We start from the raw sequence: 115077 nt of genomic DNA on the forward strand, positions 1-115077 counted from the left end.
GCACTGCACGCCGCGTGCAGCCGCTCGCTGCAGGGCCTCGACGATCGCCTCGCCCACCGCGTCATCGAACATCAGGTAGTACAACAGGTGCACGCGGTCTTCGGCCTGGTCGATGTCGGTGATCAGCGTGTGCAGCGATTCGTCGTAGTCGGTCAGCAAGTCGACCGCGTTGCCGTGCACCGGCATGAAGTCGCCCTGGCGCTGCACCAGCGGCACGATCTCGGCGCTGGCGGTGTCCGGCTGCGGTGTCCAGCGCAGGCGATGCTGCAGCGCCTGTTCCTCGCGGATGACCTGCGAGGCCTCGGCCTGGCGGCGGATGCGCTCGCGCGACAGCCATGGGTGGCCGAACAGCAGGTACAGCGGCAGGCCCAGCAGCGGCACGAAGCCGACCAGCAGCAGCCAACTGCGCGCCGCCCCCGGCGTGGTGCGGGTGGGGATCCAGCACAGCGCAACCAGCCGGATCAGCCAGTCGATCAGCAGCAGGTACGAACCCAGCAACCACTCGAACAGCATCGTGTCGCCCGTCGGGAGGTGATGGGCCATTCTGCCCAGCGGCCTTTGTAGAGTCGAGCCATGCTCGACTGCCTTTCGGCCCGACCGCAGAGCAGCCGAGCGTGGGCTCGGCTCTACAGGATGGATCAATGCCGCACCGGCACCTCGCACAGCTGCCGCACCGCGTCGGCATGGCGGCGGCCGTTGAGCGCCATGCAGGCGATCGCCTGTGCGGCCCGCTCCAGCTGCGCCTCCGGCAGCGGCGACGGTGCGCCGTTGGCCAGTGCCAGGTGGTGATCGCACAGCAGCAGCGCCATGCCCTCGATGCCTTGCAACATGCGCTGCAGGCGCAGCCAGCCCAGTTCCAGGTCCTGGCGGTGTGATGGGGTGTTCATGCAACCTCCTTCAACGGATCTGGCCACCGTGAAGGTGGCGGACGATGCGTGGTTGCAATACCGGGAAGCAATCAATCAGCAAACGAACCGGCGGGCGCAAGGCCCCCTCGCACCGTCCGCCATAGAGGCGGATAGGTCACCAACCGTCGCCGGAGGGATCTCCGGCGACGGCGGGCGAGTCTACTGATTGATTGACTTCACGGGATTGCAAGCCCGACCGCTGCAACCGCAGCGGCTTGCCATCATGGGCACGGCAGGGCCCGTCGTTCCAATTGATTTGGAGCGCGCGAAGAGCCGGAACCGGTAGACACAATCACTTATCGCATTCGGCCCATCATTCCGCGCAGGGCGTCATTGGCGACAGCGTGCGCAGGGAGTGCGGCAGTGCCGACCAGGGTCGGCACCCACCAGGGGGAAGTGCCAGACATGAAAAAACCCGCCACAAGGGCGGGTTTCTTCGCGGGGATCAGCAATCCGTGCGGATTACTTGATCTTGCCTTCCTTGTACAGGACGTGCTTGCGCACGACCGGATCGTACTTCAGGAATTCCATCTTCCCCGGGGTGTTCTTCTTGTTCTTGTCCGTGGTGTAGAAGTGGCCGGTACCGGCCGAGGAAATCATACGGACCTTATCGCGCTTGCCTGCCATGATGCTTTACTCCTCAGACCTTTTCGCCGCGCGCACGCAGCTCAGCCAGAACGGAATCAATGCCGTTCTTGTCGATGGTGCGCAGTGCATGCGCGGAAACACGAAGCTTGACCCAGCGGTTCTCGCTGGCCACCCAGAAACGGCGCTCGTGCAGATTCGGCAGGAAACGACGACGGGTCTTGTTGTTGGCGTGCGAGACGTTGTTACCCGTCTGCACTCGCTTGCCGGAAACCTGGCATACGCGGGACATTGCGCACCTCGATAGTAGTAGTTGTCAGCCCGTAGCCCGGGAGACGGCGGCCTCGATGGTTGCCCACCACACGTCAAGAGAATCAAAGGGTTACGCTGGCGTTGGGCGGCCGGGGACGTGCTCCCGGGGACGCCGCCCGGTAGAAAACCGGACACAGCGAGCCGCGCATTATGCACCGGTTCAAGCACTTGCGCAAGTTACCCACAGGCGGGGACTGACCGGCAGGACCGGGGGCACTCCGCCAACCGGCATACTGGCCCGGACCACTGCGGAGCTTGCCATGCGGCTGCTGGCCCTGACCTACGGAACCGAAGGCGACACACGTCCCCTGGCCATGCTCTGCCATGGGCTGATCGGCGCAGGCCACGCGGTGACACTGCTGGCCGATGGCGGCACCCTGGGCAGCGCGCAGGCACTGGATGTGCCCCACGCGGCCCTTGAAGGTGACATCCATGACGACGTGGTCGCACTGGTCTCGCGTGGCAACGGCGTTGCCGCCGCCAGTACCGGCCTGGCACGGATGGCGCTGCAGCATGTCAGCGGCTGGATGCGCCAGGCCGATGCCGCCGCCGAAGGCTGCGATGCGATTCTGACCGGTGGCCTGGCGGCCTTCGTCGGCATGAGCGTGGGCGAACGCCGCAGGATTCCCGTCATCGGCAGCGGCATGATTCCGCTGACCCCGACGCGCGCCTTCCGCTCCCCGTTCCTGCCGCCCGGACGCTCGCCGGGCTGGTTGAACCGGGCCAGCTACGGGTGGGTCAACGGCCTGATCTGGCGCCAGTTCCGCCGGCCGATCAACGCGGCACGCCAGCAGTTGGGGCAATCGCCGCGCCGCGCGCTGTGGTCCGGCCTGCCGATGCTCTATGGCATCTCACCGCAGCTGCTGCCGCCACCGGCGGACTGGCCGGCCGACCACATCGTCTGTGGCCAATGGCGGCTTCCTGATGCGCCCTGGGCGCCCCCGGCCGATCTGCGGGCCTTCCTTGATGCCGGCCCGCCGCCGGTCTACCTTGGCTTCGGCAGCATGACCGGCTTTGATCGCGAACGCGTGCTGCCGGCCTTGCTGCAGGCGCTGGCGCCACGCCGGGTACTGCTGTTTCCTGGCTGGGTGGGACTGCCTGCGATGCGCTTGCCCGATTCGGTCTTCGTACTGGGGCCGACCCCACACGAAGCGCTGTTCCCGCGTTGCGCACTCGCCATCCACCACGGTGGCAGCGGCACCACGCATTCGGCCTGCCGGGCCGGCATTCCCTCGCTGGTGATGCCGTTCGCTGCGGATCAGTTCTTCTGGGCCGATCGCCTGTGTCGGTTGGGCGTGGCACCGGCACCGTTGTCACCGAAGCGACTGGATGCAGCAACGCTGGCAGCAGCCATCACCTTCGCAGAAGCCGACGCAGTACGCGCGCGCGCGGCGGCCCTGGGCGTGGCGATGAGCGATGAAGACGGGGTGGCCTGTGGCGTGGCGATGATCGAGCGCTGGTTACGGCCGATGTAACAGCGGGCAAGCCTCAGCGCAGGTGCGGAATCACCTGGGCCAGCAGATGGGCATCCTTGAGCGCACCGTGCAGGCCCCGGTTGCCGGGGATGCGCAGGCGCTGCAGCACATCGTCCAACTTGTTGCCCTGGCCGGGCCAGCGCCCGCGCGCCAGCTTCAGGCTGCAGGTGATGCGGCAGTGCTGGGCCAGCGTGCCGGGAATGCCGGCCAGGCGCAGCTCGTTGTCCAGGAAACCCACGTCGAAGGTGGCGTTGTGCGCGACCATCTCGCTGCCGCGCAGGAAGTCCAGCAGTTCGGCGGCCTTGCTGGAGAACAGCGGTTTGCCCACCAGCATCGCATCGCTGATGCCATGCACGCGCTGTGCGTCCCAGTCCACCTTGCGCTGCGGCTGCAGGTAGGTGTGGAACTGGCGGCCGCTGAGCTGGCCGTCGATCAGTTCGACGGCACCGATTTCGATCACCCGGTGCCCCAGGCGGTGGGAGATGCCGGTGGTTTCGGTGTCCAGTGCGACGATGCGATTCATGCGTGGCGATGTTTCCTGTTACGTGCTGTGGTGATTTTCGCATGCCGGTAGAGCCGGGCCCACGCTCGGCTGGCGCGCGTAGCGCGGGCTTGGTGATGCCAGAAGCAGCCGAGCGTGGGCTCGGCTCTACAGGTGCGTGTGCATCACCCCAACGCTTCCACCACCCAATCGATGAACACCCGCAGCCGCTGGCTCATGTGCCGGTTCGGCGGGAACATCACATGCATCGGCATGGGTGGAAGCCGCCAGTCCTGCAGCAGCGGCAGCAATTCGCCGCGCGCCACGTGCGGCGCGGCCATGTAGCTGGGCAGCGCCACCACCCCCAGGCCGGCCAACGCGGCCGCCAGATACGTGTTGCCGTCGTCGAAGCCGACCGTGTAGCGGCCCTGCACCTCGATGCGCTCATCGCCACGTTGTGCAGTGAACACCCGCGCCCGGCCACTGCGCGGGCTGAGGAAGCCGACCATGTGGTGGTCCGGCCCTTCCAGCGCGCGCGGATCGGTCGGCAAGCCGAAACGCTGCACATAGCCGGGGCTGGCGTGGAAACCGATCGGCAGCGCCGCCAGCGGCCGCGCCACCAGCGCCGGGTCGGCCGGGGTGCCGCCGCGGATCACGCAGTCGACGTTGTCGGCGATGACGTCAACCTCGCGGTCGCTGACGCCGATGTCCAGCTGGATCTCCGGGTAGCGCGCCTGGAAATCCGGCAGTGCCGGCACCAGCCGCAACCGCGCGTAGGGTCCGGGCACATCCACCCGCAGGCGGCCGCGCGGCTGGCTGGCTGCGTCACCCAGCCCGCCCTCCACCTCTTCCAGCTCGGCCAGCAGGCGGGCGATGCGCGGGTAGTAGGCCGCACCGTCGGCGGTGACGCTGACCCGGCGCGTGGTGCGGTTGAGCAGGCGCAGCCGCAGGTGTGCCTCCAGCTGCTGCACCAGCTGGGTGACCGTGGTGCGGCTGATCTGCAGGGTCTGCGCGGCGCGGGTGAAGCTGCCGGTTTCCACCACGCGGGCAAAGGCCCGCATCGCCTCGAAACGGTCCATGGCGGGCCATGATTGTTTGGGATTGGCAATCAATCTAGGCTGATCATCGCGGTTTATCCAGACAGCACTGGCGCGGAGGATGGCGTTCTCTCCCACGGATTCCTTCCCATGTCACAGCGTGATGTCGTTTTCCCCACCGGCCGCCAGGCCCTGTACGAGCGCAACCGCTACTCGCCGGCGATCCGATCCAGCGGTTTCCTGTTCGTCTCCGGCCAGGTCGGCAGCCGCGAGGACGGCTCGCCCGAACCGGACTTCGAAACCCAGGTGCGCCGCGCCTTCGAGAATCTCAATGCGGTGTTGGCTGCCGCCGGCTGCACCTTCGATGACGTGATCGACGTGACCGTGTTCCTGGTCGATCCGGAGAAGAACTTCGAGAAGGCCTGGGCGATCGTGCCCGAGTACTGGGGCGAGGCGCCGCACCCGACCCTGACCGGTATCGGTGTGACCTGGCTGTATGGGTTCCAGTTCGAGATCAAGGTGATCGCGAAGCTGCCGTGATACGGGTAGTGCCGGCCGCTGGCCGGCAACGCGGTGGGGTCAGAGCCCTTTCCGGAGGAAAGGGATCCGACCCCGCGCCCGGTCCACCTGAACGGGAGATTCCGACGAATTCCCGAGGCGGCCATTGATATTGTATCCGGCGAAAATCGCTTGCTAGCCTCCCTTCCATGCGCCGGATCACCCGCCAACTGCGTACGTACCTGATGATGCTGCTGATGGCGGCGTTCGTGGTCGTGCCGGTGGCCGACGTGCTGGCCTGCGCGGTCGAACCGCACGACACCACTGCGGTGCACGTGGAAAGCAACGCCAACGATGCCGAGGGTGACAGTGACAGCAAGCACGCCGGTGCCTGCAGCCACAACCACTGCCACCACTCCAACCTGAGCCTGCCGGCCAGCACCCTCGCCGCCTTCGGTGCGCCGCTGCCGGCGCGCTGGATGAATGCCGGCGACGCGGCGACCTATGCGGTCGCCCAGGATGAATTGACGCGTCCCCCCCGGGCGTGAGTTGAGCGCGTCCCGCGATTGCGGGCTCCCGTTTCACTCACAACCGGAATCCCCCTATGTCGATCCTGACACCTCGGTCGCTGCGTGCGGCCGGGCGGGTCGTCGCCGTGTTGCTGGGCCTGGCCCCGGCGGCATCGGTGATGGCGCAAGCCGCCCCTTCCTACGACACCCTGCTTGAACGCCTGGACCAGCTGCCCGGTACCCGCGTCGGTGCGGCGCTGGCCGAGGCCGCCGACGCGCGCGCCGACCAGGCCCGCGCACTGCCCAACCCTTCCCTGTCCTGGTCGGCCGAGAACGCCTGGGGCACCGGTTCCTATGGCGGCATGGGCAAGGCCGACAGCGTGCTTACCCTGTCCCAGCCATTGGAGGTCTGGGGCCAGCGCGGCGCGCGCGTCCGTGCGGCCCGCGCCGAGGCACAGGCGGCCAACCTGCGTGGCACGCAGAGCCGCAGCGATGTGGCCAGCCAGCTGGCGGTGGTCTACGCACAGGCGGAAAGTGCACTGCGCCGCTACACCCTGGCCGAAGAGGCACTGAGCCTCACCCGCGATGACGCCAACGCCGTCAACGCGATGGTCAAGCAGGGCCGCGAACCGCAACTGCGCGCGGTGCAGGCGCAGAGCGAAGTGGCCAACGCCAACGCCGCACTGGATGAAGCGCAGGCCTTCCGCGATGCCGCGCTGGCCCGCCTGGCCGGTGCTGCACTGCTGGATGCGCCGGTGCAGTCGATCGGCGACAGCCTGCTCGACCGTGCGCCGCCGCTGCCACGCGGCGCCACCGATACCGCACTGGCGGTGCGCATCGCTGAAGCCGAAGCCGATGCGGCGGGCAAACTGGTCGAGGTGGAGCGCAAGCGCGCCCTGCCCGACCTCAGCGTCACCGCCGCGCAGACCCGCTTCCGAGAGGGCGGCGAGCGTGCCTACAACCTCGGGCTCAGCCTCAGCATCCCGCTGTTTGACCGCAACCGCGGTGGCATCCGCGCCGCCAATGCCGACCAGCGCGCGGCCGAAGCGCGCCTGGACCAGCAGCGCCGCGACAGCGAGGCGGCACGCCTCTCCGCCGTGGCCGGTTTGAAGGCCGCCGGCAGCCGAACCCGCGCCGCCGATGAAAGCGTGGTCGCCGCCGAAGAGGCGTATCGCCTGGCCCGCATCGGCTTCGACGCCGGACGCATCTCGCAGCTGGAACTGCGCAGCACGCGCAGCGCTCTTATCGCCGCCCGCGCCGCCGCCGTGGATGCGCGCCTGTCGCGCGTCGGCGCGGAAATCGATCTTGCCCGCCTTGAAGGGCGCGCACCCTTTGTGGAGGCCCCATGACTCTCTCCCGTACTTTTCCGCTGATCGGCGGCATGCTGCTGACTGTGCTGCTGGCCGGCTGCGCTGGCAACGCGCAGACACCTGCCAATGAAGACCCCGCTGCGACCAAGGCCGGCACCGACGACAGCCATGGCCACGCGCCCGGCAGCAAGGAAGCCAAAGCCGAATCCGCGAAGACGCCGGCAGACACCGATGAAGGCGTGGTACCGCTGACCCCTGAGCAGATCAAGGCGTCCGGTATCGAAGTGGTTGCCGTCGGTCGCGGCGGTGGCGGTTCCACCCGCCTCGCCGGTCGGGTGGAACCCTCGGTCGGTGCCCGTGCCTCGGTGGCCTCGACCGTGACCGGCCGCGTCGAGCGCGTACTGGTCGCGCCGGGCACGGCGGTGAAACAGAACCAGGCGCTGGCCATCGTGGTCAGTGGCGAGGCAGCGGTGTTCCGCGCCAATGCGCTGGCCGCATCCGCCGAAGCCGAGGCCGCACGCCTGGCCTATGGCCGCGACAAGGCCCTGGTCGACCAGGGCGTGGTCGCCCGCCAGGAGCTGGAAGCCTCGCGTGCGCGTTCGCTGGCGGCACAGGCCCAGGCCGCTGCCGCACAGGCACAGGCCGCGGCCAACGGTGCGCCCGATGCCAGTGGACGCGTGCGCATCACCAGCCCGGTGGCCGGCATCGTCGGCAACGTGCAGGTCACGCCGGGCGGTGTGGTCGCCGCCGGCAGTGCGGTGGCCGACGTCGCCGACCCGTCGATGAACGAGCTGGTGTTCACCGCACCGCCAGCGCTGGCTGCACAGGTCATGCCCGGCATGAAGCTGGAAGTAAGCGTGCCGGGTGGCAGCTTCACCGCTACCGTCACCGGTTCGGCCGCCGATGTACGGCAGCAGGGCGGCGTCGCAGTGATCCGCGCCACGCCGGTGGATGCATCGCTGCCGCCGGCCGGTTCGCCGGTATCGGCCGTGGTGGTCACCGAAGGCCAGGACGGCTCGCTCAGCGTGCCCGCCGATGCGGTGCAGAACGTCGATGGAAGCAGCGCGGTGTTCGTCGCCGTCGAAGGTGGCTTCAAGGCGCAGCCAGTGCTGGCCGGGCGCCGTGCCGGTGACCGCATCGAGATCCTCGGTGGCCTGAGTGGCAACGAGCGCATCGTCGGTGCCAACGCCTTCCTGCTCAAGGCCGAGCTGGCCAAGGGCGAAGCCGAGCACGGCCACTGAGGAGGCGATCATGTTCAAGCTGATCATTGAAACAGCGGTGCGCCACCGCTGGCTGGTGGTGTTCATGGCGGCGCTGATCGCCGCCGTGGGCCTGTTCCAGCTGGGCAAGCTGCCGATCGACGCCGTGCCGGACATCACCAACCGCCAGGTGCAAATCAACACGGTGGCCCCGGCGCTGACCCCGGAGCAGATCGAACGGCAGGTGACCTATCCGCTGGAAACCGCGCTGGCCGGCATTCCCGGCCTGACCACCACGCGTTCGCTGTCGCGCAATGGCTTCTCGCAGGTCACCGCGATCTTCACCGATGCCACCGACATCTACTTCGCCCGCCAGCAGGTGGCCGAACGCATGCGCGAGGCATCGGAAGACCTGCCCGATGGTGCGTCGCCGATGCTGTCGCCGGTCACCACCGGCCTCGGCGAGGTGCTGATGTGGACGGTGGACTTCACCGCGTTCGATCCGACCAGGCTGGCCAAGCCCGGTGAAGCCGGCTGGCAGGCCGGCGAGGTCTACCGCACGCCGGAAGGCAACCTGCTGCGCACGCCGGAAGAGCGCGCGACCTACCTGCGCACCGTGCAGGACTGGATCATCGCGCCGCAGATGCGCTCCAGCCCGGGGCTGGCCGGTGTCGATACGGTCGGCGGCTACGTCAAGGAATACGGCGTGCATCCGGACAGCGCCAAACTGGCCGCGCATGGCCTCGGCCTGGCCGACCTGGTTACCGCCCTGCAGCGCTCCAACGTGCAGGCCGGCGCCGGCTTCGTGCAGCGTGCCGGCGAAGGCCTAGTGGTGCGTGCCGATGGCCTGGCGCTGACCACCGAGGATCTTGCACAGGCGCCGGTGGCCACCCGCAATGGCGTGGTGGTGCGCGTGGCCGATGTAGCCACCGTGGAACTGAGCCGCGCGCCGCGGCTGGGTGCAGCCAGCCGCAACGGCCACGAGGCCGTGCTGGGCACCGCGCTGATGATTGCCGGTGGCAACAGCCGCACCGTGGCGCAGGCCGCAGCCGCACGTCTGGAACAGGTGAACACGTCGCTGCCGGCCGACATCGTGGCCGCACCGGTGCTGGACCGCAGTGTGCTGGTCAATTCCACCATCAAGACCGTGGCCCGGAACCTCACCGAGGGCGCGCTGCTGGTGGTGGTGGTGCTGTTCCTGCTGCTGGGCAACCTGCGCGCGGCCACCATCACCGCGCTGGTGATTCCGCTGTCGTTCCTGTTCGCGGTGATCGGCATGAACCGCTTCGGCATCAGCGGCAACCTGATGAGCCTGGGTGCACTGGACTTCGGCATCCTGGTGGACGGTGCGGTGATCGTGGTCGAGTCGACGCTGCTGATGCTGGGCCAGCGCCGCGCCGAACTGGGCCGGGCGCTGACCGCGATGGAACGGCTGCGCGTGGCCGCCGATTCCGCGCTGAAGATGGCGCGCCCGGCGGCGTTCGGCCAGCTGATCATCCTGCTGGTGTTCGCGCCGATCCTCACCCTGGAAGGTGTGGAGGGCAAGACGTTCCACCCGATGGCGGCGACCTTCATGCTGGCCCTGGTCGGTGCCTTCCTGTTCTCCTTCACCTTCGTGCCGGCGATGACGGCGCTGCTGGTGCGCGAGCCGAAGCTGAAGGACGCCGATGCACATGCGGACGACGGCGAGCACGAGACCAGGCTGATACGCGTGCTGCGCGCGCGCATCGAGCCGGTGATCCGCAAGGCCGTGGCGCATCCGCGCACGGTAGTGGCCAGTGCGGTGATGATGGTGGTGGTGGGCATCGGCTCGTTCTCGATGCTGGGCCGCGAGTTCATGCCGACGCTGGACGAAGGCAACGTGGCGATGCAGGCGTTGCGCGTGCCGTCGACGTCGCTGGAGCAGTCACTGGCCATGCAACTGGCGTTGGAAAAGGTGATTGCCAAGCAGCCGGAAGTGGAGACCGTGTTCTCGCGTACCGGTACCGCCGAGGCGGCGATCGATCCGATGCCGACCAACATCTCCGACAGCGTGATCGTGCTGAAGCCACGCAAGGACTGGCCCGATCCGAAGTTGGCCAAGGACGCGCTGGTGGCCCGTTTCGAAAAGCTGGCCGGGCAGCAGCTGGGCAACAGTTTCGAGTTCAGCCAGCCGATCGAGCTGCGCTTCAACGAGCTGATTTCCGGCGTGCGTACCGACCTGGCCGTAATGATCTTCGGCGATGACTTCAGCCAGCTGCAGAAGGTGGCCGACCAGGTGGCGCTGAAGCTGCGTGCGGTGGAGGGAGCGGCCGACGTGCGGGTGGAACAGATCTCCGGCCTGCCCACGCTGAACGTGGCGATCGATCATGTGGCGGCGGCGCAGTATGGGCTGACTGCGGCGGATGTGAGTGATGCACTGTCCACCGGCATCGGCGGTACTGCGGCGGGCAAGATCTTCGAAGGCGACCGCCGCTTCAACGTGGTGGTGCGCCTGGACGATGCCGCGCGCAACGATCCGGACCAGCTGGCATCGCTGCCGATCGCCACGCCATCGGGGCTGGTGATTCCGTTGTCGTCGGTGGCGCGCATTACCGTGAGCGAAGGGCCGAACCAGATCAGCCGCAACAACGGCAGCCGCCGCGTGGTGGTGCAGGCCAACGTGCGTGGCCGCGACCTGGGCGGCTTCGTCGGCGAAGCGCAGGCCGCGGTAGCCGACGTGGCACTGCCGCCGGGTGCCTACCTGACCTGGGGTGGCCAGTTCGAGAACCTGCAGCGCGCGGAAAAGCGGCTGGCGACGGTGGTACCGGTAGTGTTCCTGCTGATCGGCAGCCTGCTGTTCATGGCCCTGCGCAGCGGCAAGGAAGCCATTCTGGTGTTCAGCTGCGTGCCGTTGGCGCTGGTCGGCGGCATCCTCGCGCTGCTGCTGCGGGGCATGCCGTTCTCGGTATCGGCGGCGGTCGGCTTCATCGCCGTCTCCGGCGTAGCCACGTTGAACGGCCTGGTGCTGATGCAGGCGATCCGCGAACGCCTGGATGCCGGCGACCTGCCGCCGCAGGCGGCGATCAACGGTGCCTCCAGCCGCATCCGAGCCGTGCTGACCACGGCGCTGGTGGCGATCGTCGGCTTCATTCCGATGGCGATCGCCAGCGGTTCCGGTGCGGAGGTGCAGAAGCCGCTGGCGACGGTGGTGATCGGTGGCCTGATCACCGCCACCGTGCTGACCCTGCTGGTGCTGCCGACCTTCGCAGCACGCGTGGCCAAGCCGCGGGCGGTAGGCTGAGGTGAGAGGGGGTCGGAGCCCTTTCCACGGGAAAGGGATCCGACCCCGTGACCGGGTCGGATTGCCGGCCAGCGGCCGGCACTACCCGGTAACGGTCAGGCCTTCTTGCGCTCGGCGATGTAGGCCTGGATCTGCTGTTCCAGCACCGGCAGCGGCACCGAGCCCTGCTTGAGCAGGGTGTCGTGGAAGCCCTTGATGTCGAACTTGTCGCCCAGCTCCTTCTCGGCCTGCGCACGCAGGCGCACGATGGCGATCTCGCCCAGCTTGTAGCTCAGCGCCTGGCCCGGCCAGGAAATGTAGCGGTCCACTTCAGTGGTCACTTCATGCTCGCTCAGCGCGGTGTGGTCACGCAGGTAGGCCAACGCCTGCTCGCGGGTCCAGCCCTTGCTGTGCACGCCGGTGTCGATCACCAGGCGCGCGGCGCGCCACATCTCGTAGGTCAGCCGACCGAAATCCTCGTACGGGGTTTCGTAGATGCCCATCTCCACGCCCAGCTTCTCGCAATACAGCGCCCAGCCTTCGCCATAGGCGGAGATGTAGGCGTTGCGGCGGAACTCGGGCAGGTTCTTCTGCTCGGCGGCGATCGCGCCCTGCAGCGAATGGCCCGGATCGGATTCATGCAGGGTCAGTGCCGGCAGGTTGTACAGCGGGCGCGACGGCAGGTTGTAGGTGTTGAGCCAGTAGGTACCCATGCCACCGCGGCCGGCCGTCCAGAACGGTGCAATGTCCGGTGGCACCGGCACGATGGTGAAGCGCGCGCGCGGCAACGTCATGTACTTGCCCAGCTGGCCATCGGCACGCTTGGAGATCCACGCGGCGCGCGACAGCAGCTCTTCCGGCGTCTTCGCATAGAACTGCGGATCGGTACGCAGGAAGGTCAGGAACTCGGCGAAGCTGCCCTTGAACTTCACCTGCTTGATGATGTCGTTCATCTCGCCCTGGATGCGTGCGACTTCCTCCAGGCCGATGCGGTGGATCTCGTCCGGCGACAGGTCCAGCGTGGTGTACTCGTGGATCTGCTGCCTGTAGTAGGCCTTGCCATCGGGCATCGCTTCGGCGGCCAGGGTGGTGCGCGCCTGCGGCACGTACTCGTTGACGAAGAAGGTGCGCAGCTGCTGGAACGCCGGCACCACCTTGCCGCTGATCGCTTCACGCGCCTGCGCCTGCAGCCTGGCCTGTTCGGCGGCTGGGATGCTGTTGGGCAGCTTCTTGAACGGCGCGTACAGCGGCGATTCGGTCGGGTCCTTCAGCTCGGCGACGGTGGCGATGGACACTTCGCGGCCATCCAGCACCGCGCGCGGCACGCTGAAGCCGCGCTTCAGGCCGGCGCGCATGTTCTCGGTCTGCTGGCCGAAGTAACGCGGCACATCGTTCAGCCGTGCGATGTAGTTCTGGTAGTCCTGCACGGTCTTCATCTCGCGCCGGGCCATGAAGGACAGGTTGGACCAGAACGAGGAATCGGCGTTGAACGGCATTTCGTAGCCGCGCAGGCGCGTCTCTTCGGCCAGGTTGAACACCTGGTCGCGATAGATCGCGTAGTTGACCTGGTTGTCCGGCGACAGGGTCTTCGGGTCGATCTTCTTCAACGCGGCCAGGGTCTCGTCCCACACCTTCAGGCGCGCCTGCTGCGCGGCCGGGCCGATGTCGGGCATGCGGGTGGCGTTGGCCGGGGCGTCTTCGTCCTCGCTGGCTTCACCACCTCCCTGCTGGCGCCACTTCCATTCCTTCTCGTACAGCGCGCGGAAGGCGGCATCCGCGGGCGATTCGGTGGCCACGCTGGCGGGCGCGGCGGCGGCGGCGGGCGCAGCGGCCAGGGCCACGGTGGGGGCGGACAGGGCGATCAACAGGGCAACGGCAAGACGGGTTTTCACGAGCACAGGTTCCCGGGAAGGCAGACCCCGATCATGGCACCGCCCACGGCCCATGGCATGGGACGAAGGTCCTGCCTGCAGCGCAGGCAGGACCGGGAATCGGCCGCTCTGGTAGATGCCAACCTTGGTTGGCACACGGGGAAACCCAGCGCCGACCAAGGTCGGCATCTACCAGGGCACCGCCACTGAACATGCAGTAGATCCACGCCATGCGAGGATGCGCCGGGGATTCTGACGGGGGTCATAGCCCTTTCCTGCGGAAAGGAATCCGACCCCGCGCCCTCAGTGGCTGGCCCTGTCGCGCTTCCAGCCGCGGTGCTTGATGTCCAGGTGCAGGCTGTACAGCGCGGTGAACGCCGGGAACAGGTTCTGCAGTACACCCACCGAGTCCTGCTTGGCCGAGAACAGGAAGTAGCTCAGGGTCATCAGGCTGCCGAGCACGCTCATGTACCAGAACAGGCGCGGGATGACGGGTTTGCCGGCGCGCTTGGAGGCGATGAACTGGACCAGCCAGCGGCCGCCGAACATCAGTGCGCCGGTGTAGCCGATCAGCTTCCAGCCGGTCACATGCAGGCCGGTCCAGTACAGCCAGGTCAGGGGCTGATCCAGCCAGTGCAGCTCCAGATCCATCAGCGCTCCTCCACCGCGGTGCGCTTGCTTCGGGTGATCAGCCAGGCTACGCCACGCAGGTCGCGGATGCCGACCAGCGCGCGGCCGAGGTTGTTGTACTTGGACACGCCGGCGGTACGGTGGCGGTGATTGACCGGCACGCTGGTGGTCTTCCAGCCGGCACGCTGCATCAGCGCTGGCAGGTAACGGTGCATGTGGTCGAAGTACGGCAGGTCGAGGAACGCGCTGCGTTCGAACAGCTTGATGCCGCAACCGGTGTCGGGCGTGTCGTCGCGCAGCATGCGCGCACGGATGGCGTTGGCCCATTTGCTGGCCCAGCGCTTGCTGCCGCTGTCCTGGCGGTTGACGCGCCAGCCGGCGAACAGCTTCACCTGCGCCTCGGCGGCGTCGCGTGCGGCAAGCAGCTTGGGAATATCGGCCGGATCGTTCTGGCCATCGCCATCCAGGGTGGCGATCCACGGCGCGCGCGCGTGCTTGACGCCGGTGCGCACCGCCGTGCTCTGCCCGCTCTGGTTCACATGGTGCAGCACGCGCAGTTCCGGGGTGGTTGCCTTCAATCCCTGCAGCACCACCAGGGTGTCATCACGCGAGTGGTCGTCGATGTAGACGATCTCGAACGGCAGCCGGCCACGCAGCGCAGCGGTGATTTCGGCGACCAGCGGGGCAACATTGTCGCGCTCGTTGAACACCGGGACGACAACGGAAAGCTCGGGTTGGCTCATAAGGCACTCGGCCAAAGGGGGGACAAAGACCGCGCATTCTCCGAAACCGAGGTTATCCGAAGATGAACCCGGCGGCGTGAGGATCCGTCCTCAGGCGCGATCGCCAAAATACTCGCGGCACCACTGCACCACAGGCGGCAGGCCTTGTTCGATCGGGGTCACCGCATCGAAGCCGAAAGCGTCATGTGCGCGCCGGGTATCGGCCATCGTGCGCACCATGTCGCCGGGCTGCATGGGCTTGTAGACCTTCTGCGCAGGGCGGCCGGCGGCCTGCTCGATCACGCTGATGAAGCGCTCCAGCTCGACCGGCGTATGGTTGCCGAGGTTGAACACCCGGTGCGGCACCGGGCCGTCGGCCGGATGTGCGAGGGCGCCGAGGATACCGGACACAATGTCGGAGACATGTGTGAAATCGCGCTGCATGCGGCCTTCGTTGAACACGTCGATCGGCCGACCGGCCAGCACCGCGCGCGAGAACAGCAGCGGTGCCATGTCCGGCCGGCCCCACGGGCCATACACGGTGAAGAAGCGCAGCCCGGTGGCATGCAGGCCGTACAGCTGCGCGTAGGTGTAGGCCATCAGCTCGTTGGCCGCCTTGGTCGCCGCGTACAGCGAGCGCGGCTGGTCCACGCGCTGGTCTTCGGAGAACGGCGGCGTGGCCGAATCGCCGTAGACCGAACTGCTGGAGGCATACACGAGGTGCTGCACGCCACGGTGGCGGCACAACTCGAGCATGTTGACGAAGCCGACCAGGTTGCTGTCGACGTAGGCATGCGGGTTTTCCAGCGAATAGCGCACGCCGGCCTGCGCGGCCAGGTGGATCACCGCGGTCGGCCGCACCTCGTCGAACAGTGCGGCCAGGCCCTGCTGGTCGGTCAGGTCCAGGGTGCGCAGGTCCAGCGCCGGACACAGCGCGGCCACGCGGTCACGCTTGATCTGCGGGTCGTAGTAATCGTTGAAGTTGTCCAGGCCGACCACGGCCTGGCCGGCCTCCAGCAGCGCGCGGGCGGTGTAGGCACCGATGAAGCCGGCAGCGCCGGTGAGCAGGATGGTCATGGCAGGGGCCTGGGAACGAAGTTCAGGCCCCTGATGTTACCGGTCTCAGAACAAACCGAAACGCTTCTTCGCCACGTTGGTGCGGCCGGGCTCGATCACATCGTTGATCTGTTTCGCATCGAAGCGGTCGAGCAGGGCGTCGGCGCCTTTCTTCAGCTTCAGGTCCATCTCTTCGGGGTACAGCGGAACCAGGCTCATGAAGCTGATGGTATTGCCATCCTCCAGCTCCAGCGTGGCGAAGTCCTCCGGGGCGGTCACCGGCGGCAGCACGATGGCACCGTCGAAACCCACGCCCGGCGCATAGGGCTCGCTGGGATGGCCGTTGGGAATGGTGTGGCCGAAGCCCAGCCACGTGTCGTACTCGTGCGGCAACCGCGCCATGCCCTTCAGCAGGCGCACCGGCCAGTAGTTGCGCTCATCCTCGAAGGCGTCCTGGGACATCGGCCAGTCGGCCGGCAGGGTCACCATCAGTTCCATGTAGCGCGGCACGTCCGCATCCACCTCGGCGGGCACGGTCATCGGCAGGTCGCTCATGCCGGAGGTGACCAGGCGCAGGTACGGGCAGTGGTCATTGGCCGGCACCACGTGCACGTCGATGTGCACCAGGTCGGAGATGATTTCATGGAAGACACCGGACACCGGGCCCAGGTGGCGTTCGATGTGGGCGCTGATCGCCTCGATGTGCCGTTCTTCGCCGATGGCGAGCACAAAGTCCTTCTCACGGCGATGTACCAGTATCTGGGTGCCGTCCGGGCTGACGTCCTCGTAGTCGTTGCTCATGTCCTGCTCCCTGGATGAGGCCACGGCCGGAGGTCAGTGCATTCCCGGTGCGCGTGGCGGTGCGTTCCCTGTCATTCGCCGGGCGCGGCAGGAACAGGCCGCCCCCCGACGCGGCGCAGGGCTCAGCCCTGGCGCGTGCGCAGTTTTTCCAGCACGCCGTCCAGGGTGTCCAGGTCGGTGTAGTGGATGATCAGCTTGCCCTTGCCGCCACGGCCGTGGCTGATCGCCACCTTGGCGCCGAGCGCTTCGGACAGCTCGGTTTCCAGCGAGGCGATGTCGGCCTGCTGCACCTTCGGCGTGGCCACCGGACGGCTGCTCGGCACCTTGCCGGCGGCGAAAGCCTGCGCCCGCCGCTCGACCTCGCGTACCGACCAGCCTTCGTCGGCCGCTTCCTGGGCCAGCTTGCCGGCCAGTTCGGGGGCCAGGGTCAGCAGCGCACGGGCATGCCCCATTTCCAGGCGGCGGGTTTCCAGCAGCAGGCGGATCGCCACCGGCAGTTCCAGCAGGCGCAGCAGGTTGGACACCGCCGCGCGCGAGCGGCCGACGGCCTCGGCGGCCTCGGCATGGGTGAGGGTGAACTCGCTGATCAGGCGCTGCAGCGCTTCGGCTTCCTCCAGCGGGTTGAGGTCTTCACGCTGGATGTTCTCGATCAGCGCCATCGCGATGACGGTGCGGTCTTCCAGCTCGCGCACCACCACCGGCACTTCGTCCAGCCCGGCCAGCTGCGATGCGCGCCAGCGGCGTTCACCGGCGACGATTTCGTAGTTGCCCGCCGGCAGCTGGCGCACCAAGATGGGCTGGATCACGCCCTGCGACTTGATCGAGTCGGCCAGCTCGGACAGCTTGCCCTCGTCCATCTCGCGGCGCGGCTGGTACTTGCCCGGCTGCAGCTGGCCGACCGGCAACTTGCGCAGCACTTCCCCCGGCAGCGGCTCGATCACCGCCGTGGTGGCCTGCACCTGGCTGACCGCGCCCTTCGGGCCCAGCAGCGCGTCCAGGCCACGGCCGAGGCCTCGCTTCTTGGCTGCCGGCTTGCTGCTGGTCATCAGACGGTCTCCACGGCCTTGGTGGCCTTGTTGCGTTCGTTGTTGCGGCGGATGATCTCGCCAGCCAGGCCCAGGTAGGCCACGCCACCGCGCGAGGCGCGGTCGTAGCCGACGATGCTCTGGCCATGGCTGGGTGCCTCGGCCAGGCGAACGTTGCGCGGCACGATGGTGCGGAACACGCGATCGCCGAAGTGCTCGGTGAGCTCGGCCGAGACCGCGTTGGCCAGGTTGTTGCGCACGTCGAACATGGTGCGCAGCACGCCTTCGATCTCCAGCGCCGGATTGAGGTTGGCACGCAGCGCTTCGATGGTTTCCACCAGCGCGCTCAGGCCTTCCAGGGCGTAGTACTCGCACTGCATCGGCACGATCACCGAATCGGCAGCGGCCAGCGCATTGAGCGTCAGCAGCGACAGCGCCGGCGGGCAGTCGATCAGGATGTAGTCGTACTCGTCGCGGATCGGTGCCAGCGCGCGCTTCAGCCGCTGCTCGCGCTCGCTCTGCGCCATCAGCTGGATCTCGGCGGCGGTCAGGTCGATGTTGCCGGGAAGCAGGTCGTAGCCTTCGGCGGTCTGCACGCGTACATCGGCGGCGCTGGACTCGCCCAGCAGCAGATCGTAGGTGGAGGCGGCCAGCTCACGCTTGTCCACGCCACTGCCCATGGTCGCGTTGCCCTGCGAATCGAGGTCGACCAGCAGCACGCGCTTGGGTGCGTTGGCCAGGGAAGCGGCCAGGTTGACGGCGGTCGTGGTCTTGCCGACGCCACCCTTCTGGTTGGCGATGGCGATGATGCGGGCCATGCGGGTGTGCCTCGTCGACGTGTGCTGGGACCGGTCATTATGCGTACAACCGGCCCCTTGCGGAAATCGTGGATCGCCAACCCGTTGTTGCACAAGGGGCTGGCGGCGGGAATCAAGGGCCTGTAACAGTGACCAGGTGGCGTTCGCCGGCCAGGCCGGGCACGCTCAGCGGGGTCACCTCGCGCACCTGCCAGCCAGCCGGCAAGTCCGCGATCTCCTCATGCGGGTAGACGCCCTTCATGGCCAGCAGCACGCCCCCCGGCCGCAGCAGGTGGCCACCGACGCGGACGATGCCGGCCAGGGTATCCATGGCACGGGCGGTCAACTGGTCGTAACGACCGGCCTCGTCCAGCGCCTCGGCGCGCGATTCGGCCACGCGGGCATTGCCCAGGCCGAGTTGGCGCACGGCCTCGCGCATGAAGCGCGCCTTCTTGCCATTGCTCTCGACCAGGGTCACCTGCAGGCCCGGGCAGGCGATGGCCAGCGGGATGCCCGGCAGCCCGGGGCCGGTGCCGAGGTCGGCCAGGCTGCCATCGGCCACGAACGGCTGCATCGCCAGCGAGTCGAGCAGGTGGCGGGTGACCATCTCCTGCGGGTCGCGGATGGCGGTGAGGTTGTAGGTGCCGTTCCAGCGGTGCAGCAGGGCCAGGTAGCGCAGCAGCGGCGGCGCTAGCGCGGCATCCAGGCCCATGCTGGCCAGGCCCTGTTCCAGCGTGGCAGCCACGCTGGCGGGAAGTGGGTGTTCGCTCATGCCGGCATTATCGCCGGTTTTGCGCGCTGATTCCCCGCCTCAGTGCGGATACCAGGCCAACGCCGCCCGGAACTGGCCGGTGGCCTGCCATTCGTGCAGGTGCCAGCGCGCGGCCTCGCCCAGTTCCGGGTCGCACCAGCGCAGGTGCAGGGCGCCATCGGCCCCCGGCGCCAGCTGCAGGCGGTGCAGGCCGAACGAGATACCCTGGCCGTGCGCCTTCAGCATCGCTTCCTTGGCGCACCACACGCGGAAGAACCAGTGTTCGCGGTCGGCCTGGTCCAGGCTTTCCAGCCACGCCACCTCCTCCGGGTGGAAGAAGCGCTGCACGATCTCCAGCAGGCGGGCGCGCGGCCGCAGCAGTTCCAGGTCCACGCCCAGCCGCACGCCTTCGCCCAGCGCCACCAGCAGCACCTCGCCGCTGTGGCTCCAGCCGGTGCCGTAGTGGGCCAATGCGCCGCTCAGCTCCGGCCGGCCCTTGTCATCGCGGACCAGCGGCAGCGTCTCCGGATCGGCCCCGAGGGCCTGCGCCAGCACCTGCCGTGCCTGCGGTTCGCCGCGCTGGCCGGGCACGTGCGGGCGCCGCCAGACCGTCACCGGACCGAAGCGCCACGGGCCATCGAGGGTGGCTGGCAGGCTCATGCGCACGCGCCCGTCACACGATTGCACGACGGGTTCACGGCCCTGCGCGTCAACTGGTCACCGTTCCCCACCGGAGGTTCGATCATGGGCATCATCATCTGGCTGATCGTCGGCGGCATCGTAGGCTGGCTGGCCAGCATCATCATGAAGCGCGATGCCCAGCAGGGCATCATCCTCAACATCGTGGTCGGCATCGTCGGCGCGCTGATTTCCGGCTGGCTGTTCGGCGGCGGCATCAACGAAGCGATCACCATTCGAACCTTCCTGTTCTCGCTGATCGGTGCAGTGATCCTGCTGGCGATCGTCAATCTGTTCACCCGCAAGAGCATACGCTGACACGGCGGTAGCGCCGGCCGCTGGCCGGCGGGCCTTTCAGAACGGGCCCGGCGATGCCGGGCCCCGTTCGTTCAACCGATCTGCACCCACGCCGGCGCATGGTCGCTCGGACGTTCCCAGGTGCGCGGCTCGCGGTCGATGCCCGAAGCCACCGCACCGCTCTTCAGCGCATCGGAGACCAGGGTCAGGTCGATGCGCAGGCCCAGGTTGCGACGGAAGCCGGCGGCGCGGTAATCCCACCAGCTGAAGGTGCCCGCCTCGTCGTTGTGCAGGCGGAAGCCATCGTGCAGGCCCAGCTGCAGCAGCTTGTTGAGCGCGCCGCGCTCGGCGGTGGAGGTCAGGATGTGGTTGTCGTTCCACACCTGCGGGTCGTGCACGTCGCGTGCGTCCGGGGCAATGTTGAAGTCCCCCATCACGATCAGCTTCGGGTGGCGCTGCAGTTCTTCGGCGATCCAGGCATGCACCGCCTCAAGCCAGCGCAACTTGTACTCGTACTTGTCGGTACCGATGTCCTGGCCGTTGACCACGTACAGGTTGATTACCCGCAGGTCGCCGAAGGTACCGGCGATGACGCGCTTCTGCTCGTCCTCGAAGCCGGGAATGCCGATCTGCACGTCCTGTGCAGGCTCACGCGACAGCAGCGCCACGCCGTTGTAGGTCTTCTGGCCGGCGAACACGCTGCGGTAGCCGGCAGCGATCAGCGCCGAATCGGGGAACTTGTGGTCCTCCAGCTTGGTTTCCTGGATACCGACGATGTCCGGGCCGAACTCCTTGAGCCACTGTTCCAGGTGCGGCAGGCGGACATTGAGCGAATTGACGTTCCACGAGGCGATTTTCATGCGGGCATTCTACCCGGGTGGGCTTTGGTAGACGCCAACCTGGGTGGCGCATGGCCGCCCCCGTGCCAACCAAGGTTTGCACCCACCGGTAGTGCCGGCCGCTGGCCGGCAACCCCATGAACCGTCGGCAGGACCCCGCAGTTGCCGGCCAGCGGCCGGCACTACCGCAGCAGCAGCTTCAACAAACCCGCAATCTTCGAATACGGCGGCCGCAGCCGGTCGCTGGCCGCCCAGCGCGACTGCCACAGCACCGGCAGCCGCTTGCTCATCGCATCGAACCCGGCCCGGCCGTGGTACGCGCCCATGCCGCTGGCCCCCACCCCGCCAAACGGCAGGCCATCGGCGGCGAAGTGCAGCAGCGTGTCATTTACCGTCACGCCACCGGCCACCACCTGGCCGAGGATGCGCTCCACCGTGGCCGTGTCATGGCTGAAGGGATACAGCGCCAGCGGCCGTTCGCGGGACAGCACGTCCGCCAGCGCCGCCTCCAGGTCCAGGTAGGCCCGCACGGGCAGGATCGGCCCGAAGATCTCCTCGCGCATCAGGTCCAGGTCGTCCGGCGGGTCCAGCACCACGGTCGGCACCAGCAGGCGCTCGCGGTTGGCGCGCGCAGGATCCACCTGCGCCAGCGGGATCACCGGCACGCCACGTTCGCGCGCCTGCACCAGGTAGCCCTGCAGGCGCTGGTACTGGCCCTCGTTGATGATGCGCGTGTAGTCGTCGGCATTGCTGAAGTCGCCATAGCGTTCGCGCACCTGCTGCTGCAGCGCCTGTACGAACTCGCGCTGGCGGACCGTATCGATCAGCACATAATCCGGCGCGATGCAGGTCTGGCCCGCGTTGAACCACTTGCCGGTGGCCAGCCGCGCGGCGGCTTTTCCCAGCGGAAAATCGCGGCAGACGATGGCCGGCGACTTGCCGCCCAGTTCCAGCGTGACCGGCACCAGATGCTCGGCGGCGGCGGCCATCACCTTGCGGCCAACGGCCGTCGAGCCGGTGAACAGCAGATGGTCCAGCGGCAGCGAGGACACCGCCGCGGCCACATCCGCCCCGCCCTGCACCACCGCCACCCGATCGGGCGGGAACACGCTGGCCAGCAGATCGGCCAGGAACGCACTGGTGCGCGGCGTGTGTTCCGAAGGCTTCAGCAGCACATGGTTGCCCGCAGCGATGGCGGTGGCCAAAGGCACCAATGCCAGCGTGACCGGGTAGTTCCAGGGCGAGATCACCCCGACCACGCCCAGTGGCGTCGGCCGCAGCTGCGCGCGCGCTGGCCACAACTTCCATCCCGCCGATGCCCGCTGCGGCTTCGACCAGCGCCGCAGGTGGCGGCGCAGGTGGTCGATGGCCGACAGCACGCTCATGCCATCGGCCAGTTTCGATTCAACGTGGGCGCGATGGCCGAAGTCCGCGGCGATGGCCTGGGCCATTTCATCCAGCCGCACCTTCAGCGCCTCGCGCAGGCGACGCAGGTCGGCTTCGCGCTGGTCGAGCGTGGGCCGCTGCGACTGCCAGGCGCTGCGCAGGGTGTGGAGAAGGACGGGAAGGTCGGCTGGGGCGGTGGTGGTCATGGGCCGATTGTAGGGTCGAGCCGTGCCCGGCTCGCATGCCAACCTTCACGCCGTGGCACGGGGTCTCATTCGGACACCTCCCGACCGCCTTGCATGCGTTCACCCTCGCATGCAAACCCGTCCATCACTACGTCTTCTGCTGGTCGGTACGTTGTGCCGGGCATGACTGGGGTTCTGGCAACTCAAGCGGAATCTTGATCGGGTATTCGGGGCTGCCGTAGGCGTAACAGGAGGTGGTGACCTGAATGTCATCACAGGGCAGGAAGTGCACGGTGACGCCGCAGACGCTCTGATCGGTGTAATCCGGGACGGGGACGACTTTGCTGTGCGTTCTCTTTTGTGCCTCGATTTGTTGCAGCCAGACGTCGTATTTCGACTCATCTGCAAATCCAGGAAATCCTTTTGAGCCTCCTACCCCGGTTTCCCAATCGACTCGTACCATCATCCCTGGCCGCCACTGATCTGGAACCGTGTAACAGCACCCTCCACCGCCGCCTTGATACGGGCCAATGCTGTCAACGGCCGAACGGCCATCGACACTGAAACGGTTGATCGCCCAATGGGTGTGGTTGACGCCGTAGATCGCACTGGCATCCACAGCGTAAGCAAATAGGAGCAGCGGTGGGCCAGCAAGACATGCCAGCGCCACGCGCTTCAAAACAAACATCATTGAAGCCCCATAATGTATAGCCCTCATACTTTGTCCGAGGGAACGAATGCGCTACTCAGGCGCAAACTCCAGCCGCCAATCACGCAGGAACTCGACCTCCCGCGCGATCATCGCCGCTTCTGCTGCCGGGGCGTCTGAGACGGCTTCACCGGCCATAGGAGTCATCCGAAGCAGCGCGCTCCGGTCATCAATGATGAAGTGGGGTGTAAAGCAGTAGGGAGTATCTCCCATTTGACTGGGTTGCTTCATCAACGTCGCAAACACAGCATTCGTCGGCGCCTTCGGCTTGGCACCTGAGCACCATGGATGCGACGAAAATGTGTCCGGAACGCGCTCCCCATAGCGCTCGAGCTCCTCGACGCTGGACACCTTGCCCAGAGCGACGCGACGTACCCGAGACACATCGCCATCCAATCCTGTTTCGACCAGCCAGCCGGAATTGTCATGCGAGGTGCAACTACAGTCGCAGGTTACTAACGCGGCATCGGGTACGGCGTTGTTCCAGGACAACCAGACTTTCTCCGTCTCGCATGCTTCTTTGATCGCGGGTGATCTTCCCTCTATCTGGACGCGACCTTGTCGATTCTCGGCGATGAGCTTCTTCACTATCCGAGGCTCATTTGGAAGTATCGTGCGCACCTGCGCGTAGTCCAATCCATCTCGGACGCCAGGAACCACGCCGGTGATTACATGTGTTGATGCATTGGCGGCCGGCGCTGCTGCCGCGATAGCCGCTGCAAGAAGAAGGCTGTGCATGATCCATGCCGATTCATGGGCATTCCATTTTACGGAAGACGCTGGCGCAAGAGCCAGTGGCCTTACGCGACATTGATTGTCAGTTCTAGCCGGAAGCCCCGCTCCATGGCGCGGCCAAATACGTCATCTCGTCCCAGGGTTGTAGGAAGATGTGCAAATTCGTACTTCTTTCATGGTCGAGCGGCTTCATCTCCACCAATGTATGCGTCTTCCGTGCCAAGGAGCATTAGGAGATGCGCGGGCTATCCGCAGTTCTAGCTGGCTTGATGCTGATGGCCTTCTCTGCCGGAGCCTCGACCCCGCCTATTGACTACGAGAATGTTGGAATGGTCGGTGTCCAAAGAGTGAAGGGCCAGTGGGTGCGTTACATCGTGCTCAGGGAGGACTCGGCTTGCATCACGGTTCAGATCTTCAAAGCCGCGAACATGGAAGGCCTCGTTCGCCAGAAGACAATCTGTTCGCTTGGGGAGATGCACTTTCACCGTGACTTCGCGTTTGTCGACGTGTGGAGGGTCGACTTTGAGCCAGACCGACTATCACTGGAGATCGAATTCATCAAACTTCGCGGTAGCGGCCATGAAGTGAGACCTTGTTCAATTGAAATCGGAAATAGGTCTATCGGAGATCTGGAATGTTCACTCGAGTATGGAAGCGTGTACTACTGACCACGCCTTGGATTGTTCTTTACGCTGCGTCAACCCTGTCGGGCAGCCCCGCCAAAGCCTCGGAGCGGCACATCGACTACTCAAAAGTCACGAAGGCCGATGGGGCAATTATCCGAGAGCGCTACTTCAGGTATGTCGTAATCGCCGACGATCCATGCCTGACGATTCAGTCCATCAGACGCCGCCATCCAGTCGAGTATCACCGCGAGAAATCCATCTGCTCCGTCGGAGGCGCCCGCTTCGATCACGACTTCGCGTTGGTCGACTTCAAGACATTCGATTTCCACGATGACCGTCTGAATGTGGAAGTCGAATTCATTCCCTCACGAAGGGGACGCAAGGCGGTCAGGTGGTGCTCCATCGCGCTGCAGCCTGATTCGATCGGCGATCTGGCGTGCAATCGATGATGGTGGCGCTGGCAATCGCCGCTCTACTGTCCCTGTCTGCAGCGTCGACTGCACCCCCGCCGCCCCATGCCCATTCCGCACTGGATGCAGAGCGCGAGTATGTCCCGATGGTGGGCGACAGCCTGGCGTCGCTTGTGGGCGAGCTGGACGGTGAGCCCACCTCTGGCGCCACCATCGATTGGGTGCTGGTTGCTTTGGAGGAGCGACTGAACCGCACCTCATGCAGGTCAGCGGAACCTGGCAATACGCAGTCGCAGCCACGTGGCATCACCTGCAACGCACCCGATGCAGAGCGCCTCTTTCCCTACTACGCAGCCTTGCGGCAGGCGAAGACACCAGCAGAGCACGATCGTCGGGGCCGTCGCTTCCTGGACGCCTATGCGACGTTGCTCAGGGATGCACCGGATGTCGCCCTCAGGCGACCAAGCGAGGATGAGGCGGCGGATGGGCTGTTACATGTGCTCTTCCCGTTCAAGGCCTGGGACGAGAAGCTGAACATTCCACGCCATGACGTGTACTTCCCGTTTGTTCCTGTGTGCAACCTCGTTGTCGCTCGCGCTGCGCGCTGCCCGGGAGCCGACCAGCTGCGCAGAGAAATCGGGCAGGCAGGCGATGAGAGTGAACAGCGCTTGTTGTGCATCAAGGAGTTTTCGAGGCGGCAGCTGGCGGAGGAAGGTGAATGCCCGGAAGGGACCACCACGAGCCCCTGATGCCCATCGCATGCTCCCGTCAAGATGACGGCCTCCTGGAGAATGAATTTGTTGAGCTTGATCTTCACTGTGCTTGCAACGCTACCGTCAACAGAGGATGCGAAGTCTGGCAGCGGGAGATGGGTGCACGCTCGCAGCAACATCACACTGCGATACGACGGCGAGGAGAAGGGTCGCTACCGGAACCTGTCGGTGATGAAGCAGGGCGAGCTGGTGCGCCGCATGGCACAGGGAAAGCGGTCGTACTCTCTGTTCGAGTACGACCCCGATCCGGCGACGTCCCCTGATGGCCGGTATGTGCTCGTCTCTGATGTGGAATCCGGAGAGGTTGGCATGCCGGATGGGCGCGGTTCTCTGCATGAAAGGCAGTACTGCGGTTTCATCGACACACGAAGCGGCTGCCTGTTCGCGCGTCAGACCGGGCAATTCTGTGGGGGGCAGTTCAACGACGCTGGAGCCTGGGTATCTCCGGCCCTTCCCGACCTGACCCTTTCTGAGGCGCGCCCTACCGCAGAGGACTATGCATCAGGCCGCCTGAGCCCATCGGATGCACCCGATGGTTCCATCGATAATCTGCTTCGCTGCGACCCGCCAGGTCCAAGCAACAGAGACCACTACAGGAAGCTGATCGATGCGGAGATCTTTGAAGTCACTCCTTCGCAGAGAAAGGCGCTGTACGGCGGGTAGAGGCGACTGTTGATCGACTGCACCAGGCTCTAACGTGCACTGCCTACCGCGATTGGGTCAGAGCCCTTTCGCATGCGAAAGGGTTCCGACCCCGGGCGCGATTTGGGCTGTGGCTTCGGATGCATTTCAACCGCGATTTCGACATTGTGCGCTGCCTTTTCGCGTCTGCGGAGTTTTGTACCGCGCGTTGCGCGGTCGCCGAGCATGGCTCGGCGCTACAGGGTAACGAAAAGGCCGTGGTCTGCACCACGGCCCCTGAAACCCGGTGGGTGCCGACCGTTGGTCGGCACGCCGGTTATTTGGTGATATCCACGTTCTTGGTTTCGCGCAGGAACAGGCCGCCGATCACCACCGACATCAGTGCGATCGCAATCGGGTACCACAGGCCGTAGTACAGGTTGCCGGTACCGGCCACCAGCGCGAACGAGATCGCCGGCAGGAAGCCACCGAACCAGCCGTTGCCGATGTGGTACGGCAGCGACATCGAGGTGTAGCGGATGCGGGTCGGGAACAGTTCGACCAGATAGGCGGCGATCGGGCCGTAGACCATGGTCACGTACAGCACCAGCAGCCACAGCATGAAGATGGTGCCGGCGATGTTGATGCGTGCGCCATCGGCCTTGGCCGGGTAGCCGGCAGAGGTCAGGGCGGTCTTCAGTTCCGCGCCGAACGCATCGGCCTTGGCCTTGCCTTCTTCCTTGGTCAGGCCGGCGGCCTCATACGAGGTGACGCTGGCACTGCCCACGTTCACCATCGCCAGCGAACCGGCGGCGGCGGGCTGCACGTCGTACGGCACACCGGCCTTGGTCAACGCGGCGGTCGCCACGTCGCAGGAGCTGGTGAACTTGCGCAGGCCGACCGGATCGAACTGGAACGAGCAGGTGGCCGGATCGGCGACGACCAGGGCCGGCGAGCTGCTGCGGGCTTCTTCGATGGCCGGGTTGGCGAAGTGGGTCAGGCCCTTGAAGATCGGGATGTAGGTGATGGCCGCCAGCAGGCAGCCGGCCAGGATGATCTTCTTGCGGCCGATGCGGTCGGACAGCCAGCCGAAGAAGATGAAGAACGGCGTGCCCAGTGCCAGCGCTGCGGCGATCAGCAGGTAGGAGGTGGTGGCATCGACCTTCAGCATGCTGCTGAGGAAGAACAGCGCGTAGAACTGTCCGCCGTACCAGACCACGGCCTGGCCAGCCGCTGCACCGAGCAGGACCAGCAACATCAGCTTCAGGTTGCCGCCCTTCAGGCTGTCGCGGAACGGGGTCTTGGAGCCCTTGCCTTCAGCCTTCATCTGCTGGAACAGCGGCGATTCGCTCAGCTGCAGGCGGATCCATACCGAAATGCCCAGCAGCAGGATCGACACCAGGAACGGAATGCGCCAGCCCCAGGCCTCGAAGGCCTCGTTGCCCAGCGTCATGCGGCAGGCCAGGATGATCAGCAGCGACAGGAACAGGCCGAGCGTGGCGGTGCACTGGATGAAGCTGGTGTACAGGCCGCGCTTGTCGTCCGGCGCGTGCTCGGCCACGTAGGTGGCGGCACCGCCGTACTCGCCGCCCATCGCCAGGCCCTGGGCCAGGCGCAGGATGATCAGGATCACCGGTGCGGCGAAACCGATCGAGGCGTAGTTGGGCAGCACGCCGACCAGGAAGGTCGAGATGCCCATGATCAGGATGGTGACCAGGAAGGTGTACTTGCGGCCGATGCGGTCGCCGAGGCTGCCGAAGAAGGCCGCGCCGAACGGACGCACGAAGAAGCCGGCGGCGAACGCCAGCAGGGCGAAGATCATGCCCGTGGTTTCATTGACGCCACTGAAGAACTGCTTGGCGATGATGGCCGCGAGCGAGCCGTACAGGAAGAAGTCATACCACTCGAAGACCGTGCCGAGGCTCGAGGCGAAGATGACCTTCTTGTGGCCCTTGGTCAGGGTGCCCGCTTTATGTGCGGTGCTGGGTGTACTGGACATGGGACGCTTCCCCTCCGAAGCAATCGTTGTTGGTGGGTGCCGACCGTTGGTCGGCACTCAATTCGGTAGATGCCGACCTTGGCCGGCACCCCATCTCGGTAGGTGCCGGCCGCTGGCCGGCACGCTCTTAGAAGCTGTACTTCGTAGTGAACTGCAACCGGGTGATGTCACCCTTGTTGCCGTTCTCCACTTCGCGACGGCCGTACATCAGCTCGGCGCCGATATCGACCTTGGGCAGCGGTGAATAGAAGATGTTGCCGCGGACGCTCTGCACGCTCTTGGTCACCAGCGGGCCGAGGATGCTGTCGTTGTCGTAGTCGCTGCGCGCGTAGATCAGGTTGGTGCGCAGCTTCGGCGAGAACGCATGCCGCCAGCCCACGTAGCCGGCCAGCACGCCGGTCGGGTTGAGCTCATCGCGGGCCACGTCGTAGGCGCTGTCGGCGGTGATGCCCAGGCCGATGTAGCGAGCGATGCCTTCGCCGCCGGTCAGCTGGTAATGCAGCGAATCGCTGTCACCCATCACCCACTTGCCGCCCAGGGTCAGGCCGCCAGCCACCTTGTCGGCCTTCGCGCCGGTGGCCTGGTTGTCGACCTTCAGCTGACGGACGATGCCGCCGACACCGAAGGTGCCCCAGTCGCCCTTCCAGCCATAGCGCAGGGTCAGATCGGGCAGGCTGCCACGGTCGGAGTTGGCGCTGGCGTTGGTCCAGGCGCCGGTGACCGGGTTGCGGGTGCCGGTGAGGGTGGTGGTTTCCGGGTTTTCCAGTGCGACACTGAAGCCGCCCTGGGTGTAGCGCACCTGCGCTTGGCGCACGAAGATCACGCCGTCGGTGGGGCCGACGAAGTCGACCGCTTCGGGCAGTGCGGCCGCGTCCATGAAGTTGGACCAGGTCTGGCCGGCCAGCCAGTTGTTCCAGTACATGTAGGCGTGGCGCAGGGTCACGCCGTAGGTATTGGTGGCAGTCTGGTTGCCCAGCGAGTTGCCGAAGAAGTCCATCTCGAAGAACGCACCGGCCTTGTTGCCCGATTCGCTGACGTTGTCGATGCCCAGGTTGAAGCGCGAGAACTTGGCATGGGCGTTGAAATCGGTGCCCGAGCGCTTGCCGCTGCCGCCGGCGCCTTCCACCGGGGTCTGGCCCGGGAGGTACAGCGAACGGCCGGTGGCGTCGTCGGCCAGCTGGCCATCGCTGGTCTGGGTGGCCAGGAAGTCGGCCTTGATGAAGCCGCCGATCTTGACCGTGGTGCCCGGTGCCGCGCCCGGGGTGATGGTGGTGACCTGGATCGGCTGCTTGCCGGCCGGCACCTGTGCAACCGGCTTCTGCTCGGCCTGCACCGTGCGCACTTCGGTTACCGCCTGCTGGGTCTGGCTGATCTGGGTCTGTTGTTGTTGCTGCGAAGACAGCAGCAGCTGGACCTGGCGTTCCAGTTCGGCAACGCGTGCTTCCAGTGCCTTCTCTTTGGCGGTCTCTGCGAACGCCATGCCCGGTGCGACCAGGGCGACCAGCAGGCAGGCCGCCAAAGGTGTGCGCACGGCTTTCAACGTACGGTGGCTCATGTTGCCCTCTCTCCCAAGTGGCAAGGTGATGCCGCGCGTGGGGCACGGTCGAGCCGAGACTGCGGGGCGATTATGTATAGCGGCTATTCGCCATTGGTCGAACCCGGCCCTGCAGGGCGCTCACTTTCGACCATGGTCTAACCAGGGTGGTGACGCGGCCGGGGGTGGATGGGGCAAACTGAGGGGGATCGGTCGTTGCGATGCTGCGACCGCACATACAAAGTCAACGTGCAAGTGAGGGTGCCATGGCTGATATCTACCCCGTCGATCCGCAGTTCGCCGCCAAGGCACGCATCGACAAGAAGACCTATGAACAGCAGTACCAGGCGTCGGTGACCGACCCGGATGGATTCTGGGGCAAGGCCGCCGAGCGCCTGCAATGGATGCGCAAGCCGACGAAGATCAAGAACGTCAGCTACGACCTGTCCAACTTCCACATCAAGTGGTTCGAGGATGGCGAGCTCAATGCCAGCGTGAACTGCCTGGATCGCCAGCTCGAGACGCGCGGCGACAAGACCGCCCTGCTGTTCGAGCCGGACGGCCCGGATGCACCGGCCCAGCACGTGACCTATCGCGAACTGTATGAGCGCACCTGCCGCCTCGGCAATGCGCTGCGCAACCTTGGGGTCAAGAAAGGCGACCGCGTCACCATCTACCTGCCGATGATCGTCGACGCCGCAGTAGCCATGCTGGCCTGCGCGCGCATCGGTGCGATCCACTCGGTGGTGTTCGGTGGCTTCGCGCCGAACTCGATCGCCGACCGCGTCAGCGACTGCCAGAGCAAGCTGATCATCACCGCCGACGAAGGCTTGCGCGGTGGCCGCAGGATTCCGCTGAAGGCCAACGTCGATGCCGCGCTGAAGCTGCCGGGCACGAACACGGTTGAAACCGTGCTGGTGGTGCGCCACACCGGCGGCGCGGTGGACATGCAGGCCCCGCGCGACCGCTGGTTCCACGATGTGGTGGACAGCCAGCCGTCCACCTGCGAACCGGAACGCATGAACGCGGAAGACCCGCTGTTCATCCTCTACACCTCCGGCTCCACCGGCAAGCCGAAGGGCGTGCTGCACACCACCGGCGGCTATCTGCTGTACGCGGCCTACACCCATGAAGCGGTGTTCGACCTGCGCGAGGACGACATCTACTGGTGCACCGCCGACGTCGGCTGGGTCACCGGCCACAGCTACATCGTGTACGGGCCACTGGCCAACGGTGCGACCTCGCTGATGTTCGAAGGCGTGCCGAACTATCCGGACACCTCGCGCTTCTGGAACGTCATCGACAAGCACAAGGTGAGCATCTTCTACACCGCCCCGACCGCCATCCGTGCGCTGATGCGCGAAGGCGAGGAGCCGGTGAAGAAGACCTCGCGCGCGTCGCTGCGCCTGCTCGGCAGCGTCGGCGAGCCGATCAATCCGGAAGCCTGGCGCTGGTACTACGAAGTGGTCGGCGACAGCCGCTGCCCGATCGTCGATACCTGGTGGCAGACCGAAACCGGCGGCATCCTGATCTCGCCGCTGGCCGGCGCGATGGACCTCAAGCCGGGGTCGGCCACCCTGCCCTTCTTCGGCGTGCAGCCGGCGCTGGTCAATGCCGATGGCGAGATCCAGGACGGCCCGACCGAGGGCAACCTGATCATCCGTGACTCCTGGCCGGGCCAGATGCGCACGGTGTACGGCGACCACCAGCGCTTCATCGATACCTACTTCCGCACCTACCCGGGCAGCTACTTCACCGGTGACGGTTGCCGCCGCGACGAAGACGGCTATTACTGGATCACCGGCCGCGTCGACGACGTGATCAATGTGTCCGGCCATCGCATCGGCACCGCCGAAGTGGAAAGCGCGCTGGTCTCGCATCCGAAGGTGGCCGAAGCGGCGGTCGTGGGCTTCCCGCACGACGTCAAGGGCCAGGGCATCTACGCCTACGTCACCCTGGTGGCCGAAGAGGCCCCGAGCGATGAACTGCACAAGGAGCTGATCGCCTGGGTGCGCAAGGAGATCGGGCCGATCGCCACACCGGACCACCTGCAGTGGGCACCGGGCCTGCCGAAGACCCGCTCGGGCAAGATCATGCGCCGCATCCTGCGCAAGATTGCCGAAAACGCGCCGGACCAGCTCGGCGACACCTCGACCCTGGCCGATCCGTCGGTGGTGGCGTCGCTGGTGGACGAGCGCAAGGTGCGCTGATGCAGAACCCGGGGTCGGATCCCTTTCCACCAGGAAAGGGCTCTGACCCCATCTGGTTTCCCCCACGGTTCCCCCCGACCATGACCACCCTCCTGATTGCCGATGACCACCCGCTGTTCCGCGAAGCCCTGCGTGGAGCCGTGCAGCGGGTCATCCCCGGCGTGCAGCTGTTCGAGGCCGACAGCGTGGAAGCGCTGTACGCGCTGGCCGACCAGCACAACGACGCCGACCTGGTCCTGATGGATCTCAACATGCCCGGTGCGCAGGGCTTCAACGCACTGGTGCACATGCGCTCACTGCACCCCCAGCTGCCAGTGGTGGTGGTGTCCGCGCGCGAAGAAGCCACGGTGATGCGCCGCGCGCTCGACCACGGTGCGCTGGGCTTCATCCCGAAGTCTGCGGATTCGGACACCATCGGCCATGCGCTGGGCACCATCCTCGATGGCGAGACCTGGGCACCGCCGGAAGCGCACAACGTGCCGCCCACCGGCAGCGAAGAACGCGAAGTCGGCCAGCGCCTGCGCGAGCTGACCCCGCAGCAGTTCCGTGTCCTGCAGATGCTCGGCGCTGGCCGCTTGAACAAGCAGATCGCCTACGACCTCAACGTCTCCGAAGCGACGATCAAGGCCCACGTCACCGCCATCCTGCGCAAGCTCGGCGTGACCAACCGCACCCAGGCCGTGCTGATGGCCGGCAAGCTGGCCATCGACGACGACGCCATCGTGCTGCCGCCCGAGGAAGACTGACGGTAGTGCCGGCCGCTGGCCGGCATTCGCCTGGAACGTCTGAAACCGCCCTGGTAGGTGCCAAGCTTGCTTGGCACGCCTTTGCTTGGCCCGTGTTATAGCCATCGCTATACAAACCAGCCCTGCCTGCGCGTTTGTCTGTAAATGCGCCACGCGCGGATCGCAATGCTAAGCTTCGCGTCCCCTTGGGGAGTAGCCGGATTCCTTCGCAGGAATCGTCCACGTCAACATACTCGGCCAGTGCGCCGTGGCGTGGACAACCATGATGGTTGGCGAGACCAGCGGCCCGCGCGCGCAACGTCAGGTTGGGCGCGAGCGCGAGCCGTGCGTCCGTCCTTGCCCGACCTCAGCCGCTGTCCATGTCCCCCATTTCGATCCTCCTGATCGGCTTTGCCATGTCCACCGATGCCTTTGCCGCCGCAATCGGCAAGGGTGCGGCCATGCGCAAGCCGGTGTTTCGCGATGCACTGCGTGCCGGCATCATCTTCGGCGTCATCGAGGCGATCACGCCGATCATCGGCTGGCTGCTCGGCCGCGCCGCGCTGCAGTACGTCGAAGCCTTCGACCACTGGATCGCGTTCGGCCTGCTCGGTGCGCTGGGCATCCACATGATCTACAACGGCCTGCGCCCGGACAGCGCCGAGGATGACGAGGATCCCTCGCAGCACCACGGCTTCTGGAAGCTGGCGCTGACCGGCTTCGCCACCAGCATCGACGCGATGGCGGTGGGTATCGGCCTGGCCTTCATGGACGTGCATATCGGCGTGATGGCCGCGGTCATCGGCCTGTGCACACTGACCATGGTGACCGCCGGCATCATGCTCGGCCGCGTGCTGGGCAGCATGGTCGGCAAGCGTGCGGAGATCATCGGTGGCGTGATCCTGGTGATCATCGGCGCGACCATCCTGTACGAACACCTGCACGGCGTGGGGTAACGCATCGGAAGCGAGCGATTGCGTGGTTGCCGGCCAGCGGCCGGCACTACCTGGCGTCGCATCCACGCATGGCGTGGATCTATTGCGCATCCCGCAGCGCGCCCAGGAAGGCGCGCAGCGAGGCCGGCTTGATCGGCTTGGTCAGCACGCGGTAGCCACGCTCGCGTGCCATCCGCTTCAGCTCGTCACGTCCGTCGGCGGTCAGCAGCGCACCCGGCAGCGGGTAGCCGGCCGCCTCGCGCAGCGCCACCAGCGCATCCAGGCCATCCATGCGATCGTGCAGGTGGTAGTCCACCAGCATCACCTGCGGTCGCTCGGCGATCTTCTCCAGTGCCTGGTCGACGGTGGCGGCGGTGATCACCTGCACCTGCCAGCGGCCGAGCAGTGCGCGCATGCCGTCGAGGATTTCCTCGTCGTTGTCCACGCACAGCACCCGCAGGCCCGCCAGCGAATCGCTGCGCACCGGTGTGGCCACGGCCTGGGTCGCCTTGGCAGGCTCGGTGTAGCCGGGCAAGGGCGCAACCCGCGGCAGGATGATCGAGAACATCGAGCCACTGCCAACGCGGCTGCGTGCATTGAGGCGATGGTCGAGCAGGCGCGAGATGCGCTGGCAGATCGACAGGCCCAGGCCCAACCCCTGCTCGCCCCAGTCGAACGGCTGCTGGTAGCGGTGGAACTCGTCGAAGATCTGCCGCATGTGGTGTTCGGGAATGCCAGGGCCGGTATCCCACACCTGCAGTTCCACCTCGTCGCCGCGCTGGCGCACGGCCAGCACGATGCGCCCCTGGCGTGTGTAGCGCAGCGCATTGGCCAGGAAGTTCTGCAGTACGCGGCGCAGCAGGCGGCGATCGCTGCGTACCCAGGCCGCGCGCGCGAACAGGTCCAGGCGCAGGCCACGGCCTGCGGCGACCGGCGTGTACTGCGCGGCCAGCTCGCGCATCAACGCACTCACATCGAACTCGCCGATCACCGGGTGCAGGCCACCGGCATCCAGCCGCGACACGTCCAGCAGGCCATCAAGCAGTTCTTCGGCAGCGCGCAGCGACGCGTCCACGCGTTCGGCCAGATGCTTCTGTTCGTCGCTCACGTGATCGCTGTCGCGCAGCGCGGACGCAAACAGGCGCGCCGCATTCAACGGCTGCAGCACGTCATGGCTGATCGCCGCCAGGAAACGGGTCTTCGACTGCTGCGCAACCTCGGCCTCATGCGAGCGCTCGGCCACGCGCTGTTCCAGCGTCTCGTTGGCTTCAAGCAGTGCCCTTTCAGCGTGCTTGTAGTCGGTGATGTCGTTGTAGCTGGTCACGTAACCGCCGCCGGGCAGCGCCTGGCCACGCATCTCGATCACCTTGCCGTCGCTGCGGGTGCGCTCGAACACGTGCGGCGAGCCGGCGCGCATGTAACCGATGCGGCGGTTGATCTGCACTTCGATATCGCCCTCGCCCAGCTCGCCGCGCTCGGCGTTGTAGCGGATCAGGTCGGCCACCGGGCGGCCCACGTAGAGCATGCCGTCGGGGTAACCGAACATGTCCTGGTAGCGGCGGTTCCACGCGGTCAGGCGCATGTCCGGATCGACCACGCTGACCCCGGCGCTGATGTTCTCCAGCGTGGTCGACAGGATCTCGCGGTTGAAGCGCAGTTCCTGCCCGGCTTCGTCCAGCACCGCCACCACTTCCCCCAGGTCCATGCCCGAGCCACGCAGCAGGCTGGTCAGCAGCAGGCGCGCCGATGCCGCACCGATCGAGGCGGCCAGCAGGCGCTCGGTGAACTGCACCCACGGCCGGTCAGCCGGTGCCGAGGATTGCAGCTCACGGCCCAGCGACTGCGCCTGCTCGAAGAACGAACGCCGTGCATGGCGTTCGCCGACCACGCGCGAAGCCAGCGCCAGCAGGTCGCCCACATGCACATGCCCGGGCCAGCCACCGGCCACCGACGGGCGCTCGGCATACGGGTCGAGGAACGGTGCCGCACGCAGGCGCTCGTCGACGCCGGGCCGCCAGCGTGCGGAAACCAGCATCATCGTGGCCGCATTCACCAGCAGCGACCAGAACGTGCCGTGGGTCAGCGGGTCCCAGCCGGACATGCCGAACAGCTGCTGCGGACGCAGCCACTCGATGCCGAACGGGCCGTGCTGTACCCAGGCGGCGTCGACCCAGCCGGCCATGGTCATCGCCGGCAGCAGCAGGGTGTACAGCCAGGTGGCAAAGCCCAGCAGCATGCCCACTTCGACGCCGCGCCGGCTGGCACCGCGCCAGTACAGGCCGCCGATCAGGCCGGGCGCGAATTGCGCCACCGCTGCGAACGCCATCAGGCCGTACGAGGCCAGCGTGCTGTCGTTGCTGCTGGTGCGGTAGTAGCTGTAGGCCATCAGCGCCAGCAGCAGGATCGCCAGGCGGCGGATCCACAACACGCGCGAGGCGACGTCAGCGGCTTCCTGGTGGTCACCGCTCCGACGCAGCAGTACCGGCATCACCAGATCATTGCTGACCATGGTCGCCAGCGCGATGGACGAGACGATGACCATGCCGGTGGCCGCCGAGAAGCCGCCCACGTAGGCGATCAGCGCCAGCGCATTGCGGCCTTCGGCCAACGGCAGCGCCAGCACCATCGAGTCGTCGGCGACGCTGCCGCCGGTGCCGAACAGGGTCACGCCGGCGGTGGCGATCGGCAGCACCATGCCCGAGATCAGCACCAGGTAACCGCCGAACATCCAGCGCGCGCGGCGCACGTCGCGCACGTCACCGCACTCGACCACGGCCACGTGGAACTGGCGCGGCAGGCAGATGATGGCGAGGAAACTGAGCAGGGTCTGCGAGATGAAGCCGACCGGCGGCAGGCCGGTGAACAGCGTATGCACCGACTCGACCACCGCGTCGGTGCGGTTGCTCAGCCACAGGTAGGCGAACACGCCCACCGCCAGCATCGCCAGCAGCTTGATCACCGATTCAAAGGCAATCGCCAGCATCATGCCGTGGTGGTGCTCGGTGGCATCGACCTGGCGGGTACCGAACAGGGTGGCGAACAGCGCCATCAGCAATGCCACGTATAGCGCCGGGTCGGTGAAGAACCCGGTCGGGCCGGTGTTGCCGGTCAGCACCTGCAGGCTCATCGCCACCGCTTTGTACTGCAACGCCAGGTACGGAATGATGCCGATCAGCGCGATGATCGCCACCAGCGCCGCCAGCCGCCGCGAGCGACCGAAGCGCGAGGAGATGAAATCGGCGATGGAGACCACGTTCTGGCTGCGTGCGATCAGCGCCAGGCGCTCGATGATGCGCCAGCCGAACAACAGCAGCAGCAGCGGGCCGATGTAGATCGGCAGGTAGCCCACGCCATTGCGCACGGCAGTGCCGACCGCGCCGTAGAAGGTCCACGACGAGCAGTACACCGCCAGCGCCAGGCTGTAGACGACCGGCCGCAGCCACGGCCGGTCGGGGTACATCGGCCGACGGTCGCCCCACCACGCCACGCCGAACAGCAGCGCGGCATAGGCAACCGAGACCAGCAGCAGGACCCAACTGGAGACCACGCGTGTGTTTCCGTCGGAGGAACCCGCAGTGTAGGCCAGGCGCGGCCGGGTGTACGGGCTCGTTGGGGGCAACCGCCCCCACCAGTGTGGGGGCTTACGCGGTGCGGGCCACGACCGTGGGTCGTGGCCGGCTTCTTACTGGGCCGGCACGCCCATTTCCTTCAGCAGTTCCGGCGCCGGGTAGACCTTGGCCAGCAGCCAGCGCAGGTAGCGCATGTCCACGTGCACGGCACGCTTGTAGCGCGGGTCGAACCACCAGCTGGCGCTGACCGACTCCCAGTTGCTGTCAAAGTTCAGGCCGATCAGTTCGCCCTTGGCATTGAGCACCGGCGAGCCGGAGTTGCCGCCGGTGGTGTCCAGGTTGGTCAGGAAGTTGACCGTCTGGGTCTTCAGTGCCGGATCGGCGGTGCTGCCGAAGTCACCCTTGGCGATCGCTGCCAGCAGCGGCTTGGGTGCGTCGAACGGATAGGCGTTGGTGTTCTTCTCGACGATGCCGGCCACGGTGGTCACCGGCGAGTAGGTCACGCCATCGCGCGGGTGCAGTGCCTCGACCTTGCCGTAGCTGATGCGCAGGGTGCGGTTGGCATCCGGGTACACAGCGCGGCCCTGCTTGGCACGCCAGGCGAACAGCGCCTGCATGTAGGCCGGGCGCAGGCGCAGCTGCTCGCCCTCGCGGGTCTTGCTTTCGTTCTCGATGCGCAGCTGCGCGGCCACCAGCGGGCCGGCCACGGCGATCAGCGGATCGGCGGCCAGGGCCTTGCCTTCGCGCGCAGCCGCGAAGCGCGACAGGCGCTGCGCCTCGTCACCCAGCTGGGTGCCGGCGTACAGGGTGTCCAGTGCCTTGGCCAGCTGCTGCGGGGTACGGCCGAAGGCGGCGTCGAACTCGGCCACGCGCTGCGCGTCCGGCAGCTGCTGGTAACGGGTCAGCAGGGTGGTCAGCAGGGCCTTCTCGACCTCCGGTGCGTAGCGACGCTGGACCTGCTTGAGCACGCCTTCGATCATCGCCTGGTCGCGCTGCTGGTAACCGCTCTCGCGCTGCGCGTCCGGTTTGGCCGATTCGATGCGCAGGCGCTCCAGCAGCAGCGCCGAGCGCAGCAACTGGCTCTGTGCGGCCATCTGGTCCAGCAGCAGGTCACGCTCGCCCACCGCCGCGCCCTGTGACACGTTGGCCAGCAGCGCCTTGATGTCGCTCTGGTACCTGCGGTCGGTGGCGGCCAGCATCGCGGTCTCGTCGGCGGCACGCTGGGCCTTGGCGTCGCTGCGCAGCAGACCTTCCAGCTCACCGGCGGCGCGCTTGCGGTTGTTCTTCAGCGACTGCAGCTGCGAAGCGTAACGGGTACGTGCCTGCGCGTCCTTGGCAGTTGCCGCCTCGATGGTGTCGATCATCTGCTGGAACACCGAAACGCGGCGCGGCAGCACGGTGTCGATCTGGCCGGCGAATTCTGCCGCGGTACGGTGGCGGTAGGTGATGCCCGGATAACCGGCCAGCATCGCGTAGTCGCCCTCCTTCGGGCCCTCCACCGACATCTGCAGGTGTGCCGGCGCCTGGTAGGGCACGTTGTCCTTGCTGTAGGCGGCCGGCTTGCCGTCCTTGCCCACATAGGCGCGCAGCAGGGTGAAGTCGCCGGTGTGGCGCGGCCACATGAAATTATCGATCTCATCGCCATAGTTGCCGATCGCACGCGGCGGCGCGTACACCAGGCGCACGTCGCTGAGTTCCAGCTGGGCGATGCGGTAGAAGTCGGTGCCGTAGTACATGTTGGCCACCGAGCAGCGCACACTGCCATCCTTCTCGCACTCGGCCACGATCTGCTTGCTGGCGGCATCGACGGCATCGAAGTAGGCACGGCCGGTCTTGCCGCGGGCCTGCGCCAGCACCTGGTCGGTCACCTTGTCGAAGCCGACGGTGACCAGCACGCGGAAGTCCGGGTTGGCCGGGCGCTCGTCGGCACGGCCGTTGGCGATGAAGCCACCAGTGATCAGGTCGTGCTCGGGCGAGCTGTTGTACTGGATCACGCCCATCGCCACGTGGTGATTGGTCAGCAGCAGGCCGTCGCTGGACACGAACGAGCCGGTGCCGCCGCCCGCGCGCACCACCGCGCTCAGCGGCGGCGCGGTGACATTGGCCAGGTCGGCCGGATTGCCCTTGAAACCTGCGGCCTGCAGCGGCTTGGCCAGCTCCGGCAGCTGGGTCGGCATCCACATGCCTTCATCGGCGTGGGCACCGGCGGCGAGAGTCAGGCCCAGGGCCAGGGCGGTGGGAAGGGCTTTGCGTGGTGACATGAGGCAATCCGGTACGACAGAACAGCCCGGGACCATAGCCGCTGGGGCCGCATGGGGCAACGGCCGATGGTTGGGGCGACGCGCGCGGTAGTGCCGGCCGCTGGCCGGCAACCCACGCAACTCGGGAGATACGGTGCGGCTGCCGGCCAGCGGCCGGCACTACCGCAGCCACGCATGGCGTGGCTCTATTTCTCCCGCCGCCAGTTGATCGAACCACGGTTTTCCACCGTGCTCGATTCCACTTCCACATCAAACCCGCGGCGCAGCAGGTACTTCAGCGTGATCACCGAACCGGCGCCCACCAGCGACACGCCGTAACCCACGTAAAGCTTGGGCGAGATGTACTTGCCGACGCCGATCACCGAACCACCCAGCGCGCGCGACTGGCTCACGCCTGCATCATCCAGGCCCAGCTTGGCACCCAGCTGCGAGGCGAGCAGGCCACTGCCAGCCGAGAGCGCCGCCGAGGCCGCGTTGACCTGCTGCGCCTGGTCGCTGCTGGCGCCGGTCAGGCTGCGTCCCAGCACCAGATAGGCCAGTGCCTCGGACTGCGACATCGCCGGATCGGACCACACGTCGGCACGCGGTTGCTGGGCACGCCCGGTCACGTCGATGCCGGCGGTGACATCACCGATGCGGCGCTCGGCGCGGATGTTGATGCGCGGGTCGGACACCGCGTTGTAGTTCCAGTTGAGGTTGCCACGGGTGATGGTCAGGTCCTGCCCATACGCCTTGTAGCGGCCGCTCACTTCCAGGCCGCCATTGGCGGTCATTTCGCGGCCGGGCTTGGCCCAGACCTGCATCTTGCCGGTCAGCGCGCCCTTCAGGCCGAACCCGGTCATCTTCACCTTGTCGCCCAGGCTGACCGTCAGGTCCATGTCCAGCGGCGAGGTGCGCGACTCTTCCGGATCGGCCGGGTCGAGCACCACCACGTCTTCGGACACCGAGGTGCCGCGGTCCAGGCGTTCCAGATCGATGTCGGCCTCGGGCACGTGCACGGTGCCGCGCAGCTCCATCGCCGCCTTGGCCAGGGTGAAGTCGAGGTTGGGGTTGGCGACGATGCGCAGTTCGCTGGTGTTGGACAGCAGCACGTTCTCGCCATGGATCTTCAGCTGCAGCGGCTGCGCATCGCCGAACCACGACAGGCCACCGTCCACGTACAGCGTGCCCTGGCCCGAGTTGGCCTGCGCGGTGATCTTGGCCGAACCATCGGGCTGGGCCACGAAGCTGCCCTTGCCCTGGTCGAAGGTCAGGCCCAGCGCCGGGAATTCGCCCTTGAAGTTGCTCAGCTGTGCGTCACCGCCCAGCGACGGCTGGCCTCGCGTCCCGCGCAGGCTGACGTGGCCTTCGATCAGGCCGGTCGGTCGCACGATGTCCGGCGAGAACAGCTCCAGCCAGTACAGCCGCGACATGTTGAGGTAGAGCTCACCATTAAGCGGCGCACTGGCTTCCCAGCCGGTCTGCATCTTGGCGTCGACGAAGCCATTGCCCTGGAAGCCCATGCCCAGGTAGCCCTTGATGCTGGCCGGGGTCATGTCGAGCTTCAGCGAGAACTGGTCATAGCGCACCAGCTCGCCGCGGGTGGTATCGCCCACGGTGTTGCGGTTCTCGCCCAGGCGCACGCCGCCTTCCTTCGAGCGCACTTCCACATGGCCTTCCCAGGCGTTGCCGCGCGGGCGGATCTGCGCGTCCAGGCTGACATCGCCGCGAAGGTAGATGCGGCGGCCGGACTGCGGCGGCAACCACGGCTGCACCAGCGCCAGTGGCAGCGCGTCGCTGCGCACCACCAGGCCTTCGCGCGGCCAGTTGGCCTGTGCGCACAGCGCGCCGCTGCTGGCCGCGGCCAGGCAGGCTTCGGACAGCGTGTAGGTGCTGCCGTTGATCGCGAACGCCGCCGGTGCACGCAGCGCCCAGGCATCGCCCTTCACCGGTGCGATGCGCAGCGACGCCAGCTCGCCACGCCACTGCGTGCCCTGCTGGCGCACGCTGCCCTGCAGCTCGACCGCACCCATCTCGTTGCGGGTCTGCGCGGCCAGGCGCAGGTTGGACACACTGCCCTGTGCGTCGATGTTCAGCCGCTCCAGCAACATGCCCGCGTTGACCTGCTGGCCCTGCACGGCCAGCGTGCCGCTGTCGCCGCGCCACGGCAGGCGGCCCTTGATGCTCACGCTCTCGGCGCCGTAGCCGTCCCAGTTGAGGTTGTTGCCGACCAGGTCGGCGGTGATGTCCGGCGCATCGCGCGGGCCCTTCACCTGTACCTGGCCACGCAGGCCACCGTCTGCGCCCGGCAGCAGGTCGCTCAACTGCAATGGCTCGAAACGCGCATCGATGTCGAGGCGGTCGCCGACCTTGCCCGACGCGGTCACCCGGCTGCTGCCCAACGCCAGTTTCAGGTCACCTTGGCCCTGCGCGCCCTGCAGCGCGAACTTGCCCTGTGCGTCGAGATTGCGCTGGCGCAGCATGCCCTTCAGCGAGGGCAGGTCCACCGTGGCTTCCAGCGTACCGGCGGTGCCCGGTGCGGCATTGGCCGGCGGCGGCAGCTGGCGGCCCTTGGAGGCCAGGTTGCCGGACAGGCGGCCGTTCCAGCCCGGCACGAAATAGCCGGGGTCGAAGTCCTTCAGCGTGGCCTTGGCGTCCCAGTCCAGCTGCGGCGCCCACGCCACCTGGCCTTCCACCTGCAGCTGGCCACCGGGCGTCTGCGCCTGCAGCTGGTGGATCGACGCGGCCTGATCGTTGCCACGCACATCGAAGTGCAGCTGCGCCTTCTGCTTTTCGCGTTCGACCTCGGCGCGGCCGATCGCCGCCCAGGCCTTCAGGGTACCGGCCAGGCCGAAGCGTGCTTCCTTCAGAGTGACCGGCACCGGTGCGCTGCCGGCGGTGTTCGGATCAGGCGCCGGTACATAGCTCAGGTCACGCGCGACCACCGAGAAGTTGAGCTTCTGCTGGTCTTCCTGGCTGAAATCGGCGGTACCCTCCAGGCGGGCTTCGCCACCGAGACCCTTCAGCAGCAGCGGCGAAACCTTCAGCACCTGGTCCTGCAATGACACCACGGACGGTGCCAGTTCCAGTTCCTGCTCGCCCTGCTTCACCCTGCCACGCAGGTTGGCATTGCCGCCCTTGCCAGCAGCGGTGAAATCCAGCGACAACGGCGTGATCGCCGAGCTCGCCAAGGCCGGCGACAGCAACGCCAGATCCAGCTCGTCGCTGCGCACGCTGGCGTTCCACGTCGGGTCGGTGCGGCCATCGAACACCAGCATCGCGTGCAGCGGCTTCGGTGCACGCCCGGCCACCGCCACTTCCATGTGCGACAGGTCACCGCGGGCGACCAGGCCGACGGTAGCGGCTGTGCGCCCACGCGGTGCCGGCAACACCGCCGTCACCGTCACGTCGGTGTCGTAGTCCTTGGCCGGGATGTAACGGCCCTGGGCAGTGAAGTTGCCCATGTCACTGTCCACCACCAGCTTGTGCGCCTGGAACTCGCCGTTGGCGATCTCGATGCCGCCGCGCACGCGGCTGATGTCGATCACCGGTTCGTTGGCCTGGCTGATGCGGAAGCCATCGATGGCGATGGCATCGGCCTGGATCGCCAGCGGCATCTCGATCTGCGGCAGGGAATCGGGCCAGGACGGCAGCTTGAACGGCTCATCGCTCTTGGCCAGGTTCAACGTCGCGTTGGTCAGCTCCAGCTTGTCCAGCAGCAGCTTGCGGCCCAGCAGCGGGCGCAGGTCCGGCTCCAGGTGCGCACGCTCGGCATGGAAATGGATGTCGTCATAGCGGAAGTCGACGTTGTACAGGGTCAGCGGTCCGGCCACCGGACCCTCCACCTTGTCCCAGGTGAAGCTGGCACCCACCGGCAGCCGCGCCACCACCTGGGCCAGCAGTACGTCACGGCCGGCCACGGTCTGCAGCAGCCAGTACACCGCCAGCAGGGCCAGCAGCACCAGGCCGATCACGCCGGCGCCGGACCATGCCCAGAAGCGGCGACGGCGATAGAAGCGCACGCGTGGCGGCGGGGTGTTCGGGGTCGGTGCGGACGCGCTCACAGGTCCGCTCCGATGTTCAGGTACAGCTGGAACTGCGAATCCGGGTTGTTCAGGCCGTGCGCCACGTCGATGCGCACCGGGCCCACCGGCGATTTCCAGCGTACGCCGAAGCCGACGCCGGTATGCAGGTCGATGGTGTTGTCGAAGGCACTGCCGGTATCGACGAACACCGCCGCACCCCAGGGGCCACCGTTGAAGTAGTGCTCGTACTCGGCCGAGCCGATCACCAGGTTCTTGGCACCCAGCGCGTACTTGTCCGGCTTCGGCGTACGCGGGCCGACCTCACGGTAGGCGTAGCCGCGGATGCTGCGGTCACCACCGGCGAAGTAGCGCAGGCTCGGCGGCATCGCCACCAGATCGCTGGTCCAGGTGGTGCCGCCCTCGCCGCGCAGGATCAGGCGATTGCTTTCACCCACCGGGATGTACCAGCGCAACACGGCGTTGGCCTGCACGAAGCTGGTATCCGAGCCGGCGCCTTCCACGCCGGCACGCACCGTTGCAGCGCCGCTCATGCCCTTGCGCGGGAACATCTCGTCGTCGACGTTGACGTAGTCGGCAACCATCTGCGGGTACACCAGCGTCGAGGTGTTGTAGACCGCGTCGGTGAATTCGGTGCCGGAGGCATAGCGCCAGCGCTCGCGCAGCGCGTTGATCGAGGCGATCGCGGTCCAGTGTTCGTTGATCTCGCCGCTGCGGCTGGCGATCAGCTTGAAGTTGCGCAGGTCGATGTAGTCGGTCTGCTCGTCATACGCGCTGGCAGCGAAGGTGTACCAGCCATCAAGCCAGTTGAAGGCCGGAATGCGGTAACTGGTAACCAGGCTCTTGCGCTTCTGCGCATAGTCCAGCTGCGTGTTCATCTTGTGGCCGCGGTTGTTCAGGAACCGCCGCTCGATGCCACCGCGCACACCCGGGCCGCTCTCGCTGCCGTAGCTCAGGCCTGCGGTGTAGATGGTGCGCTTGGCCCGGGTCAGCTTCACGTCCACCGGCACTTCGCCGTTCTCGTCGGCCTGGTCCGGGCGCGGCTGGATGTCGATCACGCTGAAGTAGTCCAGCTTGGTCAGCGACTCGCGCAGCCGGTCCAGCTTGCCCTCGTGGTAGTAGCTGCCCTGGTCCCAGTACACCAGTGGATCGAACAGCTTGTCGACGAAGTAATCCTGCTCGAAGCGCACCGGGCCCATGTTGTAGCGGCGGCCGCTGTCCCAGGTCAGGTCGATGTCGGCGGCGTTGTCGGCGCGGGTGATCTGCACCTGGCGCTGGGTGTAGTCGGCATCGAAGTAGCCGCGCTCGGCCAGGCGCCGGGTGATGGTGATCTTGCTGGCTTCGTACTGGGTGTGCTCGAAGCGCTGGCCCTTGCGGGGCTTGAAGGCGGCCAGGTCGTCCTGCAGGTACTGGTCGTACATCGCCGGGCCGGTGATGTCGATGTGCTCGCGGCGCACGGTCACCGGGGCGCCCTTGTCGACATGGATCAGCACGCGCACGTGCTCGTCCTCACGCGGCGCCTCGACCTTGATCACCGGGTTGTAGTACCCGAACGGCTCCAGCGCCTGGCGGGTCTGCCGCTCGGCCTGCGACAGCAGGTACTCCAGGCGCGATTCGCCCTGCTCCTTGCCGATCGTGTCGTACAGCGACAGCGATTCCTGGATGTTCTCGATGATTGCGGCGTCGTCGCCCTTGTCCAATCCCTTGATGTCCACCTTGTCGATGGTGCCGCGCGCATGGACCACGGAAGTGGCGGCCAGCGACAGGACCATCAGCGGCAGGGCGTATTTCTTTGGCTGCATGCGGCACAGCATACCGACCGGAGGTGACGATGCGAAATGCATCACGTCATTGCGGATCGGTTGTTAAGTGGCGGTCAAAATACACCGCAAAGTGTCGATTGTCGCAACCGACCAATCAGGATGCCGGCATCGTCCACGATGTCGGCAATGACCCCGATAGACAACGCCGGCGATGTTCCGGTAGTGCCGGCCGCTGGCCGGCACCCCACAGATCGGGGGCAATGCCGGCCAGCGGCCGGCACTACCGATACGGGCGTCAGCTCGACAGATGCTCGATCGCCGCCACCTTGCCCAGGCGCTCGCCCAGCATCGTCAGCAGCGCCAGGCGGTTGCCACGCAGTGCCGGATCTTCCGCGTTGACCATCACGCCATCGAAGAACGCGTCGACCTGCGGACGCAGGCGCGCCAGGCGTGCCAGCACCGCCACATAGTCCTTCTGGTGCAGGCTGGCGCCGGTGTCATCGATGGCGGCGGTGACCGCTTCGGCCAGCGCGCGCTCGGCATCTTCCTGCAGCAGTGCCGCGTCGATCTGCGCCGGAATCTCGCCCTCGGCCTTGCGCAGGATGTTGCGGATGCGCTTGTTGGCCGCAGCCAGCGCCTCTGCCTCCGGCAGCGCGGCGAAGGTGCCGATCGCATCCAGGCGGCGATCGAAGTCGTACAGCGAGGCCGGCTTCAACTCGGCCACCGCGTTGAAGTGCGTGGCCGGCACGCCCTTGTCGCCGTAGTAGCCCTTCAGGCGGTCGAGGATGAAGTCGTACAGCTCGCCGACATCGGCCTGCACGTTGCGCGCGGCCAGGCCGGCATTGGCGCTGGCCATCAGCGCGCGCAGGTCCAGTTCGAAGCCGCTTTCGATGATCGTGCGGGCCAGGCCCAGCGCATTGCGGCGCAGCGCGAACGGGTCCTTGTTGCCGGTCGGCTTCAGGCCTGCAGCGAAACCACCGGCCAGCGTATCCACGCGTTCGGCGATGGCCAGCACCTTGCCCAGCGGCGACAGCGCGATGTCGTCACCACCGAAGCGTGGCTGGTAGGCCTCGTCGATGGCCAGCGCCACGTCGGCCGACTCACCACCGGCCACGGCGTAGTGGCGGCCGGCGATGCCCTGCAGTTCCGGGAATTCGTTGACCATGCGCGACTGCAGGTCGTTCTTGGCCAGCTCGGCAGCCCGCTTGGCCTGCGCCGGATCGGCACCGACCTGGGCTGCGATCACTTCGGCCAGTGCGGCCACGCGCGCCACCTTGTCGGCCACGCTGCCCAGCTTGGCCTGGTAGGTCACCGTCTTCAGGCCGTCGCCCATCGACATCAGGCCCTGCTTCAGGTCCTCGTCGAAGAAGAACTTGGCATCGGCAAAGCGCGGGCGGATCACCCGCTCGTAGCCCTTGGCCACTTCGGCCACGTCCTTCGATTCGATGTTGGCGATGCCGATGAACTTCTCGGTCAGCGTGCCGGCGGCATCCAGCACCGGGAAGAACTTCTGGTTGATCTCCATCGTTTCGATCAGTGCTTCCTGCGGCACTGCCAGGAAGGCGCGTTCGAAGCTGCACAGCACCGCCGACGGCCATTCGACCAGGTTCACCACCTGCTCCAGGTTGTCTTCGGTGATGCGGGCGCTGCCACCGGCTCCGGCTGCAGCGGCCTCGACCTCGGCGACGATGCGCGCACGTCGCTCGCTCGGGTCGACCAGCACGAACGCGGCGCGCAGCGCTTCAACGTAGTCCTGCGGCTGCGCCAGCGACACGGCCTGGTCGTGGTGGAAGCGATGGCCACGGCTGGCACGGCCGGCCTGCAGGCCGAACAGTTCGGCCTCGACCACGTTGGCGCCGTGCAGCAGCACCAGCCAATGCGCCGGGCGGGCGAAGCCCCAGGCGTGGTCGCCCCAGCGCATCGGCTTGGGAATCGGCATCGCCGCGATCGCCTCGCGCAGGATGTCCGGCAACAGGCTGGCGGTGCTCGCGCCCGGGGTCACCGCGCGGTGCACGAAGCGCTCACCCTTGTTGTCGGTGGTCTTCTCCAGCGCAGTCCAGTCGATCCCGGCCTTGGCGGCGAAGCCCTGCAGGGCCTTGGTCGGCTGGCCTTCGGCGTCCAGCGCGATGTTCAGGTACGGGCCCAGCACTTCGCTGTGCTGTTCCGGCTGTTCCAGGCCGACGCCCGGCAGCAGCACGGCCAGCCGGCGCGGGGTCGACAGCGGGCGGGCATCGCCCAGCTCCAGCGCGACGCCACGCTTGCGCAGGCCTTCGACAACACCGTCGAAGAACGCCTGGGCCAGGCCCGGCAGCGCCTTGACCGGCAGCTCCTCGGTGCCCAGTTCGATCAGCAGGGGGGACAATTGGCTCATCGGTTCGATCCTGTGGTGGGGGCGCAGCGCGCAACGCGTCCGGCGCCCCGGGTAGTTGATGAAAAGCGGGACGGTGCAGGAAGGCGGTCAGGCCTTCTTCGCACCCGGGAAGCCCAGCTTCTCGCGCTGCTCGTAATACGCCTTGGCCACCGCCTGGGCCAGCGCGCGCACGCGCAGGATGTAGCGCTGGCGCTCGGTCACGCTGATCGCGCGGCGCGCATCGAGCAGGTTGAAGGTATGGCTGGCCTTCATCACCTGCTCGTAGGCCGGCAGCGGCAGGCCCACTTCCACCAGCTTCTGCGCTTCACGCTCGCAGGCATCGAAGCGGTGGAACATTTCGTCCACGGCGGCGTATTCGAAGTTGTAGGTGCTCTGCTCCACCTCGTTCTGGTGGTAGACGTCGCCGTAGGTCACCGGCTGGCCGTCCGGGCCGTAGGTCCAGACCAGGTCATAGACGTTGTCGCAGTTCTGCAGGTACATGCACAGGCGCTCGAGACCGTAGGTGATCTCGCCCAGCACCGGGCGGCACTCCAGGCCACCGGCCTGCTGGAAGTAGGTGAACTGGGTCACTTCCATGCCGTTGAGCCAGACTTCCCAGCCCAGGCCCCACGCGCCCAGCGTCGGCGATTCCCAGTTGTCCTCGACGAAGCGCAGGTCGTGCACCAGCGGATCGATGCCCAGTGCCTTCAGCGAATCCAGGTACAGCTGCTGGATGTTGTCCGGCGCCGGCTTCATCGCCACCTGGTACTGGTAGTAGCGCTGCAGGCGGTTCGGGTTCTCGCCGTAGCGGCCGTCGGTCGGGCGGCGCGACGGCTGCACGTAGGCCGCGTTCCAGCTTTCCGGCCCGATCGCCCGCAGGAAGGTGGCCGGGTGGAAGGTACCGGCGCCCACCTCCAGGTCGAGCGGCTGGATGAGCACGCAGCCCTGCTGGGCCCAGAACTGGTTCAGGGTCTGGATCAGGCCCTGGAAGGTGATCGGAACGGTCGGGGTCGCGGACATGCGTACGAGTCTTGGCCGGCAAGAGGGTGCGCTAGTATAACGGCCGACCTGCGGGGCATTCCGTACCCGGGAGGAGCAGGCAGATGGAACATCGGCTGCCGGTGGGCACGCCCGGCGAGCCAGGCGGCGTCCCGCTGCCGTGGGGCCGCCTGCATTTCGAGCAGGTGGGTGCGGCGCTGCTGGCCGACGGCCTGGTCGCCGAGCACGAGGGCGAGCGCATGCGGTTTTCCGCACAGGGCGCGCGCAATGCCAGTGAAGTGCACCCGCTGGTGCTGCTGTCCAACCTCAAGCTGGCCACCCGCGACGGCGGCGAACTGACCCTGGAACGCCTGACCGAATGGCTGGCCCAACGCACCGGCAACCGCTACCTGCGCATCGATCCGACCCGGGTCGACGTCGCTGCGGTCACCGCGCTGGTCTCCCACGCCTATGCCCGTCGCCACCGCTTCCTGCCGCTGGCAGTGGATGCCGAACGGGTGCTGGTGGCCACCAGCGAGCCGCTGGTGCAGGAATGGCGCCGCGACCTGCAGCACCTGACACGCCGCCGCATCGAGCTGGCGGTGGTCAATCCGCTCGACCTGCACCGCTACACCATGGAGTTCTACGGGGTGACCCGTTCGGTGCGTGGCGCGCGCGGCGACGTCCGCGGCGAGGCCAACACCACCCTGCCCAGCTTCGAGCAGCTGGTCGAGCTGGGCCGCACCGGCGACGTCAATGCCGACGACCAGCACATCGTGCACATCGTCGACTGGCTGCTGCAGTACGCCTATGAGCAGCGCGCCTCGGACATCCACCTGGAACCGCGCCGCGAGATGGGACGCATGCGCTTCCGCATCGATGGTGTGCTGCACAAGGTGTTCGAGGTGCCGCCGGCAGTGATGACCGCGGTGGTCAGCCGCATCAAGGTACTCGGCCGCATGGACCTGGCCGAGCGCAGGCGCCCGCAGGACGGCCGCATCAAGACCCGCTCGCCGGGTGGCCGCGAGGTCGAGATGCGCCTGTCTACCATGCCCACCGCCTTCGGTGAGAAGTGCGTGATGCGCATCTTCGACCCCGATGCCGCCTTCAAAAGCATCGACCAGCTCGGCTTCAGCCCGCAGGAGGCCGCTGGCTGGAATGCACTGGTCGAGCGCCCGCACGGCATCGTGCTGGTCACCGGCCCGACCGGCTCGGGCAAGACCACCACCCTGTATTCCACGCTGAAGCGGCTGGCCACGCCGGACGTGAACGTGTGCACGGTGGAGGACCCGATCGAGATGATCGCGCCCGAGTTCAACCAGATGCAGGTGCAGGCCAACATCGACCTGGACTTCGCCAGCGGCGTGCGCACCCTGCTGCGGCAGGACCCGGACATCATCATGATCGGCGAGATCCGCGACCTGGAAACCGCGCAGATGGCGGTGCAGGCCTCGCTGACCGGCCATCTGGTGCTGTCCACCCTGCACACCAACGATGCACCGTCGGCGGTCACCCGCCTGCTCGACCTGGGCGTGCCGCACTACCTGCTGGCCAGCACCCTCAACGGCATCCTCGCCCAACGCCTGGTGCGCACCCTGTGCCCGCACTGCAAGCAGCCGCACACCCTCGGTGCGGCCGACTGGGCGGTGCTGGCTGATAGCCAGGCTGCATATCCAGATGCCGCCACGCCCTGTCGTCCGGTCGGTTGCCTGGAGTGCCGGCGCACCGGATTCCTCGGCCGCATCGGCCTGTATGAGTTGCTGCCATTGGGCTCGCGGCTGCGCGGGCAGATCCGCGCCGACATGGATCTGGCCGGTTTCACCCGTGCCGCGCGCGCTGAAGGGCTGCGAACCCTGCGCCAGGCCGGGCTTGAAAAGGTGGCGCAGGGGCTGACTACAATCGAGGAAGTCCTGTCAGTGCTGCCGCCCCCGGATGAACCCAGCCCCCTTCCTGATCCTTGAAACCGGCCGCCCGGTACCGTCGCTGCGCCGCTACGGGCGCTTTCCGCACTGGATCCGCGTCGCCGCCGGGCTGGAGGAACATGAGACGGTGGTGGTCGATGTCGAACACGGTGGCGCCCTGCCCGATCCGCACGGTTTTGCCGGGGTACTGGTGACCGGCTCGGCCGCCTTCGTTACTGACCACGCCGACTGGAGCGAGCGCAGCGCGGCGTGGCTGCGCCAGACCGCCCACGCTGACCTGCCGGTGTTCGGCATCTGCTACGGCCACCAGCTGCTGGCGCATGCGCTGGGCGGTGAGGTGGCCTACAACCCGGCCGGGCGCGAGTCCGGCACGATCGAACTGGAGCTGCAGCCACAGGCGGCACAGGATCCGCTGTTCCAGGGCCTGCCGCAGCACTTTGCCGCCCACGCCACCCACCTGCAGACCGTGCTGCGCGCGCCCGACGGTGCCGAGGTGCTTGCACGCTCGCCGCTGGATGGCTGCCACGCGTTCCGCTGGGGGCGCCAGGCCTGGGGCGTGCAGTTCCACCCCGAATTCGCCACCCACCACATGCGCGGCTACGTGCGCGCCCGCGCCGACTGCATCGGCCGCCACGGCGGCTGTGCGCGCAGCATCGAGCGCGCAGTCAGCGCCGCACCGCTGGCCCGCCAGCTGCTGCGCCGCTTCGTCCGACAGGCGCGGCTGTCTTCAGCCCAGCCGGCGGCAAAACAGGGATAATCAGCGGCACGGGCAACCGCCCGTCCCCTCCTGTCCTTCCCGGATGTCCATGAAAGAGATTCGCAAGCTGCCGGCCTCGGCGGGCGCCCAGTGGTTGCTGGATACGTTCTCGCTGTATCGGCGTGCGCCGCTGCAGCTGGCCCGGATCGGCCTGGCCTGGCTGCTGGTGAGCTGGGTGGTCACCCTGTTGTCGACGCTGATTCCCGGCGCCGCCGGCATGGCCGTGCAGCTGATGACCCTGGCCATCTCGCCGATCATGTTCGGCGGCATGCTCTACGCCGTGGGTGAGATCGACGAAGGCCGCCCGGGCCTGTCCTCGCACCTGCTGCAGCCGATCCGCGACCACCGCGTCAGCCACCTGCTGGTGCCGCTGGCGATCCAGGTGCTGGCAGTGCTGCTGCTGGGCGCGTTGCTGTTCATGATGATCGGCCGCGAAGGCTTCACCGCCTTCAGCGAGGTCATGACCAAGATGGAAGAGATCAGCCGCAGTGGCCAGCAGATCAAGCCGGACGATGCCGCGGCGCTGGTGGCCAACCTGCCGGCCAAGCGCATCGCGCTGTGGATGCTGCTGGTGTTCCTGAGCGCGGTCGCACTGTCGCTGGCAATGTTCACCCAGCCGGCGCTGGTGGTGTTCGACAAGCAGAGCGGCATGCACGCGCTGCGCCTGAGCCTGCAGGGCTGCATCGAGAACATCGGCGCGATGATCGTGTTCGCCGTGCTCGGCCTGATCGCCGCGTTCTGCATCTACATCCTGTTCGTGATCGTGATCCAGATCGCGATGCTGATCGGTGGCCCGCTGGCCGCCGCCTTCATCGCCCAGCTGGTGCTGACCACGGTGCTGATGCCGCTGTATGTCGGCGCGGTCTATGCCGCGTGGAAGCAGATGTTCGTGCACCGTGGCAGTCGCGCCGCACCGCCGGTCCCGACCACCCCGACCTCAAGCGACATCTTCCACGCCTGACGAAAAAGGGGACGGAGGGGATTAAGTCGTTTGTGCCACTGTGCCGATAACGACTTAATCCCCTCCGTCCCCTTTTGTTTTTTTCAGGCGGCGGGTTTCTTCACGGCCGACGACGGCACCAGCCAGCGTGCGGCGTGGATGCCCAGCTCGTAGAGCAGGCACATCGGGATCGCCAGCATCAGCTGCGAAACCACGTCCGGCGGGGTCAGCACCGCCGCCAGCACGAAGATGCCGACGATCGCGTAACCACGTCCTTCCTTGAACTGCTGCGGCGTCACCCAGCCCAGCAGGACCAGGATCACCATCGCCACCGGCAGTTCGAAGCTGCCACCGAAGGCGAAGAAGATCGCCAGCACGAAATCCAGGTAGGCATTCGCATCCGGGGTGATCGCGATCACGTCCGGGCTGAAGGTGGTCAGGAAATGGAACACCGCCGGCAGCACCAGGAAGTAGGCGAAGGCACAGCCGGTGTAGAACAGCAGTACCGAAGACACCAGCAGCGGCACCGCCAGGCGCTTCTCACGCGCGTAAAGCCCCGGGGCGACGAAGGCCCACAGCTGGTACAGCAGCCACGGCACCGCCACGAACAGGGCCACGAAGAAGGTCAGCTTCAATGGCGCGAAGAAGGCACCGGCCGGATTGGTCGCGATCATCGTCTGCCCGTCGGGCAGCTGCGAGACCAGCGGTTCGGCCAGCGCGTTGTACAGCTTCTGGGTAAATGGCAGCAGCGCCAGCAGCACCACGCCCAGGCCCAGCAATGCGCGCACCAAGCGGCCGCGCAGCTCCACCAGATGTTCGACCAGCGAGCTTTCGCCGAAATCCTGTTCACTCATGGCTGGCGCTCCGGGCTGCTCTGCGGCGGCGGCGCACCGGCTTCAGGGGGTGTCGCCGGCGTCGGCTCGGGAGCGACGCTCTCCTGTGCCGGCGCATCGGCATCGGGCGCAGCGCTCATATGCGGCGGCAGATCCGCAGGCGCCGGTGCGCGAACCTCCTGCGCCAGCGTATCGCCCTGCTGCTGCGCCTCCTGCGCTTCGCGACGGATCGCCTCACCGCTGGCGCGCAGCTGGTTCTCGGTGTCCTGCATACCCTGGCGCACCTCCTGCATCTGCCGCTTGATGTCCTCGGCCTGCAGTTCGCGTTCCAGTTCCTGTTTCACCGAATCCCACTGATTGCGGGCACGGCGCACCCACAGGCCGGCGAAGCGGGCCGCCTTGGGCAGGCGCTCGGGACCGAGCACCACCAGGGCGACCACCGCGATCACCAGCAGTTCGCTGAAGCCGATATCGAACACCGCAACCGCTCCGGATCAGCGAGCGTTACGGTCGTGCTCGTCCTGCGCGGTGCGCGAGGCGTCCTGGCTGCGCGACTCATCGCCCAGCTGCGCGTTCGGCTTGTCTTCGTCGCGCATGCCCTTCTTGAATTCCTTGACCGCCGAGCCGAGGTCCTTGGCGCCACTGGTCAGGCGCTTGGTGCCGAACACCAGCAGGACGATGGCCAGCACGACCAACCAATGCCAGATGCTGAAACTGCCCATAAAGACGCTCGTTACGTTAGTGATCAGGCTGTCGAGCATAGCGCACCGGGTGTCAGCCGGCGCGCGTGACGAAAGTCAGTTTCCGCCCAGCGTTTCCGTGCGGATTTCGCCGTCGTTGACCGGCTGGAAGCCCTGCTGCTGCGGCGGCGGGTTCTGCGGCACGTTCTGCAGCGGCGCGGTGGTGGCTTCGGTTGGGGCGGCCGGCGCTGCCTGAACAGGCGCCGGCGCAACCGCCGGGGTCGCCGCCGGACGCGGTGCACTGCCACCGTTGCCGTTGCGATTGTTGCGGGCGGCGTAGGTGGCCTCTTCCAGACGATCACGGAAGGCGACCACGTCCATCGACGGCGAACCGGCGGCGCGACCTTCGAAGATCATGCGCGGCGTGGTGTTGCTGCCGTAGGCGTCAAGGTTGGCGGCATCGTCGATCTGCAGCACCGCACCATCCAGCGCGACGCCCGCGAACAGCCCACGGGCACGCGACCAGGACCAGATCTCGGCCTTCAGCTGGCCGTCGGTGGCGGCGGCGGCATTGCGGCCGACCGGACCGGCGGCAACGCCGGCATCGGCGCCGAGCGTGAACTTGCCGTTGACCAGGTTGTCCAGGCTGCGGTCGTTGCGGAACACCAGCACCACATCCGAAGATTGCACGCCGGCCTGGAAGCCGATGCTGCCACCGGTGAGCTTCACGAACACCGGGTTGGACCATGCGCCATTGGGCATGCGCACCGACATCAGGCCGTGGCCACGACGACCGCCAATGACAAGACCGGCCTTGATCGTGTCGGGAATGACGATGACCGCGCGGCCTTCGTCGAGCAATTTATCCGGAATGCCCTGTTCAGGAATTTCCTGGATTTCGGCCAGCACGCGCACGGCGTTGCGGGCGCGCTGGTCTTCCTGCGGTCCGGCCATGGCCTGGCTGGACAGCAGGCTGGCGGCGATCAGCAGGGCTTGGATCGGGCGACGCATGGCAGGCTCCAGAAGTCAGTCCATAGGAAGATATAGCAAGTGACTGAAATTAGTGGTGTTGTCATGAATCCCCAATGAGCGTTCCCTGCCCGCATTGATGCGCGCTATGCCTGCAATCCGAACCCTGCATCCCGGTGCGGCGCCGGATAGGCGACAATACCGCCCATGCTCGACGCACCCGATACCGCCGTGCTGGCGGTCAACCTAGGCACGCCCGAGACGCCGACGGCCCCCGCCGTACGCCGTTACCTGGCCGAATTCCTGTCCGACCCGCGCGTGGTCGCGATTCCGGCACTGCTCTGGCAGCCGCTGCTGCGCGGGCTGATCCTGCCGCTGCGAAGCGGCCGGTCGGCGGCCAAGTACGCCCAGGTCTGGCTGCCCGACGGCTCACCGCTGATGGTATATACGCGCCAGCTGGCGCAGGCCATGCAGGCCCTGCTGCCGACCCTGACGGTACGCCATGCGATGCGTTACGGTGAACCGGCGCTGGCCGGCGAGCTCGACCGTCTTGCCGCCGACGGCGCGCGCCGGATCGTGGTGTTGCCGCTGTACCCGCAGTACTCCACCACCACCACCGCCTCGGTCGAAGACCGGGTCGATGCGTGGCAGCGCCGCAACCCGGGCGTGACCGTGAGCCTGGTGCGGGATTACTCGGTCGATCCCGGCTGGGTCGAGGCCATAGCCGGATCGATCCGCCGCTACTGGGAACAGCACGGTCGCGGTCAGAAACTGATGTTCTCCTTCCATGGTATCCCGCAGCGCCTGGCCGACGCGGGCGACCCGTATCCGCAGCGCTGCGAGGCCAGTGCGCAGGCCATCGCCAATGCACTGGGCCTGGTCAAGGACGACTGGCAGATGGGTTACCAGTCGCGCTTCGGCCGCGAGCGCTGGTTGCAGCCGTATGCCGAGCCCAGCCTGTGGGCGCTGGCCGAATCCGGCGTGAAGCAGATCGACGTGGTCTGCCCCGGATTCGCCACCGACTGTCTGGAGACGCTGGAAGAGGTTGCGCTGGGCTTCACCGAAACACTGGCCGAGCGCGGTGCGACGATGCGCTACATCCCCTGCCTCAACGCCGAGCCGGAGCATGCACGCGCCCTGGCACGGCTGGCCGTGTCCTCGCTGGCATGAGCCTGCAACCGTTTGAACTCCAGGTCGGTGGCGCACGCGTCGCCGGCCTGCGCAACCACGGCGGCGGCCCACGCGTGCTGGCCCTGCATGGCTGGCTCGACAACGCCGCCAGCTTCGTGCCGCTGGCGCCGCACCTGTCGGCGTTGCAGCTGGTTGCCATCGATCTGCCCGGCCACGGTCACAGCGCGCACCTGCCGATGGGTGCCAGCTACACCACGGCCGCCGCGATCTGCCACGTACTCGATGTCGCCGACGCGCTGGGCTGGGACCGATTCAGCCTGCTCGGCCATTCAATGGGTGCCGGCATTGCCAGCCTTACCGCCTCGGTCAGCGACCGTGTTGATCGGCTGGTGGCGATCGAAGCACTCGGCGGCCTGCGCGGTCCCGAGGAAGAAACGGCGCATCGCCTGCGCGAGCATGTGAACGCCACGCGGGCGTTGGCACGCAAGCAGCTGCGCGTGTTTCCCGATCTGGCAGCGCCGATCCGCGCGCGGATGATGACCAACCAGCTCAGCGAACCCTGCGCACGGCTGCTGGTCGAGCGCGGCGTGGAACCGGTCGAAGGTGGCTACCGCTGGTGCAGCGACCCGCGCCTGATGCTGCCCACTGCGATCCGCCTCAGCGAAGGCCAGATCGACAACCTGCTGCAGGCCATCGCCTGCCCGACGCAGGTGATCTATGCCACGCCGGCGCAGTCCTACTATCCCGAGCCGATGCGCAGTGATCGCCTGCAGCACCTGCGTGATGGACGGCTGGCCGTGTTTCCCGGCAACCACCACCTGCATATGGAAGACCCGGCACGCATCGCCGAGGTGATCCTGCGCTTCCTCGGCAACGACAACGCCGGCTGAGTCGCAGCGTCCGCGCACTTCATTCTGCGCAGTTGCGGCCGATACATCGGTTGCGGGCCACTGCGTCCGCAGCACGTGGGCCCGGTCGGGCCTGCGGCGTGTGTCTGGTCCTGCAAGGAAGTCCGCATGCCCGCTCCATTGCTCCGTCACCCACAGGATGTGGTCACGGCGCCCCGTCTGCGCGACGTTGATTGCGTCGCATTCCCCGAATTCCCGGTCCATGCCCTGGCCACGCACTCGTGCGTGCGCCACCGTGTGGCCGTAGCCGTCTGCTGATCCAGGAGTCGCCGATGTCCGCTGCATCCACTCGTCCCCCCGATACCGCCCGCCTGCCGCATCTGCAGCAGCTCGCCCACCGCGCTGACCGCCGATTGCTGATCAGCAGTGCGGCACTGGCGGTGGCCGGCCTGGTGCTGGCCCTGCGCGGGCCTCATGTCCTGACCGCCTCGCTGGTCGCGGCCGCTGTGCTGCCTGCCATCTGGCTGGCCGGTTGCAAGGCGGGCCATAGCGTCACCCGCAATGGCCTGGCGCTGTTGTTGTCGCTGCAGCTGGCATGGCTGTGCGCGATCGCGGGCCTGTCACCGGCTTTGCCGATTGCACTGCTGCTGGGCGTGCTGTTGAGCCATCGTGATCGCCTGCCGGTATGGCTGGCCGGCGGCATCGGCACGCTCGCGCTGTTGGCGCCGCTGCTGCAGGGCGCAGCAGTGGGACCTACGTTGCTGCAGGCGGGCCTGTTCGCCGGGCTGACGGCATTCCTCGGCCAGGTCGCGCTGCGCCTGCGCCAGCAGACCGAGGCGCTTGGCCACGGCCCGCGCCGGCTGGCTGCGCTGGCCCGCGACATCGCCACGGGCACCGACCTGGGCGCACATGCCGACACCGCATCCTATGCACCCGGCTCGTTGGCCCATGCGCTGGCCGATACCGCGCGCCACGTCCAGGCCCAACGTGGGCGTGAGGCTGAGGCGCATGCCGAGAATGCGCAGATCCGTCAGGCGCTGGATGCCTCGCGCACCGCGATGATGATCGCCGACAATGATCACGTGATCCGCTATGTGAACCGCTCGGTGGTGGCTCTGCTGCGCAACCAGCAGGCGACACTGCGCCAGGCCTTCCCTGACTTCGATGCCGAACGCCTGGTCGGCAGCAGCATCCATCGCTTCCATGCCAACCCGGACCGCATCCGCGCCATCCTCAATGGCCTGCAGGCCAGCCACATCGGCAAGGTACAGATCGGCCCGGTGCACTTCGCCCAGGTGGTCACCCCGGTGTTCGATGCACAGGGCATGCGCCTCGGTTTCGCCGTGGAATGGCATGACCGTACCCAGGAGCTGGCGCTGGAGAACGCCGTGGCCGGCATCGTCGCTGCTGCCGCTGCCGGCGATCTCGGCCAGCGCCTGCAGGCAACCGAAGGCGCCAGCTTCCTCGATGGCCTGACCGGTGGCATCAACCAGCTGCTCGATACGCTGGGCAGCACCGTCAACGACGTGCGGCAGATGCTTTCGGCGCTGGCCAACGGCGATCTCGATCGGCGCATGCACGGTGAGTACCACGGTGCCTTCGCCGCGATCCAGCGTGATGCCAACGCCACCGCCGGCCAGCTGGCGCGCATGGTGGGCCGCATCCAGCAGTGCGCGGCCTCGATCAGTACCGCCGCCAGCGAGATCGCTGCAGGCAATGGTGCGCTGTCCGAGCGCAGCGAGCGCCAGGCGGCGCACCTGCAGGAAGCCGCAGCCTCGATGGAGGAGCTGACCGCCACCGTGCGCCAGAATGCTACGCATGCGCGCGAGGCCAGTGAGCTGGCTGCGTCCACGCAGAGCGCCGCCAGTGACGGCAACACCGCGATGCAGCGGGTTGTCGACACCATGCAGGCGATTGAAGGCGCCTCGAAGCGGATCGGCGACATCACCGGCGTGATCGATGGCATCGCCTTCCAGACCAATATCCTCGCGCTCAATGCGGCGGTGGAGGCCGCACGTGCCGGTGATCAGGGCCGTGGCTTCGCCGTGGTGGCCAGCGAGGTGCGCGTGTTGGCGCAGCGCTCCGCCGCCGCCGCACAGGAAATCAAAAAGCTGATCGATGAGGCAGGCCGACAGGTGGGCGAAGGTGCCCAGCTGGTGGCCGACGCCGGCCAGCGGATGCAGGGCATTGTCGGCGGCGTGGAGAATGTCAGCCATCTGATGCGTGAGATCTCGGCGGCCTCGCAGGAGCAGTCGATCGGCATCGAGCAGATCAACCAGACCGTGGTGCAGATGGATCAGGCCACGCAGCAGAACGCGGCGCTGGTGGAAGAAGCCACCGCGGCCGCACGCGAGCTGCAGACGCAGGCGGGGACGCTTACCGAGGCAGTATCGGTGTTCCGCCAGCAGGAACCGCACGAGGTCCCGCGGGCCGCCTGATCCGGGCCTGCAATGCGATCCTGATCAAGACGGCGCCCGCAGGGCGCCGTTTTTTTACCTGCTTCTGCGTGATGGGTCAGGAAAAGTCCGCTTCCGGACCTGCCGTGAGGAGCGGCCAACCCTGTTTGGCGCCGCATCCACACACGGCGTGGATCTACCGGTAGTGCCGGCCGCTGGCTGGCAATTACGGCCTAGCCCACTGTCTGACCTCCCGCCGGTAGCGGCCAACCTTGGCTGGCGCTGTGGCTGCCCGCAGAGAATATCCACGCATCGCGTGGATCTACCGGCCGGTGTGCAGCCATGGCGGTGCCGGCCAGCGGCCGGCACCACCCGCATTTCCTGCGCACAAAGAAAAACCCCGCTGCGTCAGCAGCGGGGTTTTGGGTATAAACCCTGGCGATGACCTACTCTCGCATGGCTTGAGCCACACTACCATCGGCGCTTCCTGCAGGCGCCTTCACAAGATACCTGCGCATACTTTCAAAGATCCGGGGAAGTGGCCTCAGCGCCGTTCCCGTGTGCTGCGAAGTTTCCTTCGTAGCGAGCCGCCCATTATAGCCGGCTTTTCTGCTTCGTCAACACCTTTTTTCAAGGCCGTCTCACCGGAGTGGACGTTGTTGCCGATGCTGCTTCGTCGTTGGGCCCGAGGGCCTTTCGTCGTTGCGAGCCGCCTATTATGCCGGACTTTTCGAGTCCGTCAACACCTTCGTTCGATCAACGCGTTCGTCGGTGGTGGCGTCGCTGCTCGCGTGTCGTTTCCGGAGAAGCGATGCGCTGCAGCAAGGGGGCGAATTCTAGAGATCCTGCAGATTTCGTCAAGGCTTTTTTGCACGGTGATGACAGAAGCATCGCGACATCACGCATGACGTACGCTCGAAGATCACTGCGGCGTTGCCCGCGCGTTGCGCGGTCAACGCCGCAACCCCTATCAATGCAGGGATGCACAATGCAGGGATGCACAGTGGAGACAGAGCAATGAGCATGCAGGTGCGGCGCGCATGGTGGCGCGATCTTTCGATGCCAGCCATCGTCGCTGGCTTCATTACGGTGCTGGTCGGCTTCGCCAGCTCAGCCGTGATCGTGTTCCAGGCGGCACAGGCCGTCGGCGCCAACCAGGCGCAGATCGCCTCCTGGATGTGGGCGCTGGGGCTGGGCATGGGCGTGACCTGCATTGGCCTGTCACTGCGCTATCGCGTGCCGGTGGTGACGGCGTGGTCGACCCCGGGCGCGGCGATGCTGGTGGTGGGTGCCGGCGGCGCGTCGCTCGCCGAGGCCACGGGCGCATTCCTGCTGGCCGCCGTACTCAGCTTGCTGGCGGGCTTTTCGGGCATCTTCGCCCGACTGATGCAACGGGTGCCGATGGCGCTGGCCGCCGGCATGCTGGCCGGTGTCCTGCTGCGCTTCGGGCTGGATGTGTTCGTGGCCATGAATACCCAGCTGGTGCTGGCACTGGCGATGTTCACCACCTGGCTGGCCGGGCGCAGGCTGTTCCCGCGCTATGCGGTGATCGCCACGTTGCTGGTCGGCATCGCCGTCGCCGCGAGCCACGGCCTGCTGCACGCCCAGCAGGTGCATCTGCAGCTGGCGATCCCGCAGTGGGTGACGCCCTCCCTGTCATGGACCGCCGTGGCCGGCATCGCCCTGCCCCTGTTCGTGGTCACCATGGCCTCGCAGAACATTCCCGGCGTGGCGGTGATGCGCGCATCCGGCTACGACGCCCCGGTGTCACCGCTGATCGGCTGGATCGGTGTGGTCAATACACTACTGGCGCCGTTCGGTGCGTACGCGCTGAACCTGGCCGCGATCACCGCCGCGATCTGCATGGGCCGTGATGCACATGAGGATCCGGCACGCCGCTATACCGCGGCGATGGCGGCCGGTGCCTTCTACATTGTCGTCGGGCTGTTCGGCGCCACGGTGGCCGCACTGTTCGCGGCCTTCCCCAAGGAGCTGGTGGCCTGCGTGGCCGGTATCGCCCTGTTCGGCACCATCGGCAACAGCCTGGCCAGTGCGCTGGCGGTAGAGCGGGACCGCGAGGCGGCACTGGTCACCTTCCTGGTCACCGCCTCGGGCGTCTCACTGGCCGGCATCGGCTCGGCGTTCTGGGGGCTGGTGGCCGGTGCGCTGTGCCTGCTGGTATTGCGGGCACGGGCACCAGCCTGAGCAAACGTGTCAGGCCGCCATGCGGGCGACGGTGTTGATCACCCCGACAGCCGCCATGCCGATCACCACCGCCCAGACGCTGGTCCCGCCACGACGCTGCAGTTCGGTACGGATGCGATGGTGCTGCCCGGCGTGAGCAGCCTTCACTTTGCCCAGCAGCCGCATGCAATAGCGCAGGTACAGGGTATTGGCGGTCATCGCGATGGCAAACCGTGGCACCGCCAGCAACACCACCATGAGCAGCGGATTGGCACGGGCCGCCAGCAGCGCGATGCCGAACAGGACCAGCTCGAAGAGGATGGCCGCCAGGTACATTTTCCGGTGCAGCAGCCAGTAGGTCGGCACCAGGAAGGCGGGCCAGTGCCACGGCCGCGGCGGCTTCGGCACTGGGCTGTCCAGGTGCCAGCGCTGGCGGTAGAGCGCTGCGTTGGGCCCCACGAGGAGGTTCAGATCGTCCGCGTCGGATGGAGCGGTCGCACCGTCCACCTCTGCAACAGGCGCGAGATAGGGATTGTCATCCGTCGGAGAAACCGGCGGGGTATCCAGATGATTCATGTCGGCGATTCCATGCCCGGGATGAACCCGCAGTAGCGGCAGGCATCGGTGAATCTGAAGCTGCTCCGGTCTCAGCCTGCCATTGCCTGGCCGACGAACATCGCCGCAACGACAATGATGGCAACCATGGCTGCGGCCGCTGCATTGGTATCACCCCGCTTGGACAGCTCGCTGCGCAGGCGTGCCTCGTCATCGCCCGCCAAGGCGCGCGCGCGGGCGATCTCACGCTGGCAATGCGCCAGGTACCAGCGATTGGCATACACCGCAGCGGTGACGTTGATCGCAAGGGTGATGACCATCGACACGCCTTCCGGTACGCCCAGCAACGCCTCGGCGATACTGAAGAACACCAGCATGCCAGCCCATATCGCCGCCAGCCGGTACATCCGCCGGTACACCATCCAGATCACGCCGATCAGGAAGGCCGGCCAGTGCCAGGTGCCGTTGCCCTCGGCGATGCCCTGGTCCAGCCGCCAGCGTTGTCGATAGATCGGGAAGTTGCCGCCGACCACGGCGGCGTACAAGGCGATGTCGCCTTCCAGCTCCGGCACGGTCGCGGCCACGGGCGAAGCGGCGGGTGCACGGTAGGGGTCGGACGGATCAGCGGTCCGGGTATCGCTGACGGTGACCGCCGGCACCGGTTCAACCGGCGAGGGGTTCGGAGCCATCTGCGCGAGCGAAGGATCCAGTTCGGCCAGTGGCCGCCACGATGCCATCCCTACGCGCCACAGCAGCGTGCGTGCGGTTACGGTGCCGTCCTGCTGCAACCGGCGCAACCCGGCCAGGTCCACCGGCCCTTCGCTCTGCTTGCTGTTGGCGTACCACCACTGTGCTTCCTGCATGCCATCCATTCCTGTCGATCCCATCGCTACTCTGAAACTCCCGCCACGGCCTGCAGCGGTTCACTGGCCAGCACCTGCACAAGCTGGTGGCGCGCGCCAGGTGCAAGGGTAATCTGCTCTGGCCCGGCATTGGCCACTTCCAGGCACACGTAATCGTGCCAACCGTCGCCGACATCGGCCATCTTCGCCGCTGCCTCCATGCCCGGGTTCCAGGCCACCAGGGTCTGGCTGCCTTCGCTGCGGATCTCGATCCGCCGCTGCAGGACGGGATCGCGAAGCACGTAGTGGCCGCCGGCACCGGTATAGATGCGGTCGCTGCGCCCCGGATCGCGCGGGTCACGCAGCGACCAGGGCCCCTGCTGCTGGCGCAGCTGCGCGCCGTCCTCGTACTTGTCCAGGTACTGCAGGCCGTCGAGGCCATCGACCTCGACACGAGTGGCATCGCCGACCCGGAAGTAGCTGTGCAGGGCCTGGGTGAAGGTCACCGGCGAGGTTCCGGTGTTCTCGGTGACGAGCTGCTGGCGCAGCTGGCGGCCGACGCGCAGCTGCATCTGCAGGCGCAGGCCGGGATCGGCGCAGGGCGCAGGTGCCAACTGCAGCTCTACCTCGCCGTCATCGCTCCGGGTGGCCTGCAGAAGCTCCCAGCGTGCGGTACGTACCAGGCCATGCGCCGGTGCATCGGCGCTCTTGCCCTGGCGACCGAACCACGGCCAGCACACCGGGACGCCACCGCGGATAGGCGTGGGCAGTTCGGCGCGCGTGGGCGAAAGCCACAGCAGATCGGGCTGCCCATCGGGAATGAACGACAGCAGCTGGCCACCAAACACACTCACGACCGCTGTGGCATTGGCGGTTCGCACCTGCCAGGCCTCGAGGCCGTGATACAGGCCGGTGCTGATGTCCGGATTCGACTGCATGCGATGACGCTCCTTGAAGACCGCGGCGATGATGTCGCGGTCAACGTGCCGCCGGCAAGGCATTCTGCCCAGCGGGTGCGATGGCGGCCGCCTCTTCCTGCAGCGTGCGCAGGATGCGCTGGCCTGCGCGGCCGTCCACCTCGCTCCAGCCCAGGCGCTGCTGCTCGGCCTGGATCGCGCGACGCGTGGCGGTACCGATCATGCCGTCGGCGGCACCGATGTCGTGGCCGCGGGCCAGCAGCAGGGTCTGCAGCTGGCGACGCTCATCGCGGCCCAGGCCTGGATCGTCGGTCGGCCAGGCGGTGGCCAACCCGTTGCCGCCACGCAATTGGTCAGCCAGCGTCGCGATCGCCAGCGCATAGCTTTCGGCGGCGTTGTAGCTGTAGATCGCGTCGTAGTTGCGGAACACCAGCAATGCCGGGCCCTTGTTGCCGGCCGGCAGCAGCAGCGCCGCGCGCGCATCCGCCGGCAGGTTGGCCGGAGCCAACACGCTGCCATCCAGCGCAGTCACGCCCTGCGCACGCCAGTCGGCCAGGGCGCGACGCTGGGTGCGGCCGGCCTGGCTGGCGTTGAAGCCGGCGGGCACACGCACCTCCATGCCCCATGGTTCGCCACTGCGCCAACCGGCACGCTTGAGATAGTTGGCGGTGGAGGCCAGTGCATCGGGAATGCTGCCGACCAGATCGCGGCGGCCATCGCCATCACCATCCACGGCGATGCGTGCATAGGTGCTGGGCATGAACTGGGTGTGCCCGAAGGCACCGGCCCAGGAGCCGGTGAGCCCCTGTGCCTGCAGGTCGCCGCGGTCGATCAGCGTGAGCAGCGCCAGCAGCTCACCGCGGAAGAAAGGTTGGCGGCGGCCGGCGCACGACAGCGTGGCCAATGACTGCAGCAGCGGGCGCTTGCCGAACACGCGGCCGTAGTCGCTCTCCACGCCCCAGACCGCGACGATGGTGGCCGGATCGACGCCATACTGGGCCGACACGCGATCGAGCAGGTCGCGGTGCTGCTGCAGCAGGGCGCGACCATCAGCGACGCGTTGGCGATCAACCAGCGCGGCCAGATAGTCCCAGATCGGCGTGGTGAATTCGGGCTGTGCATCGAGCAGGCCGAGCACGCTGGGGTCCGGGGTGAGCCCGGCGGTGATCTTGTTGAAGCGGTCGGCGCCGATGCCCTGGGTCGCGGCGGTGGCCTGCAGGCCCGCCAAGCAGCGGCTGAACGCCGGATCGGTGCTGGCGGCCGAAGCCGCAGGCAGCGTCGGGGTCGACGCAAGGGCGGCCGCCAGGCCGAGCGTGGTCAGAACAGGCATGGCGTCCTCCGTGTTGCCGTTGCACGGCCATCTTAGGGGTAGCGATGCCGCCGAACCTGAAGGGGCACCGGCTGGCCACCACCTCAGGCGCGGCGCAGCAAGCGCAGGCCATAGGCGGGGCTTTCGGCATCCCATCGCTGCGCCACCTGCAGGCCCGCCTGCCGCAACAGCGCGTCGAAGCTGTCATCGGTGTACTTGTGGCTGTACTCGACGCGGATGGGTTCACCGGCGGCGAAGTGGAAAATGCGGCCATCCAGGTGGACGTCCTGTGCCCGCTGGCTGACCAGATCGGTCTCGATGCGCAACCGCGCAGAGCTGTAGCGTGCACGATGACGGAAGCCATCGAGATCGAAGTCGCTGCCGATCTCGCGGTTCAGGCGGGCCAGCAGGTTGAGGGTGAATGCGGCGGTGACGCCCTGCGCATCGTTGTAGGCCGCCTCGATCAACGCCGGGTCCTTGTGCAGGTCGATGCCGACCAGGGCCAGGCCATCACGCCCCATGGTCTGGCGCATCGCGCGCAGCAGCGCGACCGCGTCCTCGCCTTCAAAGTTGCCCAGCGTGGAACCCGGGAAGAACAGCAGCCGTCGCGCGGGTTCGCGTTCGGGCATGGGTACGGCGACGGGACGGGTAAAGTCGGCACAGACCGGCAGCATCTCCACCTCGGGCAGCGCCGGGGCCAGATGGTCGATGCTGGACAGCAGCGCGGCACGCGAGATTTCAATCGGCGTGTAGGCCACCGGGTCGTGCAGGGCGGCCAGCAGCAACGCGGTCTTGCGGCCACTGCCGCTGCCCAGCTCCACCACGTGCAGGTGCGGCCCGACGCTTCGGGCGATGTCCGGCAGTACCCGTGAAAGCAGGGCCAGCTCGGTACGCGTGGGGTAGTACTCGGGAGTATGCGTGATCTGCTCGAACAGGCGCGAGCCGCGTGCATCGTAGAAGTACTTGGACGGCAGCTGGCGGGGCGTGCGCAACAGCCCGGCCACCACGTCGGCAAGGATCTGCTGGCGGCCGGGAGTGAGATCGGTCAGCGCCTGCAGCGCGTCCTGCACCGTACTCATGCGAGATCCCTGGCCAGGCGCAGCCCGGAGAACTGCCAACGCGCCGGGGGCATGAAGAAGTTGCGGTAGCTGGCACGCACGTGGCCACGCGGCGTGGCGCAGCTGCCACCGCGCAGCACCCATTGCCCGCACATGAACTTGCCGTTGTATTCACCGAGGTTGCCGGCGAAAGGGCGAAAGCCCGGATAGGCGCCATACGCGCTGTGGGTCCATTCCCATACATCGCCGAACAGCTGCCGCAGCCCACTGCCCTGCCCCGCCCGAGGGTGCAGCTGATCGTCGTCGGCAAAATGGCCACGCAGGGGCTGCGACGCAGCGGCGGCTTCCCACTCGAACTCGCTGGGCAGGCGCGCACCAGCCCAGCGGGCGCAGGCATCGGCCTCGTAATAGCTGAGATGGCAGACCGGCGCATGCGGGTCCAGTTCTCGCCAACCGCCGAGGGTGTACTCGCGCTGCAGGGCATCGTCCCAGTACAGCGGGTGCTGCCAGCCCTCGGCTTCGCGCAACGCCCAGCCTTCGCTGAGCCACCAGCGCGGCTCGCGGTAGCCGCCAGCCTCGATGAAGGCGAGGTACTCGCCATTGCTGACGGGACGCTCTGCCAGTGCGTGTGCAGCCAGCAGCACGCGGTGCGGCGGCGATTCGTTGTCGTAGGCGAAGGCGGTGTGCTGCGGCCAGGCTGCGGCGCCAATGGTAATGATGCGTTCGGGTGATTCGATCCAGCCCTGCGCACTGGCAGCGCTGGTGGCAGGCTGCAGGTCATCACGGTAGGCTGGCTGCAACGGATTGCACCAGAACGCATGCTTGATGTCGGTCAACAGCAGTTCCTGGTGCTGCTGTTCGTGCTGCAGGCCCAACTGCAGGTGCTGCAGCGCCTGCTCATCAAGGTCGCCTGCCGCCAGTCGCGATTGCACCTGTGCATCGACCTGCTGGCGGTAGTCGTGCACCTGCTGCAGCGAGGGCCGCGACAACAGGCCGCGTTGCGGCCGCGCGTGCGCCGGACCGATGCTTTTGTAGTAGCTGTTGAAAAGATAGTCCCAGGCTGGATCACGCGCCGGCGCACTGGCGAATCCTGCCAGCACGAAGCGTTCGAAGAACCAGGTGGTGTGGGCCAGGTGCCACTTGCTGGGACTGGCGTCGGCCATGCTCTGCAGCATGGCGTCCTCTGCACTGAGCGGTGCGGCCAACTGCAGGCTGCGGGCACGAACACGTGCGAAGTGGTGGGCGAGGTCGTGCTGCGGGGCAGCGACGGCGGTGGGTACGCTGTCCATGCCTACAGCATCGGCGCAGTGCGGTGAGTGCGACGTCATGGCGGCACACTGCCCCATTCACATGGTTGCGGGCGTACCTTTTCAAGAAGCGCGTGTTCAAGAAGCGGGTGAGGACGCCGCTAACGGCAGTGTTGCGGCCGCATCGTCACCGCACTGGACTTCCTGCGTGCCCCTGCATCCACTCCGCCAGCCTGCGCATTACCTGTTCGTGCTGCCCGCCGTGCTGGTCGTCCTGGTGCTGTGGATGGCACTGGGCACCGAGGATGTGGCCAGCCCCGCCCAACGCATCCTGCCCTGGCTGCTGGCCTGCCTCGGCGCGGGCCTGGCCCTGCTCTACCACCAGATACGCACGTTGTGCCTGCTGCTGGTCGTGGCGGTGGTGTTCGCCCTGCTGCACCGGGACGTCGGGGGCTATCTGCGCAGCGGCCATGTCGACGCCTGGACTCCGTTGCGCTTCCACGCAATCTCGGCCTGGGTGCCGCTGCTGTTTGCCGGGCTGGCACTGTGGCCGGAACGCGGACGCCGACGCCAGGACCTGCTGCTGCGCAGCGTGGTCTGCGGCGCGGCCCTGGTGATCTTCCTGCTGCTTGCGGCACAACAGCCGCAGGGCATGCACGATCTGCTGTCGAGCCGTCACTGGGCCTGGATTCCCGCCGACTGGAATGCGCTGGCGCAGCTGCCGGCGCTGCTGTTCCTGCTGGCGAGCGCAGCGCTGGGCTGGCAGGCGTGGCGGCATCCGCGGCCACTGCACACGGCGATGCTGCTGGCCCTGCTGTGCCTGTGGTGGATGTTGCCGCGGATCTTCCTGCAGCCGGTACTGCTGCCGGCGCTGAGCAGCGCCGCCCTGCTGCTGATGCTGGGCGCGATGCTGCAGGAATCCTTCCACATGGCCTTCCGCGATGAGCTGACCGGCCTGCCCGGGCGACGGGCGTTCAACGAGACCCTGCAGCGGGCGCGCGGCACCTACAGCATCGCGATGGTGGACGTGGACCACTTCAAGTCGTTCAACGACACCCACGGCCACGATACCGGCGACGACGTGCTGCGCCTGGTGGGGTCGCGGCTGGCGCGTGTCGGCGACGGTGGCCGAGCGTTCCGCTATGGCGGCGAGGAATTCGCGGTGGTGTTCCTGGACCGCCCAGCGGCGGCCTGCATCGAGGCCGTCGAAGCACTGCGGCAGAGCATCGAGGACACCCGCATGCAACTGCGCGACCGCAGCACCCGCAGCCGTGACGACGAAGCTGGCCGTCAGCAGCGCGGACGCGGCGGCACCGGCCAGGTGGTGCAGGTGACGGTCAGTATCGGGCTGGCCGACAGCCGCGTGGATCCGCGACCGACGGCAGTGCTCAAGGCCGCCGACCAGGCGCTGTACATGGCCAAGGACGGAGGTCGCAACCAGGTCCGCGCGCACGGCGGCCAGCGCCTGCTGGCTGCATCCAGTGCGTAGGGCTCAGACCGCGTCGAGGTAATACCAGCGGCCGTCGATGCGCCGGAATCGGCTGTGCTCGGTCATTCTCACCGCGCTGCCGCCGCCGATGCGGTAGCGCGCGGTGAAGCGCACTTCAGCACTGTCTGCGCCGGTGACCGCGTGGTCGTGCACGGTCAGGCCCAGCCAATGGGTGCGCTGGCCTGGCGCATCGCCCAGCGACAACTCGGCCGGACGCGTATCCGGATGCCAGGTGTGGCGCAGGTAGTCGGCCAGGCCCCGCACATACGCGCTGTAGCGCGAACGCATCAGGTGCTCGGCATCGGGCGCGGCTTCACCGGCATGAAAACGACCACAGCAGGCGGCATAGTCGGCGGGAAGGCCACAGGGGCAGGGATCGGCGGATTTTCGGCTCATGCCGGCATTGTCGCCGGGTTGCAGGGATTGATGCACGCGCGGCGGGAGTCACCTGGAGCAGGACAGGCGTATGCTGTCGCGCCCCCACCTTGATTGATCGCCGTGCTGGATCTGGTTCCCCCTGAGTTGTGGTGGCTGGTGGTGATCGCCTTCATCGCCGGTCTTGTGGATGCCGCCGTGGGTGGCGGTGGCCTGGTGCAGCTGCCCGGCCTGTTCACGGTGCTGCCGCAGCAGACGCCGGCGATGCTGTTTGGTACCAACAAGTTCAGTTCGATGTTCGGTACCGGTGCGGCTGCGTGGCGCTATGCGCGCAATGTGCGCTTCCCGTGGAAACCGGTACTGTTCGCGGCCGGCACGGCCTTCATCTTCTCCTTCGCCGGGGCCACTGCGGTAAGCCTGCTGCCCAAGGACGCGGTGCGCCCACTGGTGCTGGTGCTGCTGATCGCGATGCTGGCCTACACGCTGTGGAAGAAGGACTTCGGCGCGTTGCACCGGCCCCAGGAGATCGGCCGCCGTGAACTGGTGATCGCGCTGGCGATCGGTGCGGCGATCGGCTTCTACGACGGCTTCTTCGGGCCGGGCACCGGCAGCTTCCTGATCTTCCTGTTCGTGCGCTTCTTCGGCCTGGATTTCCTGCGCGCCTCGGCGGCGTCGAAGGTGGTGAACCTGGCGACCAACGTGGCGGCGATCTCGTTCTTCGTGCCGACCGGCAACATCCTGTGGTTGTTTGCGCTGCCGATGGCCACAGCCAACATCATCGGCTCGGTGGTGGGCACGCGCCTGGCGCTGAAGGGCGGCACGCCGTTCATCCGCAAGCTGTTCGTGGGGCTGGTGGTGGTGCTGATCGCGCGGATGGCGTGGGATACGTTCCACGCTGCGTGAATGCGGTTGCCGGCCAGCGGCCGGCACTACCGAACCCCGCCCATGGGTAGTGCCGGCCGCTGGCCGGCATTCCCCTTCAATCGGCCGGGTCAGGCCTCGGCTTCTTCCGGTTCGTTGGCCTGCTGGCGGCTGCGCTCGGGCAGCTTCAGGCGCTTGCCCTCTTCGTCGTACTCGATCAGCAGCACGCCGGAGTCGTGACGGCCGCTGATTTCGACGAAGCAGGCGCCGCCGATGAACGGTTCCAGCGTCATCACCGACTTCAGCGGGGTGGCAACCACCATCTGGAAGCCGAAGTTGTCGAAGATGTTCATTGCCAGTGCGGTGAACTCGTTGTCGGCCTTGTCGAAGGCCTCGTCGAGCACGACCGCGGCGTAGCTGGGCAGCTGGCTGTCGGCGCCGCCGAGCTGGTAGCGCAGCGCAGCCGCCAGGCAGGTAGTGGCCAGCTTCTGGCGCTGGCCACCGGACTTGCCGGCGCCGCTGCGGTAGATCTCGACCTGCTGGCGCGTTTCCGCATCCAGCTCGACGCCGATGAACTCCACGTGCATGCGCACGTCCAGCACCAGCTCGCGCCAGCGCTTGTCCTCGCCTTCCTGCGAGCCGAGGCGGTTGACCAGCTGGCGCAGCACGGTGAACTGCGACTCGGCCAGCTCGCGCTGCTCGGTCTGCTGCTGCGACAGCACCTCGCGCAGCTGCAGGTGGAACTCAGCGACCTCCGGCAGGCGGCGGTCGCTCAGTTCGATGGTCAGCAGCGTGCCCCGGTTGAACGGCACCTGCTCCAGGCTGGCGTTCACCTCGTCCAGGCGCTGGCCGATCGACTTGCGGGCCTCTGCGCTGTGGCGCTGCAGGGCCAGCAGGTTGTTCTTGCTCTGGTTCTGCAGCAGGTCGAAGAAGCGCTCTTCGTGCTGTGGCAGGCCGTCGCGTTCCAGCCGTTCGAGGCGTGCGAGGAAGTCCTCGGCCGAGGCCACCGACACGGTGAAGTCGCCCGACTCCTCTGGCCACTGCTGGATGAAGCGACGGAAGCAGCCGATCAGCTGGTTCTCGATGCGGTTGAGGTCCTGCTGCGAGGACGACAACTGCTCGTTCAGCGCGTTGCTGACCTGGCGCATGTGCGCTTCGAGCGTTTCCAGGCTGAGCGGCCCCTGTTCCTGCAGGCGCTCGGCGAGGCCGGCTTCCTGCTCCTGGGCCAGGCTCGGCAGCACCAGTGCGCGGCTCTGCTGGCGTGCGCGGTCAAGGCGATCACGTTCCTTGACCAGCTGGCCGCGCTCGACGCGGACGTCTTCATAGGTGCGGCGGGACTGCTCGATGTCGGCGCGCACGGCGTCGATCTGCTTGGCCAGCTTGGCGAGATCGGCGTTGCCTTCGCGCAGGTCGCGCAGGGTGGCTTCGATATCGCTCAGGCGCTGCTGCGGAGCGGCGATGTCGATCTCGTTCCAGCTGATGCTGACCAGCTCGTGGCATGCCAGGCGGCGTTCGTTGTCGCGATCACGCTGCCCGCGCAGGCGCGCGATGTCGGTCTCGCAGCTGGCGATGCGCTTGGCCAGTTCCTGTGCTTCGCGCTCGAAGGCGCCCACCTTGTCGTGGTTGTTGAAGCCGAGGATCCAGCGACGGCGGTCGCCCACCGCACTGCGGTCGTCCTTCTCGAAACGGTCGCCGGGATGCTTGACCTGGCCTTCGCGGGTGATGCCGCGGTCGACGTTGCGCAGCTGCCTGGCATCCACGCATTCGTAGTCGAAGCGCTTGCCCAGCTCGCGGCGCAGCCAGCTTTCGAATACATGCTCGCGCAGTTCAAGCTTGTGCAGCAGCGACTTCGCCGACGGCTCACGGGCGAATGCATCATCGTTGCGGCGCACGCGGTAGTAGGTGAAGCGCATGCCAAGGTGGGTACGGTTCACCCATTCGGCGACGTCGTTGTAATGCTTGTCGTCGACCAGCAGCGACAGCGCGAAGCCACCCAGCACGCGCTCGATGGCACCCTGCCAGCCCTGCTCTTCCGAGCGGACCTGGATCAGTTCGCCGACGAAGGGCAGTGCCGCCTCGGCGATGCCGGTTTCCTCGGCCAGGCGCGCGCGCAGCTTCTGCATCGGCGCCGGGATGTTGGAGGGCGTGCGCTGCATCGCTTCAAGTTCGGCACGGACCTCGCCGAAGCGGCGCTCGTCATCGCGCTTGCCGCCCAGGCGGTCACTGATCGCGTCGTCCAGTGCCGAGGAGGCACGCTGGCGGTCCTGCAGCTCGTTCTGTGCGCGCTCGACCAGTTCGGCGAAGCCATGGGCGTCGTCCGGCAGTTCGACCCCCAGCTGCTGCGCCGCCTGGCGTGCCTGCTCGCGCTTGGCCTGACGGCGATCGCGCTCAGCTTCGGCACGACCCTGCTCGCGTTCCAGTTCCTCGATGCGCTCACCGCCCTGCTGGCGGCGCTGCAGCTCCAGTTCGGCCAGGCGCTCGGTGTGGTTGTCGAGCGCGGCACGGCGCTGGGCTTCTTCGCCAAGCAGGCCGCGGTCACGCACGTCCATCTCGCGCAGGCGCGCCTCGATCAGCGCTTGGCGCCGGCTTTCGCGGAAGCTGTCAACACCGAGCTTCAGCGCTTCGTCGTCGCCACGACGGCGGTGCATTTCCTTCAGATCGTTGTAGTAGGCGCGCGCCGGCAACAGGGTTTCCACCTGACGGCGGGCAGTGACCACCGCCTGGTGCGCGCCATCAAGCTCGGCAAAGTCGCTGACCAGGCGCTCGGCGGCGTCGAAGGTCTTCGGCGTGTCGAGCATGAAGTCGCGCAGGAAGACGTTGAGGTCGCCCAGGTTCTTCGCCGACTGCGTCTTGTGCAGCAGGCGCAGCGCCATCTCGTTGTCGATGCCGAGCAGGTCGCGGAAACGCTCTGCGTAGCCGGAGAACGTGTCGAAGTGGTGCAGGTCGGGCAGCTTCTGCTTCAGCTTGCGCAGGTCCAGGTCGAAGCCGCCGAGGTCCTTGGCGATGTCGAACGGGCGCTCGGCGATCATGTAGTGCTTGCGCACATCGCCGGCCGAGGTGCCGTTGCCGGAGATCCACAGCAGGCGCACCAGGCTGACCACGCGGCCATCGCCGGCGCGGTATTCCAGTACCAGCGCGGTCCAGGTCGCGCCCTTGCGCAGGTACTGGGTGGCGATTTCGCCGGTGCCGCTGTCCTGCTGGTCGGCCCACGCGCCGCGCACGTAGGACACCAGGTTGCGGTCGCGGCCACTGCGCTCGGCTTCACGTGCAGCGGCGTTGAAGTCGACGATGGCCGGTGGCGTCAGCAGCGCGGACATGGCATCGAGCAGGGTCGACTTGCCCGAGCCGGAGCGGCCGACGAACAGGAAGCCGCGCTCGGCGATCGGTACTTCGGTCAGGCCGTTGAAGGTGCCCCAGTTGTGCACCTGCAGGCGGCGCATGCGGAACTGCTGCAGGCGCGGGTCCGGCAGGCCTTCGTTGAACAGGGCGGGAGTGTGCTTGGAGATAGCCATGCGATGGTCGGGTCTCTCAGGCCTCGGCGGCCGGGGTTTCACGCAGCTGGCGGTAGACCGCCGAAAGCTGGGACACGTCTTCGGCGGAGAACAGCAGCTTCAGCGCCGGCGAGACTTCGTGGCGGTCTTCCTGGCCGCTGAGGCGGGTCAGGATGTGGTTGTCCTTCATCTTCTGCACCGCCGATGCGACGCGACGGTTGAAGCCGGCGCGGTCGGTGGACAGGTTCTTTTCGTAGATGGCCAGCGCTTCGGCCATCTCGGCGTCGGCGACCACCGCGCGGTTGCCGCGCGCATCGGCCTCGGCCAGCTGCTGGCGCAGGTACAGCAGCAGCACCGAGTCGATGAAGGTCAGCGGCGAGGTGCGCAGCAGCACCGGCGCATCGACGTCTTCGGTATCGGCCTGGCGGGTGAACGCCACGCCACTGTCGCGGTCGAGCACCAGTTCCAGGAACAGGTCGGCCAGCGACGAGCGGATGGCCGCCTCGCTGCGGATCAGCGCCGGCCACAGCTTGGCGTGGCGCAGCTGGTCGATGCTGGGGCCGATCAGCAGCTGGCACAGCGCACGGCGCGCATCCAGCGGCAGGCGCCCGGTATCGCCGAGGTAGTACACGTCGTTGCCACGGCGGGGCTGCGCCACGGCCGCCACCGGCTCGGCCTCGTAGGCGTCTTCCGCCACGTCGGCCTGCGGTGCGTCGATGGGATCTTCATGCCAGCTCATGGCGTCTCTCCTGGGTGAACCAAACCAGCGGGATGCGGGCGCGACGGATCTGGCCGTCGCCACCACGCCATTGCGCAAGCTCCTGCTCGCCGGCGATCACGTTGCCGAAGCGCGTGCCCAGCGACAGGTAGCCGATGACGCTGCCAAGACCCTGCGGCGCTTCGCGCTGCGAAAGGGCCTGGGCGATGCTGAGCCGCGGCTGTGCATCGAGCAGGTCGTGCAGGTCGCGGCGCAGGGTACGGAAGTCGATTTCGGACGAAGCGACCAGATCGCCAACGCTTTCCAGGCTGATCGCGGCTGCGTCGTTGTATTCGACGTTGCCATCGACCTGGGCGCTGCGCGGATCGTGCAGTTTCCATTGCGACCACGAGCGCAGGCGGCTGGTGGTCAGCTGCAGGTCGCGGCCGATGCCGCGTTGTGCGGGGAACTCGTCGCGCAGAGCGAGCGCTTCGGACTGCGCCTGCTTGAGCAGCTGGTTGAGGCGACGCTGTTCCAGATAGCCACGGCTCTGCACGAAGCCGCGCAGGCTGCGCGCGAAGTTCTGCAGCACATCGTGCACCTGGCCACCGCGCTCGAGCATGGTGCTGGTGAAGCCGCGCAGGAAGTTGCGTTCGTTGCGGTCCAGGCGGCGGGCGAAGCCACGCGCCAGCACCGCTTCCAGCGCGGCATCGAGCTGGGCGCTCTGCTCGGCGTCGTTGAGCAGGCGCCAGAAGGCCTGGAAGCTACGCCCGGCATCACTTTCGCCAATCACGTCCACGCCTTCGAACAGCTGCGACAGCACATCGCCGCGCTCGCCCTCGTCGTCGATGATGCGTTCGCGGAACTCGCGGTTGAGCTGCTCGAAGTCGTCGCGCACGCGGCGGAAGTCCTCGGTCAGCTCGTCGGCCAGGCCGATGATCTGGCGCGCACGTTCCAGCGCGCGCTTGCCGTCCAGCGCGATCACACGGCCGGCGCCGACACGGGCGATCTCGGCGTCGATCCGGTCGCGCTCGTCGCGCAGTGCCGACAGGCGGGCGTCCGGATCGGATTCGGTCTGCGCGGCCAGCTGCGAGAGCTGTTCGATGACCAGCGCCAGCCGGCTCTCGGTGGCGGCCACACGGGCCTGCTCGAGGCCGTCGGCAAAGCGGATCGCCTGAAGCGCCGCGGTCGAAAGCTCGTACTGCTCCTGGTCGGCGCCCTCGGGCAGGCGGCGTTCCAGCCAGCCCTGGGCCAGCCAGTGCGCGATGTAGGCCTGCGCGGTACGCGGCAGCTCGCGCGACAGTTCGTCGCTATTGAGCTGATCCAGCGCACGCTGCAGGCGCTCGTTGAGCACCGACGAAGGCAGGGTGCGCTCGCCGTCCATCAACAGCCCCTGCAGCAGGCCGATGATTTCCGGAGCGTGGTCGGCGGCGAGCAGCTTCCACTGGGGCTGTTCGCGCAGATGGCGGTAACGGGAGATGCGTTCGCGATGCTTCATGCAGCGAAAGGAGTCATGAGGGCTGGCGGGGAGGGGCAGCCACGCACGGCGGCCGCGCCGGCATCCGTGGGCATGCCGGCCCGCAGGGGCCGGCGGGGTGCGGGCAGGCGGCTCAGCGCTTGCCGCCCACTTCGATGAAGCGCAGGAACTCGGCGCGGGTACGCGCGTCGTCGCGGAAGCTGCCCAGCATCTTGGAGGTGACCATGCTGACGCCGCGCTTGTGGATGCCACGGGTGGTCATGCATTCGTGGGCGCCTTCGACCACCACGCCGACACCGATCGGTTGCAGCACATCCTGGATGCACTGGGCGATCTGCGCGGTCATCTTCTCCTGCACCTGGAAACGGCGGGCGTAGGCTTCGACGACGCGGGCCAGCTTGCTGATGCCCACCACCTTGCCGGCCGGCAGGTAGCCGACATGCACGCGGCCGATGATCGGCGCCATGTGGTGTTCGCAGTGGCTTTCGTACTCGATGTCGCGCAGGACAATGAGTTCGTCATAGCCTGCCACTTCCTCGAAGGTGCGCTCCATGTAGGCGCGCGGGTCATCGCGGTAACCGCTGAACCAGTCGCCATAGGCTTCGGCGACACGGCGGGGGGTATCCAGCAGGCCTTCGCGGGACGGGTCCTCACCGGCCCAGCGCAGCAGGGTGCGCACGGCATCCTCGGCCTGGTCCTGGGTCACGTCGCCCTGCTGGGCGGCCTTTTCGTTGTTCTTGCTCATTGCGTACAGCGTCCCGAACGGGGGGCGAGCATCGTACCCGACCGGGGGGTGGGTCGTCCTGTAGGGACGGTTCATCGGGGGTGACGCGCGGCGCCGGACTGCTACCGGTTTGGAGCGGGAAGGGCGGCAGGGCAGGACACGCCGTAAACCCGTCCCTGGGGGCTCGGTCGGCGCATCCATGCGCCTCACGGTCCTGCCCTGCCGCCCTTCCCGCTCCCTGACGGTTTCCTGCGGGCGCGGCCGGACCGCCCGAAAGCGGGGTCAAAAGCGGGGGTTCATGGCTTCGGAAGCGGTGTGCCGCCCTGGTGGGTGCGGACCTTGGTCCGCACTGCTTTTGCCCTTAGAGCCAACCCACCGCGCTCGCGGGATGTGGGGTGGGTGGCGGAGGGCCGGGCGGGACAGGGCCGTGAGGCGCATGGATGCGCCGATCGAGCTTACATGGACGTACTTGCAGCGTGCCCTGCCCCGTCCGGCCCTCCGCCACCCCAACCGATAGCCAGCAGGCGCAACGCTTTCCTCAACACACCCACCCATTCAGAAAAACCTATTGATAGGAATGAAATTAGTAGTATCCTATCTATATCTTATGGACCGACCCCTCGACGAGCGCACCGTGCTGCAGATGCAGCTCAGCTCCGGCCTGCTTTATGCAGGGCGGCAGTGGCAGCGCCTGGCCGACAGCCGGCTCGGCAGCTATGGCATCTCCACCGCCTGCACCATGCCGTTGCTGATGATCGGCCGCTCCGGCGGTGGCATCCGCCAGGTGGCGCTGGCCCAGCAGCTGGGCATGGAGGGTCCTTCCCTGGTACGCCTGCTGGACAAGCTGTGTGCCAGTGGCCTGGTCCGCCGCGAGAGCGACGCCAGCGACCGCCGCGCCAATCTGTTGTGGCTGACCGACGAGGGCCATGCGCTGGTCAGCGAACTGGAAGATCAGTTGATCGGCCTGCGCCAGGACGTGTTCGGCGAGCTTTCCATGGATGAACTGCACGCCGTGCTGAAGGCATGGCGCCTGCTGGCCGAGGCCGCCGACCGCATCACGTAAGAGCGCTGCCCCCGAACACCGCCGCTGCCGTGCACACGCCAGCGGCTTTTGCCCGTTGCTGTTGTTTCGTTGTCCCTCCCCTCCCCCACCTCGTCCCCGCCCCCTACCGATGCCCGGTGAATTCAGTCTCCACGGAGTGTTCGTCCCGACCCTGCTTGGGTTGATGGTGTTGGCCTATCTGGTCAACAGCGGCCTGCACGCGCTGCTGCAGCGTGCCGGCGCCTACCGCCATGTATGGCACCCGGCGCTGTTCAACCTAGCGCTGTACGGGATCGTGCTTGGCCTGCTGTTCCACCTCCTGCGTTGGATGCAATCGTGAACAAGATCGTGAAGAAGACCCTGCCGGTGCTGCTCACCAGCGCAGCCGTGATCGTCGCCCTGCTGGTGCTGCGCCAGCTGTGGGTCTACTACATGGATGAACCCTGGACCCGCGACGCCCACGTCGGCGCCGACGTGGTGCAGGTGGCGCCGGACGTGTCCGGGCTGGTGGAAACGGTGAACGTGGCCGACAACCAGGCGGTGAAGAAGGGCGACCTGCTGTTCGTCGTCGATCGCGCCCGCTACCGCATCGCGCTGGAGCAGGCCAAGGCCAGCCTGGCCGAGCGCCAGGCCTCGGTGGCACAGCTGCGCCGCGAGATCGGCCGCGACCGCAGCCTGCAGGACCTGGTCGCCGCCGAGGATGCCGAAGTGCGCCGCGCCAAGCTGCAGGCTGCACAGGCGGCGCTGGCCACCGCACAGGCCGCGGTCGACCTGGCCGAGCTCAACCTGGGCCGCACCGAGGTGCGCGCGCCGGCCGATGGCCGCGTCAACGACCGCACGATGCGCGTGGGCGACTACGTGGTGGCCGGCAAGCCGGTGCTGGCGTTGCTGGATACCGGCTCGTTCCGCATTGATGGCTATTTCGAGGAAACCCGACTGCGCGGCGTGGCGCCGGGGCAGCGCGTGGACATCCGCCTGATGGGCGAATCGGCACCGCTGCACGGCCATGTCGAGAGCATTGCCGCCGGTATCGAGGACCGCTACCGCAGCAACGGCAGCACCCTGCTGCCGAACGTGACCCCGGCCTTCGACTGGGTGCGGCTGGCGCAGCGCATCCCGGTGCGCATCGCCATCGACGAAGTGCCCAAGGGCGTTGAGTTGATTGCCGGCCGTACCGCCACGGTGACCGTGGACACCGGCCGCCATCCGCACAACGGCAAGGCCGGCACTTCGCCGACACAGGCGGGCCTGTGAACGCCGCCCTGCCCCGTCTCGGCCTGATCGTCGCACTGGCCAGCCTGGCCGCGTGCAAAACCGTCGGCCCGGACTATGCACTGCCGGAAGGTTCGGCGTTCAAGCGCCCGGAGGCCAATGCGGCCTTCATCGATACGCAGAACCCGCAGATTGCCGCCAACCAGGCGCTGCCCGACCGCTGGTGGTCGCTGTACAACGACCCGGTGCTGGACGGGCTGATCACCCAGGCACTGCGTGACAACGTGGAACTGAAGGCCGCCGATGCGCACCTGCGCCGCGCTGCCGCCGTGTACGAACAGGCGCTGGACGCGGGCGGCTTCGAGTACGAGGCCGAGGCCGGCGTCAGCCGCGCGCAGTTGTCGGCCGAATCGTTCCTGCAGGAGCACGAGCTGCCGGTGATCAACCTGGCCGATGGCAAGTTCGCGGTCAGCTACCAGTTCGACCTGTTCGGCAAGCTCAAGCGCGGCGCCGAAGCGGCGCGAGCCGACGAACAGTCGGTTGCCGCAGCACGTGACCTGGCCCAGGTCAGCGTGGTCGCGCAGGTGGCCGACAGCTACCTGGAGATCTGCCACGCCAACCACGAGCTGCACGTGGCCGAGCATTCGCTGCAGCTGCAGCAGCGCAGCCGCACCGTTACCGAGCGCCTGATCGCCGCCGGCCGCGGCACACCGCCGGAACTGGCCCGGGCCAATGCGCAGGTGGCGCTGCTGGAGGCGGCACTGCCGCCGCTGCGCGCGCAGCGTTCGGCCGCGGCCTATTCGCTGGCCGCACTGCTGGGCCAGACCCCGGGCCAGCTGCCGGCCGGGGTGATCGACTGCGCGCACGCGCCCGGCCTGGCGCAGCCGCTGCCGGTCGGTGATGGCCGTGCGCTGCTGCAGCGCCGCCCGGACGTGCGCCAGGCCGAACGCAAGCTGGCCTCGGCCACGGCGCGGATTGGCGTGGCCACCGCCGAGCTGTATCCGGACATCCGTCTGGGTGCCTCAGTGGGCGCCGCCGGCCTGCTGGAAGACTTCGGCACGCCGATGACCCAGCAGTGGTCGATCGGCCCGCTGATCTCGTGGACACTGCCCTCTTCGGGCACGCATGCCCGCATCCACGCCGCCGAAGCCGGTGCCGACGCGGCCCTGGCCGAGTTCGACCACACCGTGCTGCAGGCACTGCGCGAGACCCAGACCGCGCTGGACCGCTATGCGCAGGACCTGCGCCGGCTGCAATCGCTGCGCGTGGCGCAGGAGCAGGCCGCGCTGGCCGCCGAGCAGAACCGCCGGCTTTACCAGGGCGGCCGCACACCCTACCTGTCCAGCCTGGATGCCGACCGCAGCCTGGCCAGCAGCGACGCCACCCTGGCCGCCGCCGAAGCGCAGGTCTCGCGCGACCAGATCCACCTGTTCCTGGTGCTGGGTGGCGGCTGGCAGGCATCGGTTGCCCCGGCTGCACCGTCCACCGCACAGGCCACGGCGAAGTAAGCCATGAACGCGCTGACCGATCGCCAGGCCTGGCTGTTCTCGATCAAGACCTACCTGGCCGCGGTGGCCGCGCTGTACATCGCCATGGCCGGCAACCTGTCGCGCCCATACTGGGCGATGGGCACGGTGTACATCGTCAGCCAGCCGCTGCTGGGCCCGACCCGCGCCAAGGGCGTGTACCGCATTGTCGGCACCCTGGTGGCCGGGCTGGCCACGCTGCTGGTACTGCCGGCGCTGGTGGAAACCCCGCTGGTGCTGAGTGCGGCGATGTCGATCTGGCTGGCCGGTTGCCTGTTCATGGCCCTGCTCAATCGCGGCCCTCGCGGCTACGCGTTCCTGCTGGCCGGCTACACCACCGCCTTCATCGGCTTCCCGGCGGTAACTTCGCCGGAGACCATCTTCGACACCGTGGTGGCGCGCAGCGAGGAGATCATCCTCGGCACGGTGGTGGCCGTGCTGTTCGCCTCGCTGTTGTTCCCGGCCTCGGTGCGGCCGATGCTGCGCGCCCGGATCGGCAACTGGATGGAGGACGCTGCGCAGTGGTGCCGGCAGATCCTTGAGCGTGGCCGCGCGCATGCGCCGCGCAACCGGCTGGCTGCCGACCTGGTGCAGTTCGAGGCACTGATCGAGTTCCTGCGCCGCGACGATCCACGCCATGCCGGGTCTGCGGTGTCGATGGAGCGGCTGCGCGAGCGCATGCTGTTGCTGTTGCCGGTGTTGTCGTCGATCGCCGATCGCCTGAGCGCGCTGCGCAGCGATGGGCAGGCCCTGCCGGATGGGCTGCCGGCGCTGGTCGACGACATCCGCGAGTGGCTGGATGGCCCGACCAACGCCAGCGAGTACGCGCGGCTGCGCGCGCGCATCAGCGCGCTGAAGCCGCAGGTGGACCGCGACCTGCAGCACCTGCAGCTGGCCAGCCTGCTGCTGCGCCTGGAAGAACTGGTGGACCTGTGGCAGGACTGCCGCACCCTGCAGCACGCGATCGACCAGGGCACGGCGCCGTTGGATCGCGCGCACTACCGCATCCGCACCGAACGCGTGGCCGCCGACAAGCACGTCGACTACGGCATGGCGCTGTTCTCCGCGCTCAGTGCCGGCGTAGCGCTGATGAGCTACTGCGTGCTGTGGATCGCGCTGGGCTGGGAAGGCGGCGGCAACGGCGCGATGATGGCGGCGGTGACGGCCGCATTTTTCGCCGCACAGGACGATCCGGCCCCCAGCATGGTGCAGTTCCTGGTGTGGGCGATGGTCGCCTCGGTGGTGGCGGGCGTGTACCTGTTCGGCGTGTTCCCAGCCGTGCACGACTTCGGCCTGCTGGCGCTTGTGCTGGCGGTGGCCTTCCTGCCGCTGGGACTGCTGCTTCATCATCCCAAGAGTGCGCTGTTCGCGCTGCCGCTGACAGTCAATCTGGCTGCGTTGCTGAGCCTGCAGAACACCTACAGCGCCAACATCCAGACCTTCCTCAATTCGTCGATCGCGATGTTCATCGGCATTGGCTTTGCAGTGGTGATGACCCGCCTGTTCCGTTCGGTAGGTGCCGAGTGGACCGCGCGCCGGCTGGTGCGGCAGGGCTGGACCACGCTGGCCGAAGCCGCCGAAGGACGTGGCCAGCAGGATCGGCAGCGCTTCGCCGCACGCATGCTCGACCTGCTGGGCCTGCTCGCACCGCGCCTGGCAGCGACGCCGGAGGGCAGCGACATTGCCTCGGTGGACATGCTCAACGAGGCGCGCATCGGCCTGAACATCCTGCAGCTGCGTCGTGCACGGCTGGAACTGCCCGAGCGCAGCCGCGAAGCCGTCGAGCACATCCTGGAAGAGATCGCTGGGCACTACCGGCGGCAGATCGCGGCGCGCAAGCCGATTGCTGCAGACCAGGCGCTGCGCGAGCGGCTGGATACCTCGCTGGGCCGGGTTGGCAGCGTGGCGGCGTGCAAGGCCCGCGACGAGGCGCTGATGGGCCTGGTCGGCCTGCGCTTCGCGCTGTTCCCGGAGGCCAAGGCGTTGGCGCCGGGCCTGGCCATGGACACGGCGACGCAGCCGTAGCGCGCTACCCTGTGCGTCCACAGACCCCATTGCCGGGGTCGGATCCTTCGCCGCGGGCGAAGGCTCTGACCCCTGCTCTGCACAGGAAGCTCCAATGAGTTACGACATGATGGTGTTCGAGGCCAGCGCCGCGCCACGCGAGGCGCCAGCTTTCATCGCCTGGTTCGAAAAGCAGACGCAGTGGAACGAGCGCCACGAGTACGACGACCCGGCCGTCAGCAGCCCGGCGCTGCAGGCGTGGTTTACGGAGATGGCGCAGGAATTCCCGCCGTTGAACGGACCACTGAGCAACGACGATGACGACCGCGCCGAGGTGACCGAGTACAGCATCGGCCGGCAGGTGATCTACGGCGCGTTCGCCTACTCGGTGGCCGAGCGCGCGCACGGGCGGGTGCAGGATCTGGCCGAGAAGCACGGCGTGGGCTTCTTCGACGTGAGTGCGGATGAAGCGGCGATCGTGTTTCCTGATGGGTTGGTACTCATCGCGTAGATCCACGCCATGCGTGGATGACCACCAGAACGATCGAAGCGCGCTTTTGTAGAGTCGAGCCACGCTCGACTCCGTGGCCCATCAGCCGAGCATGGCCCGGCTCTACAGGCAGCGCATCACGCCCGCGTCAGAACAACGTGCCCTGCACCGTGGGCTGTTCGATGGGTGCCGGTTGTTCGGCCACATCTTCGGCACCCAACCGCCAGGCCAGGCCGCCCAACCGGCTGGCGTGCCGCTTCAGTGCGGCCTGCAGCACGTCGGCGCTGCTGGCCACATGCAGTACCTGGCGGGCGCGGGTCAGGCCGGTGTAGACCAGCTCGCGCGACAGCACGCGGCTGTCCTGGCGTGGCAGCTGCAGCCACACTTCATCGAACTCCGAGCCCTGTGCCTTGTGCACGGTCATCGCAAAGGCGCTTTCGTGCGCGGGCAGTGCGGCCGGGTGGAAGGCGCGTGGCTGCTCGACGGTGTCGCCCGGGAACCAGGCCACGATCGCGCCGCTGTCGTCGCGCAGGCAGATACCGATGTCGCCGTTGAACAGGCGGTGCCGGTAGCTGTTCTCGGTGACCAGCAGAAGGCGGCCCTGGAAGTAGCCTGGGGTATTGCCGGCCAGCAGCTGCTCGATACGGCTGTTCAGCCCGCGCGCACCTTGCGGGCCTTCGCGCAGCGCGGTCAGCACGCGCAGGCGACCGGCCTGCTGCAGGGCACGTACCGGATCCGCGGCCTCGGCCAGTGTACGCCAGTGGCCCACCAGGTGCTCACGCTGGCCACGCAGCGGGTCCGCCTCACCTTCGTGGAAGTGCACGCCAGCCAATCCACCACCGCGCAGCAGCTGCAATGCAGTGCGGCTGTCACCTTCACGCACGGCATGCGCCAGCGGTGCCAGGTCCAGCGCATCACTCTGCCGGTAGCCGCGTTGCAGCTGCACGCGACGGCCGGCGAAGGCGCGTGGTGCGGCCTGCGGCTGCAAGGTGGCCGGTGCCAGCAGGCCATGCAGCGCCAGCGCATCGTCGGCGCGGGTGCCGATGCCATCGCCGCTGGCGCGCAGGATCGCGCTGAGCACATCACCGGCTTCGACCGACGGCAACTGATCGGGGTCGCCGAGCAGGATCAGGCGGGTGCCGCTGGCAACTGCATCGACCAGCTTGGCCATCATCGGCAGATCGATCATCGACGCTTCGTCGACCACCACCACGTCCACCGCCAGCGGATTGTCGGTGTGGTGGCGGAAGCGTGGTGAGTCGGGAATCACGCCGAGCAGTCGATGCAGGGTGGTGCCGCTGCTGGGCAGTGCCGCGCACAGCGTCGGATCCAGTCCCTGTTCCTGCAGGCGTTGCACGGCCATGCGCAGGCTCTCGGCCATCCGCTCGGCGGCGCGACCGGTGGGCGCGGCCAGCGCCACCTCGGGCAGCGGCTGGCCGGCGTGCCGGGCCTGCGCGGCCAGCAGCAGCAAGAGGCGTGCGATGGTGGTGGTCTTGCCTGTGCCGGGGCCGCCGGTGACCAGCGCCAGCGGATGGCGCAGCGTCACGCCGGCTGCGCGTGCCTGGTGATCTTCGCCGTGCGATGCGTGCGGGAACAGCTGCGCGAACAATGGCGCCAACGCTGCCATGTCCGGCGCCGGCAGCGGATGCCGGCCGATGCGCTGCAGACCGGTGGCCAACTGGCGCTCGTACTCGCGGTAGCGGCGCAGGTACAGCAGCCCGTTCTCCAGCACCAAGGGGGCATCCCCGGCGATGGCGTCAGCCTGCTCCGGTGTGGCCACCCATGGCGATGCGCGCAGCTGCGCCAGCCAGGCCTGCGCGGCGGGCCACTCGGGCACGCCTTCCAGCAACCGCTGCGGTTGTGCCGGATCGAACGCGGCGTGGCCCTGGGACACCGCCAGCGAAGCCAGCGCCGCCGCCAGTGCCACACTGTCGGGCGTGTCGTCGCGCAGCCGCTGCAGGCTGGTCGCCAATGCGTGGTCGAGGGTGCGCAGCAGGCCCTTCTGATGAAGTTCCTTCAGCAGGCTCATGCGCTGGCTCCACGGGCACGCGCGGCGAGCTGGGCCTGGGCCTGCTCGCCGCCGGCGAACAGCGCGTCGAGTGCATCCACCAGCGCGAACGGGAAACGATCCACGTGCACGCCGTTGCCCGTGCCATCCAGGCCGCGGCAGAACAGGTAACGGATGCCGCCCATGTCGCGCTCGTAGTCGTAGGCGGCGCCCAAGCGGAAGCGCAGCCAGCGATGCAGGGCCACGGTGTAGATCAGCGCCTGCAGATCGTATTCGCTGTGGCGCATGGCAATGGCCAGCAGGTCCGGGCTGTAGCCGGGCAGGCGGTTGGACTTGTAGTCGAGCACGTACCACCGGCCATCACGCACGTAGGTCAGGTCGATCATGCCGGTCATCAGCCCCTCCAGGCGGCGGCGCTGGCCGAAGCCGCGGCGGCCACTGGAAATACCGTGCGCATGCAGCACCTGCAGCAGCGCCGGCACGGTGGTCGCCTCGATGGCGAAATGGAAGTCGATTTCGGCGCGGCGCTCGCCTTCACCGAGGCTGTACAGCGCACCGCCTTCGGGCAGCGGTACGGTCAGCGTGTGGCCCACCAGCGGCACCAGCACCGCTACGCCATCGTCCAGATCGACGTCGGCATAGCCCTCATCGTGCAGCGCCTTGCGCAGCACCTCGGCCTGGCCCTCGGGAGCTTCCCGGCCTGGTTGCCAGTCAGCCCATGCGGCGAAGTCGACGTTTTCCATTGCCTCGTGCAGCACGTTGCCGAAGCGGCTGCCCATGAAACGCGGGTCGAGCGGCGCGCTGTCCTCGGCCTCCGCGGCGGCTTCCGGCAGTGCCGGTTCCAGCGGCAGCTCCGGGCCGGTGGGTTCGTCGGCTGCCGGCGCCGGCAGCGCGGTGGCAGCGGCTTCGATGTCACTGCCCGCGCCGGCATCGGCGTGGGCCAGCTGGGTGAAGCTGTACACCCACCAGTCGTGCGGAACGCGCCGGGTCAGTGCACGCACCGCCGGAAGATCCCCTTCCACTTCGGCCGCCAGCTGCGGCAGCGCAGCCGGTACCTCACTGTCATCGATGCGCACATCGGCATGCGCGCGCAGCGCCTGCAGGTCACCCAGCAGCGGTGCCAGCCGCGTCCTGCCGAGCCCGGCCAGATCACCCACGGCGATCCACAGCGCGTGCTCGGCGCGGGTCAGGCCGACATACAGCAGGCGGGCATCCTCGGCACGCTGCTCGCGCTCGCGCTGCGCAGTGGCCGCTTCCCAGGCCTCGTCCTTGCCCAGCTTCCAGTGCAGCTGGCGCTGGCCGCCCACATGCACCGTGCAGTGCGAGGCGGTGTTGGGCGCACCGCCGTCGATGCCCACGAAGGGCAGGAACACCAGCGGGTACTCCAGGCCCTTGCTCTTGTGCAGGGTGATGATCTGCACGCGGCGCGCATCCGATTCCAGGCGCAGCAGCTGCTGCTCGTCATCCTGGTCGGCGCTGGCCATCTGGCCCTGCAGCCAGTCCAGCAGGCCGTGCATGCCCAGCGCCTGCGCCGAGGCTTCCTGCAGCAGTTCGCCCAGCTGCAGGTAGTTGGTCAGGCGGCGCTCGCCATCGATCAGCGCCAGCAGGCGCTCGCCCTGCGCGGCGCAGACGTCGGCGATCACCGCGAACGGGCCGCCGCGCTGCCAGCGCTCGCGCCAATGCAGCAGCTGCGCCTGGAACCCGCGTTGCAGGTCGCCCTCGTGCTCCATCGCCGCGATCGCACTGGCGCGCTGGCCGAGCAGCACTGTGGCCAGCGCTGCGCGCAGGCGACCTTCGTCAGCCGGCTGCAGCAGCGCCAGCAGCAGTGCACGCAGATCACGCGCTTCGCTGGTGGCGAACAGGCTCTGCTTGCCCGCTGCCACGGCAGGAATGCCGACCGCGGCCAGCGCGCGCTGCACCAGCGTGGCCTCGCGATGCGAACGCACCAGCACCGCGATGTCACCCGGCTGTACCGGGCGCCCACGCAGCACCGCATTGCCGGCGCGCGCCTCGACCAGGATCTGGTGGATCGCCGCCACACAGGCCTGGGCGGCTGCTTCGCGCGAGGCATCGGCACTCATCGCCTTGTCACCGCCACTGCGCAGCACGCGCAGGGTGAGTGCCGGGGCAGCATGGCCGTCGCGCTGGTAGTCCGCATCGCTGCGCACGCCACCGGGCCGCACCGGCTCGAACTGGATGCCACGCTCGAGGAAGGCGTCTTCGCCACCGTTGTCGTACAGCGCCTGCAGCGCGCGCAGCACGGCCGGTCGCGAGCGGAAGTTCTGGTCAAGCACCGGCGCCTGTTGCGCTACCCGCTTGGCCTTCAGGTAAGTGTGGATATCACCGCCGCGGAAACCGTAGATCGCCTGCTTGGGATCGCCGATCAGGAACAGCGCCGGTGCCAGGCCGAGCTCGCGCACTTCCGGTGAATCGCCGAACACGGTGTGGAAAATGCCCCACTGACGATCGTCGGTATCCTGGAACTCATCGACCAGCGCGATGCGGTACTGCGCGCGCAGCTGCTTGACCAATGCCAGCCGCTGCGGGCCTTCCAGGGCCAGTGCGACGCCATCGATCAGATCGTCGTAGGTCTGCACCCGGCGGGTGCGCTTCAGCGCCTGAAGGCGCTGTCTGGCTTCGTCGCGAAGCACGTGCAGGAAGTTCAACGCGGTGGCACGGAGCCAGGCATCGCGTTCGGCCAGAAGCGCGACATAGCGGGCCAACGGCGCCTGCAATGGCGACGATGGCGTGCGCTCGGCGAATTTCTTGTTGGTCTTGGCTGCCAGCGCCTCCGGCAGCAGTGCCGGCAGGCGCTCGCTGGTCAGCAGCTCGCGCGGGTCGGCGCGTTCGGCCCAGCCCAGCAGTTGCCGGCCCAGCGGGTGCAGCCAGCCCAGCTTGTACGACACGCCGTTGATCCATTTGTTGTCGACCGCATCGCAGAGGTCGATGAAGAACTGCTCGCCATGCTCGCGCACGCTTGCGGACAGCTCTTCGGCAACACTCTGCAGGGCGGCCTGCGGATCGGGCAGCGCCACCGCCTGTGGCAACGGGTGCAGCGGCGGCGCGGCCAGCAGCGCGCGCAGATCGGCGGCCAGTGCGTCCGGGGTGGACCACAGCCAGGTCAGCGGTTCCAGCGTGGCCGGGTCATTGGCATATACCCGCCACAGGTCGGCCGCGAGCGCTTCCAGCAACTCACGGTCGCTGGCCAGCAGCTCCGGCGGATCAAAGGTGTGGCCGCTCTCCAGCGCATGCTCGCGCAGCACGCGGGTGCAGAAGCCATGGATGGTGAAGATGGACGCAAGGTCGATCTCATCGGCGGCGACCTGCAGGCGGCGCTTCAGTGCGGTGGCGCACTCGGTACCTCCCTGCAGATGGCGCTGCAGCACCTCGCGGGTCAGCCGCACGTCCGGTGCTTCGCCTTCGACCGGTTCCAGATCGACCAGTCGCGCCGCCAGCGCCAGGCGCTCGCGGATGCGCTTGCGCAGTTCCTGGGTAGCCGCATCGGTGAAGGTCACCGCCAGGATCTGGCCGATGCGCAGGCCCTGCTCTACCACCAGGCGGGTAAACAGCGTGGCCAGGGTGAAGGTCTTGCCGGTACCGGCGCTGGCTTCGATCAGGCGGATGCCATCCAGCGGCAGGGCCAGATAGGGATCGACCGCCATGCACTGGGCTCGCTCATCGATGAAGGCGGGGCTCATGCGCTGCCCTCCTGGCGCGTTTCGGCGCCGAGGGTGCGGCCTTCGCGCACCGCGCTGAAGACCACCTGGCTGTTGCGCAGCAGGTCGGCATAACTGGCATCGGAGGCGAACGGGTCGGCCCCCCGCAGCAGCAGCTGCCAGGCGTCGCTGCTGGATTCACCCCAGCTGCGGTCGCTGCCGTGCCACTGCTTCCAGCCCTCGCTGCGCTGTTTCTCTGCCGGCGCGTTGTACAGCGCCCAGCCCGTATACGGGGCAAAGCGCAGCGGCTCACGCAGGCCGCGCTGGCGCAACTGCAGCAGCGCGCGCAGCGCCGCGCGTGCAGCAGGCGCGCTCAGTGCCGGCAGTACATGCGGGCCAGGACCGGCGTCGCCGCCATCGTGGAACTGCACAAGGGGCAGTGCGTCGCCGGCGGCGTTGGCCAGCAGCCAGTCCAGGCCCTGGCGGATCACTGCATTGCCATTGAGCGTGCCGGCGCGCAGCCGCACCAGGCCTTCGGGATGCCGATCGGCCACGCGGCCGTGCAGGCGCACGCCATCGATGTCCACTTCGTAGCGACGGCTTTCCAATGGCTCGCCCTGCATCCAGCCCAGCAGCGCACTGGCATACGGACGCGTCTTCAGCTGCTCCACCTCGAACTGGCGCTGGCCCAATGGACCGGACGGCAACAGGCCACGCGCGCGCAGCCGCGGGTACAACGGCTCGGTATCACCGCTGAGCGTGGCGCGCACCACCGCCGCCTGCACGCTGCGCTTTTCCGGGCCGCGCGATGACAGCACCAGCGGTTCCAGGTCATCAACTTCCCCGGCATCGTCGGCCAGGCGCAGACCCAGCGACTGTGCGAGGAACTGCCCGGCCGGGTCGCACAGGAAGCGGCGCAGGGTGTCGAGCGCGAGCTCGTCTTCCACGGCATCGTCGGGCGGCGGCGGCAGCGGGGCATCGAACCACGGCTGCAGGCCACCACGCTGGCCGGTGAGGCGGCCGGCAGCGGGATGCCATTGCCGCCGATAGCTGAAGCGGCGTGGATCACCCTCTCCGAACGCCGCCGGTGAGAACGGCTGCAGTGCATGGCGCACGGTAAAGTCGCGGACCGCCGCAGGCGGATCGAGGTGATACGCGGCGGCGGCATCGATCAGTTCACTGACCAGCACCGACGGCTCACGCACGCTGCCATCGCGTGGATCGGCGCCGAGGTAGCTGAGGTAGAACACCTCCTGCGCGGCGGCGAACAGCTGCAGGAACAGGAAGCGGTCGTCTTCGCGGGTGGAGCGATCGCCCGGGCGGCGGCGTGGCGTGTCCAGCTCGGCGGTGAGCTGGTTGAGGCCCGCGGCCGGGTCACGGCGCGGGAAATCGCCGTCATTGAGACCGAGCACGCAGATCACCCGGAACGGCAGCAGGCGCATCGGCACCATGCGGCCGAAACTGATGCCACCGGTCAGCAGCGGCGCGCGCGTATCGGCCTCGCCCAGTACGCCGGCGAAGTGCGAACGCACCACCTCAGGCGGCACGCCATCTTCGAAACCGGCCTTGGCGGCATCGTCGGCGAACTGATTCAGCAGCTTGCGCAGGCGCTCGAGGGCACGCTGGCTGTTGGGCGAGCTGGGCGCGGTCGGCAGCAGCGCGTCCAGCAGCGACAGCAGCCGTTGCCGCCACTGCGCCGGGGTCAGCAGCTCGCCGAGGCGACGCTGGTAGACCGCCAGCACGCGCAGCAGCCGCAGCAGCCGGTCCAGTGCTTCCAGCGCGCCGCCTTCCAGTTCGATCCACGGCGCCACGCCGGCCAGGTCCGCCTCGCTGCCGGTGGCGTGACCGAGCACCAGGCGGTCCAGTGCGAACTGCCAGGTGTAGGCGTCGTCGGCCGGCGCCTGGTGCTGGTTGCGGTGCTTCGCATCCAGGCCCCAGCGTGCGCCGGCCTGCTGCAGCCAGCCGTGCAGGCGATCGAAGTCCACCGCCTCCAGTCCGGCCGCTTCGGCCAGCGGCGCGCTGGCCAGCAGGTCCAGCACTTCGTTCAGGCCGAAACGCGAGACCGGCAGGCCCAGCAGGTGCACGAACACATCGGCCAGCGGCTCTCCTGCCAGTGGGCTGCTGTCGGCCAGCGCGTAGGGAATGTGCTCCTCCTCGCCGCCGCGGCCGCCGAACACTGCCTCCAGGTACGGCACATAGGGATCGATGTCCGGCGCCAGCACCGCGATCTCGCGCGCCTGCAGCGGCGGGTCGAAGCGAGGGTCCTGCAGCAGGCTGCGCAGCTGGTCGTGCAGCACCTGAAGCTCGCGCAGCCGGGTGTGGCAGGCATGCACCTGCAGGCTGGGGTCGTCGCTGCGCAGCCCATCGTGCAGCTCGCCCGAGGGCAACGCGCGGCGATGGAAAAGATCGCGCTGCAGGCGATGCAGCAGGCTGTCGGACAGGCCGCCTTCGTCAAGGGTCGGCCGGGTGTCTTCTTCCGGATCCGAATACGCGGCAATCTCGCCGGCCGGGTGCACCACCTCGTAGCTGCCCAGCACCGCCATGAAGTCGCGGCCGGCCGCACCCCAGGCCTCCAGCAGGCGGTTCTCACCGGCCGCTTCACCGAAGGGATCGGGCGCGCCGCTGCGCAGGCGCTCGGCCAGCGTCTGCAGGTCACCCCAGTACGACTGCACCGGAGTGGGCATATAGAAGTGCAGCTCGCCCACCCGCGCCTGGGTGGCCATCACCCGCAGCACGTCGGGCGAGATGTTGAGCGTCGCGAACGCGGACATCCGCGGTGGCAGGCCCTGCGGCAGCGGCTGGCCGGCACCCTCGAAGCGATCCAGGTACGCCTGGATGCGGCGCGCGCGGTAGTCGCGGCCATGGGCGATGGTGCGCCAGAGGATCGCCTGCGGGTCGGCCGGGTCGGCGCCGGCCTCCCAGCGCAGCAACCAGTCGCGGCGCCAGGCCTGGTACTTCTCGAACACCGACGCCAGTTCACCGGCCAGTGCCCACGGCTTCAGGGCGTCGCCGCCGGCAAGATAGGACTGCAGCGCGCGCATCGGTGGCTGCGCCAGCAGCGCCGGGTCGCGCAGTGCCTGGTACAGCTTCCAGTGCAGGCCCGCGGCGTCCAGGTCGTCGCGTTCGCCCGGCACATTGGCATTGAGTGCACGGGCAACGAACTCGCCCGGGGTCAGGAACTCGAGGTTGGCGGCCACGCCATACTCGGCAGCGAGTGTCGCTTGCAGCCAACGCCGCATCGCCACCTGCGGGATCAGCACCACCTCCGGCGCGAGCAACGGCTGGCCCGGAACCGGCACACGCACGTTGCGTGCCAGCAGCGCAGCCAGCACGTCCAGGGAGTTGGAATGGTAGAGGCGGAAATCGCTGCCCGGGTCACTCATCATGCACAGTGTGCAGCACGGCAGGCAGTATTCAATGGCCAGCCCATCGCCGGTACGGATTGTTCCGCGCTGCCGGCCGATTGTCCCGGCCTGGCAAGGGTCATGCCGTGCCACAATACTGGACCGTCCAGTCTGCTTATGTTCAGCCGATGGGCCCGATCCTTCGATGTCTAAAAAACGTTAATGGTGCCCATGTCGGCTTCCGCCTCCAGTCTGGTGCAGTTATCCAACGTCCGCATCGACCGGAGCGGGCGCACGATCCTGCGTGACGTGTCGCTGCAGGTGCCCAAGGGCAGCATCACGGCCGTGCTGGGCCCGTCGGGCAGTGGCAAGTCGACCCTGCTGGCGGCACTGACCGGCGAACTGCGTCCGGTCGCCGGCGAGGTCACCCTGTTCGGCAGGCCGGTTCCGCATGACAGCGGCGCGCTGCTGGAGATGCGCAAGAGCGTGGGTGTGCTGCTGCAGGGCAACGGCCTGCTGACCGATCTGACCGTCGCCGAAAACGTCGCGCTGCCACTGCGCACGCATACCCGCCTGCCGACCGCCGTGCTGCGCCGCCTGGTGGAAATGAAGCTGCATGCCGTGGGCCTGCTGGCCGCTGCCGATGCCTGGCCGCGCGAACTGTCCGGCGGCATGGCGCGCCGCGTCGCGCTGGCCCGCGCGCTGGCACTGGATCCGCCACTGATGATCTACGACGAGCCGCTGACCGGGTTGGACCCGATCGCCTCCGGCGTGATCATGAGCCTGATCCAGCGCCTCAACCACAGCCTGGGCCTGACCAGCATCATTGTCAGCCACCACGTGCACGAGACCCTGCCGATCTGCGACCAGGTGATCGCCATCGCCAATGGCGGCATCGTGTTCCAGGGCACGCCCGAGGCGCTGCAGTCCAGTCAGGACCCGCTGCTTCGGCAGTTCCTGCACGGCCAGCCCGATGGCCCCATTCCGTTCGATGCCGCGCCGCGCGCGAGGGTCGCCTGATGCCGTTCGTCCAAGCCACCCGCTCGCTGGGTCGCGCCGGCCTGTTCTCGCTGACTGTGCTGCGTGGTTCGCTGCCGACCCGTGATTTCCTGGCCGAGCTGACCCGCGAGATCTACAAGATCGGCGCACGCTCGCTGCCGATCATCGCCGTCGGTGGTGCCTTCGTCGGCCTGGTGCTGACCCTGCAGGGCTACCGCACGCTGACCACCTTCGGTGCGGCCGACGCGCTGTCGACCCTGCTCGGCCTGTCGCTGTACCGGGAACTGGCGCCGGTGCTGACCGCGCTGTTGTTCATCGGCCGCGCCGGCAGCTCGATCGCCGCCGAACTGGGCCTGATGCGCGCCACCGACCAGATCAAGGCACTGGAGCTGATGGCGATCGACCCGGTGGCCAAGGCCGTCGCGCCGCGCTTCTGGGCGGCGGTGCTGACCGTGCCGCTGCTGACCGGCATCTTCTGCTCGCTGGCGATCAGCGCCAGCTACTTCGAAGCGGTGCATGTGCTGGGCCTGGACAATGGCGTGTTCTGGTCGGCACTGCGCAACAGCGTCGATTTCTGGGACGACTTCGGCGTGGCGATGCTGAAGTCGGCGATCTTCGGCGGCACCGCAGCGCTGGTCGCCGCCTATGTTGGTTTCCACGCCGAGCCGACCATCGAGGGCACCTCGGTGGCGACCACCCGTGCGGTGGTCAATGCCTCGCTGCTGGTGCTGATGTTCAACTTCGTGCTGTCGGCAATGTTGTTCACCTAACCCCTCCACCGGCGGTGCGCATGCGCGCGCGGCCACCACGACTCGATCAGGTAATCCACATGGCCATCCGCGGTCCCAGACTCGAATTCTCTGTCGGCGCATTCCTGCTGCTGGCCCTGGCCTCGCTGATGGTGCTGGCCGTGGCCTCGACCAACCAGCGCTGGAGCTGGGGCAGCCAGGGCTACGAGCTGAAGGCGCGCTTCTCCCAGGTCGGCCAGCTGCGCAAGCAGGCGCCGGTGAAGATCGGCGGCGTCACCGTCGGCCAGGTCGCCTCCATCGACCTGGATCCGGTGAAGTTCGAATCCATCGTGACCCTGCGCATGGACAGCAAGGTCAAGGACCTGCCGGCGGACACCTCGGCGGGCATCTTCACCAGTGGTTTGCTCGGCGAGAGCTATATCGGTCTGCAGCCGGGCGGTGACCCGGACGTGCTGAAGGCCGGTGACGAGATCGTCTTCACCCAACCGGCGGTGGACCTGATCCAGCTGGTCGGCAAGTACATGTTCAGTGGCGGCGCCGGTGGTGGCCCTGCCCAGAAGCCCAACGATGGCGCGCAGGCGCCTGCAACGGAACCGCAACCATGAAAATGAAACTGATTCCCGCCCTGCTCGCCTCGGCGCTGCTGATGGCCACCCCGTTCCTTGCCCAGGCCCAGGCGGCCGCCCCCGCCGCTGCCGCAGCGCAGGGCCAGGCCGGCAAGGTGGTGATCGATGCCAGCACGCGCATTCTCACCACGCTGCAGCAGCGCCGCAGCGAGTTCAGCAGCAACCCGGCCAGCCTGCGCAGCTACATCGACAGCGAACTGAACCGCACCTTTGACCGCGACTATGCGGCACGCCTGGTGCTGGGCCCGCACGCCCGCGGCGCCTCCGACGGCGACATCAAGCTGTTCGCCGATGCGATGGCCGACAGCCTGATGCAGCGCTACGGTTCGACCCTGCTCAACATCCAGGGCAAGCCGAGCTTCCGCCTGAAGGGTGAAAGCCCGCTGCCGGGCAACCGTGGCGTGCGCGTCAGCACCGAACTGGTGCGCGCCGGCAACGAACCGACCCCGGTCGAGTACTGGATGCGCAACGTGAACGGCCAGTGGAAGATCTTCGACGTCAACATCGAAGGCATTTCCTACGTGCAGACCTTCCGCAACCAGTTCGATACGCCCTTGCGCCAGAAGGGCATCAAGCAGGTGGCCAGCGAGCTGCACAGCGGCAGCCTGCAGGCCGGGCCGGCGGGCAATGGCAAGTAACGCACTGGCGCTGCTGGAAGGCGACACCCTGCGCCTGCGCGGGGTGCTCGACCGTGCCGCGGTGATTGCACTGTGGCCGCAACTGCAGGCCCTGCCAGCCCAGCTGGCGCGGCTGGAGCTGGGCGAGGTCGAGCGCGTGGACAGCGCCGGCCTGGCCCTGCTGGCCGAACTGGCCGCCCGGGCACGCAAGGCGGGCCATGCGCTGGCCATTTCCGGCGCGCCGGTCGGCTTCAACGAGCTGAGCGCAGCCTACCGGCTGTCGCCCGACCTGGACTTCAACGCTACTTCTGCTGCGAGCTGACATGAACGTCGTACGCACTTTCCCCCTGATCCTCCTGGCCACCGCCCTGACCGCCTGTGCCGGCAAGCCCGCGCGCAGCGACGCACCGGTCGCCAGCACCGTGGTCGCGCCCGGCCCTGCTGCCGAAGCGCCGGCCGCAACGGCCGATACCGGCGTGGTCGGTACTGCTCCGGTCGCTGCCGTGGCCAACCCGGCAACGCCTGCCGCTGCGGTGCCGACAACTGCGCCGCAGGGCGCAGAGGCCAGCCCACCAAAGACCGCAGCATCCACCGCCGCCAGCGACGATGATTTCGACGCCCTGTATGGTGGCACCGGCAACACCGGCAATGCCGCGGCTTACGATCCGTGGGAACCGTTCAACCGCAAGGTCCACAAGTTCAACAATGCGGTCGACCGCGGTGTGGCCCGCCCGCTGGCCACCGCCTATACCCACGTGGTGCCACGTTTCGCGCGTACCGGCGTCAGCAACTTCTTCAGCAACCTGCGTGCGCCGGTGACCATCACCAACCAGCTGCTGCAGGGCCGCGGTGCCGATGCGTGGGACAGCCTCGGCCGCTTCCTGATGAACAGCACGCTGGGCATCGGTGGCCTGTTCGATCCGGCCAGCAAGGCGATGGTGCCGCGTCGCAATGAAGATTTCGGCCAGACCCTGGGAGCCTGGGGCTGGCGTCGTTCGCGCTACGTGGAACTGCCGTTCTTCGGCCCGCGTACCGTGCGCGATGTGTTCGGCCTGGCCGGTGACATCCCGTTGTCGCCGATCCGCCGCATCGAGGAAGACAAGGTCCGCATCGGCCTGCAGGGCCTGCAGCTGGTCGACACCCGCGCACAGCTGCTGGCGATCGATGATCTGCGCGACACCGCCGTGGACGAGTACTCGCTGGTGCGCGATGCGTGGATGCAGCGCCGCAACTACCAGATCGAGAACGACCTGCGCAGCAAGCGCGACCGTGGCCACGACGATGCCAATTCGCCGATCCCGGTCGATGCCATGCCGATGCCGAACTGGAGCAACTGATCGCTGCAGCCCGTGCATGAAAAAACCCCGCCTCGGCGGGGTTTTTCTTTTCCGGTAGGTGCCAACCTCGGTTGGCACGCTTTCCTCAGGCCGCCAGCGCGGCCTCGATGGCTTCGCGCAGGCGCGCGTCATCGGCAGCCACGTCCGGGGCGAAGCGCGCGATGACCTTGCCGTCGCGGCCAACCAGGAACTTCTCGAAGTTCCACAGCACCGCCGGTGCTGCGTGGATCGGAATCTCCTTGCTCGCCAGGCGCTCACGCAGCGGGCCTTCGCCGATCGACTGCGGCTGGGCGGCGGTCAGCTGCTGGTACAGCGGGTGGGTGTCATCACCGGCGACACTGATCTTGGAGAACATCGGGAAACTGACGTCGTAGGTAAGCTGGCAGAACTGCTGGATCTCGGCCTCGCTGCCCGGCTCCTGGCCGAGGAAGTTGTTGGCGGGGAAGCCCAGCACTTCCAGGCCCTGCGCGTGCTTTTCCGCATACAGCGCCTGCAGGCCTTCGTACTGCGGGGTCAGGCCGCACTTGGAGGCGACGTTGACCAGCAACAGCACCTTGCCCTGGTAGTCGGCAAGCGAGGACGGCTGGCCGTCGATGGTGGTGAGGGGAATGTCCTGGATCGGGGTGCTCACGCGGGGCTCCGGTTACGGCGGGAATGGCCCGCCAGCATAGCGCCGCGCGCGCTGTTGTAGAGCCGAGCATGGGCTCGGCTCTACAGGCATCCTCAATCCACGCAGATCGTGCCCTGCGCCTTGCCGTCATCGATGCGCTGGCGGCAACCGAAGTTCTGGCTGGCATCACGCTGGCAGGTACCGGACGCCACATCACCGGCCATTGCCTCGCCTGCGGCCAGGCACTGGCCCGTGCAGTCGCTTTTGCGGCTGCAGGCCTTGCCGGCGTCGGCATAGGGAATCACGCATTGCTCGCGCTGCAGCCGGCCGAGCCGCTGCAGGGTGCCACCGGCGGCCTGGCAGTCGACGTCACGTGCTTCGCGGTAGGCCTCGACGGCTTCGGGCGTGGGGGCGGCCGCATCAGCGATCGGCGGCGCGCTGCTGCATGCGGCCAGCAACGCAGCCAGGACAAGAACGGCACAGGAGCGCAAGCGCATGTCGATACCCGCCACGGACACAGGGCGCCCAGCATAGCCAGGCACAGGTGCACGGGACGTGTCAGCCCGCATTGGCATCCTCGTCGTCCTCCGATGCGCCCAGCTGCTGCATCGGGTCGGGCGTCAACTCCGGCGGCAGCGCGCGCTTGGCCTTGCTGCCCAGCTCGGCAAGCCGGCGGGCGCGGCTGATGGCCGACTGCGGCGAGTCGATCAGGCGATTGCGCGCATCGGCGTAGACCTTGGCGGCGTCGTCCAGCTTGCTGCCCACAGCGTTGAAGTCCTTCAGGAACCCGGTCAATGCGTCCAGCACCAGACCGCCGGCCTCACTGATCTTCAGCGCCTGCTTCTGCACCTTGTCGCGGGTCCACAGGCGCTCGGCGACGCGCAGCAGCGCCATCAGGGTGTTGGGCGAGGCGAACACCACGCGGTTGTCGAACGCGAATGCCTGCAGGCTGCCATCGGCGCCCAGAGCGGCCGACAAGGCACCCTCGATGGGAACAAAGGCAATGGTGATGTCCAGCGTCTCGCTGCCCAGTGCCTTGGGATAGTTCTTCTCGCCCAGGTCCTTCACGTGCTGGCGCAGCGCAACCGCGTGCCGGCGCAGCGCATCCTCTGACTGCTCCGGGGTGGCGGCATTCATCGCCTCCTGCCAGGCGATCAGGTTCACCTTGCTGTCGATCACCACGCTGCGTTCGTCGGGGAACCGCACCACTACGTCCGGTCGCAGGCGCGCACCTTCGTCATCCACGGCATGCTTCTGCCGCTGGTAGTGCACGCCCTCTTCCAGGCCCGATCCGCGCAGTACGTTGTCGAGCATCAGCTCGCCCCAGTCACCGCGGACCTTGGCATTGCCCTTCAGCGCATTGGTCAGCGCCGATGCCTGCGCGGCCATGTCCTGGTTGAGCGTCTTCAATTCACCCACCGCACCCAGCAGGCTGGCGCGCTGGCGCGCCTCCTCACCGTACAGGGTATCGACGCGGGTACGGAAATCACCCAGCTTGTCGGCGAACGGCTTGAGCAGCCCCTCGATATCCGCGCGCGACTGCACCGTCGCCTGTCGCACGTTCTTCTCGAACTGCTGTCCGCGTTCGTCGAACACCTTGCCCGCCAGTTCGGCGAAGGCACCGGACAGCTTTTCCTTGGCGGTATCGAGATAGCTGCGCAGTTCGGCGCTGGCCCGTTCGGAGTGCTGCAGATTGGCCACCGCGCGGGCATGTTCGCCGTGCAACTGCTGGTAGCGCTGGTGCGCCTGCTGCAGCTCGCTGCTGATATCGGCAAGGGCAGCGCGTGCCTGCGCCAAGGCCGCTTCGCGTTCGGCCAGTTGTGCTTCGCGACTGGCCGACAGCGCCGCTTCGCGCTCCACCCGGGCGGTCAGGGTGGTGACCGCCTGTGCGTGCTGCTGGCTGCGGGCCCGCTCGTTTTCCAGTTCCGCGCCCAGCGCGTCGAGGCGGCCGCGCAGCTGGCCGGCATCGACCAGCGCGAGGCGATGCTGTTCGCGTTCGCTGTCCAGCTGCCGCTGCAGATCATCGGACGCTGCGTTGCCAGGGGTGCGACGCCACAGCAGCAACAGCGCGACCAGCGTCGCCAGCAGCAGGACCACCGCGAGGATCATGAGGACTTCGATATTCATGCGATCAGTTTAGCCCCGCTGCGCTAGGCTGGGTCGGTCTACCCCGGAAGCCCCCATGCTCGCTCTGTACGGAAAGCCCACCTCCATCAACGTGCGCAAGGTGCTGTGGCTTTGCGCCGGCCTCGACCTGCCACTCCAACACGAGCCAGAACCACCGGCGGACCTGCTGGCCACGTTGAATCCCAACCGGCAGGTGCCGGTCCTGCGCGATGGCGACTTCGTGCTGTGGGAATCCAACAGCATCTGCCGCTACCTGGCCGTACGTGCTGGCCGTGATGACCTGCTGCCCGGTACGGCGCAGGGCCGCGCCCGGGTCGAGCAGTGGATGGACTGGCAGGCCAGCGACCTCAACAGCGCCTGGCGGCACGTGTTCATGGCGCGCGTGCGCCGGCATCCGGACTACCCGGACGATGCCCGCGCCGAGGCCAGCCTGGCGCAGTGGAACCACTTGATGGGCGTACTCGACACACAGTTGGCCGGTGGCCACTGCCACGTGACGGGCAACGCCTTCACTCTGGCCGACATCGTGCTCGGGCTGTCGGCCCAGCGCTGGCGCAGCACACCTGGCAACAAGCCCGTGCTGCCACACCTCTCGGCATGGTTCGAACGGCTGCGCGAGCAGCCCGGTTTCGCCACCCACGTCGACAACGGCGTGGCCTGAGGCAGGGGTCAGATCCCTTTCCCTGGGGGGAAAGGGATCTGACCCCAAGGGCGCGCGGGAACCGCCGGTGTTACCAGCCTTCCAGCACGATCTTGCCCTTGGCACGCTGGCTTTCCAGCAGCGCGTGGGCGCGCCGCAGGTTGGCCGCGTCGATGCGCCCGAAGTGCTCGCCCAGGGTGGTGTGCAGCACGCCCGTGTCGATCAGCTCGGCCACACGGTTCAACAGGTCATGCTGGCGCTGCATGTCCGCAGTGCGGTACAGCGGCCGGGTGAACATCGACTCCCAGTGCAGTGACAACGCCTTGCGCTTGAGCGCCATCACGTCCACCTGGCCCGGGTCATCGATCAGCCCCAGTTGGCCCTGCGGTGCCAGCAGTTCCACGATCTGCGCGTAGTACTGGTCGGAGTGGGTCAGGCTGGCGACATGCTGCACCTCGCTGATGCCGAGCCGCGCCAGTCCCTCGGCCAGCGGCAGGCTGTGGTCGATCACGTGGTGTGCCCCCATTGCGTACGTCCAGTCCTGGGTATCCGGGCGCGAGGCGGTGCCGATCACGGTCAGCCTGGTCAGCTTCCGTGCCAGCTGCACCAGGATCGAACCGACACCACCGGCAGCACCGATCACCAGCAGGGTCTGGCCTTCGCCACCACCCTCCGGGATGCGCAGGCGGTCGAACAGCAGCTCCCAGGCGGTGATTGCAGTCAGTGGCAACGCTGCGGCGGCGGCATCGTCGAGACTGGCCGGCTTGCGGCCTACGCTGCGCTCATCCACCAGCTGGTACTGCGCATTGCTGCCCGGGCGGTCGATGACGCCGGCGTAGTAGACCGCGTCGCCGGGCTGGAACAGAGTCACCTCGCTGCCCACCGCGTCGACGATGCCGACCGCATCCCAGCCCAGCACGCGCGGGCCATCGGTGGCCACGCCGCGGCGGACCTTGGTGTCGACCGGGTTCACCGCCACCGCGCGTACCGCCACGCGCAGGTCACGCGGGCCGGGCTGCGGCAGTTCCAGTTCAATGTCGATCAGGGCCTGGGCATCATCGATCGGCAGGCCGGCTTGGGTGTAGGCAATGGCGCGCATGGCAGCGGTCCAGTGGGGAAGGAGGCGACAGGTTGCGCCGCACGCGGTCCCTCGGAAAGGCGCAGAATCGGGCAGCACTTTCACTCTGGCGATGAAGATGATCCGCTTCGACGATCTGCAGCTGTTCGTCCGTACTGCCGCACTGGGCAGCTTCTCGCAGGCGGCCCGCGAAGCCGACCTGCTGCCGGGGCAGGTTGCTGCGGCGGTGGCGCGGCTGGAACGCGAGCTGGACCTGCGACTGTTCGTGCGCACCACGCGCAGCCTGCGCCTGACCGGCGAGGGGGCGCTGTACCTGCCGTATGCGCAGGAGGTGCTGGCCACCCTGCGCGAGGGCCAGGCGCGCGTGCAGGGCGAAGACGCCGAACTGCACGGCACCCTGCAGCTGTCGGCGCCGTCGGACTTCGGTCGAAATCTGCTGCTGCCCTGGCTGAGCGCTTTTCGCGCCGCGCACCCCCGGCTGCGCCTGCACCTGCGCCTGTCCGACGAAGTGGCCGACGTGTTCCGCGACCCGGTCGACGTGGCCATCCGCATCGGCCACTTCGACGACGCCAACTACGTCGCCCTGCCCCTGCTGGAAGGCAATCGGCGCATACTCGCGGCGTCGCCCGACTATCTGCAGCGGCGCGGCATGCCCACGCGCCTGGACGATCTGCGCGAGCATGATTGCCTGGTCTACCAGCTCAATGGCCGCGCCTATGATCGCTGGTCGTTCGAGGTCGACGGGCGCCGCAGCGTGATTCCGGTGCGCGGCCCGTTGGTCTGCGATGACGCCGATGTGGTGCGGCGCTGGGCGGTGGCCGGCGAAGGCATCACCTACAAATCCTGGCTGGACCTGCGCGAGGATGTGCTTGCAGGGCGCCTGCAGCTGCTGCTCGATGGCATCGGCAGCCACATACCGTTGCAACTGGTCTGCCCGCACCGCAAGCAGTTCTCGCCGGCGGTGCGGCAGCTGCACGCGCAGCTGCGCCAGCACCTGCAACCTCTGCTGTCTGGCATGCCCGAAGATCCTGCCGGCCCCCTGTCGCCAGCCCCGGCGCTGGCCGACAATGACGGCCCCCCGTAAGAGAGAACACCGCCATGCCGTGGATGGGCATCCAGGACCTGTGGACGTTTCTGGTCGCCGTGCTGGTGTTTCTCGCTCTGCCCGGTCCCGGTACCTTCACCCTGCTGACCGCCACCGGCCGTGGCGGTGTGCGCGGCGGCTACACCGCTTTGGCCGGCCTGCTGGTCGGCGACCAGATCCTGATGTGGCTGGCGCTGGCCGGCGTGGCCGCGTTGCTCAAGGCCAACCCGCTGGTGTTCCACGCCGTGCAGTACCTGGGTGCGGCCTACCTGGTGTGGGTCGGCATCGGCCTGCTGCGCACACCGAAGCACGAGGGCGGTGATGCCGGCCCGATCCGCATGCAGCCGGGCCGCTACTTCCAGCAGGCGATCCTGGTCAGCCTGCTCAACCCGAAGGCGATCCTGTTCTACATGGCCTTCCTGCCGTTGTTCATCGATCCCAAGGCACACCAGGGCATCGCCACCTTCGCGGCGCTGGCCGGCATCATCCTGGTGGTCAGCATCGCCTACTGCTCGATGCTGATCGGCGCGGGCAACCTGGCCCGTCGCCGGCTGATCCAGCACCCGCGGATCAGCGACGCGCTGCGCCGCGTGGCCGGCCTGTTCCTGGTGGGGTTTGGCATCCGGTTGGGGCTGAACGGATGAACGGGCGGCTGCCGCTGCTCGGCCTGGCTCTGCTGTTCGCCGGCACCGCCTCTGGCGCCACCGTACAGGACCATCGCTGCCTGACCGGCGGTCGCAACGGCAGCATCCACCTGGAATGGCGCTGGCTGGAGGACGGACAGTCCGACGTGCGCTACGCCGGCCAGCGCAAGCGCCTGCCCCTGCGCCGGATCTCGATGCAAAGCACGGTGCTGGCCGAAGATCGCCCGTACCAGTTCGACAGCGTCTGGGAAGAGCGCATCGATGGCCGCCTCAACGGCCGCTACCTGTTGAGTACCCAGGGCGCGCTGGTGCTGGACCTGCGCTATGAGCGTGCCCGTGACGGGCGCAGGAGCTCTTTTCACGACGACGTCGAGGCCTGGCAGGAAGACGGCTGCCACTGGCCCGCCATGCCCTGACGTCGCCCGGCGCGGGGGTCCGGCCTGCTTTATGCCGATTCCGGCAGCCTGATCGCGGTGCAGCGCGCGGCGCGTCGGGTATGACCCGCGTCAGTGGTAATGCTGCGCTGCGTTCGGTCACACTCGGGAACTTGTCGTTCTTAGTCACCCCTTCCGAGGCCTGCATGTCCCTGTTCCGGCGCAAGTCCCTAGATTCCGTCACCGTCCACGAAGCCGGCAGGCGTCTGATCCCGACGCTCAGCTGGCCGCACCTGATCGCGCTGGGCATCGGTGCCATCGTCGGTACCGGCATCTACACGCTGATCGGCGTGGGTGCCAACCTGGCCGGCCCGGCCGTGCTGATCTCCTTCGCCATCGCCGGTGCGGTCTGCGCCTGTGCGGCGCTGTCCTACGCTGAGCTGTCGACGATGATGCCGGCCGCCGGCAGTGCCTACACCTACAGCTACAGCGCGCTGGGCGAGGTGTTTGCCTGGGTGGTGGGCTGGAGCTTGATCCTGGAGTACTCGCTGGTGGTGAGTACGGTGGCGGTGGGCTGGTCCGGCTACTTCGTCGGCTTCCTCGAATGGGTCCACACCCAGTTCGGCTGGAACGTACACCTGCCGGCCTGGCTGGCAGCCGGCCCGCACGTGGAAGGCGGAATGATCAACCTGCCGGCGATCATCATCACCTGGCTGGTGGCCGGCATGCTGATGGCCGGCACCAAGGAAAGCGCCACGCTCAATGCGATCCTGGTGGTGTTCAAGCTGATCGCGCTGGCGATCTTCGTCGCCGTGGCCCTGCCCGCCTTCGACAGCGCCAATCTGCAGCCGTTCATGCCGTACGGCTTTGCCAAGTCGATGGGCCCCGATGGCGTCGAGCACGGCGTGATGGCGGCGGCAGCCATCATCTTCTTCGCCTTCTACGGCTTCGATGCGATCTCCACCGCCGCCGAGGAGACCAAGAACCCGGGCCGCGACCTGTCGATCGGCATCATCGGTTCGATGATCGGCTGCACCATCGTCTACGTGCTGGTGGCGCTGGCGGCCGTCGGTGCGATGAGCTACGCGGTGTTCGGCCACAGCGCCGAGCCGCTGGCGCTGATCATGCGCCAGCTGGGCCATCCGACCGCGGCAATGGTGATCGGCGTGATCGCGATCATCGCCCTGCCGACCGTGCTGCTGGCCTTCCTGTACGGCCAGAGCCGCATCTTCTTTGTGATGAGCCGCGATGGCCTGCTGCCGCGTGGCCTGTCCAAGGTCAACGCACGTACCGGCACGCCGGTGGCGACCACGTTGTTCACTGCGGTGGTGGTGTCGGCCCTGGCCGGCGTGGCGCGCCTGGACGAGATCGCCGCACTGGCCAATGCCGGTACCCTGGCCGCGTTCACTGCGGTGGGCATCTGTCTGGTGGTGCTGCGCCTGCGCGAGCCGAACCGCGAGCGCACCTTCCGCACGCCGGTGGCTTTCGTGGTCGGCCCGCTGGCCGCACTGGGCTGCATCTACCTGTTCATCAGCCTGCCGCACACCACTCAGCTGTACTTCCTGCTGTGGAACGTGGTCGGCCTGGTGTTGTACTTCCTGTACAGCCGCCGCCACGCACTGATCGCGAAGTAAACCGATCACCGGTAGTGCCGGCCGCTGGCCGGCAACCCGCATCCTCTTGACAGGGGCAATGCCGGCCAGCGGCCGGCACTACCGCAGGGCGTTTCAACCGCGCTGCTTTGCGGCGTAATCCTGCGCCTGGCGCATCACCCGCAGCAGGTTGCCGCCCCAGATGCCGGCAATCTGCTTCTCGGTATAGCCCTTGCGCAGCAGCCACGCGGTGATCTTCGGCAGCTGGCTGACATCGGGCAGGTCACTCAGTCCGCCACCCCCATCCCAGTCCAGGCCGATGCCCACGTGCTCGGGGCCGACCACCGTGAGGATGTGCTCGAAGTGGGCGAAGAAGTCGTCCAGGCTGGCGTGGCGAACCGGATGCTCATGGTCCAGCGCCTGTTCGGCCTTCAGCAGGGCAACGCCCTGTTCGATGCCCATGCCTTCCCAGCCGCCCAGCTGCTTGCTCAGCGCTTCCTCGGCCTGCTTGCGCTCGGGCGTCTTTGCGGTGTCGATCAGGTAGCCGCCATAGGCGTTCACCTGGATCACGCCGCCGGCCTTGGCCAGCCTGCGCAGCCGCGCGTCGTCAAGATTGCGCGGATGGTCGTAGACCGCCTTGGCCGAGCTGTGCGACAGCACGAACGGCACCGGCATCATCGCCAGCAGATCGTCGAACACCGCATCCGAGGCATGTGACTGGTCGATCACGATGCCCAGCTTGACCGCCTGCCGCACCAGCTCCTTGCCGGCCGGGCTAAGTCCTTTCCATTCCGCGCCCTTGGGATCGGTGGCCGAATCGGCGAACTCGTTGTTGGCGAAGTGCACGGTGCTGAGCAGGCGCAGGCCGGCGCGGTGATAGAACGACAGCAGGCTGGGGTCGGCCACCAGCGGGCTGGCGTTTTCCATGCTGATGTAGACCACGCGCTTGCCGGCAGCCTTGATCCGCGCTGCGTCATCGGCGGTCAGCGCCAGCGCGAAGCGCTCGGGATTGGCCGCCAGCATCTCGCGGATCTGCATCAATCGCTGCAGCCCATGGTCACGCTCGGCCAGATGCGCGGCGGCGCTGCGGTCGCCCTGATCGGTGTAGATCGCCCAGAAGCCGCCATCCAGCGCGCCTTCGACCATGCGTGGATAATCCACCTGCGAAAGGGCGTTGCGGTCGTGGCGCTGCTCGATGTCAAAACCGGCTCGGCCGAAATTGGCCGGTGTATCGAGGTGGCTGTCGAGGGTGACCAGGCGCTGCTGCAGCGCCTTGGCACGGGCCAGTTCCTGCGCGCTGAACTCGATGGCGTGGGCGGTCAGCGGCGCGCACAGCGCCAGGGCGAGCACGACGGACAGATGGCGCAACGAAGGCATGGGCTCTCACCGGCATGGGGAAGAGCCCGACCATAGCGCTGCGGCCCTCGGATTTGTAGAGCCGGGCCGCGCTCGACTGATCAGGTACGGCGAGTCGAGCACAGCTCGACTCAACTGGCAGGAATCAGTCCACCACGCGGCAGAACACGGCCTTGAGGTAACGCGATTCCTGCACGTGGGCCATGAACGGATGGTCCGGACCGGCGCCGGCCACCTTCAGGATCTGGATCGTGCGGCCGGAGAAATAGGCCGCGCGGCGCAGCATGTCGAGGAACTGGTCCTCGGCCACCAGGCCGGTGCAGGAGAAGGTGGCGAACAGGCCGCCCGGCTTGACCACGCCCAGCGCCAGCTTGTTCATGTCCAGGTACTTCTTCAGCGCGGTGATGACCTGGTCGCGGTCGCGGGTCATCTTCGCCGGGTCCAGGATCACCACGTCGTACTGCTCGCCACGGTTGGCGGCGTCGCGCAGCCACGGGAAGATGTCGGACTGGATGAACTTCGGACGCACGTTGTTCAGGCGCGAATTGCCCTTGGCGATCTGGATCACGTCCTCGTCGATGTCGATGCCGATCACTTCCGAAGCACCACGCGCCGCCGCGTACACGGCAAAACCGCCGGTGTTGCAGCACAGGTCGAGCACGCTCTTGCCTTCCACCTGCTGGCTCAGCCACTCACGGTTCTCGCGCTGGTCGGCGAAGAAACCGGTCTTGTGCGCACCGGCCGGGTCGGCGCGGAACTTGATGCCGTACTCGGTGATCACCGACGCTTCGGTGGTGGTGTTGCCGTGGAAGTCGAAGCTTTCCTGCTTCTGCACGTGCTCGTCGGCGAAGCTGTGGAAGCGGCAGCCGGGGAACTGCTCGCGCAGCGCATCGTAGATCCATTCGCGGTGGCGGAACATGCCGGCGGCGAAGAACTCGACCACCACCAGGTCGCCGTAGCGGTCCACCACCAGGCCGGACAGGCCGTCACCTTCGCTGTGCACGACACGCCAGGCGTCGGACACCACGTCGAGCTTGAGCACCTCACGGCGCAGCGACACTGCCTGGGCGATCTTGCGCGAGAACCAGCCGGCATCCACCGGTACGTTCTGGTCGGTTTCAAGGATGCGCACGGCAATGCGCGAGTGCCCGTTGTAGAACCCGCGGCCAATGAACTCGCCATCGATGCCGACCACGTCGACGATGGAACCGGGCTTGGGCCGGACGGTCGGCTTCTCGACCAGTTTCTGGAAGATCCACGGGTGGCTGGAGCGCCACGCATTCTTGAGGCGGACAACGGGAAGGGGGGTATTCATCCACCCATTGTAAACCGGGCGCCGGGGTCAGATCCCCGCAGGGGCTCCGACCCCAGTGCAGGGGCATTTGACGGCGCCCCGGCCAGACGGCAGAATCGGCGCCAGAAGGGGAGTAGCTCCCAGACGTTGTCGCCGTCATTTCGAGCCCGCAGGCTCCGGTGCAACGGCAGTTCCAGCCGACTGGAACTGCGAGCGAGACCTTCGCCGTACTGGCGAAGCTCTGTCCCTGGATCCCCTCCCGATCCTCCGTTGCAGATCCTCGCCGTCCGGCCTGGCATTCATCTTTCCAACGGACATTCCCAATGCAGACGATCGGTAACGTGTGGTTGTGGGGCGGCTTCGCAGCGGTGGTGGTCATCGCCCTGCTGGTCGACCTCGTGTTGATGCGCCATGGTGGACCGCACAAGGTCACCTTCAAGGAGGCCCTGTGGTGGTCCATCGGCTGGGTCGCGCTGGCCCTGCTGTTCAACGCCGGCCTCTGGTACTACCTGAATGAGACCGCCGGCCAGGTCGTGGCCAACAAGGTCGGCCTCGAGTTCCTGACCGGTTATCTGGTCGAAAAGGCGCTGGCGGTCGACAACATCTTTGTCTTCCTGATGATCATGAGCTACTTCGCGGTGCCGGAAGAGCAGCGCCAGAAGGTGCTGATCATCGGCATCCTGGGTGCGATCGTGCTGCGTACGATCATGATCTTCGCCGGTAGCGTGCTGATCAGCCAGTTCCATTGGCTGCTCTACGTGTTCGGCGCCTTCCTGCTGTTCACCGGTTGGAAGATGTGGTTCGCCGCCGGCCAGGAGCCGGACCTGGAGACCAACCCGGCCCTGCGCTGGATGCGCAAGCACCTGCGCCTGCTGCCGGACTACGCCGGCAACGCGCTGAGCGTGAAGCGTGATGGCGTGCGCTGGTTCACCCCGCTGTTCGCCGTGCTGATCCTGATCGCGGTCACCGACGTGATCTTCGCCGTGGACAGCATCCCGGCGATCTTCGCGATCACCACTGACCCGTTCATCGTGCTCACCTCCAACGTGTTCGCGGTGCTGGGCCTGCGCGCGATGTTCTTCCTGCTGGCCGGCATGGCCGACCGCTTCCACCTGCTGCCGTACGGCCTGGCACTGGTGTTGGGCTTCATCGGCATCAAGATGATGATCATCGACCTGTTCAAGATCCCGACCCCGGTCTCGCTGGGCGTGGTCGCGGTGATCATCGCCGCCACCGTGGTGCTGAGCCTGAAGTACCCGCCGAAGGAAGGCGAAGGCCAGGCCTGAGCCTGATCCATTGAACGGCGCGGCCGGTGGGATTGTCCCGCCGGCCGCCTCCACTCTCCCGTTACGGTGGCCTTGGTTTCGCGCCAGTCACCGCCATTGCTGAGGCATGGACAACAACGCGCCCCTGCCCGCCGGCGACGTGCCGGCCCCCCGCAATGATCGCTCGCGCATCCTGCGGGCGTTCAATGTCAGCCTGGCCGCCGTGCTGGTGCTGGTGGCCGTGTTCGCCCTGCAGGGCACGTTCGACTGGCGACCGTGGGCGGTCGCACCGCTGGAAGCCAAGGGCCTGCTCGGCCTGATCGGCGGCCCGATGCTGCACGCCTCGGTCGAGCATATCGCCGCCAACAGCATCGCCATCCTGATCCTCGGCACGCTGGCCGGCAGCGTGTATCCGAAGGCCTCCGTACGCGCGCTGCCCCTGCTGTGGCTGGGTTCGGGCCTCGGCGCGTGGATGCTGGGCAATCCGGGCAGCGTGCACCTGGGCGCCAGTGGCGTGACCCACGGCCTGATGTTCCTGCTGGCCAGCCTCGGCCTGCTGCGCCGCGACCGTGCGGCGATCGCCACCGGTCTGATCGGCATGCTGTTCTACGGCGGCATGCTGATGACCATCCTGCCGCACGCCGATGGTGTGTCCTGGCAGTCGCACATGGGCGGCGCCTTCGCCGGCATCATCGCCGCGCTGCTGTTCCGCAACGCCGACCCACTGCCACCGCGCCAGCGCTACAGCTGGGAAGACGAAGAAGACGAGGCCGAGCCGCTGTCCGACGACGAGCTGGAGCCGCCGTCACCGCAGCGCGTGCCGGTACTGTGGCAGCCGCGCGAGGGCCAGGACTACGTGGTGATCCCGTTCCGCCGCCCGGACGAACCGCGCGGTTGAGGTGAGGGTGGTGCCGGCCGCTGGCCGGCAACCTCATGAATCGGTAGTGGCCGACCTTGGTCGGCGCGGTTGTTGTGTGCCAACCAAGGTTGGCACCTACCAGAGCACACCGGCCCCCGGGTAGCGCCGGGCCATGCCCGGCGCGTTGATCGCTCAGTTCCCCGCCGCGCCCATCCCGTCCACCGCTTGCCGGCCGAGCGCCGGGTCATCGGTGAAGAACGCATCGATGCCCGTCGCCAGGTAAGCCCGCATCTCGGCGATCGATCCCTCGGCATTGCGCGCGCTGTCGGCACCCTTGCGCAGGTTGCTGGGCTGGAAGTGGTTTTCCGGGCGGAAGGTGTACGGAACCACCATCAGGCCAGCGGCATGCGCATCACGTACCAGCGAGGTCGGCGTGCCCAGCGCGCCCTTGGCATCCAGTGGAATGATCGAACGCAGCTCGGGGCCGATGCCATCGGCGTAGCCGGCAATGTCCTTCAGGCCGGCCGGTGCCATCATCTGCGCATAGGTCAGCGTGCCGCCGGCCTTGGCGATGTCGGCCGGCTGGGTATCGCCCTTCCACAGCAGCTGCAGCAGCCGGATGTTGCTGCCCCGGCCGATCCTGCCGCGCAGGTAGCGCAGGTTGGCGGTCTCGAACGACTGGATCGTGACCGGCCCGACATTGGTGTACGCGTTGCCACGCAGTGCGGCCAGCAGCTTGTCTTCCATCGGCAGGCCGATGGACTGGAAGTAGGTCGGGTGCTTGATCTCCGGCACCAGGCCGATGCCGCGGTTGGCACGCCCGGCCTGCTGCACCAGGAAGGCCAGGATCTCGTCCAGGCTGGCGATGCGGAACTGCCCGTCGTAGGCGGTGCTGCGCAGTTCCGGCAGGCGCTCGCGCGCATAGAGGGTCTTCAGCTCGGCCAGTGTGAAGTCTTCGGTGAACCAGCCGTCGACCTTCTGACCATCGATCACCTTGCTGGTGCGACGGCTGGCGAACTCCGGATGCGAGGCGACGTCGGTGGTGCCACCGATCTCGTTCTCGTGGCGGGCCACCATCACCCCGTCCTTGGTCATGACCAGGTCCGGTTCGATGTAGTCGGCGCCATCGGCGATGGCCTGTGCATACGAGGCCAGGGTGTGCTCGGGCAGCAGTGCGCTTGCCCCGCGATGGCCGTAGACCGACACCTTGGGTGCGGCCGGGGTGGAGGATTCAGCACTCATGGCCACCGATGGTGCCACGGCCAGCGACAACAGCAACGCACAACCCCACGACTTCGACACCACAAACCCCTGTTGGTTCCGCCCCGCCGGTGCGGTTGGGCCAGATGAAACGTGAGCACGGTGCCAGCTTGATGTTACAGCAGTAAGTAAGAAGGTCTGGAACTTGACTAGACTGGCGCGTTTGGGCGAGTGGGAAGTTGCGGAAATAGGTCCGTCTATTTCGGGAATCGGTAGAGCAGGATGAGCTTCATCCAGGGAAGAACGTCTTCCTCGTCGCAGGGAGTTGTATTGATCGCGCTTCGATATCTACAGTTGAGCGGCAGCTTCTCACCACCTCTCTATAGCTACTTTTGGACGCGCCCTGTTGGGCACCAAGTAGAGAGTGTGCTCGGCCGCGATCCCTCACTTCTTGGAAGGTTAGTCCATGGTCACCGTACCAGCTGAATCGCAACCACCAATTTCAGTCGGAGATTTCGCGCGCATCCACGGCGTGATTCGCACTGTTCTTTCTGGCGCCGACGTGGCGGCCCCCGATATTGCGAAGTCGTGCCTGTTTTTTGCGTTTGCTGGCGCCTATCTTTTGGATCATCGGCATGGCCTTCGAGCTAAGCCCGTAACGGGAGCAGCGTTTTTTGCTGTTTCAGAGGGCAATGGCAGACTAGATGTTCTAACCTTCGCCAAGCAGGACGATGAAGATGGACGCTGGTACAGCGCTGCTGATGCATTTCATGCTTGGGTGGAGGTCACAGCCCAGGACGGTCAGATTTGGGTGGTAGACTTCACATCCCCCCTTTATCCGCATGGAATTAGGCAACATCGCCCTGGCGCCAAGGCCCCATTCAAAGCCTTCATCCGACCGAAGGTCGAGATGCTTGTACACCCTGATAGGCTTCATTCTGAGGCCAGAGTTGGGGACTTCTTTGTCGAAGGCAACCAAGCCCACACGGCAGACGCATTGCGACGCGCTGCCACCGATCTGCAGCTAGGTGATCTGATCGACGTTGTGAATCAATGGTACGTGCCCTTGCCGGCGAAGATGCAGTCACAAATCCTGATGGGTTACAGCGACGCCCCACCACGGGAGCTGACGCTCAAGGAGCCGCGTCTCGATGGCTGTTGGTTCACTCAGCGCTCTTAGCGTCATAGCAATCAGTCTAGATGCTGCAACTTCTCTGCAGAAAATTAGTTACATCACTAATAATTCTCGTAAGCCTTTAAATTTACAGGATTTTTCGGAAGTTTTGCCGGTGAATAGCCACGAATCAGCTTCGTGGCAGGTGAAGGCTCGCCAACGCGTTGGCGATGTTGGTTGCATCGACCCGATGTACTTGATAGCCTATTGATCGACTACGCAGACAGCAGAAAATTTGTCGGCGGAGCTGCGAAGTCCCCACGAGGGACATATGAAGGGAAATTTGTGGCGTATGGGTTGTTCACTTGAGTGTGGAAACTTGCCATTGAGGCCGTCCTTCCTCGTAGTCACTTGAATATGCGGCGCTTCTTGGCCTCGGTAGCGTGATAGCACGTCACCGGGGCCAAGTACCTTCTGGAGCCTTCCGCTTTTATCTCGAGTACCGCCACGCCGTAATACTTAGTGGTACCAATTGTGACTTTCTGCTGAGTGTTCAGCATCAGCGACTGCTGGTCGCTTCGCCTTGTGGTGGAACTATCTTCAGTAGGCGGATTCGGGATTACCAAGCTCTTGGGGCTGTAGGCTTTAGCTACGATAGTACCGATCTGCTCCGCGTTCAGGCCGTCTTTTGACGCCCGAGCATCGAGAATGTGGCGCACATCTTCCACGCTAAACATCACGCCATAAGATGTCAGGCGCTGCCAACCATTTGCGTCGCACAGCCTATCCATTTCATCGCATTGCTTAGATGTCAGGAGATACCCAAAAACTGGGGCCTCGGCGTCGGTCAACCCGGTGACAGCTTGCGTGGCGACAAAGTCAACTAATTTTTTGAAACGGTCAGCGAGCGCCTGTTCGGCTTGCAGCGCCATTAGAGGGTTTGTCACTGCAGGTCCTTGCGTACTGAAGCTCCCCTAGGATCTCTGGGGCCGGGTATTGTCGCAAATTCCTGTCGGCTATCCAGCCTTTGGCATTCCTCTCTCATCATTGATGAGGTTCTATGCCAGTAGCTCAAGCCATGCGTGGCTTGTCTTCACGATCAATTGATTCAGCGTTCAATGAGTTCGGCCAACCGGTGGCCGATTGTCGAGTCAGCAGCGGCCCACGGTGCTGCACTGCTACCTACGACGCATTACTTTATTTGCCGATACAGAAGCTCGAGAAGATCCTTCCCAGCAGATCATCCGCACTCATCTGCCCGGTGATCTCGCCCAGTGCGTCATGGGCCAGCCGCAATTCTTCGGCGGCCAGTTCCAGGTGCTCATGCGCCAGTTCGCGATCGGCGCGCTGCGCGTGTTCCTGCGCTCGCTCGATCGCGTCCACATGGCGCGTGCGCGCGGAGAACTCGCCATCCACCTGCTCCCCTGCCCCGGCCGAGGCAATCGAACGCAGGCGCGCATGCAGGTCGTCCAGCCCGGCGCCGGTGGCTGCCGAAACGAATACGCGGTCCGGGTCGTCCAGCGCCGGCAGCACACCGAGCAGGTCCGACTTGTTGTGGATGTAGATCTTGTGCGGCACCGCTGCCACGGCGTCACCCAACGCCGCCTGCCCGGCCGCCGGATCGCGCGCATCCAGCACGATCAACGCCAGGTCGGTGCGCTCGATTTCCACGTGCGCGCGGCGCATGCCTTCGCGTTCGATGGCATCGCCACCGTCGCGCAGGCCGGCGGTGTCGACCAGGGTCAGCTCCAGGCCATCCAGGCGGATGGTCTCGCGCAGCGTGTCGCGGGTGGTGCCGGCGATGTCGGTAACGATGGCGCGCTCGCTGCCGGCCAGCGCATTGAGCAGTGAACTCTTGCCGGCGTTCGGCGGACCGATCAGCACCGCGTGCAGGCCATCGCGCAGGCGACGGCCGCGTTCGGCGTCGCGGCGCAGCAGGGCCAGATCACTGCGCGCCTGCTCCAGCCCACGCCGCACCTGCGCACCGCCGAGGGTATCCAGCGGTTCGTCGGCGAAGTCGATGGCTGCTTCCACGTGGATGCGCAACAGCACCAACTGCTCGACCACGGCGTCGATGCGCCGCGAGAACACACCATCCAGCGAACGTCGCGCGGCGCGTGCGGCGCGGTTGTCGCCGGCCGCGATCAGGTCGGCGATGGCCTCGGCCTGGGCCAGGTCGAGCTTGCCGTTGAGGAACGCGCGTTCGCTGAACTCACCCGGCCGCGCCTGGCGCGCACCGAGAGCAATGCAGCGCGCGACCAGTTGCTGCAGCAGTACCGGGCTGCCGTGCCCCTGCAGTTCCACCACCTCTTCGCCTGTGAAGCTGTTCGGCGCCGGGAACCACAGCACGATGCCATCGTCGATGACGTCGCCATCGGCGTCGCGCAGGCGCGCATAGTGTGCATGGCGCGGGCGCAGTGCAGGCGCACCCAGCGCGCGGGCGATCGCCGCAGCGCGCGAACCGGACAGGCGCAGAAGGCCGACACCGCCAGCGCCCGGAGCGCTGGCGATGGCCACGATGGTGTCGGTACGGATCGCGTCGTTCATGGTTCAGAGTTTCTCCAGCTGCGCGCGTGCCTGCGCGGCACCACTGCCCTGCGGCTGCAGCGCCAGGTAGGTCGTGTAGGCCTGCTTCGCTTTGGCCTTGTCGCCGGCGTTGAAGTAGGCATCGCCCAGGTTGAGATAGGCCACCGCACGCGACGGATCGATCTTCAGCGTGTTCTCCAGCCAGCGTGCGGCTTCAGCGTAGCGCTGCTGACGGTAGTAGACGAAGCCGAGGTTGTTGGCGGCCTGGGCAAAGTCCGGACGCAGCTTCAGCGCTTCGGTGAACTGCGCGGCTGCCTCGTCGTACTGCTTCTCGCGGTACAGCTGCAGGCCACGGTCGTTGGCCTGCTGCGCGCGCTGGCGGTCGGACGCCGGTCCGGCGGAGGGCACTACCAGCTTGGCCTTGCCGCCCTGCAGGTCAGCCACCGTCACCGGTGCCTGGCTGCCCTTGGCCTCGCTGGCGGCCTCCACCTTGTTGTTCAGCGCGATCGCATCGGCGGTCAGCTGGCGCGTATCGGCATTGAGGAATTCCTGGCTGTCCGGCACCTGGAACACGAACTCGCCGCCCTGCGAACCGGGCAGGCTGCCGAAGGCCGGGGTCTGGTGCGAGACCGCCGATACGGCCGGCGCCACGTAGGCGGCCAGCTCGGTACCGGTGATCAGGCCGTCGCCGTTGAGGTCACCCTTGCCGGCCAGCGCCTGCAGCAGCACCCAGGTGAACACCGAGTGGCCGTTGGGGCCGGCATCGGCCACCTGCTGGTCGGCACCACCGGCGGTCAGCATCTGCCGCGCGCTGCGACGCGCGTTCTCGCGCAGGAACGACGACGACGACGGGCCGCCACGGGTCAGGCCCAGGCCGCTGTAGCAGGCATCCATCACGAACATCACATGCTTGGCCTGCATGCTTTCGGCGATGTTCTGGATGTCGGTCATCGCAATCGCGTCGGTGGCGAATTCCTTCGGATCCGAATCGACCGGGATGATGTAGCCGAGGTCGCGCCCTGAGGCGAGCTGGCGGGTCGCGCCATGGCCAGCGAAGAATACGAACACGCGGTCGTTCTTCCCGGTGCGATCGTCAGCCAGGCGGTCGTGGAAGGCCGCGAGGATGTTGTTGCGCGTGGCCTGCTCGTTCTTCAGCACGATCACCTGCGAGGACGGGAAGCCGAACTGC

The 115077-nt window shown here is 67.2% G+C and carries 97 protein-coding genes, 1 pseudogene and 1 riboswitch (2 of these 99 running past the window's edge); of the genes and pseudogenes, 43 read left to right on the forward strand and 55 right to left on the reverse strand.

Going from position 1 to position 115077, the window contains the following annotated elements; translation table 11 throughout:
* The 4 genes from cls to rpmB form a co-directional block, all read right to left on the reverse strand.
* Positions 1-513, reverse strand: partial view of a cardiolipin synthase gene (gene cls / locus PEM_RS17890; RefSeq protein WP_065177824.1) — the beginning only. It extends 906 nt beyond the left edge of the window; 513 of the gene's 1419 nt are visible here — the first part of the coding sequence; it begins with the start codon at positions 511-513; the stop codon falls past the left edge of the window.
* A 125-nt stretch (positions 514-638) separates the two neighbouring features.
* Complete coding sequence (locus PEM_RS17895) at positions 639-887, reverse strand: hypothetical protein (RefSeq protein ID WP_032960654.1); 249 nt, start codon at positions 885-887, stop codon at positions 639-641.
* A 483-nt stretch (positions 888-1370) separates the two neighbouring features.
* Positions 1371-1538 carry a 50S ribosomal protein L33 gene (gene rpmG, locus PEM_RS17900; protein WP_169411268.1) on the reverse strand — a complete coding sequence of 56 codons (168 nt, stop codon included), beginning with the start codon at positions 1536-1538 and terminating at the stop codon, positions 1371-1373.
* A 10-nt stretch (positions 1539-1548) separates the two neighbouring features.
* Positions 1549-1785 (reverse strand): 50S ribosomal protein L28, encoded by a 237-nt coding sequence (rpmB, locus tag PEM_RS17905; RefSeq protein ID WP_005411638.1) that lies wholly within the window; start codon positions 1783-1785, stop codon positions 1549-1551.
* A gap of 280 nt (positions 1786-2065) precedes the next feature.
* Here rpmB and PEM_RS17910 point away from each other — a divergent pair, with 280 nt between their 5' ends.
* Positions 2066-3280, forward strand: a complete 1215-nt coding sequence (locus tag PEM_RS17910) for a glycosyltransferase (protein WP_005420352.1) — start codon at positions 2066-2068, stop codon at positions 3278-3280.
* A gap of 13 nt (positions 3281-3293) precedes the next feature.
* Here the strand turns inward: PEM_RS17910 and dnaQ are convergent, their stop codons facing one another.
* Positions 3294-3803 carry a DNA polymerase III subunit epsilon gene (gene dnaQ / locus PEM_RS17915; RefSeq protein ID WP_111128562.1) on the reverse strand — a complete coding sequence of 170 codons (510 nt, stop codon included), beginning with the start codon at positions 3801-3803 and terminating at the stop codon, positions 3294-3296.
* A gap of 143 nt (positions 3804-3946) precedes the next feature.
* On the reverse strand, positions 3947-4840 hold the full coding sequence (locus tag PEM_RS17920; protein WP_111128564.1) for a LysR family transcriptional regulator: 894 nt from the start codon (positions 4838-4840) through the stop codon (positions 3947-3949).
* A 108-nt stretch (positions 4841-4948) separates the two neighbouring features.
* Here PEM_RS17920 and PEM_RS17925 point away from each other — a divergent pair, with 108 nt between their 5' ends.
* The 5 genes from PEM_RS17925 to PEM_RS17945 all read left to right on the forward strand — a co-directional run bounded on the left by PEM_RS17925 (position 4949) and on the right by PEM_RS17945 (position 11576).
* Positions 4949-5338 (forward strand): RidA family protein, encoded by a 390-nt coding sequence (locus tag PEM_RS17925; RefSeq protein ID WP_053498809.1) that lies wholly within the window; start codon positions 4949-4951, stop codon positions 5336-5338.
* 167 nt (positions 5339-5505) lie between these two features.
* Entirely contained in the window at positions 5506-5844 is a 339-nt protein-coding gene (locus PEM_RS17930) for a hypothetical protein (protein ID WP_053498807.1), read from the forward strand.
* 56 nt (positions 5845-5900) lie between these two features.
* Complete coding sequence (locus PEM_RS17935) at positions 5901-7154, forward strand: TolC family protein (protein WP_065185918.1); 1254 nt, start codon at positions 5901-5903, stop codon at positions 7152-7154.
* Entirely contained in the window at positions 7151-8356 is a 1206-nt protein-coding gene (locus PEM_RS17940; protein ID WP_111128566.1) for an efflux RND transporter periplasmic adaptor subunit, read from the forward strand. Before PEM_RS17935 ends, PEM_RS17940 begins: the two co-directional genes overlap by 4 nt.
* Before the next feature lie 10 nt (positions 8357-8366).
* Positions 8367-11576: a CusA/CzcA family heavy metal efflux RND transporter gene (locus PEM_RS17945; RefSeq protein ID WP_111128567.1), complete on the forward strand. Its 3210-nt coding sequence runs from the start codon at positions 8367-8369 to the stop codon at positions 11574-11576.
* 95 nt (positions 11577-11671) lie between these two features.
* On the opposite strand, the gene PEM_RS17950 is transcribed toward PEM_RS17945, so the two are convergent.
* The 9 genes from PEM_RS17950 to PEM_RS17990 all read right to left on the reverse strand — a co-directional run bounded on the left by PEM_RS17950 (position 11672) and on the right by PEM_RS17990 (position 19868).
* The gene (locus PEM_RS17950; RefSeq protein WP_053498812.1) at positions 11672-13447 is read right to left on the reverse strand and encodes a DUF885 family protein; all 1776 of its coding nucleotides are present in this window, start codon (positions 13445-13447) and stop codon (positions 11672-11674) included.
* Between the two features lie 282 nt (positions 13448-13729).
* Entirely contained in the window at positions 13730-14077 is a 348-nt protein-coding gene (locus PEM_RS17955; protein WP_005420378.1) for a lipid-A-disaccharide synthase N-terminal domain-containing protein, read from the reverse strand.
* Positions 14077-14799: a glycosyltransferase family 2 protein gene (locus PEM_RS17960; protein ID WP_049399165.1), complete on the reverse strand. Its 723-nt coding sequence runs from the start codon at positions 14797-14799 to the stop codon at positions 14077-14079. Before PEM_RS17960 ends, PEM_RS17955 begins: the two co-directional genes overlap by 1 nt.
* A gap of 90 nt (positions 14800-14889) precedes the next feature.
* Positions 14890-15855 (reverse strand): NAD-dependent epimerase/dehydratase family protein, encoded by a 966-nt coding sequence (locus PEM_RS17965; protein WP_005420382.1) that lies wholly within the window; start codon positions 15853-15855, stop codon positions 14890-14892.
* A 45-nt stretch (positions 15856-15900) separates the two neighbouring features.
* Positions 15901-16635: a suppressor of fused domain protein gene (locus tag PEM_RS17970; RefSeq protein ID WP_005420384.1), complete on the reverse strand. Its 735-nt coding sequence runs from the start codon at positions 16633-16635 to the stop codon at positions 15901-15903.
* Between the two features lie 122 nt (positions 16636-16757).
* Positions 16758-17681 (reverse strand): ParB/RepB/Spo0J family partition protein, encoded by a 924-nt coding sequence (locus PEM_RS17975; RefSeq protein ID WP_049415931.1) that lies wholly within the window; start codon positions 17679-17681, stop codon positions 16758-16760.
* A complete protein-coding gene (locus tag PEM_RS17980) occupies positions 17681-18478 on the reverse strand; it encodes a ParA family protein (protein ID WP_005420387.1) in 798 nt (265 codons plus the stop codon). The genes PEM_RS17975 and PEM_RS17980 overlap by 1 nt, the downstream gene beginning before the upstream one ends.
* A 112-nt stretch (positions 18479-18590) precedes the next feature.
* Complete coding sequence (rsmG, locus tag PEM_RS17985; RefSeq protein WP_005420388.1) at positions 18591-19229, reverse strand: 16S rRNA (guanine(527)-N(7))-methyltransferase RsmG; 639 nt, start codon at positions 19227-19229, stop codon at positions 18591-18593.
* Between the two features lie 39 nt (positions 19230-19268).
* On the reverse strand, positions 19269-19868 hold the full coding sequence (locus PEM_RS17990) for a 4'-phosphopantetheinyl transferase superfamily protein (RefSeq protein ID WP_005420390.1): 600 nt from the start codon (positions 19866-19868) through the stop codon (positions 19269-19271).
* An 84-nt stretch (positions 19869-19952) separates the two neighbouring features.
* Here PEM_RS17990 and PEM_RS17995 point away from each other — a divergent pair, with 84 nt between their 5' ends.
* Positions 19953-20204: a GlsB/YeaQ/YmgE family stress response membrane protein gene (locus PEM_RS17995; RefSeq protein ID WP_005411656.1), complete on the forward strand. Its 252-nt coding sequence runs from the start codon at positions 19953-19955 to the stop codon at positions 20202-20204.
* Between the two features lie 71 nt (positions 20205-20275).
* Here the strand turns inward: PEM_RS17995 and xth are convergent, their stop codons facing one another.
* From xth to PEM_RS20365, 4 genes are all read right to left on the reverse strand, one after another.
* On the reverse strand, positions 20276-21043 hold the full coding sequence (xth, locus tag PEM_RS18000) for an exodeoxyribonuclease III (protein ID WP_111174900.1): 768 nt from the start codon (positions 21041-21043) through the stop codon (positions 20276-20278).
* Between the two features lie 161 nt (positions 21044-21204).
* Positions 21205-22614, reverse strand: a complete 1410-nt coding sequence (locus tag PEM_RS18005; RefSeq protein ID WP_111174899.1) for a coniferyl aldehyde dehydrogenase — start codon at positions 22612-22614, stop codon at positions 21205-21207.
* A gap of 127 nt (positions 22615-22741) precedes the next feature.
* Complete coding sequence (locus PEM_RS18010; RefSeq protein WP_181453243.1) at positions 22742-23284, reverse strand: DUF3304 domain-containing protein; 543 nt, start codon at positions 23282-23284, stop codon at positions 22742-22744.
* 51 nt (positions 23285-23335) lie between these two features.
* Positions 23336-23890, reverse strand: coding sequence for a hypothetical protein (locus PEM_RS20365; protein ID WP_146256595.1), 555 nt, complete (start codon positions 23888-23890; stop codon positions 23336-23338).
* 416 nt (positions 23891-24306) lie between these two features.
* Here PEM_RS20365 and PEM_RS18020 point away from each other — a divergent pair, with 416 nt between their 5' ends.
* Genes PEM_RS18020 through PEM_RS18030 form a run of 4 tightly spaced genes read left to right on the forward strand, consistent with a single transcriptional unit; the run spans position 24307 to position 26509 of the window.
* Positions 24307-24705 (forward strand): hypothetical protein, encoded by a 399-nt coding sequence (locus tag PEM_RS18020; RefSeq protein WP_146256596.1) that lies wholly within the window; start codon positions 24307-24309, stop codon positions 24703-24705.
* Positions 24672-25112: a hypothetical protein gene (locus tag PEM_RS20370; protein ID WP_146256597.1), complete on the forward strand. Its 441-nt coding sequence runs from the start codon at positions 24672-24674 to the stop codon at positions 25110-25112. The genes PEM_RS18020 and PEM_RS20370 overlap by 34 nt, the downstream gene beginning before the upstream one ends.
* Positions 25109-25822, forward strand: a complete 714-nt coding sequence (locus tag PEM_RS18025) for a hypothetical protein (protein ID WP_146256598.1) — start codon at positions 25109-25111, stop codon at positions 25820-25822. Before PEM_RS20370 ends, PEM_RS18025 begins: the two co-directional genes overlap by 4 nt.
* A 51-nt stretch (positions 25823-25873) precedes the next feature.
* Positions 25874-26509 carry a hypothetical protein gene (locus tag PEM_RS18030; protein WP_146256599.1) on the forward strand — a complete coding sequence of 212 codons (636 nt, stop codon included), beginning with the start codon at positions 25874-25876 and terminating at the stop codon, positions 26507-26509.
* 295 nt (positions 26510-26804) lie between these two features.
* On the opposite strand, the gene PEM_RS18035 is transcribed toward PEM_RS18030, so the two are convergent.
* Positions 26805-28466 (reverse strand): MFS transporter, encoded by a 1662-nt coding sequence (locus PEM_RS18035; protein ID WP_005420402.1) that lies wholly within the window; start codon positions 28464-28466, stop codon positions 26805-26807.
* 127 nt (positions 28467-28593) lie between these two features.
* Positions 28594-30021, reverse strand: a complete 1428-nt coding sequence (locus tag PEM_RS18040; RefSeq protein ID WP_111174895.1) for a DcaP family trimeric outer membrane transporter — start codon at positions 30019-30021, stop codon at positions 28594-28596.
* A gap of 245 nt (positions 30022-30266) precedes the next feature.
* Between PEM_RS18040 and acs the strand changes: the two genes are divergently transcribed.
* The 3 genes from acs (at position 30267) to PEM_RS18055 (ending at position 33891) form a co-directional block, all read left to right on the forward strand.
* Positions 30267-32210 (forward strand): acetate--CoA ligase, encoded by a 1944-nt coding sequence (acs, locus tag PEM_RS18045; protein ID WP_111174894.1) that lies wholly within the window; start codon positions 30267-30269, stop codon positions 32208-32210.
* Between the two features lie 80 nt (positions 32211-32290).
* Positions 32291-32956: a response regulator transcription factor gene (locus PEM_RS18050; protein ID WP_005420420.1), complete on the forward strand. Its 666-nt coding sequence runs from the start codon at positions 32291-32293 to the stop codon at positions 32954-32956.
* 181 nt (positions 32957-33137) lie between these two features.
* A riboswitch (yybP-ykoY riboswitch) is annotated at positions 33138-33227 on the forward strand.
* A gap of 88 nt (positions 33228-33315) precedes the next feature.
* A complete protein-coding gene (locus tag PEM_RS18055; RefSeq protein ID WP_005420421.1) occupies positions 33316-33891 on the forward strand; it encodes a manganese efflux pump MntP family protein in 576 nt (191 codons plus the stop codon).
* 79 nt (positions 33892-33970) lie between these two features.
* Here the strand turns inward: PEM_RS18055 and PEM_RS18060 are convergent, their stop codons facing one another.
* The 6 genes from PEM_RS18060 to glyQ form a co-directional block, all read right to left on the reverse strand.
* Positions 33971-37417 (reverse strand): PAS domain-containing hybrid sensor histidine kinase/response regulator, encoded by a 3447-nt coding sequence (locus tag PEM_RS18060; RefSeq protein ID WP_095378532.1) that lies wholly within the window; start codon positions 37415-37417, stop codon positions 33971-33973.
* Between the two features lie 135 nt (positions 37418-37552).
* A complete protein-coding gene (locus PEM_RS18065) occupies positions 37553-39700 on the reverse strand; it encodes a S46 family peptidase (RefSeq protein ID WP_111174901.1) in 2148 nt (715 codons plus the stop codon).
* Positions 39701-39885: 185 nt separating this feature from the next.
* Positions 39886-43743, reverse strand: coding sequence for a translocation/assembly module TamB domain-containing protein (locus PEM_RS18075; protein WP_111128582.1), 3858 nt, complete (start codon positions 43741-43743; stop codon positions 39886-39888).
* On the reverse strand, positions 43740-45536 hold the full coding sequence (locus PEM_RS18080; protein WP_111174892.1) for an autotransporter assembly complex family protein: 1797 nt from the start codon (positions 45534-45536) through the stop codon (positions 43740-43742). The genes PEM_RS18075 and PEM_RS18080 overlap by 4 nt, the downstream gene beginning before the upstream one ends.
* Before the next feature lie 244 nt (positions 45537-45780).
* Complete coding sequence (glyS, locus tag PEM_RS18085) at positions 45781-47856, reverse strand: glycine--tRNA ligase subunit beta (RefSeq protein ID WP_111174891.1); 2076 nt, start codon at positions 47854-47856, stop codon at positions 45781-45783.
* A gap of 87 nt (positions 47857-47943) precedes the next feature.
* The gene (gene glyQ, locus PEM_RS18090) at positions 47944-48855 is read right to left on the reverse strand and encodes a glycine--tRNA ligase subunit alpha (protein WP_072168858.1); all 912 of its coding nucleotides are present in this window, start codon (positions 48853-48855) and stop codon (positions 47944-47946) included.
* An 83-nt stretch (positions 48856-48938) separates the two neighbouring features.
* Here glyQ and PEM_RS18095 point away from each other — a divergent pair, with 83 nt between their 5' ends.
* Genes PEM_RS18095 through PEM_RS18105 form a run of 3 tightly spaced genes read left to right on the forward strand, consistent with a single transcriptional unit; the run spans position 48939 to position 52453 of the window.
* Complete coding sequence (locus PEM_RS18095) at positions 48939-50774, forward strand: GspE/PulE family protein (RefSeq protein ID WP_005420442.1); 1836 nt, start codon at positions 48939-48941, stop codon at positions 50772-50774.
* Entirely contained in the window at positions 50746-51492 is a 747-nt protein-coding gene (locus tag PEM_RS18100) for a glutamine amidotransferase (protein WP_065177803.1), read from the forward strand. Before PEM_RS18095 ends, PEM_RS18100 begins: the two co-directional genes overlap by 29 nt.
* Before the next feature lie 49 nt (positions 51493-51541).
* A complete protein-coding gene (locus PEM_RS18105) occupies positions 51542-52453 on the forward strand; it encodes a BPSS1780 family membrane protein (RefSeq protein WP_005420447.1) in 912 nt (303 codons plus the stop codon).
* A gap of 83 nt (positions 52454-52536) precedes the next feature.
* Here PEM_RS18105 and tatC read toward each other — a convergent pair whose 3' ends face one another.
* The 4 genes from tatC to PEM_RS18125 all read right to left on the reverse strand — a co-directional run bounded on the left by tatC (position 52537) and on the right by PEM_RS18125 (position 54956).
* On the reverse strand, positions 52537-53286 hold the full coding sequence (gene tatC, locus PEM_RS18110) for a twin-arginine translocase subunit TatC (protein WP_111174890.1): 750 nt from the start codon (positions 53284-53286) through the stop codon (positions 52537-52539).
* Positions 53283-53744, reverse strand: coding sequence for a Sec-independent protein translocase protein TatB (tatB, locus tag PEM_RS18115; protein WP_111129269.1), 462 nt, complete (start codon positions 53742-53744; stop codon positions 53283-53285). The genes tatC and tatB overlap by 4 nt, the downstream gene beginning before the upstream one ends.
* A gap of 15 nt (positions 53745-53759) precedes the next feature.
* Positions 53760-53987, reverse strand: coding sequence for a Sec-independent protein translocase subunit TatA (gene tatA, locus PEM_RS18120; RefSeq protein WP_005420453.1), 228 nt, complete (start codon positions 53985-53987; stop codon positions 53760-53762).
* Positions 53988-54062: 75 nt separating this feature from the next.
* The gene (locus tag PEM_RS18125) at positions 54063-54956 is read right to left on the reverse strand and encodes a YSC84-related protein (protein ID WP_005420455.1); all 894 of its coding nucleotides are present in this window, start codon (positions 54954-54956) and stop codon (positions 54063-54065) included.
* A gap of 165 nt (positions 54957-55121) precedes the next feature.
* Here PEM_RS18125 and hemH point away from each other — a divergent pair, with 165 nt between their 5' ends.
* From hemH to PEM_RS18145, 4 genes are all read left to right on the forward strand, one after another.
* The gene (gene hemH / locus PEM_RS18130; RefSeq protein WP_095378512.1) at positions 55122-56084 is read left to right on the forward strand and encodes a ferrochelatase; all 963 of its coding nucleotides are present in this window, start codon (positions 55122-55124) and stop codon (positions 56082-56084) included.
* Positions 56081-56935: an alpha/beta hydrolase gene (locus PEM_RS18135; protein ID WP_111129266.1), complete on the forward strand. Its 855-nt coding sequence runs from the start codon at positions 56081-56083 to the stop codon at positions 56933-56935. The genes hemH and PEM_RS18135 overlap by 4 nt, the downstream gene beginning before the upstream one ends.
* A 290-nt stretch (positions 56936-57225) precedes the next feature.
* Complete coding sequence (locus PEM_RS18140) at positions 57226-59331, forward strand: methyl-accepting chemotaxis protein (RefSeq protein WP_111129264.1); 2106 nt, start codon at positions 57226-57228, stop codon at positions 59329-59331.
* 975 nt (positions 59332-60306) lie between these two features.
* Complete coding sequence (locus PEM_RS18145) at positions 60307-61494, forward strand: benzoate/H(+) symporter BenE family transporter (RefSeq protein WP_111128344.1); 1188 nt, start codon at positions 60307-60309, stop codon at positions 61492-61494.
* A gap of 9 nt (positions 61495-61503) precedes the next feature.
* Here the strand turns inward: PEM_RS18145 and PEM_RS18150 are convergent, their stop codons facing one another.
* From PEM_RS18150 to egtB, 6 genes are all read right to left on the reverse strand, one after another.
* Positions 61504-62049 (reverse strand): DUF2628 domain-containing protein, encoded by a 546-nt coding sequence (locus PEM_RS18150; protein WP_111128342.1) that lies wholly within the window; start codon positions 62047-62049, stop codon positions 61504-61506.
* A 71-nt stretch (positions 62050-62120) separates the two neighbouring features.
* The gene (locus PEM_RS18155) at positions 62121-62891 is read right to left on the reverse strand and encodes a DUF2628 domain-containing protein (RefSeq protein ID WP_053496756.1); all 771 of its coding nucleotides are present in this window, start codon (positions 62889-62891) and stop codon (positions 62121-62123) included.
* Between the two features lie 26 nt (positions 62892-62917).
* The gene (locus tag PEM_RS18160; protein ID WP_111128347.1) at positions 62918-63808 is read right to left on the reverse strand and encodes a D-hexose-6-phosphate mutarotase; all 891 of its coding nucleotides are present in this window, start codon (positions 63806-63808) and stop codon (positions 62918-62920) included.
* Positions 63809-63848: 40 nt separating this feature from the next.
* The gene (locus PEM_RS18165) at positions 63849-65117 is read right to left on the reverse strand and encodes a lytic murein transglycosylase (protein ID WP_111128341.1); all 1269 of its coding nucleotides are present in this window, start codon (positions 65115-65117) and stop codon (positions 63849-63851) included.
* Between the two features lie 83 nt (positions 65118-65200).
* Positions 65201-66175, reverse strand: a complete 975-nt coding sequence (gene egtD, locus PEM_RS18170) for an L-histidine N(alpha)-methyltransferase (protein WP_005421314.1) — start codon at positions 66173-66175, stop codon at positions 65201-65203.
* The gene (gene egtB / locus PEM_RS18175; RefSeq protein WP_095379435.1) at positions 66172-67443 is read right to left on the reverse strand and encodes an ergothioneine biosynthesis protein EgtB; all 1272 of its coding nucleotides are present in this window, start codon (positions 67441-67443) and stop codon (positions 66172-66174) included. The genes egtD and egtB overlap by 4 nt, the downstream gene beginning before the upstream one ends.
* A 166-nt stretch (positions 67444-67609) precedes the next feature.
* On the opposite strand from egtB, the gene PEM_RS18180 reads away from it, so the two are divergent.
* Positions 67610-68890 carry a GGDEF domain-containing protein gene (locus PEM_RS18180; RefSeq protein WP_111128339.1) on the forward strand — a complete coding sequence of 427 codons (1281 nt, stop codon included), beginning with the start codon at positions 67610-67612 and terminating at the stop codon, positions 68888-68890.
* A 3-nt stretch (positions 68891-68893) separates the two neighbouring features.
* Here PEM_RS18180 and PEM_RS18185 read toward each other — a convergent pair whose 3' ends face one another.
* On the reverse strand, positions 68894-69286 hold the full coding sequence (locus PEM_RS18185) for a YchJ family metal-binding protein (protein ID WP_032954755.1): 393 nt from the start codon (positions 69284-69286) through the stop codon (positions 68894-68896).
* Between the two features lie 102 nt (positions 69287-69388).
* Here PEM_RS18185 and PEM_RS18190 point away from each other — a divergent pair, with 102 nt between their 5' ends.
* Positions 69389-70168 carry a TSUP family transporter gene (locus PEM_RS18190; RefSeq protein WP_111128346.1) on the forward strand — a complete coding sequence of 260 codons (780 nt, stop codon included), beginning with the start codon at positions 69389-69391 and terminating at the stop codon, positions 70166-70168.
* A gap of 89 nt (positions 70169-70257) precedes the next feature.
* Here the strand turns inward: PEM_RS18190 and PEM_RS18195 are convergent, their stop codons facing one another.
* The 4 genes from PEM_RS18195 to folE all read right to left on the reverse strand — a co-directional run bounded on the left by PEM_RS18195 (position 70258) and on the right by folE (position 76536).
* A complete protein-coding gene (locus PEM_RS18195) occupies positions 70258-73638 on the reverse strand; it encodes an SbcC/MukB-like Walker B domain-containing protein (RefSeq protein WP_111128337.1) in 3381 nt (1126 codons plus the stop codon).
* 16 nt (positions 73639-73654) lie between these two features.
* Positions 73655-74356, reverse strand: coding sequence for a DUF4194 domain-containing protein (locus tag PEM_RS18200; RefSeq protein ID WP_005421303.1), 702 nt, complete (start codon positions 74354-74356; stop codon positions 73655-73657).
* The gene (locus PEM_RS18205) at positions 74343-75812 is read right to left on the reverse strand and encodes a DUF3375 domain-containing protein (protein ID WP_053496749.1); all 1470 of its coding nucleotides are present in this window, start codon (positions 75810-75812) and stop codon (positions 74343-74345) included. The genes PEM_RS18200 and PEM_RS18205 overlap by 14 nt, the downstream gene beginning before the upstream one ends.
* 112 nt (positions 75813-75924) lie before the next feature.
* Positions 75925-76536 carry a GTP cyclohydrolase I FolE gene (gene folE, locus PEM_RS18210; RefSeq protein ID WP_065179742.1) on the reverse strand — a complete coding sequence of 204 codons (612 nt, stop codon included), beginning with the start codon at positions 76534-76536 and terminating at the stop codon, positions 75925-75927.
* A 586-nt stretch (positions 76537-77122) separates the two neighbouring features.
* Here folE and PEM_RS18215 point away from each other — a divergent pair.
* The 6 genes from PEM_RS18215 (at position 77123) to PEM_RS18240 (ending at position 82810) form a co-directional block, all read left to right on the forward strand.
* A complete protein-coding gene (locus tag PEM_RS18215; protein WP_005421298.1) occupies positions 77123-77578 on the forward strand; it encodes a MarR family transcriptional regulator in 456 nt (151 codons plus the stop codon).
* 109 nt (positions 77579-77687) lie between these two features.
* Positions 77688-77897 (forward strand): DUF1656 domain-containing protein, encoded by a 210-nt coding sequence (locus PEM_RS18220; protein ID WP_025875651.1) that lies wholly within the window; start codon positions 77688-77690, stop codon positions 77895-77897.
* On the forward strand, positions 77894-78811 hold the full coding sequence (locus PEM_RS18225) for an HlyD family secretion protein (RefSeq protein ID WP_065179028.1): 918 nt from the start codon (positions 77894-77896) through the stop codon (positions 78809-78811). Before PEM_RS18220 ends, PEM_RS18225 begins: the two co-directional genes overlap by 4 nt.
* Positions 78808-80277 carry an efflux transporter outer membrane subunit gene (locus tag PEM_RS18230; RefSeq protein WP_111174917.1) on the forward strand — a complete coding sequence of 490 codons (1470 nt, stop codon included), beginning with the start codon at positions 78808-78810 and terminating at the stop codon, positions 80275-80277. The genes PEM_RS18225 and PEM_RS18230 overlap by 4 nt, the downstream gene beginning before the upstream one ends.
* Positions 80278-80280: 3 nt before the next feature.
* Entirely contained in the window at positions 80281-82320 is a 2040-nt protein-coding gene (locus PEM_RS18235; RefSeq protein WP_065197173.1) for an FUSC family protein, read from the forward strand.
* Positions 82321-82414: 94 nt separating this feature from the next.
* Positions 82415-82810, forward strand: a complete 396-nt coding sequence (locus PEM_RS18240; protein WP_065179031.1) for a hypothetical protein — start codon at positions 82415-82417, stop codon at positions 82808-82810.
* Between the two features lie 127 nt (positions 82811-82937).
* Here PEM_RS18240 and recD read toward each other — a convergent pair whose 3' ends face one another.
* The 3 genes from recD to recC are packed head-to-tail and all read right to left on the reverse strand — an operon-like array spanning position 82938 to position 91839.
* Positions 82938-84818, reverse strand: coding sequence for an exodeoxyribonuclease V subunit alpha (gene recD / locus PEM_RS18245; RefSeq protein ID WP_111174915.1), 1881 nt, complete (start codon positions 84816-84818; stop codon positions 82938-82940).
* Positions 84815-88495, reverse strand: a complete 3681-nt coding sequence (gene recB / locus PEM_RS18250) for an exodeoxyribonuclease V subunit beta (protein WP_111174914.1) — start codon at positions 88493-88495, stop codon at positions 84815-84817. The genes recD and recB overlap by 4 nt, the downstream gene beginning before the upstream one ends.
* Positions 88492-91839, reverse strand: coding sequence for an exodeoxyribonuclease V subunit gamma (gene recC / locus PEM_RS18255; protein ID WP_119706134.1), 3348 nt, complete (start codon positions 91837-91839; stop codon positions 88492-88494). Before recC ends, recB begins: the two co-directional genes overlap by 4 nt.
* Positions 91840-92028: 189 nt before the next feature.
* On the opposite strand from recC, the gene PEM_RS18260 reads away from it, so the two are divergent.
* From PEM_RS18260 to PEM_RS18285, 6 genes and pseudogenes are all read left to right on the forward strand, one after another.
* Positions 92029-92817 (forward strand): ATP-binding cassette domain-containing protein, encoded by a 789-nt coding sequence (locus PEM_RS18260; RefSeq protein WP_065179062.1) that lies wholly within the window; start codon positions 92029-92031, stop codon positions 92815-92817.
* Positions 92817-93566: an MlaE family lipid ABC transporter permease subunit gene (locus tag PEM_RS18265; protein WP_005414955.1), complete on the forward strand. Its 750-nt coding sequence runs from the start codon at positions 92817-92819 to the stop codon at positions 93564-93566. The genes PEM_RS18260 and PEM_RS18265 overlap by 1 nt, the downstream gene beginning before the upstream one ends.
* Before the next feature lie 59 nt (positions 93567-93625).
* Positions 93626-94090: pseudogene (gene mlaD / locus PEM_RS18270) on the forward strand (outer membrane lipid asymmetry maintenance protein MlaD); the annotation flags it as partial.
* 56 nt (positions 94091-94146) lie between these two features.
* Entirely contained in the window at positions 94147-94809 is a 663-nt protein-coding gene (locus tag PEM_RS18275) for an ABC transporter substrate-binding protein (RefSeq protein WP_053496740.1), read from the forward strand.
* Entirely contained in the window at positions 94799-95110 is a 312-nt protein-coding gene (locus PEM_RS18280; protein ID WP_111126908.1) for an STAS domain-containing protein, read from the forward strand. The genes PEM_RS18275 and PEM_RS18280 overlap by 11 nt, the downstream gene beginning before the upstream one ends.
* A gap of 1 nt (position 95111) precedes the next feature.
* Positions 95112-96125, forward strand: coding sequence for a VacJ family lipoprotein (locus PEM_RS18285; protein WP_111126910.1), 1014 nt, complete (start codon positions 95112-95114; stop codon positions 96123-96125).
* An 85-nt stretch (positions 96126-96210) separates the two neighbouring features.
* Here the strand turns inward: PEM_RS18285 and PEM_RS18290 are convergent, their stop codons facing one another.
* From PEM_RS18290 to rmuC, 3 genes are all read right to left on the reverse strand, one after another.
* Positions 96211-96756 (reverse strand): glutathione peroxidase, encoded by a 546-nt coding sequence (locus PEM_RS18290; RefSeq protein ID WP_069138198.1) that lies wholly within the window; start codon positions 96754-96756, stop codon positions 96211-96213.
* Between the two features lie 92 nt (positions 96757-96848).
* Entirely contained in the window at positions 96849-97232 is a 384-nt protein-coding gene (locus PEM_RS18295) for a hypothetical protein (RefSeq protein ID WP_111126912.1), read from the reverse strand.
* 61 nt (positions 97233-97293) lie between these two features.
* Positions 97294-98862 carry a DNA recombination protein RmuC gene (gene rmuC, locus PEM_RS18300; protein WP_005421245.1) on the reverse strand — a complete coding sequence of 523 codons (1569 nt, stop codon included), beginning with the start codon at positions 98860-98862 and terminating at the stop codon, positions 97294-97296.
* Positions 98863-98917: 55 nt separating this feature from the next.
* Here rmuC and PEM_RS18305 point away from each other — a divergent pair, with 55 nt between their 5' ends.
* Positions 98918-99523, forward strand: coding sequence for a glutathione S-transferase N-terminal domain-containing protein (locus PEM_RS18305; protein WP_005421243.1), 606 nt, complete (start codon positions 98918-98920; stop codon positions 99521-99523).
* A gap of 70 nt (positions 99524-99593) precedes the next feature.
* Here the strand turns inward: PEM_RS18305 and PEM_RS18310 are convergent, their stop codons facing one another.
* Positions 99594-100601, reverse strand: coding sequence for a zinc-binding alcohol dehydrogenase family protein (locus PEM_RS18310; protein WP_111126914.1), 1008 nt, complete (start codon positions 100599-100601; stop codon positions 99594-99596).
* A gap of 91 nt (positions 100602-100692) precedes the next feature.
* Between PEM_RS18310 and PEM_RS18315 the strand changes: the two genes are divergently transcribed.
* From PEM_RS18315 to PEM_RS18330, 4 genes are all read left to right on the forward strand, one after another.
* Entirely contained in the window at positions 100693-101664 is a 972-nt protein-coding gene (locus PEM_RS18315) for a LysR family transcriptional regulator (protein WP_111126916.1), read from the forward strand.
* Between the two features lie 14 nt (positions 101665-101678).
* Positions 101679-102308: a leucine efflux protein LeuE gene (gene leuE / locus PEM_RS18320; protein ID WP_111126918.1), complete on the forward strand. Its 630-nt coding sequence runs from the start codon at positions 101679-101681 to the stop codon at positions 102306-102308.
* Positions 102305-102724, forward strand: a complete 420-nt coding sequence (locus tag PEM_RS18325) for a hypothetical protein (RefSeq protein WP_053496733.1) — start codon at positions 102305-102307, stop codon at positions 102722-102724. The genes leuE and PEM_RS18325 overlap by 4 nt, the downstream gene beginning before the upstream one ends.
* Before the next feature lie 164 nt (positions 102725-102888).
* Positions 102889-104316, forward strand: a complete 1428-nt coding sequence (locus PEM_RS18330; protein ID WP_005421234.1) for an amino acid permease — start codon at positions 102889-102891, stop codon at positions 104314-104316.
* A 93-nt stretch (positions 104317-104409) separates the two neighbouring features.
* On the opposite strand, the gene PEM_RS18335 is transcribed toward PEM_RS18330, so the two are convergent.
* Entirely contained in the window at positions 104410-105651 is a 1242-nt protein-coding gene (locus PEM_RS18335) for a dipeptidase (protein ID WP_065186611.1), read from the reverse strand.
* A 124-nt stretch (positions 105652-105775) separates the two neighbouring features.
* Positions 105776-106945 (reverse strand): class I SAM-dependent rRNA methyltransferase, encoded by a 1170-nt coding sequence (locus tag PEM_RS18340; protein ID WP_111128192.1) that lies wholly within the window; start codon positions 106943-106945, stop codon positions 105776-105778.
* 302 nt (positions 106946-107247) lie between these two features.
* Between PEM_RS18340 and PEM_RS18345 the strand changes: the two genes are divergently transcribed.
* Both PEM_RS18345 and PEM_RS18350 read left to right on the forward strand, forming a co-directional pair.
* Positions 107248-108210 carry a TerC family protein gene (locus tag PEM_RS18345; protein WP_010487446.1) on the forward strand — a complete coding sequence of 321 codons (963 nt, stop codon included), beginning with the start codon at positions 107248-107250 and terminating at the stop codon, positions 108208-108210.
* 106 nt (positions 108211-108316) lie between these two features.
* Complete coding sequence (locus tag PEM_RS18350) at positions 108317-109087, forward strand: rhomboid family intramembrane serine protease (RefSeq protein ID WP_111128190.1); 771 nt, start codon at positions 108317-108319, stop codon at positions 109085-109087.
* Between the two features lie 153 nt (positions 109088-109240).
* On the opposite strand, the gene PEM_RS18355 is transcribed toward PEM_RS18350, so the two are convergent.
* Positions 109241-110290: a glycerophosphodiester phosphodiesterase gene (locus tag PEM_RS18355; RefSeq protein WP_111128194.1), complete on the reverse strand. Its 1050-nt coding sequence runs from the start codon at positions 110288-110290 to the stop codon at positions 109241-109243.
* Positions 110291-110714: 424 nt separating this feature from the next.
* Here PEM_RS18355 and PEM_RS18360 point away from each other — a divergent pair, with 424 nt between their 5' ends.
* On the forward strand, positions 110715-111428 hold the full coding sequence (locus tag PEM_RS18360; RefSeq protein ID WP_111128189.1) for a DUF2026 family protein: 714 nt from the start codon (positions 110715-110717) through the stop codon (positions 111426-111428).
* Between the two features lie 341 nt (positions 111429-111769).
* Here the strand turns inward: PEM_RS18360 and PEM_RS18365 are convergent, their stop codons facing one another.
* The 3 genes from PEM_RS18365 to PEM_RS18375 form a co-directional block, all read right to left on the reverse strand.
* Entirely contained in the window at positions 111770-112294 is a 525-nt protein-coding gene (locus tag PEM_RS18365; RefSeq protein ID WP_111128188.1) for a hypothetical protein, read from the reverse strand.
* 265 nt (positions 112295-112559) lie between these two features.
* Positions 112560-113909, reverse strand: a complete 1350-nt coding sequence (gene mnmE, locus PEM_RS18370) for a tRNA uridine-5-carboxymethylaminomethyl(34) synthesis GTPase MnmE (protein WP_111128186.1) — start codon at positions 113907-113909, stop codon at positions 112560-112562.
* Between the two features lie 3 nt (positions 113910-113912).
* Positions 113913-115077 carry the end of a polysaccharide deacetylase family protein gene (locus tag PEM_RS18375; protein WP_111174603.1) on the reverse strand. The gene runs 1508 nt beyond the window's last position, so only the last 1165 of its 2673 coding nucleotides appear in the window; its start codon lies beyond the right edge, outside the window; the stop codon is at positions 113913-113915.

Source organism: Stenotrophomonas sp. Pemsol, assembly GCF_003586545.1.
Lineage (GTDB): Bacteria > Pseudomonadota > Gammaproteobacteria > Xanthomonadales > Xanthomonadaceae > Stenotrophomonas > Stenotrophomonas sepilia.

Bases quoted from the DNA above. Each gene is read 5' to 3' on its own strand.
- PEM_RS18065 (WP_111174901.1), bottom strand. From the start codon at position 39,700: ATGTCACCACGCAAAGCCCTTCCCACCGCCCTGGCCCTGGGCCTGACT.
- PEM_RS17970 (WP_005420384.1), bottom strand. From the start codon at position 16,635: ATGAGCAACGACTACGAGGACGTCAGCCCGGACGGCACCCAGATACTG.
- PEM_RS20370 (WP_146256597.1), top strand. From the start codon at position 24,672: ATGTTCACTCGAGTATGGAAGCGTGTACTACTGACCACGCCTTGGATT.
- PEM_RS18360 (WP_111128189.1), top strand. From the start codon at position 110,715: ATGGTCACCGTACCAGCTGAATCGCAACCACCAATTTCAGTCGGAGAT.
- PEM_RS18265 (WP_005414955.1), top strand. From the start codon at position 92,817: ATGCCGTTCGTCCAAGCCACCCGCTCGCTGGGTCGCGCCGGCCTGTTC.
- PEM_RS18355 (WP_111128194.1), bottom strand. From the start codon at position 110,290: ATGAGTGCTGAATCCTCCACCCCGGCCGCACCCAAGGTGTCGGTCTAC.
- PEM_RS18275 (WP_053496740.1), top strand. From the start codon at position 94,147: ATGAAAATGAAACTGATTCCCGCCCTGCTCGCCTCGGCGCTGCTGATG.
- glyQ (WP_072168858.1), bottom strand. From the start codon at position 48,855: ATGTCCGCGACCCCGACCGTTCCGATCACCTTCCAGGGCCTGATCCAG.
- PEM_RS18260 (WP_065179062.1), top strand. From the start codon at position 92,029: ATGTCGGCTTCCGCCTCCAGTCTGGTGCAGTTATCCAACGTCCGCATC.
- rpmB (WP_005411638.1), bottom strand. From the start codon at position 1,785: ATGTCCCGCGTATGCCAGGTTTCCGGCAAGCGAGTGCAGACGGGTAAC.
- PEM_RS18020 (WP_146256596.1), top strand. From the start codon at position 24,307: ATGCTGATGGCCTTCTCTGCCGGAGCCTCGACCCCGCCTATTGACTAC.
- PEM_RS18280 (WP_111126908.1), top strand. From the start codon at position 94,799: ATGGCAAGTAACGCACTGGCGCTGCTGGAAGGCGACACCCTGCGCCTG.
- PEM_RS17995 (WP_005411656.1), top strand. From the start codon at position 19,953: ATGGGCATCATCATCTGGCTGATCGTCGGCGGCATCGTAGGCTGGCTG.
- PEM_RS18080 (WP_111174892.1), bottom strand. From the start codon at position 45,536: ATGCTGTGCCGCATGCAGCCAAAGAAATACGCCCTGCCGCTGATGGTC.
- recD (WP_111174915.1), bottom strand. From the start codon at position 84,818: ATGAGCCTGCTGAAGGAACTTCATCAGAAGGGCCTGCTGCGCACCCTC.
- dnaQ (WP_111128562.1), bottom strand. From the start codon at position 3,803: ATGAATCGCATCGTCGCACTGGACACCGAAACCACCGGCATCTCCCAC.
- PEM_RS18325 (WP_053496733.1), top strand. From the start codon at position 102,305: ATGAACGGGCGGCTGCCGCTGCTCGGCCTGGCTCTGCTGTTCGCCGGC.
- glyS (WP_111174891.1), bottom strand. From the start codon at position 47,856: ATGAGCCAATTGTCCCCCCTGCTGATCGAACTGGGCACCGAGGAGCTG.
- PEM_RS18055 (WP_005420421.1), top strand. From the start codon at position 33,316: ATGTCCCCCATTTCGATCCTCCTGATCGGCTTTGCCATGTCCACCGAT.
- PEM_RS17955 (WP_005420378.1), bottom strand. From the start codon at position 14,077: ATGGATCTGGAGCTGCACTGGCTGGATCAGCCCCTGACCTGGCTGTAC.
- PEM_RS18315 (WP_111126916.1), top strand. From the start codon at position 100,693: ATGAAGATGATCCGCTTCGACGATCTGCAGCTGTTCGTCCGTACTGCC.
- PEM_RS18200 (WP_005421303.1), bottom strand. From the start codon at position 74,356: ATGAGCTGGCATGAAGATCCCATCGACGCACCGCAGGCCGACGTGGCG.
- PEM_RS18125 (WP_005420455.1), bottom strand. From the start codon at position 54,956: ATGCGTCGCCCGATCCAAGCCCTGCTGATCGCCGCCAGCCTGCTGTCC.
- PEM_RS18340 (WP_111128192.1), bottom strand. From the start codon at position 106,945: ATGAATACCCCCCTTCCCGTTGTCCGCCTCAAGAATGCGTGGCGCTCC.
- PEM_RS18025 (WP_146256598.1), top strand. From the start codon at position 25,109: ATGATGGTGGCGCTGGCAATCGCCGCTCTACTGTCCCTGTCTGCAGCG.
- PEM_RS18215 (WP_005421298.1), top strand. From the start codon at position 77,123: ATGGACCGACCCCTCGACGAGCGCACCGTGCTGCAGATGCAGCTCAGC.
- recB (WP_111174914.1), bottom strand. From the start codon at position 88,495: ATGAGCCCCGCCTTCATCGATGAGCGAGCCCAGTGCATGGCGGTCGAT.
- PEM_RS18235 (WP_065197173.1), top strand. From the start codon at position 80,281: ATGAACGCGCTGACCGATCGCCAGGCCTGGCTGTTCTCGATCAAGACC.
- PEM_RS18050 (WP_005420420.1), top strand. From the start codon at position 32,291: ATGACCACCCTCCTGATTGCCGATGACCACCCGCTGTTCCGCGAAGCC.
- PEM_RS18285 (WP_111126910.1), top strand. From the start codon at position 95,112: ATGAACGTCGTACGCACTTTCCCCCTGATCCTCCTGGCCACCGCCCTG.
- egtD (WP_005421314.1), bottom strand. From the start codon at position 66,175: ATGAGTACGGTGCAGGACGCGCTGCAGGCGCTGACCGATCTCACTCCC.
- PEM_RS17925 (WP_053498809.1), top strand. From the start codon at position 4,949: ATGTCACAGCGTGATGTCGTTTTCCCCACCGGCCGCCAGGCCCTGTAC.
- PEM_RS18040 (WP_111174895.1), bottom strand. From the start codon at position 30,021: ATGAGCCACCGTACGTTGAAAGCCGTGCGCACACCTTTGGCGGCCTGC.
- mnmE (WP_111128186.1), bottom strand. From the start codon at position 113,909: ATGAACGACGCGATCCGTACCGACACCATCGTGGCCATCGCCAGCGCT.
- PEM_RS18310 (WP_111126914.1), bottom strand. From the start codon at position 100,601: ATGCGCGCCATTGCCTACACCCAAGCCGGCCTGCCGATCGATGATGCC.
- leuE (WP_111126918.1), top strand. From the start codon at position 101,679: ATGCCGTGGATGGGCATCCAGGACCTGTGGACGTTTCTGGTCGCCGTG.
- PEM_RS17940 (WP_111128566.1), top strand. From the start codon at position 7,151: ATGACTCTCTCCCGTACTTTTCCGCTGATCGGCGGCATGCTGCTGACT.
- recC (WP_119706134.1), bottom strand. From the start codon at position 91,839: ATGATGAGTGACCCGGGCAGCGATTTCCGCCTCTACCATTCCAACTCC.
- PEM_RS17975 (WP_049415931.1), bottom strand. From the start codon at position 17,681: ATGACCAGCAGCAAGCCGGCAGCCAAGAAGCGAGGCCTCGGCCGTGGC.
- PEM_RS18150 (WP_111128342.1), bottom strand. From the start codon at position 62,049: ATGAATCATCTGGATACCCCGCCGGTTTCTCCGACGGATGACAATCCC.
- PEM_RS18345 (WP_010487446.1), top strand. From the start codon at position 107,248: ATGCAGACGATCGGTAACGTGTGGTTGTGGGGCGGCTTCGCAGCGGTG.
- tatC (WP_111174890.1), bottom strand. From the start codon at position 53,286: ATGAGTGAACAGGATTTCGGCGAAAGCTCGCTGGTCGAACATCTGGTG.
- PEM_RS18145 (WP_111128344.1), top strand. From the start codon at position 60,307: ATGAGCATGCAGGTGCGGCGCGCATGGTGGCGCGATCTTTCGATGCCA.
- PEM_RS17930 (WP_053498807.1), top strand. From the start codon at position 5,506: ATGCGCCGGATCACCCGCCAACTGCGTACGTACCTGATGATGCTGCTG.
- PEM_RS17910 (WP_005420352.1), top strand. From the start codon at position 2,066: ATGCGGCTGCTGGCCCTGACCTACGGAACCGAAGGCGACACACGTCCC.
- PEM_RS18335 (WP_065186611.1), bottom strand. From the start codon at position 105,651: ATGCCTTCGTTGCGCCATCTGTCCGTCGTGCTCGCCCTGGCGCTGTGC.
- PEM_RS17935 (WP_065185918.1), top strand. From the start codon at position 5,901: ATGTCGATCCTGACACCTCGGTCGCTGCGTGCGGCCGGGCGGGTCGTC.
- PEM_RS18365 (WP_111128188.1), bottom strand. From the start codon at position 112,294: ATGGCGCTGCAAGCCGAACAGGCGCTCGCTGACCGTTTCAAAAAATTA.
- PEM_RS18220 (WP_025875651.1), top strand. From the start codon at position 77,688: ATGCCCGGTGAATTCAGTCTCCACGGAGTGTTCGTCCCGACCCTGCTT.
- PEM_RS18140 (WP_111129264.1), top strand. From the start codon at position 57,226: ATGTCCGCTGCATCCACTCGTCCCCCCGATACCGCCCGCCTGCCGCAT.
- PEM_RS18330 (WP_005421234.1), top strand. From the start codon at position 102,889: ATGTCCCTGTTCCGGCGCAAGTCCCTAGATTCCGTCACCGTCCACGAA.
- rsmG (WP_005420388.1), bottom strand. From the start codon at position 19,229: ATGAGCGAACACCCACTTCCCGCCAGCGTGGCTGCCACGCTGGAACAG.
- acs (WP_111174894.1), top strand. From the start codon at position 30,267: ATGGCTGATATCTACCCCGTCGATCCGCAGTTCGCCGCCAAGGCACGC.
- PEM_RS17945 (WP_111128567.1), top strand. From the start codon at position 8,367: ATGTTCAAGCTGATCATTGAAACAGCGGTGCGCCACCGCTGGCTGGTG.
- PEM_RS18195 (WP_111128337.1), bottom strand. From the start codon at position 73,638: ATGGCTATCTCCAAGCACACTCCCGCCCTGTTCAACGAAGGCCTGCCG.
- folE (WP_065179742.1), bottom strand. From the start codon at position 76,536: ATGAGCAAGAACAACGAAAAGGCCGCCCAGCAGGGCGACGTGACCCAG.
- PEM_RS18295 (WP_111126912.1), bottom strand. From the start codon at position 97,232: ATGCGCTTGCGCTCCTGTGCCGTTCTTGTCCTGGCTGCGTTGCTGGCC.
- PEM_RS18240 (WP_065179031.1), top strand. From the start codon at position 82,415: ATGAGTTACGACATGATGGTGTTCGAGGCCAGCGCCGCGCCACGCGAG.
- PEM_RS18185 (WP_032954755.1), bottom strand. From the start codon at position 69,286: ATGAGCCGAAAATCCGCCGATCCCTGCCCCTGTGGCCTTCCCGCCGAC.
- PEM_RS18035 (WP_005420402.1), bottom strand. From the start codon at position 28,466: ATGTCCAGTACACCCAGCACCGCACATAAAGCGGGCACCCTGACCAAG.
- PEM_RS18005 (WP_111174899.1), bottom strand. From the start codon at position 22,614: ATGACCACCACCGCCCCAGCCGACCTTCCCGTCCTTCTCCACACCCTG.
- PEM_RS17980 (WP_005420387.1), bottom strand. From the start codon at position 18,478: ATGGCCCGCATCATCGCCATCGCCAACCAGAAGGGTGGCGTCGGCAAG.
- PEM_RS18095 (WP_005420442.1), top strand. From the start codon at position 48,939: ATGGAACATCGGCTGCCGGTGGGCACGCCCGGCGAGCCAGGCGGCGTC.
- PEM_RS18165 (WP_111128341.1), bottom strand. From the start codon at position 65,117: ATGCCTGTTCTGACCACGCTCGGCCTGGCGGCCGCCCTTGCGTCGACC.
- PEM_RS17990 (WP_005420390.1), bottom strand. From the start codon at position 19,868: ATGAGCCTGCCAGCCACCCTCGATGGCCCGTGGCGCTTCGGTCCGGTG.
- PEM_RS18160 (WP_111128347.1), bottom strand. From the start codon at position 63,808: ATGCAGTCGAATCCGGACATCAGCACCGGCCTGTATCACGGCCTCGAG.
- xth (WP_111174900.1), bottom strand. From the start codon at position 21,043: ATGAAAATCGCCTCGTGGAACGTCAATTCGCTCAATGTCCGCCTGCCG.
- egtB (WP_095379435.1), bottom strand. From the start codon at position 67,443: ATGGACAGCGTACCCACCGCCGTCGCTGCCCCGCAGCACGACCTCGCC.
- PEM_RS18305 (WP_005421243.1), top strand. From the start codon at position 98,918: ATGCTCGCTCTGTACGGAAAGCCCACCTCCATCAACGTGCGCAAGGTG.
- rmuC (WP_005421245.1), bottom strand. From the start codon at position 98,862: ATGAATATCGAAGTCCTCATGATCCTCGCGGTGGTCCTGCTGCTGGCG.
- hemH (WP_095378512.1), top strand. From the start codon at position 55,122: ATGCTCGACGCACCCGATACCGCCGTGCTGGCGGTCAACCTAGGCACG.
- PEM_RS18350 (WP_111128190.1), top strand. From the start codon at position 108,317: ATGGACAACAACGCGCCCCTGCCCGCCGGCGACGTGCCGGCCCCCCGC.
- PEM_RS17960 (WP_049399165.1), bottom strand. From the start codon at position 14,799: ATGAGCCAACCCGAGCTTTCCGTTGTCGTCCCGGTGTTCAACGAGCGC.
- PEM_RS17965 (WP_005420382.1), bottom strand. From the start codon at position 15,855: ATGACCATCCTGCTCACCGGCGCTGCCGGCTTCATCGGTGCCTACACC.
- PEM_RS18010 (WP_181453243.1), bottom strand. From the start codon at position 23,284: ATGATGTTTGTTTTGAAGCGCGTGGCGCTGGCATGTCTTGCTGGCCCA.
- PEM_RS18105 (WP_005420447.1), top strand. From the start codon at position 51,542: ATGAAAGAGATTCGCAAGCTGCCGGCCTCGGCGGGCGCCCAGTGGTTG.
- PEM_RS18155 (WP_053496756.1), bottom strand. From the start codon at position 62,891: ATGCAGGAAGCACAGTGGTGGTACGCCAACAGCAAGCAGAGCGAAGGG.
- PEM_RS18100 (WP_065177803.1), top strand. From the start codon at position 50,746: ATGAACCCAGCCCCCTTCCTGATCCTTGAAACCGGCCGCCCGGTACCG.
- PEM_RS17920 (WP_111128564.1), bottom strand. From the start codon at position 4,840: ATGGACCGTTTCGAGGCGATGCGGGCCTTTGCCCGCGTGGTGGAAACC.
- tatA (WP_005420453.1), bottom strand. From the start codon at position 53,987: ATGGGCAGTTTCAGCATCTGGCATTGGTTGGTCGTGCTGGCCATCGTC.
- PEM_RS18205 (WP_053496749.1), bottom strand. From the start codon at position 75,812: ATGAAGCATCGCGAACGCATCTCCCGTTACCGCCATCTGCGCGAACAG.
- PEM_RS17895 (WP_032960654.1), bottom strand. From the start codon at position 887: ATGAACACCCCATCACACCGCCAGGACCTGGAACTGGGCTGGCTGCGC.
- PEM_RS18135 (WP_111129266.1), top strand. From the start codon at position 56,081: ATGAGCCTGCAACCGTTTGAACTCCAGGTCGGTGGCGCACGCGTCGCC.